Genomic DNA, 111,238 nt, shown 5'->3' on the forward strand with positions numbered 1-111,238 from the left:
CCCGGGCTACCGCTCCCAATTTGAATGTGGTGAGCACATTAGCTTAAACCCCGCTCACCGTAGGCCTGAAAGCTACGCGCCATCAGGCGCAATGACGCACAATCGGTAGCCAGAAGGCTTACTGATCCATATAGCGCAGCTTCCATTCGGCAATCGTGCGGGGCATCAGCACCGCATCGTTCCCCAGCGTGCTGAAATAGGAAAAGGCCAGTTTACCTTTACCGTCAGGCTGGATCCGCGCCGCCCAGATATTGCTACCAGCGTACATCACGATGGCCGTACGAGTATTGGCCGCACCACGTACCCACATCGACACCACCGTCGCGCCCACGTTATCGATATCTACGGTATAAATATAAATATTCGCCGTATCGACAAACTTTTGATAATCATTGCCCACCAGCGCGCGAAAGCGTTCATCCATTTTCGGATCGGAAAAAATGGCGAGCGACTGGAGGGTGGCTTTCGGCCGTGGATCGGTATCCGACTTCAGATAGCGCCCATCGATAAACGCACCGCTCGGCATCGATAGACGGCAACCCCAATCGGCATTGCTGTATGCCTGAATGGCGCCACTTTTACGAGGAATAAACAACACCTTACACTTCTTGCTGTCGACCATATCATCAATCAGCACCATGCCGTTTATCTTGCGCGCCTCGGCGGTAAACTCATCCTTATTCATACCCGCCCAAATTCGAATATCCGCGGTAATTGACCAATCTGCGCTATGGCTAAACTGCACCACTCCGCCGCTCATATTGGCCGCGCTGGTATTCCACCAGCGTCCGTCCCAGTTAAAATTCGGCTCTGCTTCGGCAATCTTACTGATCCCGGTGTAATAAGCGCGCTCGATGCACTCGTCCGATGAACAGTCGTCCAGCGACTTCTCCCACGCGACATATTCAGCGTGAACCGAGGGCGCATCGCGATAAACCAACATCGCCCGATAGACGTTCGACATCGTGTCATCGAGCCAGTTGAGATTGGCATTGTTACAGATAGTATTTTCAAGCGGCGTAGCAGCACGCTGGCAGTTCACAGCAAAGGCGCTGGAGGCGGTCAAGGCCATCGCAATAATCAATAAATTAATCAGGCGCTTAATCATTAAGGATACTTTTTGAGCAGATGGTTCGTTTATTTTGGCTAAAAGCATCATCCATTGCAATGAATCATATTAAATAATTCAACATGCGAATAATTCGCATGTGGTTTAAGACAAGCTCAAATATTGTCGCTTGTGGATTATGTGTTCATTTTTTGGATTTACACGTTATGAAGATAGATAGTAGCAATTACATGCTTTCAGCACTTTCTTCGGTCAATTCTAAGGAAAACACTGAACGCAAACCGCTTGGTATTACCCGTGAAAGCGGCCAGTACAGCCCACAGGGCGGCCATTGGCAGCTCTCGCGCGCGGCGGTATCCGCGGTGGTAAGCCTACGTAGAGGAGACGTCATGCCTTATTATCAGGGCAAACCTGCAACGTGGGAATTAATTCAGTACGACCTGAATCAAGAAACAGAGATCTAATATTTAACGATCGATTCACCAATAAAGTATTAATTTAACGCATTAGATCCATCGCGGTGAGAATAATATCTCTCACCGCCCGCAACAGACTCACCAATATTCCCCTTCTTAACTCTCAATCTGAAAAGTCCGTTCCCGGACATGACGTTCAGGCCGTAAACGGTGATCGCGCGCGCGGATAAAAAAAAGTGAACCAGAGAAGATAAACCCTCATTTTCTGCGCCGTGAACTACGCCGCTTTTTTTTGTTTATTCAGGAGATCCCATGACGACCTACACGTTCCCGCAAAATTTCTTTTGGGGCGCGGCAGCCTCTGGCCCGCAAACCGAAGGCGCGCAAGGCAAACCGCATCGCTCTATCTGGGATAGCTGGCACGCCGCGCAGCCGGAACGTTTCTACAAAGGCATTGGGCCACAAACGGTGTGCAACACGCTAAATCGCTACAAAGAAGATGTTGCCCTGATGAAAAACATTGGCTTCAACTCGTTTCGCACCTCTATTCAGTGGTCGCGGCTGATTGACGACCTGGAAACCGGCGAGCCGAATGCTGATGCGGTACGTTTTTATAACGACTATTTTGACGAGATGATTGCGAACGGCATTGAGCCGATGATCAATCTCTACCATTTTGATATGCCAGAAGAATTGCAAAACCGCTACGGTGGCTTTGAGTCAAAACACGTTACCGATCTGTTCGCCCGTTTTGCCGCCACGGCGTTTCGCCTGTTCGGCCACAAAATCAAATACTGGATTACCTTTAACGAACCGATTGTGCCGGTGGAAGGCGGCTATCTGTACGACTTCCATTACCCGTGCAAAAAGGATGGCAAGCTGGCCGCGCAGGTGGCGTTTAACATTATGCTGGCGCACGCGAAAGCGGTGCAGTGCTACCGCGAGCAAAATCTGCCGGGCGAAATTGGCGTGGTGTTAAATCTGACGCCGTCCTACACCCGCAACGACTCGGCGGAAGATAAGAAGGCCGCGTGGTATGCCGACCTGCTGTTTAACCGCAGCTTCCTCGACCCGCTGGTGAAACACGAGTTTCCAAAAGAGCTGTGCGAACTGCTGGCGCAGCATGATTGTCTGCCGGATTCCCGCCCGGAAGAAGTGAAGCTCATCACCGATTCGCGGCTCGATTTCCTCGGCGTGAACTACTATGTGCCGCGCCGCGTTCAGGCGCGCGAAACGCCGTACACCCTCGATTACTTCTCACCAGAGTACTATTTCGAAAACTACGTCGATCCCAACGGGCGCTTTAATCCGTACCGCGATAATAACGAAATTCATCCGCAGGCAATTTACGATATTGCCACCAATATCCGCGACAATTACGGCAATATTAAGTGGTATCTCGCGGAAATTGGCATTGCGATGGATCTGGAGTCGGAAGGGCCGGTGCAGGAAAACGGCGTGATTGAAGACGGTTTCCGTATTGGACTGATGGAGGAACATCTGGTGCAGTTACACCGCGCGATAGCGGACGGGGCGAACTGCTTTGGTGTGCACCAGTGGACATTTATCGACAACTGGTCGTGGCTCAATTCATTTAAACGTCGTTACGGCTTCTACCGTCTCGACCTTGAAACCGGGGCGCGGCAGATTAAGCGTAACGGACTGTGGTTTAAGGCGCTGGCGCAAAGTAATCAGTTTAGTTGTGAATAGCCCCTCAGCGTAACAGCCCCGCCCGGGCTATAGGGCTCACGTAGGCCTGATAAGCATCGCGCCATCAGGCAGTACCGAGCGCGTTGCCGGATGGCGGCATACGCCTTATCCGGCCTATAGCTGACTGGCGCAAAGTAATCAGTTTAGTTGTGAATAGCACCTCAGCGTAACCGCCCCGCCCGGGCTATAGGGCTCACGTAGGCCTGATAAGCGTAGCGCCATCAGGCAATACCGAGCACGTTGCCGGATGGCGGCATACGCCTTATCCGGCCGACAATTGACCCGGACCAATTCCTTGCAACAACACGGCTAATGCATTGCTGACAATCACCTCCGGCGTCAGCATCATTAGCCGTTCGTCGTTGCGCATCCTTGAGAATGGCACCAGCACCAGGCTCAATAGCGTGGTAAACAGCAGCTCCGCCGACAGGTTCGGGTTCACCTTGCCTTCCTTCTGCCAGCGTTTCACCATCTCAAGCGTAGCGTGGTATTTTTCCTCACCAAAACGGGCGTGCAGATGTTGGCGCAGTATCGGCATTTCGCCGATGACCTCCTGCATCCACAGCGGCGCAAACCACTCATGCTGCGCCGCAATGCGCGCCAGCGTTCTCACCATCTCGCTCAATGCCGTCACCGGGGAATCGGGATATTCGCCAAACACGCGGGTAATTTCAGCGCGCAAAGGTAAAAAGCGCTCCTCAATCATCACATCAAGCAATTGCTCTCGTGAATTAAAATAGTAGTGCAGCATCGCCGGTGTGACACCTGCTTCACGGGCAATGGCATTCAGCGACGTTCGGGCGATCCCCTGCTGGGAAAACAGCCGCAGCGCAATATCGATAAGCTGTTCACGGTTATCGGCCTTGGGCTTACTGCCGCGTGGACGCCCAGGTTTACGCGGCTTAAGAAGGTCTTTTTGTGCTGACATCGTCTGGCTGCCTCTTGACCTATGAGTGATCTTCAATAAATATTAATTATACATTTAATTAATTTCAAGCGAGAACATGATGGCGTCCGATATTTCGACGAACGCGCAGCCACCGCAGCAGACGGGAGTCACCTCAATCCGTCTGCTGTTCAGCGCGCTGCTGTTAGTGATGCTGCTCTCCGCACTCGATCAGACTATCGTCTCGACCGCGCTGCCGACCATTGTCGGTGAGCTGGGCGGACTCGACAAGCTCTCGTGGGTGGTGACGGCCTATATCCTCACCTCCACAATCGTGGTGCCGCTGTACGGTAAATTTGGTGATTTGTTTGGCCGTAAACGGGTACTGCAAATCGCTATCGTGCTGTTCCTCGTCGGTTCCGCGCTGTGCGGGCTGGCGCAGAACATGACCCAACTGGTGCTGATGCGCGCCCTGCAAGGGCTGGGCGGCGGCGGGCTGATGGTGATAAGCATGGCGGCGGTCGCCGACGTGATCCCGCCCGCCGAACGTGGACGTTATCAGGGATTATTTGGCGGCGTCTTTGGCCTGGCGACGGTCATTGGCCCGTTGATTGGCGGCTTTATCGTGCAGCACGCCTCCTGGCGCTGGATTTTCTACATCAACCTGCCGCTCGGGCTGTTCGCGCTGTTTGTCATTGGCGCGGTATTCCACTCCAGCAACAAACGCAGCCAGCACGAAATTGACTGGCTGGGCGCGCTGTATCTGACGATGGCGCTTGTGTGCATCATCTTGTTCACCACCGAAGGCGGTACGGTGCGCGAGTGGAGCGACCCGCAGCTGTGGTGCATTCTGGCATTTGGCCTTATCGGCATTGCCGGGTTTATCTATGAAGAAAAGCGGGCGTGGGAGCCGATTATTCCGCTGTCGCTGTTCCGCAACCGCAGCTTTCTGCTGTGCAGCCTGATTGGTTTTATCATCGGGATGTCGCTTTTTGGTTCGGTCACCTTCCTGCCGCTGTATTTGCAGGTGGTGAAAAACGCCACACCAACCGAGGCCGGGTTACAGCTTATCCCGCTAATGGGCGGGCTGTTGCTGACCTCGATTATTAGCGGCAGGGCGATAAGCCGCACCGGTAAATACCGCATCTACCCGATTATCGGCACTTTGATGGGCTTTATCGGCATGGTGCTGCTAACGCGCATTACCCTCACTTCGCCGACCTGGCAGCTGTACCTGTTTACCGGCGTGTTGGGCATGGGGCTAGGGATGGTTATGCAGGTGCTGGTATTGGCGGTGCAAAACACGGTGAGCGCCGATCTCTATGGGGTCGCTACGTCCGGGGTAACGCTGTTCCGCTCAATTGGTGGGTCGATCGGCGTGGCGCTGTTTGGCGCGGTCTTCACCTCGGTGCTGCAATCGCGGCTCGCCAGCCTGCTGCCGGAAGGGGTCGGGATCCCGAAAGGGATGAATCCGGTCGCCATTCACCAATTGCCTGAAATGATCCGCACCGACTATCTCGATGCCTTTGGCGCGGCGATCCACGCGGCGTTTATTATGGCGGCCTGCATTATGGTGGTGGCGTTCGTGCTGTCGTGGCTGCTCAGGGAAGCGCCGCTGAAAACACGGCATGAGTAGAGGGTGCCGGATGGCGCTGCGCTTATCCGGCCTACTCGATTCCGTAGGTTGGATAAGGCAAAGCGGCCATCCGGCAGCCCTTAAAGCTCTTTGGTAAGGTAATGCCGCGCCATCCCTGCTTGCGGAAAATCTTCCAGCGTGTTCACCAACTGAAAGCCCTGCTTTTGATAAAACGGCAGGGCCTGAAAGCTGATGGTATCTACCAGCGCATACCGGCACCCCTTCTCGCGCGCCACGTCCTGCGCACTTTTGATGAGCCGACTTCCCGCCCCCTCGCCGCGCACCGTTTCACACACCCACAGATAGTCGATGCTTAACCAGTCGCCCTTGCGCTGCCCAATCAGGCCACCGCACATCACACCCTGGTCATCGCGGAGATAAACGCAGATATCCCCCCAATCGGAGGCATCAATAAACTGACGGTTATAGGCGCGTAGCCCGGTCAGGAGTTCAGCTTTATCATCGTCGGTTATTATATCTTTTATTAATAATTCCATCCGTTCCCCACCTTATTTTGTGCTATCCCAGTCTTAATTTCACAGAAAATCCTTATTTCCTCCACTATTTTCTGCGAGAAAAAACGGCGGCAGAAATATTCCAGATAATACTTTTCAAAGACGCCTGAAAACGTATAATTAACCAAAAATGAGAACGATCGTTCTCAACATCTCACCAGGCTGGAGACACGCAATGAGCAGCAAAATGGAAGCCCGACAAAAAGCCCGCCAGGATGACATCCTGACCGCGGCCCGCCGCTGCTTTCGTCAAAGTGGTTTCCACGCCGCCAGCATGTCGAAAATTGCCGCCGAAGCGAAGCTTAGCGTCGGGCAAATTTACCGTGAGTTCAGCAGCAAAGACGCCATTATCGAAGCGCTGATCCGCCGGGTTATCGATCATCGTATTGCCGAAATGGAAGGCAAAACGCAGACCCACCTGATGCCGCATATGCTGGCATGGCGCGTCACGCTTAATGAAGACGATGATGCGTTAATGCTGGAAATGTCTGCCGAAGCCAGCCGCAATCCACAGGTTGCCGCGTGGCTAAAAGAAGCCGATGCGCGGATGTTCGACAATGCCTGTAACCATCTGCGTAAGGCGTATTCACATCTTAGCGAAACGCGTATTCGCTGCTGCGTTGAAGTGATGGCGGTGATGGTCGAAGGGACAATTTACCGCCGTCAAATCCCGCAGCAAGTGGCAGCAGAAGAGATGGAAAAAATCTATCAGGACATTATTAATATGCTCGTAATGCCAAAGTAATTAATACCTTTTAAACATCAGGGGAAAATATTTCCCCCTTTTGTCGTTTCTGGCTTTCCAGAGACGCGACTTTTTTCACCCTTATGATCCTCGCATTCATTTGCGAGGAGGACGTCGTTCACCCCGAGAAAAATATGAAATACAGAATAACCACCATCGCAGCATTATTTATCCTGAGCGGATGCGATAATGCCCCCACCGCTTCACCGCAGCGCCCGGCGCAGGAAGTGGGTATCGTCACATTAAAAAGCCAGCCCGTTGCCATTGTCAGCAACCTCACTGGGCGCACCACCGCCGCGTTAAGCGCGGAAGTGCGTCCGCAAGTTTCCGGCATCGTTCAGAAACGGCTTTTTAATGAAGGCGATAACGTGAAAGCCGGGCAGCCGCTGTATCAAATCGATCCGGCGAGCTTTCGCGCCACCTATAACGAAGCGACCGCCGCGTTAAAACAGGCGCAGGCGCTGGTCATCGCTGACTGTCAAAAAGCGCAACGCTACGCTTTGCTGGTGAAAGATAACGGCGTGTCACGTCAGGATGCAGACGACGCACAGTCGACCTGTGCGCAGGATAAAGCCAGCGTCGAGTCGAAAAAAGCGGCGCAGGAAAGCGCGCGCATTAATCTCAACTGGACCACCATCACCGCACCGATCGATGGACGCATTGGGATTTCGTCGGTCACGCCGGGGGCGTTAGTCACTGCCCAACAGGACACCGCGCTCGCCACCGTTCGCGGACTGGAAACGATTTACGTCGACCTTACCCGCTCAAGCGTGGATTTACTGCGCCTGCGTAAACAGTCGCTCGCCACCAACAGCGACACCCTCGGCGTCACCCTCACGCTCGAAGACGGCAGCACCTACAGCGAGAAGGGCCATCTGGCTCTGACCGAAGTTGCGGTTGATGAGTCAACCGGCTCGGTCACCCTGCGCGCGGTGTTCCCGAACCCGCAACAGCAACTGCTGCCGGGCATGTTTGTTCGCGCCCGCATTGATGAAGGAATCATGCGCGACGCGATTCTGGCGCCGCAGCAGGGCGTAACCCGTGACGTGAAGGGCAACGCCACCGCGCTGGTCGTGGGTGCTGATAACAAAGTTGAACAGCGCACCCTGGAAACTGACGGTACCTACGGCGACAAGTGGCTGGTGCAAAGTGGGCTTAAGAGCGGCGACCGACTCATTGTTGAAGGCACCGATAAAGTGACCGCAGGACAGACGGTTAATCCAGTTGCCGTGCAGGAAAACGGAGGCAAAGCCTGATGTTTTCTCGCTTTTTCGTGCGTCGCCCGGTCTTTGCCTGGGTGATCGCTATCTTGATTATGCTCGCCGGGATGCTCGCTATCCAGACGCTGCCCGTGGCGCAGTACCCGGATGTTGCGCCGCCGACGATTCAGATTTCCGCCTCTTATACCGGGGCATCGGCCGACACGCTGGAAAACAGCGTCACCCAGGTGATTGAACAGCAGCTCACCGGGCTGGATAACCTACTCTATTTCACCTCAACCAGCAGTTCAGACGGTTCGGTGAGCATTAACGTCACTTTTGAGCAGGGCACCGACCCGGATACCGCACAGGTACAGGTGCAAAACAAGGTGCAGCAGGCTGAATCACGCTTACCCAGCGAGGTGCAGCAGGCGGGCGTAACGGTGGTGAAATCCCAGAGTAGCTTCCTGCTTATCATGGCGGTCTTTGATACCACGGACAAATCCACCAGCTCGGATATCGCCGACTGGCTGGTGAGCAACATGCAGGATCCGATGGCGCGTATCGAAGGCGTCGGCACCCTCCAGGTATTTGGCGCGGAATATGCGATGCGTATCTGGCTAGACCCGGCGAAGCTGGCCTCCTATTCGCTGATGCCATCCGACGTGCAAACGGCGATTGAAGCGCAGAACGTGCAGGTGTCTGCGGGGAAAATTGGCGCTTTGCCGTCGCCCAATACCCAACAGCTGACGGCAACGGTACGCGCGCAGTCACGGCTACAGACGGTTGAGCAGTTCAAAAATATCATCGTCAAAAGCCAGTCAAATGGCGCGGTAGTGCGTATTGGCGACGTGGCGCGCGTGGAGATGGGCAGCGAGGATTACACCGCCACCGCCAATCTGAACGGACACCCGGCAGCGGGCGTAGCGGTCATGCTGGCTCCGGGCGCGAACGCGCTGGATACCGCTACCCGCGTGAAGGATAAAATCGCAGAGTTCCAGCGCAATATGCCGCAGGGCTACGAGGTGGCCTTCCCGAAAGACAGCACCGAGTTCATCAAGATCTCCGTTGAGGACGTGGTCAAGACGCTGTTTGAGGCCATCGCGCTGGTGGTCTGCGTGATGTATCTGTTCTTGCAAAACATCCGCGCCACGCTGATTCCCGCACTGGCGGTGCCGGTCGTTCTGCTCGGCACGTTTGGCGTGCTGGCGCTGTTTGGTTACTCCATCAACACGCTGACGCTGTTTGCGATGGTATTAGCGATAGGGCTGCTGGTGGATGATGCCATCGTGGTGGTGGAAAACGTCGAGCGTATTATGCGCGACGAAGGCTTGCCCGCCCGCGAGGCCACCGAAAAATCGATGGGGGAGATTTCCGGGGCGCTTATCGCCATCGCGCTGGTGCTGTCGGCGGTATTCCTGCCGATGGCCTTCTTTGGCGGCTCGACCGGGGTGATTTACCGTCAGTTCTCGGTGACCATTATCTCCGCCATGATGCTGTCGGTGGTGGTCGCACTCACCCTGACTCCCGCGCTGTGCGGCTCGATTTTGCGCCACACCCCGCCGCATAAAAAAGGCTTCTTTGGCGCTTTCAACCGCTTCTATAACGCTACAGAGCACGGCTATAAGCATCGGGTCATGAACGTGCTGCGTCGTTACGGCGTGGTGATGACCGTTTATCTCGCCATCTGTGGCGGCATGGCGCTGGCGATGTGGAAACTGCCGGGCAGCTTCCTGCCGGTGGAAGATCAGGGCGACGTGATGGTGCAGTACACCCTGCCCGCAGGCGCAACCGCCGCACGTACCGCCGAGGTACGCCAGCAGGTGATTGACTGGTTCCTGACCAAAGAGAAAGCCAACACCAACGTGATTTTCACCGTTGACGGCTTCAGCTTTAGCGGCAGCGGGCAGAACGCCGGGATGGCGTTCGTGGCATTAAAAAACTGGTCGGAGCGTCCGGGGGCAGAAAACAGCGCCCAGGCCATTGCGCTTCGCGCCACCCAGCAGTTAAGCACCATTCGTGACGCCACACTGTTCGCCATGACGCCACCTGCCGTGGACGGCCTCGGCCAAAGTAACGGCTTTACCTTTGAACTGATGGCAAACGGCGCAACCGACCGCGACATGCTGCTGAAAATGCGTAATCAGCTGATTCAGGCCGCCAATGGCGATCCGTCCATGCACGCGGTGCGCGCCAACGATCTGCCGCAAATGCCGCAGCTTCAGGTTGATATCGACAACAACAAAGCGGTGTCGTTGGGGCTGGCATTAAGCGATGTGACTTCCACGCTCTCCAGCGCCTGGGGCGGAACCTACGTCAACGACTTTATCGACCGTGGTCGCGTGAAAAAGGTTTATATCCAGGGCGATAGCGATGCCCGCGCCGTCCCGTCCGACCTCGGCAAATGGTTCGTTCGCGGTAGCGACAGCAGCATGACGCCGTTCTCCGCTTTTGCCACGACCCGCTGGGAATACGGCCCGGAAAGCTTGGTGCGCTACAACGGTTCTGCCGCTTATGAAATACAGGGCGAAAACGCCAGCGGCTTTAGCTCCGGCGCAGCGATGGCGAAAATGGAAGCGCTCGCCAACAGCCTGCCCGCAGGCACAACGTGGGCCTGGAGCGGCCTGTCATTACAGGAAAAACTGGCCAGCGGTCAGGCGATGAGTCTGTATGCGCTGTCGATTCTGGTGGTGTTCCTGTGCCTGGCGGCGCTCTACGAGAGCTGGTCGGTGCCTTTCTCGGTAATTATGGTTATCCCTCTTGGCCTGCTGGGCGCGGCGATGGCGGCATGGATGCGTGGGCTTAGCAACGACGTCTACTTCCAGGTAGCGTTGTTGACCACAATCGGGCTGTCGTCGAAAAACGCCATTCTGATCGTGGAGTTTGCTGAAGCTTCCGTGGCGCAAGGCTACTCGCTTTCGCGTGCGGCATTGCGGGCAGCGCAAACCCGCCTGCGCCCTATCATCATGACCTCGCTGGCGTTTATCGCAGGCGTTATGCCGCTGGCGGTCGCCACCGGCGCAGGTGCAAATAGCCGCGTCGCCATCGGTACCGGGATTATCGGCGGGACGTTGACGGCGACCCTGCTGGCTATTTTCTTTGTCCCTCTGTTCTTTGTGCTGGTGAAGCGTCTGTTCGCCGGTAAACGTGCGCGCCAGGAGTAAGTTATGTTTCGTTTATCCGTTTTATTTATCGCTCTGCTTAGCGTGGGCTGCGTGTCGATGGATCCCCACTACACGCGCCCGGATGCGCCTATCCCGGCAAGCCTGCCGGGCAGCCACGGTGAAGCTACCGCGGTGGTCGGTCACTGGCAGCAGGTGGTAAACGATGTCCGTCTGCAAAAGCTGGTTAGCCAGGCGCTTAACAGCAACCGCGACGTACAAAAAGCGATTGCCGATATCGACGCCGCCCGCGCGCAGTATGGCGAAACCCGCGCCTCGTTAATGCCGACGCTAAACGCCGAGTTAAGCAATACCCGCAGCCGTACCACGACAAGCGGGATTAGCACCACGGCACAGGCTGACGGCGCGGTATCCAGTTTTGAGTTGGATCTGTTTGGCCGTAATCAAAGCCTCTCCCGCGCAGCCCGTGAAGCCTGGCTTGCCAGCGAGTTCACCGCGCAAAATACCCGTCTGACGATGATTGCCGAACTGACCAGCGCCTGGGTGACGCTGGCGGCGGATAACAGCAATCTGGCGCTGGCGCAGCAAACTATGGCGAGCGCCGCCGACTCGCTGAAAATCGTCGAACGTCAACGGCAGGTGGGTACGGCGGCCGCGACCGATGTCAGCGAAGCGATGAGCGTTTACCAGCAGGCTCGCGCAAGCGTGGCCAATTATCAGACGCTGGTGATGCAGGACAAAAACGCGCTCAATTTGCTGGCGGGCGACATCGTGCCGGATGCCCTACTCCCCGGCACGCTGGAGAGCCTGACGGCTAACACCATCTCACTGGTGCCGGCCGGTATCTCTTCGTCAGTGCTGCTGACGCGCCCGGATATCCAGGAGGCGGAGCATAACCTGCTGAGCGCCAACGCCAATATTGGCGCGGCGCGGGCGAATTTCTTCCCGACGATTTCCCTTACCGCCAGCGCCGGGGTGGGTAGCGATGCGCTGTCTTCGCTGTTTAGTCACGGCATGAGCGTCTGGTCGTTTGCGCCGTCAATCTCCCTGCCGCTGTTCACCGGCGGCAGCAATCTGGCGCAGTTGCGCTATGCAGAAGCCGAGAAAAAAGGGCTGGTCGCAACCTACGAAAAGACGATTCAGAGCGCGTTTAAAGACGTGGCAGATGCACTGGCGCGCCGCCAGACCCTGAGCGAACAGCTGGACGCGCAGCGCCAGTACGTCGCGGCGGAGCAAGAGACGCTGGATGTGGCGATGAAGCGCTATCAGGCAGGCGTGGGGGATTACCTGACCGCACTGACGGCGCAGCGCACGCTGTGGTCGGCACAGCAGACGTTGATTGCGTTGCAGGAGACGGATTTGGCTAACCGCATTACGCTTTGGCAGTCGCTGGGTGGGGGAATTAGCTGAAACAGTTTTGCGGGTTTCCCCTCACCCTAACCCTCTCCCCAAAGGGGCGAGGGAACCGTTTAGTGTCGTCGGTAAGTAACGACACAGGTTATCTCCCTCTCCCTTAGGGGGGGCCGGGGTAAGGGTACCGTTTAGTGTCGTCGGTAAGTAACGGCGCTGTTTTTCTCCCTCTCCCTTTCAGGGAGAGGGCCGGGGTGAGGGTACCGTTTAGTATCGTCGGTAAGTAACGACACAGGTTTTCTCCCTCTCCCTCTCAGGGAGAGGGCCGGGGTGAGGGTACCGTTTGGTGTCGTCGGTAAGTACCGGCACTGGTTTTCTCCCTCTCCCTTTCAGGGAGAGGGCCGGGATGAGGGTACCGCTCGGTGTCATCGGTAAGTAACGACGCTGGTTTTCTCCCTCTCCCTCTCAGGGAGAGGGCCGGGGTGAGGGTACAACTCGCACCGTCCCCCTTCACGATCAATCATTAACAGGAGTTTTCATGTCACGCATTTCTCCATCCTGGGTGGTGGTACTCGGCCTGCTTTGCGCCATTGGCCCACTGTGTACCGATTTTTACCTGCCAGCATTGCCGGAGATAACCGCACAGCTTAACGCTACCGGCACCCAGACCCAGCTTTCGCTCACCGCCGCGCTGCTGGGCCTTGGCCTCGGCCAGCTGTTCTTTGGCCCACTTAGCGACCGTATTGGTCGCAGAAAACCGCTGGTGCTCTCATTGCTGCTGTTTATTTTTGCCTCAGCGATGTGCGCCATCACCCACGATATCCACATGCTGATTGGCTGGCGATTTCTGCAAGGCTTTGCGGGCGCAGGCGGCTCGGTGCTGTCACGCTCGATTGCTCGCGACCGCTATCAGGGCACGCTGTTAACCCAGTTTTTTGCCCTGCTGATGACCGTTAACGGCATCGCACCCGTGCTGTCGCCGGTGCTCGGCGGCTACATCATCACCGCCTTTGACTGGCGGGTTCTGTTCTGGGCGATGGCCGCAATTGGCGTGATTTTGCTGACGCTGAGCGTCGTTGTGCTGCATGAAACGCTCCCCGCCAGAACCGCGAACACAGCGCCGCAGCAGAAAGGAACGCCGGTGCTAAAAAATCGCCGTTTCCTCCGCTACTGTCTGATTCAGGCCTTTATGATGGCCGGGCTGTTCTCATACATCGGATCATCTTCCTTTGTAATTCAAAGTGAATACGGCATGAGCGCCATGCAATTTAGCCTACTGTTTGGCTTAAATGGGATCGGACTGATTATTGCCGCGCTGATTTTCTCGAAACTGGCGCGTCGTGTTGCCGCTGAAACACTGCTGCGCCGGGGGTTACTGCTGGCGGTGTTGTGCGCTGGGACAACCGTGCTTCTCGCCTGGCAGCACTTCCCTCTGCTGGCGCTGGTGGGCCTGTTCTTCACCGTATCGTTTATGAGCGGTATCAGTACCGTATCCGGGGCGGAAGCGATGAGCGCGGTCAGCAGCGCACAGTCAGGCACCGCGTCGGCATTGATGGGCACGCTGATGTTTGTCTGCGGTGGCATTGCCGCACCGCTAGCCGGATTTGGCGGCGAGACAATGCTTAAAATGAGTCTCGCCATGGCCATTTCCTACGCGATCGCGCTATTTTTTGGTCTCGCCAAGCCTCGCTCTGCGCAATAAAAACCCCTGCGGTAATAAAATATTCCAATTCTATTACCGCAGTTTTGCCCGTCCTGACTGAAAATCTCTGATTACCCCTTAATCACCAATCGTGATAACCTTCACATGAATGGAATAATTAATTCCTTATACTGCCCGCCACTGTGAATGATGAGGTTTTTATGAGTATCGACCTGAGCAAACTGCTGACCGAACGCCGCAACGCGAATAGCGCCAATATTGACACCCTCGCAACCGAAGAGATGCTGACGGTGATTAACAAAGAAGATCAGTTGGTTGCCCACGCGATTACGCCCTACATTCCACAAATTGCACAGCTGGTAGATCGTGTCGCCGCCGCGTTTAGTCAGGGCGGGCGTCTGATTTACATCGGGGCAGGCACCTCAGGCCGTTTAGGTATTCTCGACGCCAGCGAATGTCCACCGACCTTCGGCACCCGTCCAGAGCAAGTTGTTGGCCTCATTGCCGGTGGCCATACCGCGATTCTGAAAGCGGTCGAAAACGTCGAAGATAACGCGTCACAGGGCGCGACAGATTTGCAGGCGCTAAATTTTAACGCGAAAGATGTGCTGGTCGGTATCGCCGCCAGCGGTCGTACGCCGTATGTTCTTGGCGCCATGGAATATGCCCACCAGCAAAACGCGCTGGTCGCCATTGTCAGCTGTAACCCACACGGCGAAATGGCGGCGCGCGCCGATATCGCCATCACACCGGTTGTTGGCCCGGAAGTGGTGACTGGCTCAACCCGTCTTAAGGCGGGCACGGCGCAGAAGCTGGTGCTGAACATGATTACCACCGGCGCGATGATCCGCAGCGGCAAGGTCTACAGCAATTTGATGGTCGATGTGGAAGCCACCAACGCCAAGCTGATTGAACGCCAGATTTCTATCGTCATGGAAGCCACCGAATGCGACCGCGAGACGGCGCAAACCGCGCTGAATGCCTGCGGCAGCCACTGCAAAACCGCCATCGTGATGGTGCTGGCAAACCTGGACGCCAAAGAGGCAAAAACACTGCTGGCGAACAATAACGGCTTTATCCGTAAGGCATTACAAAACTAATCCGGCAAACAGGTTGAGTGGAATGGCAAAAATAAATAAAGAGATGATAGCGCGCCTCCTCGCTCTGGTTGGCGGTGCGCCAAACGTGGTGCAGGCAGGCAACTGTATGACGCGCCTGCGCCTGACGCTGCGCAATGAGGAGCATGCCGACGTCAGCGCCATCCGCCAGGTTGAAGGCGTAATGGGCGTGGTAGTCAGCAACGAACAGTTTCAGATAATCCTCGGCCCCGGCAAAGCGCAAACGGCTTCTGAGATCATGAATCTGCTGCTCGAAGAAGCGCCAATGGAGCAGGAACACAGGGCACCGGATGCGTCGCTGGCGGAGATTGCCAATGCAAAAAAGCAGGAGCTAAAAGGCAAACAGACCGGCGGGCTACAGAAGTTTCTGGCTAAGTTTGCCACCGTCTTTACGCCGCTGATTCCCGGTTTTATCGCCGTAGGTCTGCTGCTGGGTTTTGCGACGCTGGCGGAGCAGCTGTTCGTGCTGGAAAATGCCCATCCCAATGCCACGCTGGTTGATGTCATCAACTATATGAAAGTGTTCAGTAAGGGCATGTTTACCTTCCTGAGCATTCTGATTGGTTATAACACCCAGAAGGCCTTTGGCGGCTCTGGCGTTAATGGCGCGATTATTGCGGCGCTGTTTATTCTGGGCTACGACCCGAAAGCGGCGGTTGGCTTCTATTCAGGGATCTCCGATTTCTTCGGTCACAGTATCGATCCGCGCGGCAATATTATCGGCGTGTTGATTGCCGCCATTCTCGGCGCCTGGGTTGAGAAACAGGTGCGGCGGATTATGCCCGCCAATCTCGATATGATCCTCACCTCGGCGGTCACGCTGCTGATTATGGGTGCGGTCACCTTCGTGGTGATTATGCCGCTTGGCGGCTACCTGTTTACCGGTATGTCATGGCTGTTCCTGCATCTTAACGGCAACCCGTTTGGCTCAGCGGTTCTGGCCGGGCTGTTCCTGCTGGCGGTGATGTTCGGCGTGCATCAGGGCTTTGTACCGGTGTACTTCGCGCTAATGGAAGCGCAGGGCTTTAACTCGCTGTTTACCATTCTGGCGATGGCCGGAGCCGGTCAGGTGGGCGCGGCGCTGGCACTTTACTACCGCGCAAAACAAGGTTCACTGCTGCGCACGCAGATTAAAGGCGCCATCATCCCCGGCCTGCTGGGCGTGGGTGAGCCGCTGATATATGGCGTCACATTGCCGCGCATGAAACCGTTCGTTACCGCCTGTCTGGGCGGCGCCTGCGGCGGTTTCTTTATCGGCCTGGTGGCCTGGATGGGCCTGCCGGTAGGTCTGAATACGGTCTTTGGCCCGTCTGGTCTGGTCGCCATTCCACTGATGACGTCCGCCAGCGGTATCTACGCCGGGATGGCGGTATACGCAGCGGGGCTGGCCGTGGCTTACTTCTTCGGCTTCTTATTGACCTGGCTTTTCGGCAGTAAAAACGTCGATCTCAGCTAACCCTTTTCGCCCCCGGCACGTCGCTGGGGGCAAGCCTCACACCATGCTATGATGCCCGTCAGAGAAAAATATGACAGGGTAGAGGAAAAATGGGCACCACCAGAAAAGGGATGCTGAACGTACTGATTGCCGCCATATTGTGGGGAAGCTCCGGCGTTTGCGCGCAGTACATTATGGAAAACAGCCAGATGCAGTCGCCGTTTCTTACCATGATCCGCCTGCTCTCCGGCGGCTTTATCCTGCTCACCTTTTCCTTTCTGCACGGCGACGGCATTTTCCGCATCCTGAAAAACCGCAAAGACATTGCCAGCCTGCTGCTTTTCTCACTCGTCGGCGCTATGACGGTACAGCTTACCTTCCTGATGGCTATCGAAAAATCGAACGCAGCTACCGCGACAATTCTCCAGTTTCTGTCGCCGACGATTATCGTGGCCTGGTTTGCCATCGTGCGTAAGGCAAGGCCAGGTGTTTTCGTCTGCGCCGCCATCGCAACTTCGCTGATTGGCACCTTCTTGCTGGTCACGCATGGAGACCCGACCTCGCTGTCTATCTCCGGTGCAGCGCTGTTCTGGGGGATTGCCTCAGCGTTTGCCGCCGCGTTTTATACCACCTACCCGTCCACGCTGATTGCTCGCTACGGTACGCTGCCTATCGTCGGCTGGAGTATGCTTTTAGGCGGCGCGATGCTGCTGCCGTTCTACGCCGGAGATGGCGCGCAGGTGGTCATCACCGGCAATCTGCTGCTGGCCTTTTTCTACCTGGTGGTTATTGGCACCTCCCTCACCTTTAGCCTGTACCTGAAAGGGGCACAGATGATAGGTGGGCCAAAAGCCAGCATTCTGAGCTGCGCGGAGCCGCTGAGCAGCGCCTTTTTATCACTGCTGCTATTGGGCATCAGCTTCACCCTCCCGGACTGGCTGGGCACGTTGCTGATCCTATCTTCAGTGATACTGATTTCGCTGGACTCGAGGCGTCGCATAAAAACGGCCTAGCCCCCGGTATTGCCCGATAACATTCCGTTTTCGGGCTGAGCATCAGGCGGTCAGTGAGGCCAGTTCATCATCTGAAAGCCCCGTTATCAACCGCACCATAGCGCTGTCGATACCGTTTTCAAACATCGTGCGGGCAATGCGTAGCGCTTCTTCGCGTTTGCCCTGCTGCGCACCTTCCTCCCGCAACCTATCCGCAATGGTCATCATCCTCTCCTTGTGTTCAGGTAAACGTTGTACCGCCGCCTGCAAAAAATCGTGAAAACGAACCGCATCACCAGACCGCAGTAAATAATTAAACAGCGCTTTTATCTGGCTGTCATTAGCGCATCCGCTAACCAGCAGCGTGGTGAAAGATTTCGTCGAACCTTTGCAACATGTTCATTTTCCTGGAAACCGTTACGCAAAATGACGAGGAGACGATTGCGGCTTATAGTTAACTCAACGCGTTTACTATAAGGATATCCCTAATGAAAAAGATCCGTATTGCGGCCTTCGCGACCTTCCTGATGCTACCCGCCGTGGCAATGGCCGCGCCGCTGGAAGGGCTGAAGTTTGAGCAGCAAAAGCAGCAGGTGGTAAAGGATGTTAAGCAGAACTGCCCGGGGAGCCGCGAACTTAGCGATACGCTCTTTGCTAATAAGGTGCTTGAATCGGCGGAGAATAAAACGGCGGTGCAGAGCGCCACGCGAGCTCTGGATAAAAATGATAAAGCGGGTTATCAGAAGGCAATTAAGAGCATTCAGTGCCCAGCAAAATAACCCGTGCTGCCCCGGGGTCGGCGTAACGTTTCGCCCGGGCTACAAATAGTGCAATCTCTGTAGCCCGGCCAAGCGCAGCGCCGCCGGGATTTTTCCGGTTATGATTTGATTCTGACTTTAAGCGTCACCAGTAGCGCCGTCAGTAACATCAGCGCACCAGAGATGATCAGCGGCGATGTGAGCCCCAGCCGGTCCAGCGCCAGCCCACCAATCGCCGCGCCGCAGGTATTCGCGAGTTGAATGACTGCAACCTGAATGGACCCGGCTTTTTCCGCCTGATCGGCAAGCGAGCGGGTGATCCATGTTGACCATCCTACCGGCACCAGCGCAAAGGCCAGCCCCCAGATTATCGCAATACCGGCTGCCACAATCTTGTCACTGCCCCACAGCACGAGCACCAGCGCGCTCAGTGCCAGCACAAGCGGCGCACCGGCTAGCGCCAGTTTAACCGAGCGTTTGAGGATGACCGACGACAGCGAGGTGCCGACAAAGCTGGCAATACCGAAACTCAGCAGCACCAGCGTCAGACCGTCGACATCAAAGCCCGCCAGATTCATATATACCGGGCGAATATAGGTGAAGAAAGCGAACTGCCCGGCGAAAGACATAAAGATGGCAATCATTCCGGCCATAACGCCCGGACGTTGCAGCAGGCTCAACATATTTTGCTTTTGATGTGCCGGTTCACCCGGCAGAGATGGCAGCGCTTTTAGCACCCACAACGTGCACAGCACACCCATCACCGCCGCGCCGTTAAAGACGTTGCGCCAGCCAATAATGCCGCCCAGGAAGCTGCCCAGCGGCGCCGCTATCACCAGCGCAATAGAAACGGCCCCAAAAATCACCGACAGCGCTTTTGGCACCGTGCGAACCGGCACCAGGCGCATGGTCAACGATGCCGACATCGCCCAAAATCCGCCAAGCGCCAGGCCCAGACAGGCGCGGCCAATCAGCAGCAGCGTAAACGAGTTGGAAAATGAGACCAGCAGACAAGAGAGCGTCAGCAAAATGGAGAACAGGATCACTACGTAGCGGCGGTTGGTCGCGCCAATTGCCTGGGTAATAAACAAGCTGGCGAACATGGCCACAAATGCCGTTACGGTGACCGATTGTCCGGCAACCCCTTCTGAAATACCCAGATCCTGCGCCATTGGCGTTAACAGACTAACGGGTAAAAACTCCACGGTAATCAAGCAAGCGACGCAAAATGCCACGGCAAAAACCGCCGACCAGTTGGGCCGGGCAACGCCCTCTGCGCGAGGTTTTTCTTCGATATGTTCACTCATTTTTGTTACCTGCGAGGTGTTTTTGTAGAAAAGTCACGCAGTGTAACATTTTAAATGTGATGGATTTAACGTTTTGGCAACTGTCGGCGTTGCAATACGTTTTGCGACGAGGCTCGCGCACTGAGCAAAATTCTTTATTTCTCCGTTTAAAGCTCTTAATGAATGCTTACTATAACACTAAGTGCTATATTTACGGTTACAGGATGTCACTCTATGCGTATTTTCAAAACCAAATGGTTTAGCAGGGAAGCTCACTCTCACGCGATTAATGATGAAGAATTATGCTGTGCTATCAAGGCTGCGCTTAACGGGCAAGTCGACAATCTTGGCGGCGGCGTTTTCAAAAAACGCCTTAATCAGAATCGTGACCGGGCCATTATTCTGGCTAAAGGGGGTGAGCATTGGTTTTACACGTTTCTGTACGCTAAACAGGATATGTCGACTATCAGCTATCGCGAACTGGCTGGGTTCCGTGAGTTAGCAAAGCATTACGCTAACCTCGCCGATGACAAGCTCATCGCGTTAATCAGGAATAAGGAATTGGTGGAGGTGTTCTATGACCACAAAAAATAAACACAAAAGCCCTGCCTTCGAAGCGATCCATAGCGCTGCCGCTGGATTGTTTAGCGTAGATGCTATTCCGCAGGAAACCATGCGCAACTTTGATAAAACGTGCATTAGTCAGGTACAAAACCTTCAACCCATTGAGATAAAAGCGATGCGTGAGAAGTTAAACATTAGCCAACCCATTTTCGCCCGCTACCTGAACACCAGCGTTTCAACGATACAAAAATGGGAAACCGGCGCTAAGCGGCCCAGTGGAATGTCACTGAAACTGCTTAGCGTAGTTCAAAAACATGGACTGAAAGTGCTGGTTTAACGATTATACCGGATGAATGGCTTTGTAGGCCTGATAAGCGTAGCGCCATCAGGCACTGTAACTCACTCACCGCGCGCCGATTTCACCAGCCCCATAATCCACTCCTGATGCCCATTGATCATCGGATTCGGCACAGTGCGCGCCAGTTCTTGCGCGGGTACCCCAATCTGCGATTCCTGCGTCAGAATGCGCACGCGGTTACCCGGTAAATCTTCAAACAGCCAGGCGTGAATGACGTCCAGACGAGTAGCGGCATCTCCCTCTGCCCAGCCGTGCCAAGCCATGCGGGCAGCCTGGCCCTCAACCGGTGGAACATACTCGGTCACCTGCACTTCAATCGGGAAGCCGAAAGTAGAGAAACGGAAACGGGCGTTTGCGCTGAGCTGTGGGCCGCTGCCGTCGTGGAAATGGATATCCGCCACGTTGCTGTAGTAGGTCGGCCACAGCGTGGTGTCATCAAGCTGCGCCCAGATTTGTCTGGCGGTCAGGCCGCTAACGATGATTTCGTTGGAGGCAAAGTTGTCGGTGGTGCCTGGCAGGTAATCTTCTGGCCAGACGATAGCGCTTTGTTGCATTGACTGTTTCATGGTGAACCTCGTCGGTGAATGTGTTGACGAGGTCGATCATGCGCCCATGAGTGATATAAATATAATCACCATTATCAATACACAACATCACGTGGATTGATATCAGTGCAGCCAGTGAACGCCATTATCTTCGTGGAACAACGCGTTATAGCGATACTGGAAGGCATTAAGCTCACTAAAATCCGGCTCCAGTTCCCGCAGGAAGCTCATCGCCAGCCGCACCTGCGCATCGGTTATCGGCGCTGCCAGACGCCCTTTTTGCAAACGTCGATGCCAGCTTTGCATGTTTGACTCGCTGCCGTCGACGATACACACCTGCCAGATAAGCAGCACCTGCGCCGCGTTTTGCAAATGCGCTTCATTCGGGCGCTCAAGATAGCGCATATACTCTTCGCCCTGCGCTTTACCGAGTTGGTCAATCATCGACTCTACCGGTTCGGGCGTAATCGCCAGCCGCTCACTCAGGCGGCGGATGGCCCGCCGGGAACTTGAGGTCAGGATCCGAAATCCTACAACAAAAACCACCGCCAGGGTGGCCAGAATCAACCAGATCATGCCCGCTCTCACCTTAACTAAACCCCGACATCATAATGGGAAATTGCGCCCTGTCGAGAATCGGACGTGCCATAATGTGCGTTAGCTCCCTGAAGGAAGTCGATAATGAAACCGGATCTCAGAACCCTCGACCTTAATTTGCTGAAAACGCTCGACGCGTTGCTTGATGAGCGTAGCGTCACCCGGGCGGCGGCTCGGCTCTCACTGACCCAACCCGCCGTCAGTGGAATGCTGACCCGGTTGCGGGATAATTTTGGCGATCCGCTGTTTATTCGCGCTCCGCACGGCATGGTACCCACGCTGCGCGCCCAGCAACTGGCCCCTGCGGTGAAGCAGATTCTTAGCGATATCAACACGCTGCTACAACCACTTCAATTTGACCCGCTCACCGCCGACTTCACCTTTACGCTCTCAGCGACCGACTATGCGCTCAAAGCCGTTGTGGTACCGTTTGTCGCAGCCCTGAAGGTTCGCGCACCGGGCATTCGCGTACGGGTGATCCCGGTGGAGCCAGATCGCCTGACCGCGCAGTTTGAACAGGGGAAAATCGACCTCGCTCTACTCACCCCCAATACCACGCCGGGCGATCTGCACAGCCGTACGCTTTATGAAGAGCACTACGTTTGTATGCTGCGGGCCAACCATCCTGATGCATATCAGTCGCTAACTGTTGAGCGTTTTTGCACGCTGGAGCATATTCTGGTTTCTTACGAGGGAGAGAGTTTCTGGGGCGTCACCGACGAGGCATTAGCGAAAATCGGTCGTAAGCGTCGGATTGGCCTGTCGGTAAGCAGTTTCCTGGTGCTGCCAGAAGTGCTGGCGATAAGCGAGATGATAGCGGTGGTGCCGAGTCGTCTGGCGAGCACGCACGCTAACCTTTGCGTACAAACACCACCGGTGGCGATTAACGGCTTCACCAAAAGCATGGCCTGGCATGAACGCACTCATCGTGATGCGGCGCATCAGTGGCTGCGCGAGTTACTGTATGAAACCAGCCAGTAGGCCGGATAAGGCGTTTACGCCGCCATCCGACAATCTGCAACATGCTGCCGGATGGCGCTTCGCTTATCCGGCCTACAAAGCTAGCGACCGATATTGCGAGGTAGAGCCGGGCTCAACGCACTTACGCCATTTTTAACTGCTGGATTTTCTTCTCGCGACGGATTTTGCGTTCTTCAAACACCGCCACGATAGCCATCAGGCAGATACAGGCGATAGCCGCGGTATCCAGCGCCGCAAAGGTGCCCGCCCAGCCGGTCAGGCCGAACACCGGCGTGCCGTCGGCAATCATCCCCAGCCCCAGCTTCGCAAAGCTGTCGCCAATCAGATAGGCGAAGGTGCCTTTGATCCCATCGGCTGCGCCAATCGCTTTTTTCGGCACGAAACCCACGGCCGCCACGCCGATTAATAATTGCGGGCCAAACACCAGGAAGCCCAGGGCGAACAGGGAAGCGAGGTAAACATATTGGTTGCTGGCGTGCTGATAAACACCGAGGGTGGCGATAATCAATGCCAGTGCGATACAGGCCACCAGCGCACGACGACCGTTGGCGAGATCCGACAGCCAGCCCCACAGCAACGTCCCTACCAGCGCGCCCACTTCAAACAGGGTAAAGCCCTGAATCGCGACCTCTTTCGACAGTTTCAGCTCCTGGAAGGCATACACGGTCGACCACTGATCGATACCGATACGCACCACGTACAGAAAGATGTTGGAGAAACACAGCAGCCAGATCACTTTGTTTTTCAGCACGTACTCAACAAAGATCTGCCACTTGGTCATGTCGTTATCTTCGGTTTCTTTGTCCTCTTCGCTGATCTCTTCGCCGAACAGCTCTTCCGCTTTACCGAGGCCATAAGATTCCGGGGAGTCGCTACCATAGCGCAGCCCAATAAAGCCCACGATCAGCGCAATAATCGACGGGAAGATAAACATGCCGATGACGTGACCGTTGAACAGCACGTTTGCGCCAAACAGCGCCACGCCTGCCGCGCCCGCGCCGCCGAGGTTGTGGGAGATGTTCCACATGCCCAGATAAGAGCCACGCTTACGGCGTGGCGTCCATTTGGTGATGGTCGAATAGCTGCACGAGCCGCCGGTGCTCTGGAAGAAGCCGCTCAGCGCGTAGAAGGCAATCATCAGGTACAAGCTGACGGTACCCGGCCCCATGCTGGCGCTAAAGCCGAGCATACAGATGGCGGAGAGGATCAGCATCAGCGGCAGGAACTGCTTGGTATTTTTGCCGTCGGCATAGTAGGAAACCAGCGTTTTCCCCACGCCGTAGGTGATGGAGAAGCCGAGCCCAATCATCCCCAGCTGCGTCATGCTCAGCCCATAGGTGCCGATCATGTCGTTCTGCGCGATGTTGAAGTTTTTGCGGATCAGGTACATGGTCAGGTAGCCGATGAACACCACCAGATAGGACTGCATGAACGGTTTGAACCACATTTTGCGCCGCACTTCGAGCGGCAGATCCAGGGTCGGCTTACGCACCTGATTTAAGAAGGCCAGCATGATTGGGTTGCTCCTGAGCTGATTTTTTTACCTGCGAATAGCAGGCATTGTAAAAATCAGCCGGGCAAGACGCCTGAGACAGCGTCCAGGTGAAACCGGGAAAATTTCTTAGTTTTCGCCCATTCGGCGAAGAAAGGTGAAGCCGGTCACGCTTCGCGCGGTGCCTGAGCGTTTAAAAACGGCAATAGCAGCAGTGCGGAAATCCCCGCCGCAATGGCGATCACCACAAAAAATCCCGTCCAGTGCCAGACTTCCATCACCTTCGCCAGCGGCCAGCCGGAAAGTGATGCTCCGAGATAGGCAAACAGTCCGACAAACCCGGTTGCCGCCCCCGCCGCCTCCTTGTGCGAACATTCCGCTGCCGCCATGCCAATCAACATCTGCGGACCAAAGACGAAGAAGCCGGTGGTGAAGAAGCATGCCGCCTGCATTACGTAGCTGGCAAACGGCATCAGCCACAGCGAGCCTACGGAGAGCAAAATCCCGGCGGCGAAAATCAGGTTCATCGGCCCACGGTTGCCGTTGAACAGTTTGTCCGACCCCCAGCCCGCCACCAGCGCACCGATAAATCCGCCCAGCTCAAACATCGTCACCGCGGTATTTGCCGTCACCAAATCGACCCCCAGCGTCTCCGACATATACAGATTTCCCCAGTCGTTAATCGCCGCGCGCACCACGTACACCAGCACGTAGCACAGCGAGAGTAACCAGATATAGGGGTTCAGCAGCACGTATTTGGTGAGGATCTCTTTACGGGTTAGCCCCGCGCCTTCCTGCTGTTGGGCGATTTCCAGCTCGTCGTGACGCCAGTCGCCAACCGGCGGTAAACCAATGGCCTGCGGGCGGTCGCGCAGCCGCCAGCACAGGAAAATACCGACAACTATCGCCATCACGCCCGCCATCATCATGCCGGCGCGCCAGCCGTAGTGCAGCGCCGCTGCCGCCATGATGATGGGGATTAATGCCCCGCCGACGTTATGCGCGGTGTTCCAGATGGCCCACCAGCCGCCGCGTTCGTTACGTGAATACCAGGCGGTCAGCAGACGCGCGCAGACCGGTGCGCCCCAACCCTGGAAAAAGGCGTTCATCGCCCACAGTACGGCAAAGGCCCACAGCGAGGTAGAGAAGCCAAACAGGATGTTCACCACGCCGGTGGCGATCAGCCCGATGCCCATAAAATAGCGGGCGTTGGAGCGGTCGCTGACGATGCCAGAGACAAATTTCGACAGCCCATAGGTGATGTAAAATAGCGTCGCCAGTAGGCCAATATCGTTGCGGGTGAGCACGCCGCTGGCAAGAATTTCTGGCACTGCGGCGTTAAAACTTTTACGGGTGAAGTAAAAGAGCGCATAGCCGAGCCAGATGGTCATCAGGATATGTCGCCGCCAGTAGCTATAGCGGGCGTCAATCTCGTGTTTATCGGTGATAAGCGGCGCATTGGCCGGGGCTTTAAAAAACGTCAGCATCACCGCTCCTTACACGTAACGCGTCGGCAACGACACGCTCACGCGCGTGCCGTGCATACAAGAAATCGTCAGCGAGCCGCCCAATGCCGCCACCCGTTCGCGCATACCGATGAGGCCAAACCCCTGACCTTCAGAACCCGGCGGCAGGCCGCTGCCATCATCTTCCATCACCAGCATCAGCCGGTCGTCCTGCTGCCAGCCCTGTAGCGTTACCGCGCTGGCGTTGGCATGTTTCACAATGTTGTTCAGCCCTTCCTGGCAGACGCGGAACAGAGTGACGCGCTGGTTTTCACTGATCACCGACTCATCAATATGCCAGTCGAGATGACTGACGATGCCGCGACTTTCCAGCTCCATTTCGCGTAGCAGCGAGCGAATAGCCTGTTCCAGCGTGAGATCGTCGAGCTGGCGTGGACGCAAACGCCCCAGCAGGCGACGAACGGAATCATAAACGCCCAGCGAAAGTTGCTCGATATGCGCCCCGCTCTGCTTCACGCCCACATTCTCCGGGGCCAGCCGCTGCACAATGCCCGCCTGGGTACGAATCGCCGTGATGGTCTGGCCGATATCGTCGTGCAGTTCGCGCGCCACGTCGCGGCGCACGCTCTCTTCGGTTTCAAGCAAACGTTCCGCCAGCCGATGATTACGCGCCAGCTCATTTTGCAGCGATTGGTTGAGTTCACGCAGACGCTGGATACCCGCGCCAAGCAGCAGCCCGGTAAGGCTTTGCGCCAGCAGAGAGAGCAGTAAATCGACGGGATGATCGTGCCAGGTCTGGCTGGCAATCAGCGCAATGGCGTTCATTAACGTCGCAATCAGCGCCCCCTGCCAGCCGTAGTGCCAGGCCAGCGCGATAATCGGCAGCGCCAGACAAAACGGCGTGAAGCGCGATAGCTCAGCTGGTAACCCCAACTGGAGCCACAGACTGACGCTAAACAGCAGCAGATACCACACCAGATGCCGCCCGCGCCAGTTCACCGGCTGGGACACCACCGCCGGGCCGAGCGGCAGCCAGGTGGTGCTGGTCAGATAGTGCCAGAATACAAGGCAGATAGGCGCAAGCGTCAGTCCACCGGTCAGGGTCAACAACAGCGCGGTCCACGCAGCCTCGCCCTGTCCAAGCCACGGCAGCGACTGTAACAACGCCGCCGCGCCAAGCGCCGCGCCCTGTAACAGCAAGGTGCGCCAGTCGCGCTGATGGCGATAACGCGAGATAAGCGCCACGGGTAACAGCGTCAGCAGGCTACCGATCATCAAAAGGGGGAGATGCGCCAGCGCCACTTCCTGCGCTAGCCAGAAAATCAGCAGCCACTCCGCGCCTAGCAGCACCGGCCAATAACCGCGCGGGGATTGCAGCATGATCCCCAGCCGCAGGCCGAACGGGAACAGCAGCACCGCCAGCTCCGGGCGTTCCACCAAATGCAGGCTGATGCTCCACAGGCAAAACCAGGCGGCGGAGAAGATAAAGAAACAGGCGACAACGGTGATAAACCGCGAGAGAAAGGTGCTCATTGCCAGCCGTCGAACATCCGGCGGGCCAGTTCCACGTCGTTGCTGACGTTCAGCTTTTCCATCAGGTTAGCGCGATGCACATGAACCGTTTTTGGCGACAGCCCCAGCTCGGCGGCAATCTCTTTGACCGCCATGCCCTGCGCCAGTTTTTCCGCCACCTGACGTTCGCGTTTGGTCAATGGATCCTGACGCCCTGCCGCCAGCTTAACGGCGATGTCCGGCGTGAGATAGCAGCCGCCGGTCGCCACCGTGCGCACAGCGGCAATCAGCTCATCGGGGCTACAACGTTTGGATAGAAAGCCGCGCGCCCCGGCGTTTAGTGCCTGTTCCACCAGCGCCGGGCTATCGTGGACGGAGAGCATGATGATCGCCATGCCTTTTGGCAATTGGCTGAGCAGTTCAAGACCGGAGATATCCGGCATTGAGATATCACAGATGCAGACCTGCACGCCGCGCCCCGGTAGCCCCGCCAGCGCTTCGCGACCGCAACCAAACTCGGCGACCACCTGCAAATCAGGCTCAAGACCGAGCAGTTGGGCAAAGCCTGAGCGAACGATAGTGTGGTCGTCGATAAGGGCAACGGTAATCATGGGTTTGTCCTGAGGCTGCGAAACGCCTGATGGCGCTGCGCTTATCAGGCCTACAAGGAGGTAGGCTGGATAAGGCGTTTACGCCGCCATCCGGCAAAGGCGCTTACCTTAACGTTAAGCGCATCGCTGTTCAAGCCGTGAGCGGATTACTCAAAGAAGACGCTTATTTTATTAAACATCGACGGATCAGACTGGTTACGCACCACTTTCTGGACGTCTTCGAGTTTATCGATTTGGCTCATCATCTGTTCCAGCCGCTGGTCATCGTTCACCAATAGCCAGATACGACTGTGATCGCTGCCCGGAATCGGCAGACATAAAATGCCTTCGACGTTGAAGGCACGGCGGGCAAATAGCCCACAGACGTGGGTCATCACGCCGGGATGGTTGCGTACGGTGAGTTCCAGAATAACGTTGTCATGAGCGTGTTGTTGCATGGCTTATTCCCCCACCATTTCGGTATTTGCCGCACCCGGCGGCACCATTGGATAGACTTTCTGCTGCGCGTCGATACGCACGTGAATCAACGCCGGGCCTGGGCGGTTGATAATCGCTTGCAGCGCCGCCTGCGGGTCGGCTTCGTTGTTTAAATCGCACGATTCAAGGCCGAAACCGGCGGCAATCTGCATAAAGTTAATCATGCCAGGATAGGTGGCGGCAAATACGCCCTGCGGGTAGAACAGGCTTTGCTGCTGATGCACCAGCCCCAGCGCTTCGTTGTTCATGAGGATGATTTTCACATCCAGCTGATTTTCCGCCGCCGTCGCCATCTCCTGAATATTCATCATCAGGCTGCCGTCACCGGAGAAGCACAGCACCTTTTTGCCCGGGTTTGCCAGCGCCGCGCCGACCGCCGCAGGCAGGCCAAAGCCCATGGTGCCAAGACCGCCGGAAGTCAGCCACTGACGCGGACGGTTCAGCGGGTACGCCTGTGCGGTCCACATCTGATGCTGGCCAACGTCGGTGGTGATAATCGCATTATCATCCACACAGGCCGCGACGGCGTTGATCAGGCCATAATGGCTAAGCGGGTCACTGGCCTCTGGAATGGCGCAGGGGAATTCTTGTTGCAGCTCAGCAACTTTGCTACGCCACGCCTCGCGCGACTGCGCTTTAATTTGCGGCAGCAGCTGCGTCAGAACGTCGTCGACATCTGCCTGAATGGCAATATGTGCCTGTTTGATTTTACCCAGTTCGGCGCGGTCGATATCCACGTGGATAATCTTCGCGTTCGGGCAGAACTCCGCCACTTTACCGGTCGCCCGGTCATCAAAACGTGCGCCTAAAACAATCAGTAAATCAGCTTGTTGTAGGATAAAGTTGGTGCTGCGCGCGCCGTGCATGCCCAGCATTCCCAAGGACAGCGGATGCGTTTTAGGCAACATGCCGAGCGCCATCAGCGTCATGGTGGTCGGCAGGTTGGCCATTTCAGCCAGTTCACGCACGCGCTCCGGGGCGTTAATCACCCCGCCGCCCAGATAGAGCACCGGACGTTCGGCGGCGTTAATCATTGCTGCCGCATCGCTTACGCTCTGGGCGCTGAATTCCGGCGTTGCCGCGCGGCTGCCCGGTTCTGGCAGTTCGGTAATCTCGATTTCAGCGGTCTGCACATCCTTAGGAATGTCTATCCACACCGGGCCTGGACGGCCTGACTGCGCAATACGGAACGCATCTGCCATCACCTGCGGCAGTTCATGGATATTGCGAACGAGGTAGTTGTGTTTGGTGATGGGGATAGAGATACCGTAGGTGTCGACTTCCTGAAACGCGTCGGTGCCGATTAACGAGGAGGCCACCTGGCCGGTGATACACACCAGCGGTATGGAGTCGAGGCGCGCATCGGCAATTGCTGTCACCAGGTTGGTGGCGCCGGGGCCGCTACAGGCCATGCATACCGCCGGTTTACCGTGGGTACGCGCCATGCCTTGGGCAATGAAGCCCGCGCCCTGCTCGTGTCGCGCCAGAATATGACGGATCTGCGTGCTCTGGCTCAAGGCGTCATACAGCGGAAGCACCGTGCCGCCGGGGATGCCGGTGACCATGGTGATACCCTGACGTTCCAGTAAATGGACGATTAATTGCGCGCCGGTAAAGCGCCGAGTCTGTGATGTTGTGCCCGAAATTGCCATGCTCCAGTCCTTTTCTACTAGGCCGACTATCATCCGGGAGGGGGCTAGAAACTAAAAACCCCGCCCGGTTTGCGCCGGCGGGGTTTGGAATCGTGTGCGTTCCTGACCCTACGGCGCATTGCCGACGACGACCACCACACGCACGACGACGACCGCCGCGGCTGGTAGCGCGGTTTTTAGTAGGGTCGAAGTCATCATGGATGGAGTCATTTAAGGGTCTGTCTCGAATTCATTAAGTGAATTTATACAAACACAGCTTTTTAAGGCTGACAATGGAAATATTTTCATCTGCGCAAAAATGCGTCAGCGATCACAGTTCGCCCCGCCGCAAGCGGCTCGCCAATACGGCTAAAACTGGCAACTATTGTTGCCGTTTACGTCTATAAATCCTGCCTGCATCACACATTTCATTTACATGACAGATGATTAAATCGACACCTCTTTGTGGTAGATTCCTCTCGCTTTTAGCGCTTCACCCGGTCAATTATTCTTATAAACCTATTTTTTATAAAGTTATCAGCGAAATGAAAAGAGATAGAAACGTCAATATTCTGGCGATGCTGGTGTTGCTTGTGGCTGTAGGGCAGATGGCGCAAACCATTTATATTCCGGCAATTGCGCAGATGGCGAGCGACCTCAACGTTCGTGAAGGGGCGGTGCAGAGCGTGATGGCGGCCTATCTGCTGACCTACGGCGTTTCCCAATTATTTTACGGCCCGCTCTCCGACCGCGTTGGGCGTCGCCCGGTGATCCTGGCCGGGATGTCGATTTTTATGCTGGCCACTCTGGTCGCGATAACCACCAGTAGCCTGACGGTACTGATTGCCGCCAGCGCCTTGCAGGGGATGGGGACCGGGGTCGGTGGGGTCATGGCGCGAACGCTACCGCGCGACCTCTATGAAGGCAGTCAGCTTCGCCACGCTAATAGTTTGTTAAATATGGGTATTCTGGTCAGCCCGCTGCTGGCCCCGCTGATTGGCGGCGTACTGGAAACGTTAATTAACTGGCGCGCCTGCTACGGTTTCCTGCTGGTGCTGTGCGCGGGCGTAACTTTCAGCATGGCGCGCTGGATGCCGGAAACCCGTCCAACCGGCGCACCAAAAACCCGGCTTATCAGTAACTACAAAACGCTGTTCGGCAACAGCAGCTTTAACTGTTTTCTGCTGATGCTGATTGGCGGGCTGGCAGGGATTGCGGTGTTCGAGGCCTGTTCCGGCGTGCTGATGGGCGGCGTGCTGGGCTTAAGCAGCATGACGGTGAGCATTCTGTTTATTCTGCCGATCCCGGCGGCGTTCTTTGGTGCCTGGTTTGCCGGGCGTCCCAACAAACGCTTCGCCACCATGATGTGGCAGTCGGTGATTAGCTGCCTGGCAGCCGGATTGATGATGTGGATCCCGGGCCTGCTTGGCGTAATGAATATCTGGACGCTGCTGGTGCCTGCCGCGCTGTTCTTCTTCGGCGCAGGCATGTTGTTCCCGCTTGCCACCAGCGGCGCGATGGAGCCGTTCCCGTTCCTCGCCGGTACCGCTGGGGCGCTGGTGGGCGGTCTGCAAAATATCGGTTCCGGGGTACTGGCGTGGCTGTCCGCGATGATGCCGCAAACCGGCCAGGCCAGTATTGGCCTGTTAATGACGCTAATGGGGCTGCTGATTTTTCTCTGCTGGCTGCCTCTGGCGTCACGTTTATCTCAGCAGGGGCAGGCGGTTTAACCCTGAAAACCCTGTTGCCTGATGGCGCTTCGCTTATCAGGCCTACACTATATGTAGGCCGGGTAAGGCGTAGCCGCCACCCGGCACAAACGCGAATCGATACCGCCTATCTAACCTGCTCCTGCAACCAACCAATAAACGCCTCAATCTTCGGCCACTGGCGGCCGGGCAGCGTGGTGATGTAATAATGCTGATGGCATTTCAGCGCTCTGTCACCAAAGGGCGCGACCAGCTCCCCGCTGTCGAGGCGTTTTTGAACCAGCCGTTTACGCCCCATCGCCACTCCAATATGATTCATCGCCGCAATCACCGCTAAATCTGAACGATCGAAGCCAATGCCCGATGATGTCGGCAAATTCACCGCATAATGCTGCGCCCAGCTGTGCCATTCATCCGTCCCCGAGTCATTACTCCACGCCTGTCGGTCATGCAATAACGTGCAGTGCGGCAGATTCACCAATGAGTCCGTCAGGTCATAACGACGAGCGTATTCCGGGCTGCATACGGGCAGAATCTCTTCATCCATCAGGAAATGATGCGTCAATTGCGCAGACGGCGCATCGTCAAAGTAGAGCGCCAGATCGATGCCGGCACGCTGCATGTTGACGTTGTCGTTGCCGGTCAGAATGGTCAGGGAAATCGACGGGTAGCGGCGGGTAAAATCCCCCAACGCCGGAACCAGCCAGCACTGAGCGATCGAGGGCCGCGAGTACACGGTCAGCGACCCGGACAGCTCCTGATTTTTGATGTCGAGAATTTCCTGGTTGAGCGTATCCAGCGATGATTTCAGCGCCCAGAACACCCGCTTGCCTTCGTGGGTCAGCTCCACTTTGCGATGGGAACGGACAAAAAGCTGGATGCCCAACTCCTCTTCCAGCTGATTAATACGGTGGCTAACGGCGCTGGGGCTTAACGACAGTTCGTCTGCCGCCAGCGCAAACGACTGATGGCGGGCTGCCACTTCAAAGGTATAGAGCTTTGACAGTTGCCAGCCATTGAGCAGCCGATTTCTGACCTCGCGTAGGGGATCCATACTCACCTCTTTCATCCTGACTCTTTCACCGCAGTGTAAAAAGATCCGCTGTAAAAATCAGCACAAACATGAATCAAAGTGAATCATGTCGCATTACTACGGCAATATTAGAGCTAAATCACCCATTTGATGCAATTTGGCTCATGTGAAAGAGGATTTATATCGTTTGTCAGCGTGTGCCTTATTTTTGTCCAATAAGGATAAATTAATCACAGGGCAAGGTGAGTTATGCACTCTCAAATCTGGGTTGTGAGCACGCTGCTGATAAGCATTGTGTTGATCGTGTTGACCATCGTGAAGTTTAAATTCCACCCGTTTTTGGCGTTACTGTTAGCCAGCTTTTTCGTCGGGACGATGATGGGCATGGGGCCGCTGGATATGGTTAATGCCATTGAGAGCGGTATCGGCGGTACGCTCGGCTTCCTCGCCGCGGTTATCGGTCTGGGAACCATTCTCGGCAAAATGATGGAGGTGTCCGGTGCGGCAGAACGCATTGGCCTGACGCTCCAGCGCTGCCGCTGGCTGTCCGCCGACGTCATCATGGTGCTGGTCGGCCTGATTTGTGGGATCACGCTGTTTGTGGAAGTGGGCGTGGTGCTATTGATTCCACTGGCATTTTCGATCGCCAAAAAAACCAACACCTCACTGCTGAAGCTGGCCATTCCGCTGTGTACGGCGCTGATGGCAGTGCACTGCGTCGTGCCACCGCATCCGGCGGCGTTATTCGTGGCAAATAAACTCGGCGCCGATCTGGGTACGGTTATTGTTTACGGCCTGCTGGTAGGGCTAATGGCATCGCTTGTTGGCGGGCCGCTGTACCTGAAGCTGCTCGGTAACCGCCTGCCGTTTAAACCGGTGCCCGCTGAGTTTTCCGACCTGAAAGTGCGCGACGAAAGTACGCTACCGTCGCTCGGTGCCACGCTGTTTACCGTATTGCTGCCGATTGGCCTGATGCTGGTGAAAACCGTCGCTGAGCTGAACATGGCGAAAGACAGTTCGCTGTATACGCTGCTGGAATTTATCGGCAACCCGATCACCGCCATGTTTATCGCCGTGTTTGTCGCCTACTACATTCTTGGCCTGCGCCAGCATATCGGCATGGGCGCACTGTTAACGCACACTGAAAACGGCTTTGGCTCGATTGCCAACATCCTGCTGATTATTGGTGCGGGCGGCGCGTTCAACGCGATTCTCAAGAGCAGCGGACTGGCGGATACGCTGGCGCTGATTCTTTCCAATATGCACATGCACCCGATTCTGCTGGCCTGGCTGGTGGCATTGATTCTGCACGCGGCGGTCGGTTCTGCCACGGTGGCGATGATGGGCGCAACGGCGATTGTCGCACCGATGCTGCCGCATTATCCCAACGTTAGCCCGGAGATCATCGCCATTGCCATCGGTTCCGGCGCCATTGGCTGCACGATCGTCACCGATTCTCTCTTCTGGCTGGTGAAGCAATACTGCGGTGCCACGCTGAATGAGACGTTTAAATACTACACAACCGCGACATTTATCGCGTCGGTGATTGCACTGGCGTGCACATTCCTGCTTTCCTTTATTATCTAAGCGCAAAGAGACTGACTATGGAAAACGTTCAAACACTTATCGCCCAGTATCCTTTAGTGAAAGAGTTGGTCGCTCTTAAGGAAACAACCTGGTTTAACCCCGGCACGACCTCTCTTGCGGAAGGTTTACCCTATGTTGGCCTGACGGAACACGACGTTCAGGACGCCCACGCCCGTCTGGCGCGCTTTGCGCCGTACCTGGCGAAAGCCTTCCCGGAAACGGCGGCGACCGGCGGCATTATCGAATCTGAACTGGCGGCGATTCCAGCGATGCAGAAACGGCTGGAAAAAGAGTACGGGCAGCCTATCAACGGCGAAATGCTGCTGAAAAAAGACAGCCATCTGCCGATTTCCGGCTCGATTAAAGCGCGTGGCGGCATTTATGAAGTGCTGACCCACGCCGAAAAACTGGCGCTGGAAGCCGGTCTGCTGACCACGGAAGATGATTACAGCGTGCTGCTTTCGCCTGAATTTAAACAGTTCTTTAGCCAGTACAGCATCGCCGTCGGTTCGACCGGTAATCTGGGGATGTCGATAGGCATCATGAGCGCCGGTATTGGTTTTAAGGTCACAGTACATATGTCCGCCGACGCCCGCGCGTGGAAAAAAGCCAAACTGCGCAGCCACGGCGTGACGGTGGTGGAGTACGAAGAAGATTACGGCGTGGCGGTTGAACAGGGGCGCAAAGCGGCGGAGTCAGACCCGAACTGCTTCTTTATCGACGATGAAAACTCCCGCACGCTGTTCCTCGGCTACGCGGTGGCCGGGCAGCGTCTGAAGGCGCAATTCGCGCAGCAAGGCCGCGTGGTGGATGCTGACCATCCGCTGTTTGTTTATCTGCCGTGCGGCGTCGGCGGCGGCCCTGGCGGCGTGGCGTTCGGCCTGAAGCTGGCGTTTGGCGATAATGTCCACTGTTTCTTCGCAGAACCTACCCATTCACCGTGCATGCTGCTGGGGGTTTACACCGGGCTGCACGATGGTATTTCCGTGCAGGAGATTGGCATCGATAACCTGACCGCCGCCGACGGCCTGGCGGTGGGTCGCGCATCTGGCTTTGTGGGACGTGCGATGGAACGTCTACTCGATGGTTTGTACACGCTGGATGACCAGACGATGTACGACATGCTGGGCTGGCTGGCGCAGGAGGAAGGGATTCGCCTTGAGCCGTCGGCGCTGGCCGGTATGGCGGGCCCGCAGCGCGTGTGCGCCTCGGCTGACTATCAGCAAATGCAGGGATTCAGCGCAGAACAGCTCAATAACGCCACCCATCTGGTCTGGGCCACCGGCGGCGGCATGGTGCCGGAAGCTGAAATGGCGCAGTACCTGGCGAAAGGTCGCTAATCGTCATAAAAGCCGCCTTCTTAGAAGGTGGCTTTCGACAATCTTCCTCAAAAACTTATCGGCTCTGAGCCAACATCGCCATCAATTCCACCGGGGAGCGGTGCTGTTTTAGCAGGTCACGCAGCGCTTTCATGTACGGGGCGCTGTAGGTGAAGAACTGGCGATAGCCTGCGCACAGCGCACTTTTCCCGCCGTCGGCAATACGATGTTGAGGGCAGCCGCCGTGGCAAAAACGCAGCACCGGGCATTCACGGCACTCCTCCACGAGAAGCGCATTGTCACCGGAAAACGGCGACCCCTGACCACACCATATCGCTAATGCCGCATCGATGTACTGGATGTGGAGCGTTTCAATATCCTGCTGTACCCAGAGATCAAAGACGGCAATGAGAAAGGCTCCCCATTGCTCCGCGTGTACTGATTCGGTAGTCAGGGCCCCCACATCATCGAGCGCAACAAACGGAACAAACTGCAAAACAGGAACGCCAAAACCGCGCAGGTAGTGATAAAGATGCTGCGGCTGCTGGATAGTAGCCTGATTAATAATGATTTTTAGCGTGGTGATATGAGATTCGGCTTGAAGCCGCGCGACAATATGTGCATGCGAGCGTTGGTTAACGCCGTAACTGTCGAAGTCCAGCACAATACTCGTGCCGTCAGACGCAACCGCGCAGCGGTGGTCGCGGTGTGGGGGGAGTTCAGCCTGACATCCTGTCATCCTAAATCCTTCATAAAAATAATAAGTTGGCGTATATGAGTCATAGCAAACAATATTGCCAGCGATAACACTGCGAGGGAGATCAAAAATTTGTCACGAACTGCGCGAGGTTGGGCAAAATCATCCTGCCGGACATCCATGACGTTACGGCTTAAGGTGTAATGCCAGAGGATAGCGGCAACCGCAATCAGTACACCCACTGATACCCAGAAAAGCGAACCGGCCTGATGCCAGTTGTGCTTGAGCGCCAGCGCCATTAATGCGCCGTAGCCCAGCAGCGTGCGAAACCACGCCAGTGAGGTGCGTTCAGGTTGCAGTCCAGGATCGTGCTGACGCCGGGACTTTCGACTATCCGGCATAGAGCACCAGCAGCATCACCACCAGCGCCACGATAGCGAGTATCAGGCTAATCACCAGCAGGCTGCGGGTGTAGGGTAAGTCCTCTTTTAAGCGCATCGCCTTCTCGTTACTTAGCCAGCGCAGATAGCCATAGATAGCAATTCCCCCCGCGAACAGGCACAACATCAGCGCCAGCGCTTCACGAATGACCGGCGTCGCAAAGTCGGGGGCGAGTTGGTCAAGCCCGACGCCTGCGGCCAGAAAACCCAGCGCCGTGCGTATCCATGCCAGAAAGGTGCGTTCATTGGCCAGCGAGAAGCGATAGTCAGGCGCTTCGCCGAGGCGGGAAATCTTCATGACAGCTCCTGAATCGATAAAAGTCAGACGCTTAACATTATCGTAAATGCACTCATTGTGCCGCGGAGTTTTACGAAACTATCGCCATAAAGAGGGAGGATGCAGGGAAAAGCGAGCGACCGGCACCGCGAAGATGCCGGTCTGGAAGGTTAGTGCAGTTCCGGCCAGTAGTCCTTATTGGCTTCAATCAAATCATCGAGAATCGCCTTCGCCACCGACGCGCTCGGCACGGTTTTCGACAGCGTAATCGCCTGCCATAGCTTGTGGTAAGAGCGCTGTACCCACGCATCCACCACCAGTTTTTCTACCGCTACCTGCTGGCTCATCATCCCTTTCTGGAAGTTCGGAATATCGCCTACCGTCAGCGGCTCTGGGCCGTTGTGGCCGACCAGGCAGGGGATTTCGACCATCGCATCGGCGTCAAAGTTATGAATCGCTCCGTTATTTGGCACAATCAGCAGCATACGCTCCTGGGTGTTGAAGGCGATAGCGGCTGCCAGGTCGACGATGTAAGAAGCATGTTCGTCAATTTCCAGGTCACCTGCGGACGATTTACCCGCTTCAATAATGGCGCGACAGGCGGTAAAGACGTTTTTCTCACGGTGATCCATCACTTCGTTTGCGCGGGTGCGTTCCGGGTTAGAGTGGGCCACCACGTAGTCCGGGAACAGGTAATATTTCAGATAGGTGTTCGGCATGGTGTCTGGATCCAGTGCCTGCACGTCTTTCGCTTTGGCGAAAGTATCATTCCAGCTTGCTTCCGTATGCGGATCGTTAGATGGCGGAACATAGCCGTATTTCGCCACATGTTCGCGTAACTTAGGCATTAAATCGTTGCCTTGCAGATCTTCAATCGATGTCCACCAGCCGAAGTGGTTCAGGCCGTAGTAGCGCACGCGCATCTGTTTGCGGTCTTTTAGCCCAACAATCTGTGCCATGCGCCCTTCAATGCCAATAGGCATATCGCAGATGTTGAGTATTTTGGCGTTTGGACGCAGGCGGTTGGTCGCTTCCGCCACAATGGCTGCCGGGTTGGAGTAGTTCAGCATCCACGCGTTCGGTGAATATTTTTCCATGTAATCGACCAGCTCCAGCACGCCGCCGATTGAACGCATCCCGTAAGAAATCCCGCCCGGCCCGCAGGTTTCCTGGCCCAGCACGCCGTGGCGTAATGGGATTTTTTCGTCTTTTTCACGCATCGGGTATTTACCCACGCGGATGTGCGCCATCACAAAATCAACGTCGGTAAACGCCGCCTGCGGGTCGGTGGTGTAGCTAAATTCAATCTCCGGGGCCTGCTCTTTAAGGATAACCTTGCATGCTTCGGCGATGGTTTCCTGCCGCGCGCCGTCGTTGTCATAAAATTTCAGTGACCGCAGCGGGAACCGGTCCTGGTTTGCCAGCAGCATCAACACAATGCCTGGGGTAAAGGTACTGCCGCCGCCTGCGATAACAACTGAGAATTTTTTCATGATACTGCCTCCGTCATGGTGGTGTGTTCGGTCGGTCGAGAATGTTTCATTAAGCGTTCCAACTGGTCGCGAACCTGGGGAACATGCAGGCCAACAATCACCTGAATGCCGTTGCCGCGTCGCACGACGCCGTGTGCGCCAAGAGCTTTAAACACGTCGTCGCTTTGGGTCTTTGTCATATCGAGGAGCGCAATACGCAGCCGTGTCGCGCAGTTGTTAATGCTTTCGATATTGGCAGCGCCGCCCAGCGCCTGCAGGATGCCAGCGGCCTGGCTGGATTTGCCGTCAGTTGCGCCTTCGGCAGTGGTTTTGCCACGCGCTGCCTGATAATCCGCTTTGCTGTAGAGTTTGATTTCGCTGTCTTCACGGCCCGGCGTTTTCAGGTTGAAGCGCAGGATTAATGCCCGGAATACCACGAAGTAGATCGCGGTGAAGCACACGCCAATGCCTATCTGGATAAACATCATCGAGGCGTGGTTATGGAACATCGGGATCCAGTTTTGCGGCAGGAACTGATCGAGCAGGCCACCGCCCATGTTCCCCACCACACCGCACATGTACATAACCGTCGCCATCGTCGCTGCCAGCACCGCATGAATGGCGAACAGCAATGGAGAGATAAACAGAAAGGTGAATTCGAGCGGTTCGGTTATCCCAACCAGCACGGCGGTCAGCGTGGCAGGAATCAGCAGACCCGCTACCTTGACCCGGTTTTCCGGTGCCGCGGTAAAGTACAGCGCCAGCGCAATCCCCACGGAGCCAAACACTTTGGAGTTGCCGTGCAGGGCAAATCCGCCTTCCGGGAATAACGTTTTCAGCGGTTCGGTGCTTTGGCTGAATGCCTGCAAATGCTCGGCCCAGTAAACCTGAATGCCACCTTCAACCGCCGCAGGCCCAAAGATGAACGGGCCGTAGACAAAGTGGTGCAGGCCGGTTGGGATCAGGATGCGTTCGAGGAAGGTGTAGATCCAGACGCCTAACGCTCCCGCGCCGCGTAAAAAGACCTGGAGCGATTCAATGCCCATCTGCACTTTTGGCCAGCCGAGCAGCGTCAGCCAGGCGCAGGGAATCATCACAAGGAACGCCACGATCACCACAAAGGATGAGCCCTGGAAGATACCGAGAAAGACCGGGAGTGGTTTGTCGAAATAGCGGTTATGCAAGGCAGTGACGATGCCGGAAATCACAATCGCCCCGATGATGCTGGTGTCGAGGGTCTTTATCCCGGCAATCATCGTCAGGCCACTGCCTGCGGTAGGGTCGAGGGAGAAATCGACGCCAAAAAAGTGGCCCCAGGTCATCCCCATCGCATTAATAAAGTAGTTCCAGGTCAGGAAGCTGACCAGCACAGCCAGACAGGCGCGGCCTTGCGCCTGTTTTGCCAGACCAATAGGCAAACCGACGGCAAAAATCAGCGGCATATTACGGAATACCGTCCAGCCGCCTTCTTCAATAAGGTGAACAATCTGAGCGAATAAGCTATCGGAAGCAGTGAGTGCTTCACCAACGAACAGCGGGTTGCGCAGCATAATGGCGATACCCACCACGATCCCCGCAAAAGGGAACAGCAAAACGGGGGTAAACATTGCGCCGCCAAAGCGTTGTATTTGACTGAGCATCTGGAAATCCTCATTTAACAACTCGTAGGGTAAGTGGCCTTATTGGTGTTGATCTTCGGCCTGTTACGAGAATAGGAATTCGCTCATCTGACAACATGCTATTGCGTTGCGATCCGTGATCGCATTCATGGTTTTAATTAGCGCAATGTTGTCTACTTTTTTGATAATTAATAGACATCTACAATTTCACTATTTTTCGTTTTTTAAGATTGGCATTGTATTTTGCTGTAATAAGCTAGTTTTAAATAAAAAACAGCGGTTCAATAATTGTCCATAAGCGGGGATAAGAGGTCTAGTTGTGATCTATAAATCGATAGCAGACAGGCTGCGTTTACGGCTGAATTCCTCTGATTTCAATATTGGCAGTCCGTTGCCGGGTGAGAAAAAGCTGGCGGAAGAGTTTGGCGTCGCCCGCATGACGATTCGTAAAGCCATCGATCTGCTGGTGGAATGGGGACTGGTGGTACGGCGGCACGGCAGCGGAACCTACGTGGCGCATAAAGATATTCACCATGAAACCAACAGTTTAACCGGGCTTGCGGAAATACTGCGCCAACAAGGTAAGGAAGTGGTCAGCAAGGTGCTGGTGTTTGAGATGATGCCAGCGCCGCCAGCGATTGCCAGCCAGCTGCGGATTCAGATTAACGAGCGGATCTATTTCTCACGCCGGGTACGTTATGTCGACGGTAAACCGCTGATGCTGGAAGACAGCTATATGCCGGTGAAGCTGTTCCGCAATCTGTCATTGGTGCATCTGGAAGGGTCGAAGTTCGATTATATCGAGAAAGAGTGCGGCATTATTATCAGCGGCAACTATGAGAGTCTGGCACCGGTGCTGGCGGACAAACAGTTGGCCCAGTCGATGAATCTCCCGGAACAGACGCCGCTGCTGCGCATTACCTCTCTTTCCTACAGCGACAGCGGCGAGTTCCTTAACTATTCCGTGATGTTCCGCAACGCCAGCGAATATCAGGTGGATTACCACTTAAGGCGCGTGCAGGCCGTTAACCCATCCCCCAGAACAGCACCGCCAGAAGCTGTGGGGTAATGATGCGCAGGAACATCACCAGCGGGTAAACCGTGGCATAAGAGAGCGCTGCCGCACCGCTGGTGGCGTGCAGGTTGTTGGCAAAGGCCAAAGCCGGTGGGTCGGTCATCGAACCTGCCAGCATGCCGCAGAGGGTCAGATAGTTCATCTTCACGAAAATGCGCGCCAAAATGCCGACGGTTAGCAGTGGGATACCGGTAATAAAGATGCCGTAGCCAATCCAGCTTAAGCCTTCACCGTGCAGTAATGTTTCGACAAAATCCCCGCCGGATTTAAGCCCCACGACCGCCAGGAACAACACAATCCCCAACTCGCGCAGCGCCAGGTTAGCGCTCGGCGGCATAAACCAGTAGAGCTTACCGATACTGCCAATTCGCCCCAGGATCAGCGCCATAATCAGCGGCCCACCGGCCAGCCCCAGCTTTAACGCCACCGGGAAACCGGGAATAAACAGCGGTACGGAACCTAGCAGAACGCCCAGACCTATGCCGATGAATACCGGCAGCATTTGCACCTGCTGAAGCTTTTGCTGGGCGTTACCGAGATCGGAGGCCACGGCATCAATCGCCGCCGGACGGCCGACTAAGTTTAAGATATCGCCAAACTGGAGGCTGGCATTGCTGCTGGCCACCAGCTCTACCCCGGCGCGGTTTAAGCGCGAGATCACCACGTCATAGCGCTGTTTATAGTGCAGATCGCGGATTTTCTTGCCCAACACCTTTTCGTTGGTGACCACCACCCTTTCGACTTTCATATCGGTGCCGCGCGTCGACAGCGAAGTTTCCACCTCTTTACCGATAACCAGCTGGGCGTTGTGCAGATCGACCGCTTCCCCGACAAGGTGCAGCAGGTCGCCGGTTTCAATAATCGTGGTGGGCGAGGGCACCATCAGGGTTTCCCCGCGCTTAAGGCGCGAGCAGATAATTTTATCGCTATTGATAACCGGCACATCCTGAATTGCCATGCGGTTCAGGTTGGGGTTTTCGACGCGGATATTGATGGTTTTAAGGTGCGAGTGGCCAGAGCCCGCCTGCTCATCAAACTGCTGAGCTTCTTTTTCCACGTTGACCCCAAAGAACAGCCGTATCAGCCACATGGTGAGCAAAATACCGCAGATACCAAACGGATAGGCCATCGCGTAGCTCATGCCCATTTGATCCACCACGCTAAACGGTTCGCCGAGGTCGCGCAGAATTTGCTGCCCCGCTCCCAGCGCTGGCGTGTTGGTGACCGCGCCGGAGAAGATTCCCAGCACGACCGGCAGCGGGATGGCAAAGATTTTATGCAGCAGCGTGGTGACGAGGCCACCGAGGATAACAATCAGAATGGCAAACAGGTTTAGCCGCAGGCCAGAAACACGAAGCGAGGCAAAGAATCCCGGCCCCACCTGAATACCGATGGTATAGACGAACAGTATCAGGCCGAATTCCTGAATAAAGTGCAGCATCGGGCTGCTCAGGGTAATGCCTGCCTGCTCAACAAAGTGTCCAACAATAATACCGCCGAACAGCACGCCACCAATACCAAAGCCGATTCCGCGAATTTTGATATTGCCAATCCACAGCCCCACAACCGCCACCAGCGCGAGCACGCTGACCGTCAATGCTATATCACTCATCGTATGTTCCTTGTGAATAACATTATTGATATCAGGGATTATGGACGAGGGGACGGGTGATTGTATGTAATACAAAGCACAATAATGGCGGGATGAGATGAGGCAACATAATTCCTTATCGCCTCACCCTTTAACGGCAGTTAAATGCCGACCAGACTTTCAAGAGGTATACCGAATTGTTTATGCAAGCGGCGTATCATGGGCAACGTGAGGGTCCGAGTCCCTTTCAGAACTTCATAAACCCGGTTAGATCTGCCAATCGCTGGCTCCAGATCTTTGACCGTTAACCCTTGTTGCTCCATGCGGAAAAGAATAGCTTCAATGGGATCTGGCGGATCAATCGGATGATTTTTCGCTTCATACTCTTCAATGAGCAGACACATCACTTCAAAATAATCGCCTGCTGGTGTATCAACCGCTGGTTCATTATCAAAGTAGGGTTCAACTGCTTTTAGAGCAGCTTTGTAATCCTTTTCTGTTTTAATCGGTTTAATGGTCATGTTTTACTCCATACTCACTGTCTCAGCGTCGATGGCGTCATACTGTTTATGCGTGCCAAGGAACTTCACAAAAATCACACCACGTTGATAAGCGATGGCGACGATAAGACGATATTTATTCCCCGCTATGTTGAATACCACCCGCCTGTTTTTCAGAATACTGGCCGTGCGGTACTGTTCCTTAATCTCTGCTGGAGTCGTCCAGTTTGCCTTCCTGGCCTCATCTACCCAAGCTTTTAACGGCTGTTCTGCGTCCGGATTTGCCGCCCAGAAATCCCTTAGTGCTGCTATAGCGATAATTTTCACAATTCAACCTTAGTCCCATTTTGGGACCAAATCAAGAGGTGCGCAAAAAAAAGCCCCGACGTTCGGGGCTTAAGGGAGCAAATTAACTTAGCTATTTAACGCAGGACGTTCGCTAATAGCGATACGCTGCGGCGCGAGGGCTTCTGGCACATGACGCGTTAAATCAATATGCAGCAGGCCGTTGTTATAGGTGGCGCCGGAGACTTCCATATTTTCTGCCAGGGTAAAGCTCAGGCTAAAGGCCTGGGTGACTAACCCCTGGTGCAGCCATTGAGTCTCTTTTTCCTGCGGCTGCGGCGTACCTTTGACGGTCAGACGCGTGCCTTCAAGCTGAATGTCCAGATCTTCCTGACGGAACCCGGCTACCGCTAAGGTAATGCGATAGTGGTTATCGTCGCTTTTTTCGATGTTGTATGGCGGGAAGGTCTGGCCTTCAGTGGTGCTTTGCAGCGCATTCGCCAGTTTGTCAAAACCGATCCATTGACGCAGCAGTGGGGATAAATCGTAGTTACGCATAATATTTCTCCTTCTAAGAAGCGAGTTTCCCCTTCACACTTCCCATTGCAGATGCGTTGGCTGCGTTCGTTCATCCCAGTCACGTACTTTTGTACACTCCTGGGATTCACTCCCTTGCCGCCTTCCTGCAACGTGAATTGTTTCGGGCGAAAAATACCCTTCGGCTCCCTAACGGCAAGCCTATGGGGGGTAATACGGGCCGCGCAGGCGGCCCGGCAAAATTAGTTAATTTCGATACGGCGCGGTTTGTTCGCTTCTGGAATGACGCGCTCCAGTTCGATATACAGCAGGCCGTTCACCAGGTTAGCGCCACGCACGTGGATGTTTTCGGCTAACTGGAATTTGCGTTCAAAGTTGCGCTCGGCAATACCTTGATAGAGATAGGTGCGTTCTTTCTGATCGGCTTCATGAGCACCTTTAACCACCAGCACGTTGTCCTGTGCGGTAATTTCCAGCTCGCTTTCAGCAAAACCCGCCACGGCTATCGCGATGCGATAGTGGTTTTCATTGACCAGCTCAACGTTGTACGGAGGGTAGCCACCGTTGCTTTGTGTTTGATTGTTTTCTAACAGATTGAACAGACGGTCAAAACCAATGGCTGAACGGTATAACGGGGATAAGTCAAAGTTACGCATAATCCAATAGCTCCTGAAAATCAGCGAGAAATTTAAAACCTTCCATCATGGACAGGTCGTTTGGCCCGAACACCCCGCAGGCGTGTTCTCTTCGGCTACACCTATAAAATGAGGGGGGAAGAACCTTTTTCAAGTCCCTTTGTCTGACTTTTTTTGCACTTTCCCAGATAAGGCTTACACTGGGTCAGAGCACAAAAGGCCAAAGTGCGACAGCCGCCACAGAGCGGCAAGCCAGGACTTTCTATTTTGGCAACGGGTCGCTATAACCCGGGGGACGAGCTTTTTTATGCTCATAACAATGAAGAGCTCACAATGAAAAATATTTTGATTAAAACGGCGTTGGTTGGGGGGATCTTCTTATCGGGAGGATGTTCCAGCGTGATGTCGCATACCGGCGGCAAGGAAGGGACTTATCCCGGAACGCGCGCCAGCACGGAAATGCTGGGTGACAATGAGAATGGCTGGGCGACCAAATCGCTGATCGCCCTCGATATGCCGTTTACCGCCGTTATGGATACGGTGCTATTGCCATGGGATTTATTCCGCAAAGATAGCTCTGTGCGTTCCCGCGTCGACAAGAGCGAGCAGGAAACGCTGGCGACCAACAATGTGATACCGCCTGCGGCAATGCCTGCCCCATAAATTAGCACCCGGTCGGTGTTGTCCACAGCTGGCGAAAGCCAGCTGTCTCCTCCATCCAGGCAATCGTCTGACCATCGGGTGAGAAAACCACCGCATCTGCCGACGGCGGATTAGCATGATCGTTCGTTAAAAACGTCACCGTCCCGCTGTCTGCCGCACAAATCGCAATACGCTCCTCCAGCACAAAGCCCAGCCAGTTGCCTGACGGATGCCAGTTGAACGCCGACTGAATATCCGAGGCATTGTGCGTCAACTGCTGCGGCTCACCGCCCTGCGGCGACACTAACCACAGCTGCACAATACCGTGGTCATCTCGCATTAGTATGGCGATTTGCGTCCCCTGCGGATTGCAGCGCACCCAGTGGCGCGGCACGTTGACAAGCCCTGGGTATGTTCGATGATGAGTGAAGGTTAAACGCCGCTGGCGCACGCCCACGGGAGGCGCTGGTAGGGTCTTTTCTGTCCCTTCCAGCGGCGCATCTCCCGCCTGTTTCCAGCCCTGCTCATTGCGCGGCAGTTCGACTAAAAACAGCTCTGGCACCTTTTCACCTGTAAGAGACACGGTATCGCCGATAAACGCCAGCGCCTGCGAGCCTACCCAGCCCTCTTCATATGCGCGATTAATGTCATCACTGCCGGGCTTCGGCACGGGTGTGGTCTGGCTGACCAGCACGCACCAGTGGCTGCCAGCATATTCACGAGGATGCTCTCCACGCGGTACAACCGGACCATAAGGGGCGGCAACGCCGACATTGCGCTGGTCCCGCGCCGGGTCGTATTCATGCATCACGTGGTCGTTATAGGTAAAGCTCACATACTGGCCGCAGGGACTGTAGACGTGAACATGGCTGCCGCCGCGCAGCGCGCCGGGGGTATAAGGCGCGGTAATATCCATGGCATCCAGATTGTGAGTTTCGCCCTGCGAGGCGACCACACCGCGTCGATGATGAAAATCGTACTGCCAGTGCGCATCCGGATTTTCCGGGCCATGAATAAACACATACTGGTCAGCAAAAGGATGTACCGTCACCACGCCCACGTGCGCGCCTTTTGGCGCCTGATAAATCACCTCAACCTCGCCGCTTTGAACGTTAACGCGCTCAATCGTCTCACCAGTAAATGAGGCACCCGATGGGCGAACATCGAAGACCAGCCACTGTGAGTCTGGAGTCCAGGTTTGGGTATTGGTCAGTTGGTGGTGGCGGGGCAAAAAGGTGACTTGTTTCATGGCTGAGTTCCGGTCAAAAGATACCGCATACTTTTACCATGCGCAGAGGTGAACCCGTAAGGGTTAAAGCAAAATGCCCGGCTTTTACCGGGCATTGGGGAATATCAGGAAAGCACGTACTTCTCAATCGCCCAGGCCACACCATCTTCCAGGTTCGATTTGGTGACGAAGTTCGCCGCCTCTTTCACCGCAGGAATGGCGTTATCCATCGCAACACCGACGCCAGCATATTCAATCATCGCAATGTCGTTTTCCTGATCGCCAATCGCCATGATTTCATCTTGTTTGATACCCAGCACATCAGCCAGTGATTTCACACCGGTGCCTTTGTTGACGCGCTTGTCGAGGATCTCAAGGAAGTACGGCGAGCTTTTCAGCACGGTGTATTTCTCTTTAACTTCAGCAGGAATGCGGGCAATCGCTTTATCGAGAATGGCCGGCTCGTCAATCATCATCACCTTGAGGAACTCGGTCTTCGGATCCATGTTTTCTGCTTCACAGAACACCAGCGGAATGGTCGCGACGAAAGACTCATGCACCGTGTAGTAGCTGATATCACGGTTAGCGGTGTAGAGCGTATTGCGATCCAGCGCATGGAAGTGTGAGCCCACTTTGCGGGACAACGCTTCGAGGAAGCGGTAGTCATCATAGCTCAGCGCCGTCTGCGCGACCGTGCTGCCATCGCCCGCTTTCTGCACCAGCGCACCGTTGTAGGTGATGCAGTAATCCCCCGGCTGCTCCATACCCAACTCTTTCAGGTAATTATGCACGCCAGCGTAAGGGCGCCCGGTGGTCAAAACCACATTGACTCCTTTTGCACGCGCCGCGGCGAGTGCGTTTTTTACCGCAGGAGAAATGGTGTGGTCCGGCAACAGCAACGTTCCGTCCATGTCGATTGCAATCAGTTTAATAGCCATGAGATCCCCAGGTTAGATGAGCCTGTCCTCATGCTAACTCGATTTAGCTCAAAAAACAGCTAGTAAGGTCGGTTAAAAGGGGGATGCATCGCACATGGCACGCTCCCCTTTTGCATTGCCATCAACCAAACGGCTTGCCGCCTTTAAGCAGATTCATACCGGCTGACAGCAGGTCGGTATGCGCCTGTGGGTCAACTTCACCTTTCGGTGATAGCGCATCAATAATCTTTGGCAGATAATCGGCCAGCAGGGTGGAGGCAGAACTGGCATCGGTGCCGAGCTTCGCGCCGAGATCGGCAACTGCGGGAGTGCCTAGCGCAGATTGAATCTGATCGGCGCTCACCGACTGGTTATTGTGTTGATTGCTGATCCATGATGAAACGATATCGCCTAAGCCACCATTTTTCAGCTTCTCTAACAGAGCCTGAACGCCACCTTGCTCATTAACCCAGGTCAGGATGGCCTGATACTTACCGGAATCACCTTGTAGTAACGAACCGACTACGTCATCGAAAAAGCCCATACTCCACCTCTTATCATGCATTAACAGTAGACGTAGTGAAGTATAGTTCGCAGGTGACGGACATAAAAAAACGCCTGAAAAAATTCAGGCGTTTTTATCTGTTGTCCTGATAAGCCTGGCGCTACCAGGCTGCCGGATGGCGGGGTAAACGCCTTATCCGACCTACAGGTTAGATATCGATGTTCGCCGCTTTCAGGGCGTTTTCTTCGATAAATGCACGACGCGGTTCAACGGCATCGCCCATCAGCGTGGTGAACAGCTGGTCAGCAGCAATTGCATCTTTCACGGTGACACGCAGCATACGGCGGCTGTCTGGATCCATGGTGGTTTCCCACAGCTGATCCGGGTTCATCTCGCCCAGACCTTTATAACGCTGAATGGAGAGGCCACGACGGGACTCTTTCACCAGCCACTCCAGCGCTTGTTCGAAGCTAGCAACCGGCTGACGACGCTCGCCACGTTCAATGAACGCGTCTTCTTCTACCAGACCACGCAGTTTTTCACCCAGCGTGCAGATACGACGGTATTCGCCGCCGGTGACAAACTCGTTATCCAGTGGATAATCGGTGTCAACGCCGTGAGTACGTACACGGATAACCGGTTCGAACAGGTTCAGTTCGGCATCTTTGCGGATAACGCTGTTCCAGGTGCTACCGTGCATTTCATTTTCATTAAGCACGTTAACCAGCTGGGAAACCCACGCCGTCACTTTCGCTTCATCAGCCAAATCGGCTTCGGTCAGCGTCGGCTGATAAACCAGTTCTTTGAGCAGCGAACGAGGGTAGCGACGTTCCATGCGACCAATCATTTTCTGCGTACCGTTGTACTCAGAAACCAGTTTTTCCAGCGCTTCACCCGCCAGCGCCGGAGCGTGAGCATTGGTGTGCAGCGTTGCGCCATCAAGCGCGATAGAGATCTGGTATTGGTCCATCGCTTCATCGTCTTTGATGTACTGTTCCTGCTTGCCTTTCTTCACTTTGTACAGCGGTGGCTGAGCGATATAAACGTGGCCGCGCTCAACGATTTCCGGCATCTGGCGGTAGAAGAAGGTCAGCAGCAGCGTACGGATGTGCGAACCATCGACGTCGGCATCGGTCATGATGATGATGCTGTGATAGCGCAGTTTATCCGGGTTGTATTCGTCACGGCCGATACCACAACCGAGCGCGGTAATCAGCGTTGCCACTTCCTGAGAGGCGAGCATCTTGTCGAAGCGCGCTTTCTCAACGTTAAGGATTTTACCTTTCAGCGGCAGAATCGCCTGGTTCTTACGGTTACGCCCCTGTTTTGCAGAGCCGCCCGCAGAGTCCCCTTCCACTAAGTACAGTTCAGAGTGGGCCGGGTCGCGTTCCTGACAGTCAGCCAGTTTGCCCGGCAGACCGGCTAAGTCCAGCGCGCCTTTACGACGGGTCATTTCACGCGCACGACGCGCTGCTTCACGGGCACGGGCCGCATCAATAATTTTACCGACGACGATTTTGGCGTCAGACGGGTTTTCCAGCAGGTATTCGCCCAGCAGTTCGTTCATCTGCTGTTCTACCGCCGTTTTCACCTCAGAGGAGACCAGCTTATCTTTGGTCTGTGAGGAGAATTTCGGATCCGGTACTTTAACGGACACAACGGCAATCAGGCCTTCACGGGCATCGTCACCGGTGGCGCTGACTTTGGCTTTTTTGCTGTAGCCTTCTTTGTCCATGTAGGCGTTCAGCGTACGGGTCATCGCCGCACGGAAGCCTGCCAGGTGTGTACCACCGTCACGCTGTGGAATGTTGTTGGTGAAGCAGTAGATGTTTTCCTGGAAACCATCGTTCCACTGCAGCGCAACTTCCACGCCGATACCGTCTTTTTCGGTGGAGAAGTAGAAGATATTTGGGTGGATTGGCGTTTTGTTTTTGTTGAGGTATTCAACAAACGCCTTAATGCCGCCTTCATAGTGGAAATGATCTTCTTTGCCATCGCGCTTGTCACGCAGACGGATGGAAACGCCGGAGTTCAGGAAGGACAGCTCGCGCAGACGTTTCGCAAGAATGTCATATTCGAATTCGATAACGTTGGTGAAGGTTTCATGGCTTGGCCAGAAACGGACCTGAGTCCCGGTCACTTCGGTTTCACCGGTGACGGTCAGCGGTGCCTGCGGCACGCCGTGGACGTAAGTCTGCTGATGCACTTTTCCTTCGCGGCGGATCAGCAATTCCAGTTTCTGCGACAGGGCGTTAACCACGGAGACGCCTACGCCGTGCAAGCCGCCGGACACTTTATAGGAGTTATCATCGAACTTACCGCCCGCATGCAGCACGGTCATAATAACTTCGGCTGCGGATACACCTTCTTCCGGGTGAATACCGGTTGGAATACCACGACCGTCATCCGTCACAGAGACAGAGTTATCAGCGTGGATCGTCACCACGATATCTTTACAGTACCCTGCGAGCGCTTCGTCGATAGCGTTATCCACAACCTCGAATACCATGTGGTGCAGACCGGTGCCGTCATCCGTGTCGCCGATATACATACCCGGGCGCTTACGCACCGCATCCAGTCCTTTCAGGACTTTGATACTGGAGGAGTCATAAGAATTCGACATCAACGTTTCTCGCTCATTTAATCTTGGGTTAATCCGTTATTTTACCCTTTTCCACGGTAAACATCTTCGAATTTTCATCCGACATGTCTATAACGTGTTCAGCGCTGATTGCGCTGACGAAAACCTGTGATTGCGTGGCTTTTAAACGGCTGGCCAACAGGCCGCGCCGCGCATCATCAAGTTCCGAGGCAAAATCATCTATCAGGTACAGGCAGCGCCGACCGCTCTCGCGGGTCAGAAACTCCCCCTGCGCCAGGCGTAGCGCGCACATCAGCAGTTTTAACTGCCCGCGCGATAAGGTGTCTTCCACCGGTGCGCCATCAGCGCGAATGCGGAAGTCAGCCTTGTGCGGCCCGTGTGCGGTGTAGGTCAGCATACGGTCGCGTTCGAAACTTCTCTCCAGCACCTCGGCATAGTCCGTTTCCTTCTCCCAGCCGCGCTGGAAGGAGAAAGTCAGAGAGAACTCCGGGAGAAATTGCTTGCAGGTATCCGCCATATCTTCGGCGATACCGGTGCTGTATTCAGCACGCCAGCGGCTAATTTGTTCGGCCAATGGGATCAGTTCTTTATCCCACGGGCGAAGCTGTTCGTAGCGAGTGACCTGACGCAGCGCGGCGTTACGCTGCTTGAGTAACCGTTTCAGGTTGCTCCAGGCGGTAAAGAATCCCGCTTCATTGTGGAAGCATCCCCAATCGAGGAACGCTCTTCTGTATTTGGGGCCGCCGTTGAGTAAAGTAAACCCCTCAGGCGTGATCAGCTGCATTGGCATCAGCAGCGCCAACTCAGCGACCTTATGGCCGTCGGTGCCGTCGATACGGACTTTGCTGTCACCCAACTTGTCTTTGGTCAGGCCGATGGCGGTTTCACGTTCCTCGCCCTGAAGGCGACCGTGCAAAACGAATGCATCCTGCTCGTGGCGAATCACGCGGCCAATCTGCAAACTGCGAAACGCCCGGCCATGGCCGAGCGTATAGATGGCTTCCAGCACGCTGGTTTTGCCACTGCCGTTGGCGCCAACCAGGAAGTTAAAGCCAGGAGATAAAGCGAGATCCGCGTTTTCGATATTGCGAAAATCGCGGATCAACAGGCGGGTCAGCGACATTACAGTCTCATTGGCATAACAACATAGGCAGCCGACTGTGAGGCAGCATCTTCAATCTGTACGCTAGACACAGAATCGGTCAGCAGAATACGGACGGTTTCGCACTTCAACGCGTTCAACACATCCAGCACATAGCTGACGTTAAAGCCGATTTCCAGCTCGGTGCCAGGATAGGAGACGTCCAGAATTTCTTCGGCTTCTTCCTGCTCTGGGTTGTTGGCGGTGATTTTGATCTGGTTTTCACGCACAAACAGACGCACGCCGCGGAATTTCTCGTTGGAGAGAATCGCCGCGCGGGCAAAGGCTTGCTTGAGAATATCGCAACCGGCTTCCAGGTGTTTATCAGGATTTTTCGGCAATACGCGGCGATAATCCGGGAAACGACCGTCAACGAGCTTCGATGTGAAGATAAAGTCGCCGACGTGGGCGCGGATATTATTGCTGCCGATCTGCACGCGTAGCGGCGTATCGCCACCGTCGAGCATACGCATCAGCTCAATCACCCCTTTACGCGGTACGATCACCGAATGGCTTGGCAGTGACTGCCCCACCGGCATTGAGCAAACCGCCAGACGGTGTCCGTCAGTCGCCACGGTACGCAGTTCTTCACCTTCGGTTTCAAACAGCATGCCGTTTAAGTAATAGCGAACGTCCTGATGCGCCATAGAGAACTGAGTGGCTTCAATCAGACGTTTCATCGTCGCCTGCGGCAACGTGAATTCCACGTCGCTCTGCCAGTCGTCGAGATTCGGGAAGTCGGCGGCAGGCAGCGTAGAGAGCGAGAAGCGGCTGCGGCCAGAGCGCACCAGCATACGGTCGCCTTCAAGCTGAACCACGATTTCTGCACCATCCGGCAGGCCACGACAAATGTCGAAGAATTTACGCGCCGGGACGGTCGTTGCCCCCGGTTCATGCGGTTGCAGCAGCGTAACACGCGCCACCATTTCCATTTCTAAATCGGTACCGGTCAGCGACAGCGTACCGTCCGCGACCTGCAACAGCAGGTTACCCAGAATCGGCAATGTCGGACGCCCACCAAGTGGGCCACTCACCTGTTGTAACGGTTTTAATAAATGTTCACGTTCTACGGTAAATTTCATAGGATCACGACGACAATGTTCTGATTAAATTGGAAAAGTCTTCTTTGATATCGTGGCTTTCTTCACGCAGCTGCTCAATCTTACGGCAGGCGTGCAGCACGGTGGTATGGTCACGGCCACCAAACGCATCGCCAATCTCCGGCAGACTGTGGTTGGTGAGCTCTTTCGCCAACGCCATCGCCATCTGGCGCGGACGCGCCACCGAGCGAGAACGTCGCTTGGAGAGCAAGTCCGCAATTTTGATTTTGTAATACTCCGCCACCGTCTTCTGAATATTGTCGATGGTGACCAGCTTTTCCTGCAACGCCAGCAGATCGCGCAGCGCTTCACGCACGAAATCGATGGTGATCGCTCGGCCGGTAAAATTGGCGTTGGCGATAACGCGGTTCAGCGCACCTTCGAGCTCACGCACGTTAGAGCGTAGACGCTTGGCGATAAAGAACGCCACTTCGCCTGGCAGACGAATGTCGTTTTCGTCGGCTTTTTTCATCAGGATAGCGACGCGCGTTTCAAGCTCAGGCGGCTCGATAGCTACGGTCAAACCCCAGCCGAAGCGGGACTTCAGACGATCTTCAACGCCATTGATCTCTTTCGGATAACGATCCGAGGTGAGAATGATCTGCTGATTACCTTCCAGCAAGGCGTTAAAGGTGTGGAAAAACTCTTCCTGGGATCGCTCTTTATTGGCGAAGAATTGGATGTCATCGATAAGCAGGGCATCAACGGAGCGGTAGTAGCGTTTAAACTCTTCGATCGCATTGTTTTGCAGAGCTTTTACCATGTCCTGGACAAAGCGCTCGGAGTGCATATACACCACTTTGGCATTGGGCTTGCGGGCGATAATACCGTTACCCACAGCATGCAACAGGTGCGTTTTACCTAAACCCGTACCGCCGTAAAGGAACAATGGGTTATAGGCGCCGCCCGGGTTATCTGCAACCTGACGCGCCGCCGCACGGGCCAGCTGGTTCGATTTACCCTCAACAAAGTTATCAAAGGTATGCTTTACGTTGACGTTAGAGCGGTAAGACGGTTCTGCCGGAGCCGGGACGTTATCCCAGCCCGCGCGCGGGGCCGGGGCCACGCGTGGCGCATAAACCTGCGCAGTTTGCGTCGGAGCGCTGACGTTTGCCGTCTCTCTTACCGTTTGGGTGACCGGTTTGGTGCCAACCTCAAAACGCAGCTGCGGGGCATCCGCACCGCAGAAATCATTCAACAGGCCGTTGATGTTATTGAGGTATTTATCCCTCACCCAATCGAGCACAAAACGATTTGGCGCGTACAGGGCCAGCGTGTTATCGCTTAGTTCCGCCTGCAATGGGCGGATCCACATGCTGAATTCTGTGGCTGGTAACTCATCCTGCAATCGGGCAAGACATTGCTGCCAAAGCGAAAGTGACACGGCGGACTCCACTCGAAAAAAGTCGATACACATCATCCTCCAGGCAAACCTGCAGGCTACCTCTGACGAACCCTCCGCCAGCGAAACTGAAAACTGTCGGGGATTCATTCAGCTGCTGCAAAAATGCAGCCCGAACAATGCTGTGTATAAGATTAAAAATTCGTGATTTTTGACACACGTCGAATAGACCCGATGCAAGCGGGTGACGTGCGAACCGCTATTTGCGGTTTTTAACGGTCACTTTCAGACGTTTTGCTGAAATGACGCGCTACTCCCTTTTGCGATCCACCGATCGCGATCGGGCCGAGGATCATAGCGTAAACTGCGCCAGAGATCTTCTGTTTCTCACAGATTCTTCCCGATTTATCCACAGGCAGGATCCGGCAAGCGCTAAGTGTAAACGATCCCGGTGAAGAGGGGGGACGATTTCCTTCGCATATTGGAAAAATTAATGACGAGAGACAATTTTCTGCTTAAATGATCTTAAGAAAGATCCAGGATGATCCTTGCGCTTTAATGGGTAGCCCGTATAATCCTCCACCCGGCGTGTACCGCTCGAATTTCGGTGACGGACGCTGCCCATTTATCGGGCGAAAAATCGCAGCTGAACGTGGTTTTTTACGCGGTAAATAAGGAAAGAGAATTGACTCTGGAGTGTACAATTATTACAATCCGGCCTCTTTAATCACCCATGGCTTCGGCGTCCGTCGTTCGTTTTTCGTTCGGATATCCAATAAAGTCATTGAATTTATTCAAGTTTAGGTAGAAATCGCCATGAAACGCACTTTTCAACCGTCTGTACTGAAGCGCAACCGTTCTCACGGCTTCCGTGCTCGTATGGCTAATAAAAATGGTCGTCAGGTTCTGGCACGTCGTCGTGCTAAAGGCCGTTCTCGTCTGACCGTTTCTAAGTAATAAAGCTAACCCTTCGAGTGGTTAAGCTAGCATTTCCCAGGGAGTTACGTTTGTTAACTCCCAATCATTTCACATTCGTCTTCCAGCAGCCACAACGGGCTGGCACGCCGCAAATCACCATCCTCGGCCGCCTGAATTCGCTGGGGCATCCCCGTATCGGTCTTACCGTCGCCAAGAAAAACGTTAAACGCGCACATGAACGCAATCGGATTAAACGTCTGACGCGTGAAAGTTTCCGTTTACGTCAGCATGAACTCCCGCCTATGGATTTCGTGGTGGTGGCGAAGAAGGGGGTTGCCGACCTCGATAACCGTGCTCTCTCGGAAGCGTTGGAAAAATTATGGCGCCGTCACTGTCGCCTTTCTCCCGGCTCCTGATAGGCCTGATTCGGGTCTATCAGCGCCTGATTAGTCCGCTACTCGGGCCGCATTGCCGTTTCACTCCAACCTGCTCTCAATACGGAATTGAGGCATTGCGCAGGTTTGGTGTGATAAAAGGCAGTTGGTTGACAGTGAAACGCGTATTAAAATGCCACCCTTTACACCCTGGTGGTGACGACCCCGTCCCGCCCGGACCATTTGATACCAGAGAACACTAACGATGGATTCGCAACGCAATCTTCTTATCATCGCTTTGTTGTTCGTGTCTTTCATGATCTGGCAAGCTTGGGAGCAGGATAATAATCCTCAACCTCAGCAGCAGACCACGCAGACCACGACCACAGCAGCGGGTAGCGCCGCAGACCAGGGCGTACCGGCCAGTGGCCAAGGGAAACTGATTACGGTTAAAACTGACGTGCTTGAGCTGACCATCAACACCCGCGGTGGTGATGTTGAGCAGGCACTGCTTCCGGCTTACCCGAAAGCGCTGAAGTCTAACGAACCGTTCCAGTTACTGGAAACCACACCACAGTTTATCTATCAGGCACAGAGCGGCTTAACCGGTCGTGATGGCCCGGATAACCCGGCTAACGGCCCGCGTCCGCTGTATAATGTCGATAAAGATGCGTTTGTACTGGCTGATGGCCAGAACGAAATCGTCATTCCGCTGACATATACCGATAAAGCGGGCAACGTTTTCACCAAAACCTTCACCTTAAAACGCGGTGATTATGCGGTGAACGTTGGCTACAACGTGCAGAACGTCGGCGACAAACCGCTCGAGATCTCCACTTTCGGTCAGTTGAAGCAGACTGCAGCACTGCCTACCGCACGTGATACGCAGACTGGCGGCCTGTCTACCATGCACACATTCCGTGGCGCAGCGTATTCAACGTCTGATTCGAAATACGAAAAATACAAATTCGATACTATTGTTGATAACGAGAACCTGAACACCAATACCCAGAACGGTTGGGTTGCGATGCTGCAGCAGTACTTCACCACGGCATGGGTTCCAGAGAACAAAGGTACCAACAACCTCTACACCGCTAACCTCGGTAACGGCGTAGTGGCGATTGGCTACAAATCTCAGCCGGTTCTGGTACAGCCAGGCCAGGCAGATAAGCTGAACAGCACCCTGTGGGTCGGCCCAGCGATTCAGGACAAAATGGCTGCCGTTGCGCCGCATCTTGACCTGACCGTTGACTACGGCTGGTTGTGGTTCATCTCTCAGCCGCTGTTCAAACTGCTAAAATGGATCCATAGCTTCCTGGGCAACTGGGGCTTCTCCATCATCGTTATCACCTTTATCGTTCGTGGCATCATGTACCCGCTGACCAAAGCGCAGTACACCTCCATGGCGAAGATGCGTATGCTGCAGCCGAAGATTCAGGCTATGCGTGAACGTCTGGGCGATGACAAACAGCGTCAAAGCCAGGAAATGATGGCCCTGTATAAAGCGGAAAAAGTTAACCCACTGGGTGGCTGCTTCCCGCTGATTATTCAGATGCCAATCTTCCTTGCGCTGTACTACATGCTGAGCGCCTCGGTTGAACTGCGTCATGCGCCGTTTATCCTGTGGATCCACGACCTGTCAGCACAAGACCCGTACTACATCCTGCCGATCATCATGGGCGCGACGATGTTCTTCATTCAGAAGATGTCTCCGACTACCGTGACCGACCCGATGCAGCAGAAGATCATGACCTTTATGCCGGTCATCTTCACGGTGTTCTTCCTGTGGTTCCCATCAGGTCTGGTGGTTTACTATATCGTCAGCAACCTGGTGACCATTATCCAGCAACAGCTGATTTACCGTGGTCTGGAAAAACGTGGCCTGCATAGCCGCGAGAAGAAAAAATCCTGATTCGGTTGTAAGCCGGATAAGGCGAAGCCGCCATCCGGCAAACGGAACGAAAATCAAAGGGCGGTCGAATGACCGCCTTTTTTATTGCAACAAAGTTGAGACTAACCATGAGCCATAACGACACTATCGTCGCCCAGGCAACCCCACCGGGACGCGGTGGCGTGGGCATTTTGCGTATCTCTGGCCTGAAAGCGCGCGACGTCGCACAGGCGGTGCTGGGCAAGCTGCCGAAGCCGCGCTACGCCGACTATCTGCCGTTTAAAGATAATGACGGCAGCGCGCTGGATCAGGGGATTGCTTTGTGGTTCCCCGGCCCGAACTCCTTTACCGGTGAAGACGTGTTAGAGCTGCAAGGGCACGGCGGCCCGGTGATTCTCGATTTGCTGCTCAAACGTATTCTGACGCTGCCGGGCGTGCGTATCGCCAATCCCGGCGAATTTTCCGAGCGCGCATTTTTAAATGATAAGCTCGACCTGGCCCAGGCTGAAGCGATTGCCGACTTAATCGACGCCAGCTCCGAACAAGCTGCACGTTCCGCATTAAACTCGCTGCAAGGGGCATTCTCTACGCGCGTTAATCACCTTGTGGAAGCGCTGACTCACCTGCGCATCTACGTGGAAGCGGCCATCGACTTCCCGGACGAGGAGATAGACTTCCTCTCCGACGGTAAAATCGAAGCTCAGCTTAACGAAGTGATCGCCGACCTCGACGCGGTACGCGCCGAAGCGCGCCAGGGTAGCCTGCTGCGCGAAGGGATGAAGGTGGTGATTGCCGGACGTCCTAACGCCGGTAAATCGAGCCTGCTGAACGCGCTGGCGGGCCGTGAAGCGGCAATCGTCACCGATATTGCCGGTACCACCCGCGACGTTCTGCGCGAGCATATCCATATCGACGGCATGCCGCTGCACATCATCGATACCGCCGGTCTGCGCGACGCGAACGATGAAGTTGAACGTATCGGTATCGAACGCGCCTGGCAGGAAATTGAACAGGCCGACCGCGTGCTGTTTATGGTTGATGGCACGACGACGGACGCCGTTGATCCCGCCGATATCTGGCCGGACTTTATCGAACGTTTACCGACAAAATTACCGATTACCGTGGTGCGTAACAAAGCGGATATCACCGGCGAAACGCTGGGTCTTAGCGAAGTGAATGGCCACTCACTTGTGCGCCTTTCTGCCCGTACCGGTGAAGGTGTCGACGTGCTTCGCGACCATCTCAAGCAGAGCATGGGCTTTGAAACCAATATGGAAGGCGGCTTCCTGGCGCGTCGTCGCCACCTTCAGGCGCTCTCAGACGCCGCAGAACATCTGCAACAGGGTAAAGCGCAGCTGTTAGGTGCCTGGGCGGGTGAGCTGCTGGCAGAGGAGCTGAGGCTGTCTCAGCAGTGTTTAAGCGAGATCACCGGCGAGTTCAGTTCCGACGATTTGCTGGGCCGGATTTTCTCGAGCTTCTGTATTGGTAAATAAGCCTCGTTTGTGAGCATTGACTAACCCGGTTTAACTTCCTGTTAAAGCGGGTTTTTTATTCTTTTTCGTTATCCGCTTCCCGCCAGATGAGTTTCTCGATTACGCTTATCGACGTGACTTTTTTACTTTGCGGGATGCAATCATGACTAAAGATTACGTTTTTATTGAAACCGTGCCTTCTGCGGAAGATTTCTGCCGCCTGCGCGTTATCTCGGGCATGTCGCCGCGCCCACTGGAAGGAGCGCGTAAGGGGCTGCCGCGTAGCTGTTATGGCGTGCATATCCTTTGGCAGGGCGTTCCTGTGGGGATGGGGCGTATCGTCGGAGATGGGGCGCTGAACTTTGAAATCGTCGACGTCGCCATTGACCCGGAACATCAGGGGAAAGGTCTTGGTCGTCAGATCATGCAAAAAATCGTCGACTGGCTAGATGAGCACGCTTTTAAAGGGGCGTACGTCTCGCTGGTTGCCGATGTCCCCGAGCTGTACGCTAAATTTGGCTTTTCCAGCGTCAGACCAGAAAGTGAAGGTATGGCGAGGGTGTGGAAATAGTCCCAGACGCGGGTAACTGCCAGCGTGAATCTGTTACCAGGCACAGATAGAGTGCTTCTCAAGTTGTTTTCCTCACAGGAAATGACAGTTGTCCAAATGGCAACTCGTGCAACTTAGCCGCTCCCCGTATGCTTAGCGCCACATTCATCATGAGGTCGCTATGACACGCTTTCTAATCTGCAGTTTTGCTTTGGTTCTCCTGTACCCCGCCGGGATTGATATGTATCTGGTGGGTTTACCTCGTATTGCTGCTGATTTACGCGCCAGCGAAGCGCAATTGCATATCGCGTTTTCCGTCTACCTGGCCGGAATGGCAACCGCCATGCTGTTTGCCGGTAAGGTTGCTGACCAATCGGGACGCAAGCCGGTCGCCATTGTTGGCGCGATCATTTATATCCTCGCCTCAGCGATTTGTGCCCAGGCGCAAAGCGGTACGCCATTCCTGGTTGGCCGATTTATTCAAGGGGTTGGCGCCGGCTGCTGTTATGTCGTCGCCTTTGCAATACTGCGTGATACCCTGGACGATCGTCGTCGGGCAAAGGTGCTGTCGTTATTGAATGGCATCACCTGTATCGTCCCGGTTCTGGCGCCGGTAATGGGGCATTTGATCATGCTTAAATACCCGTGGCAGAGCTTGTTCTACGCGATGATCGGCATGGGGGTAGCGGTATGCCTGTTGTCCGTTTTTATCTTGCGCGAATCACGCCCTTCAGGGCGCTCAACGTCTGGCGAAGCACATCGCGGCGGCGAATCGCTGATAAACCGATTTTTCCTCAGCCGCCTCGCCATTACGACGCTGAGCGTCTCGGTGATCCTCACCTTCGTGAATACTTCACCGGTATTGTTGATGGAAGTGATGGGTTTTGATCGCGGCGGATATGCCACCATCATGGCGATGACCGCGGGTGTGAGTATGGCCGTCTCGTTCTCGACACCTTTTGCATTAAGCGTATTTAAACCGCGTACGCTCATGCTGACTTCTCAAGCACTCTTCCTCGCCGCGGGGGTGATGCTGACCCTGGCCCATACCAACGCCGTCACGCTGTTGGGTCTGACCTTAATTTGCGCCGGTTTCTCGGTAGGTTTTGGCGTGGCAATGAGTCAAGCGCTGGGGCCGTTCTCGTTGCGCGCAGGGGTGGCCAGTTCGGCGTTAGGCATTGCGCAGGTGTGCGGGTCGTCTCTGTGGATTTGGCTCGCCGCGGTGCTAGGGCTTGACGCATTGAATATGCTGATCGGGATTCTGATTGGCTGTAGCATCCTGAGTATCGTGCTGATCCTTACCGTTAACGCCAATCGGGCCGCGCCCGCGCTTGAGAAAGCGCTCTGAGTACAAGCGAACCCGACTTAGATTTTTAAGTCGGGTGGCGCTTTACGAGAGATAGTCGGCCTGCTCAAAGCTGGATATTTCTCCCAGCTTAAAAGCTAAGGTTTCCGATATTTTATCGCAGGCATACTCAAAGGTTTTATCATCATTAAAGCAATCATTCAGACAGATTTGCGGCTGCCCCGAAGTTAAGTGTTTGATTGCTTTAGAAAGTTGGTTTTTGTCACCGTTAAGATGATAACAAACCCCTTTGCCCTTAGGATTACATGGCGTGAAATTCCCTTTCACCAGCTGCCAATATCTGAATACATATTGATTTAAGCTACAGCCATCTCTGAACTTAGAATCTGTCGTTCGACTGAGTAATCCTTTTATTTCTTTTAGTCCCCAGATTTCTTCAAAGGTCGACTTCAGAAACGGTTGTGGCAAATGTTTACCAAGGAAGCCATTAAACAGCTTATTTTTCCTGGCATGAAGATTCTTTTGTAAATAACGTCCGTATTTTAAATTGTAATACTTCACGGCGTTTTTCTTGATCACAGATTCACGGCGAAAAAAGGTATTAACGACAGACACATTCGTCATTAACGTTGAGTTAAAAACCACATCTTCTATCAATGTCGGGCTGACCCGGCTTTCAATCAAAAAATCATTAGGTAGATTGTTTTGAAAATAAAAATCCGGGCTGATTTTTGCATTCAACATCATGTCATCATTGAATAAAACAAATTTGTTGCTTAGCCCTTTTATTTTATGGATGTTAACCTCAATTGCCCGGGAGCTAAATGTGGGGAGACTCTTTTCATCCATAATATCAGTATGTTTAACGATATTAATTTTTTCATGCTGGACATTCAGCCAGTCAGGCACCTGCCCACAAGTCACGAGGTGTATTTTTCTTACCCACGGCGCATAGGCTTCAACGCCTCTGAACCAATATTTAAATATACCCATATCTCTAAACCTTGCTGGCAGAATAGAATTCTCGTCCACGCCAGAGCTTATTGCTTTAAAGCGTGTATACGATTTTTCCCACTGCGGATCTTTAGAATCGACCCACAGCACAACAAAGTCTATATCCGACATATTTAAACATCTCTAAGGTAGCCATTACACTCCGCATCATACACCGCAAGACATTAAGCTTAAACGTAGTGACGTATTGTATGGCACTCATAGCTTTAATCGGAATATCTCACTACGGGAAACCCATAAAAACAGGTTAATCAGAATTTACTGATAAGTTACCTTGCAATAAAGGTTAAAAAAATGGCGGCTGAGTGACATTTTGTGTTTGGCCTTTCACACAATGGAATATAGAGGTTCAATGCCCCCCAATCAGTTTGTAACAAATTGAAAATCAGCAATGTGCTGATCGGGAATCTCATTGGCTGTAGCATGTTCAGTATTCTCATTTTCATCATGGCTTTCACTCGTTGGCGCGAACCTATGAAAAAATCTCTGACCAGTCTCGATCTTAATTTGCTGCTTTGCCTACAGCTCCTGATGCAGGAGCGTAGCGTGACGAAAACCGCTAAACGGATGAACGTGACGCCATCGGCGGTCAGTAAATCGTTGTCAAAGCTACGCGCCTGGTTTGACGATCCGCTGTTTGTAAATACGCCGCTGGGGCTGACGCCAACACCGCAGATGGTGAGCATGGAACAAAGCCTGGCGGAATGGATGCAGATTGGAAATCAACTGCTTGATAAACCGCATCATGAAACGCCTCGCGGTTTGAAGTTCGATCTGGTCGCCGAAACGCCGCTGGTGATGATTATGTTTAACGCCCTATCGCAGCAGATTTATCAGCGCTATCCGCAGGCAACCATCAAAGTGCGCAACTGGGACTATGACTCACTGGATGCCATTATTCGCGGGGAGGTGGATATCGGTTTTACCGGACGTGAAAGCCACCCGCGCTCGCGCGAACTGCTGAGTCTATTGCCGCTGTCGATAGATTACGAAGTGCTGTTCTCCGATCTTCCCTGCGTCTGGCTACGCGAGGATCATCCCGCGCTGCAAGAAGAGTGGAATCTGGAGACTTTTTTGCGCTACCCACATATCAGCATCAGCTGGGAGCAAAGCGACACCTGGGCGTTAGACGATGTGCTTGCGGAGATGGGGCGCGAGCGCAATATTGCGCTGAGCCTGCCGGGGTTTGAGCAGTCATTGTTTATGGCCGCCCAGCCAGAACATACCATGCTGGCGACTGCGCCACGTTATTGTCGTTACTATAATCAACTCCACCAGCTCCCGTTGGTGGCGCGCCCTCTGCCATTCGACGCCCAGCAACTGGACAAACTGCTGGTGCCCTTTACGCTCCTTTGGCACAAACGAAACAGTCACAACCCGAAAATCGTCTGGCTACGTGAAACGCTGAAATCCTTATACCTCGCTGTTTCCTGACATATTATTCGTAAAAACAATCTATTTAGGTTAGGGGGAAGTGTAAAAATATCGTAATTCCCCTTTTCAATCGCATTTTTAGGCAGTAAAACCTGATCATAACTAGCGTAAATGTTACTCTTCCAATATCCACAGTCCATTAATCACGGAGCGAAAAATGGCGACGCACTTTGCAAGAGGGATCCTTAAGGACGGGCATCTATTGTCCGTCAGGTTATCGTCCACCAGTCACAATATCGCACGCAAGCTGCCGGCCTACCGCCGTACCCGCTATCTGGCGTCGCGCGCGTTGCTGGCCGAACTGTTGTTTATGCTTTATGGCATCAGTGAACTGCCTGAGATTGTCACCACGCCAGAAGGCAAACCGTTTTTTAAAGACAGTCACCTGCCTGATTTTTCCATCGCCTATGCGGGCAATATTGTTGGCGTCGCGCTAACTACCGAAGGCCGATGCGGCCTGGATATGGAGTTGCTGCACGTACTGCGCAACACGCCGCAGGCATCGATGCTGGAAAACTATCAATTCACCAGCAATGAGCAATTGTGGATTAATAATCAAAGTGACCCGCATGAAGCGCGCGTACAGCTGGTTGCCCTACGCCAGAGCGTGCTCAAAATGACCGGCGATATCCATCTCGACTCCCCACGAACTCTCCAGCTTCTCCCCGGCTCTGGCCGCTTACGCAGCGCGAATACCGACCAGCTCGAAGTCATCTGCGATGCCGAGGATGTTCTGGTGTGGTCGCTGGCCGCGTCACCTTCTATTGATAAGCTCAAAGTATGGGAATTCGATGGTAAATATGGCTGGCGCAGCCTGCCGGATGCGTTGACGCGCGCCAATGAACCCTCAGCGCGGGTGATGAGATTCACCAGCCTACCGACAGAGAAAGCGCTTATACTCAACTGATTCGGCTGGAATCCAGCTTCATGATACAAAGGAGTAATCATGTCTAACGAGTTGAAAGTAGTTACTTTATTGGGAAGCCTGCGCAAAGCTTCATTCAACGGTATGGTCGCTCGCACCCTGCCAAAAATTGCCCCGGCTGGCATGAGCGTCTCCCCGCTCCCGTCGATTGGTGATATCCCATTGTATGATGCGGATGTCCAGGAGCAGGACGGTTTCCCACAGAGCGTTGAAGCGCTGGCTGAGCAAATTCGCCAGGCTGACGGCGTAGTTATCGTGACCCCAGAGTACAACTACTCGGTACCGGGCGGCCTGAAGAACGCCATCGATTGGCTTTCTCGCCTGCCGGATCAACCCCTTGCCGGTAAACCGGTGCTGATTCAGACCAGCTCAATGGGTGCAATCGGCGGTGCGCGTTGTCAGTACCATCTGCGTCAGATCCTGGTGTTCCTTGATGCCATGGTGATGAACAAGCCTGAGTTTATGGGCGGCGTGATTCAGAATAAGGTCGACCCGCAGTTGGGTGAAGTGATTGAGCAGGGAACGTTGGATCATCTGACCGGTCAATTGACCGCATTTGGCGAGTATATTCAGCGGGTTAAAGCTTAAGTTCGGGCTTTGATTGATTCACCCGGTTGGCCGGGTGAATCCCCCGGAGTCGGCGTTTCACGCCTCGTCCGGGATACCTGTTATTTTGCGTCGATAAACACAATCTTCAGGACAAACAGCAGTGCGACGATAATCACGCACGGGCTGAGGTCGCGGAAGCGACCGGTACCGATTTTCATCACGCAGTAAGAGATGAAGCCCAGCGCGATACCTTCGGTGATCGAGAAGCTAAACGGCATCATCACGGCGGTAATAAACGCCGGAACCGCTTCAGTCAGATCGTCCCACTTCACGCGTGACAGACTTGAGGTCATCAGTACCCCAACGTAAATCAGCGCACCCGCAGCCGCATAGCCCGGCACCATTCCCGCCAGCGGCGACAGGAAAATCACCAACAAGAACAGCAGGCCGACCACGACCGCAGTCAGACCGGTACGTCCACCGACGGAAACACCAGAGGATGATTCGATATATGCGGTGACGGAAGAGGTGCCAATGAAAGACCCGGCAACTGAGGAGACGCTGTCGACAAACAGAGCCTGTTTCATGCGTGGAAACTTGCCTTTCTCATCCGCCAGACCCGCTTTATCGGTTACACCAATCAGCGTCCCTGAGGAGTCGAAAAGGTTGACCAGCATAAAGGAGAAGATAACGCCTGCCAGACCTAAATTGAACGACCCGGCGAGGTCAACATGACCGACCACGGTGGTGATACTCGGTGGCGCAGAAACGATGCCGCTATAGTGCACATCGCCCAGCATCCAGCCCAGCAGGGTAGTCACAACAATCGACACCAGCACCGCCGCGTGAATGTTACGCGAGGCCAGAATCGCAATAATAAAGAAGCCCAGCACGCCCAACAGAACGCTGTGGGAGGTCAGGTTACCGATAGAAACCAGCGTATCCTGGTTGGCGACGATAACGCCGGCGTTTTTCAGCCCCATCATGCCGATGAACAGACCGATACCGCTGGTGATGCCCACTCGCAGGCTCACCGGGATATTGGCAATCATCCAGTAACGTACGCGGAAAATCGTCAACAGCAGCAGACCAATTGCGCCCCAGAAGATGGCGCCCATGCCCACCTGCCACGGCAGGCCCATTGCCTGCACCACCACGAACGCGAAGAAGGCGTTCAGCCCCATCGCTGGCGCCAGCGCCACCGGCAGGTTGGCGAACACGCCCATCAGGATACTGCCCAGTGCGGCAATCAGACAGGTGGTGACAAACACCGCGCTGGTGTCCATTCCTGCCACGCCCAGAATTTGCGGGTTAACGAAAACGATATAGACCATCGTCAGGAAGGTGGTAAAACCGGCGATCACTTCGGTACGTGCCGTAGTGCCGTGTTCGCGCAGTTTAAACACGCGCTCGAGTATCCCCTGACCGGAAGCCGGGGTGGTGTGTTGTTGACTCATTATCAATTTCCGCAGACAAAGGAAGGAAAATTCGTCGCTATCCTATACCAAAATGCGACAATAGGCGCGGTTGTGAGATACTTTTTTTCATTGATTTTGCTTATACGGCAACGATTGCGTCTCTCAATTCAGCATTACGTAAACGTTAAACTTGTTAAAAAGGAAATGACATGTCCGGAGTTGAAGCGGTTTTTTTCGACTGTGATGGCACGCTGGTCGACAGCGAGGTGATCTGTTCACGAGCCTACGTCCATATGTTCCAGACATTTGGCATCACGCTCGATCTGGAAGAGACCTTTAAGCGTTTCAAGGGCGTTAAGCTCTACGAGATCATCGACATCATTAACGCTGAGCGTGGGACAAACCTGGCAAAAGCGGACTTAGAACCGGTTTATCGCGCCGAGGTCGCACGCCTTTTTGATACAGAACTGGAAGTCATTGCCGGGGCTAACGCCTTGGTCGAGGCCGTCAATATCCCGATGTGCATCGTATCAAACGGCCCGGTCAGCAAAATGCAGCACTCTTTGGGGAAACTCGGTATGTTGCATCATTTCCCGGACAAATTGTTCAGCGGCTACGATATCCAGCGCTGGAAGCCCGATCCGGCGTTGATGTTCCACGCGGCAAAAGCGATGAATGTTAACGTGGAGAACTGCATTCTGGTCGACGATTCAAGCGCGGGCGCGCAGTCAGGGATTGATGCGGGGATGGAGGTGTTCTATTTTTGCGCCGATCCGCACAACAAACCTATCGATCACCCGAAGGTGACGACGTTTACCGATTTGGCACAGCTGCCTGCGCTGTGGAAAGCGCGTGGATGGGATATCGTCGGTTAACGATCAACAATCGGGTAGCGCAGCGCCGCCGGGAATTTCGCGAGGGTTAGCATCGAGCCGTTCCCGGGGTCGCAATTCGCTCGCCCGGGCTACCATCCGGCAATGTGCCCGGGTGTGCACAATAGCTACCCGTGGGTGTAGGCCGGATAAGGCGAAGCCGCCATCCGGCAATCTGCACCGTTACTCCTTCGGCGCTTTCCCCGCCAGCAGCTTATCCAGCTCATCGCTATTCACGTGGCGGAAATCCTGCCCCTTCACGAAATAGAAGATAAATTCACAGATATTCTGGCAGCGGTCACCGATACGCTCGATAGAACGGGCGCAGAACAGCGCGGTCAACACGCTTGGGATCGTGCGCGGGTCTTCCATCATATAGGTCATGAGCTGACGCACGATGCCCTCATACTCCTGGTCAACTTTCTTGTCTTCGCGGTAGATTCGCACCGCTTCGTCGAGATCCATACGGGCAAACGCATCCAGCACGTCGTGCAGCATCTGCACGGTGTGGCGGCCGAGCGATTCCAGGCTCACCAGCAGCGGCTGATGCTGATGAGAGAATTTCTCCAGCGCCGTGCTACAGATTTTGTCAGCAACGTCGCCAATACGTTCCAGCTCCGCGATAGTTTTGATAATCGCCATCACCAGACGCAGGTCGCTCGCCGTCGGCTGACGTTTAGCGATGATGCGCACACAGGCTTCATCAATCGCGACTTCCATCATGTTGACGTGTTTATCGCCTTCAATGACGCGTTTTGCCAGCTCGCTATCCTGGTTGTGCATCGCGGTAATCGCATCAGAAAGCTGCTGCTCTACCATGCCGCCCATGGTCATCACCTGGGTACGGATACTTTCCAGTTCTGCGTTGAACTGGCCGGAAATATGTTTATTAAGATTGAGGTTGTCCATGGTTAACTCCAAATCAACCGTAACGGCCAGTGATGTAATCTTCGGTTTGTTTTTTCGCGGGCTTGGTGAACAGATCGTCCGTGTTGCTGAACTCAATCAGCTCGCCCAGGTACATAAACGCCGTGTGGTCGGAGCAACGTGCCGCCTGCTGCATGTTGTGGGTCACGATAACGACGGTGTAATCCTCTTTGAGCTCGGTGATGAGCTCTTCAATGCGTCCGGTAGAGATAGGATCCAGCGCGGAACACGGCTCATCCAGCAGCAGAACTTCCGGGCGGATCGCAATCCCGCGCGCAATGCACAGACGCTGCTGCTGACCACCAGACAGAGAGTATCCGCTCTGGTGCAGCTTATCCTTGGTTTCATTCCATAATGCGGCTTTGGTCAACGCCCACTGAACGCGCTCATCCATATCGGTGCGGGAGAGCTTTTCAAACAGACGCACGCCAAAGGCGATGTTGTCATAAATCGACATCGGGAACGGCGTCGGCTTCTGGAACACCATCCCCACTTTAGCGCGCAGCAGCGCGATATCCTGGGTATTGGTCAGGATATTGTCGCCATCCAGCAGAATTTCACCTTCTGCGCGCTGCTCCGGGTACAGTTCAAACATTTTGTTGAAGGTACGCAGCAGCGTCGATTTACCGCAGCCTGACGGGCCGATAAACGCGGTGACCTGGTTTTTGGCGATATCCAGGTTGATGTTCTTCAGGGCATGGAATTTGCCGTAGTAGAAGTTCAGATCGCGTACTGAAATCTTACCCGGAGTTGTGTTCACCATACTCATCTCAATCTCTTCCTCATCATGCCTGATGGCGCGCAGCTTTCAGGCCTACTATATGTCAACCGTAGGCCGGATAAGGCGTTCACGCCGCCATCCGGCAAGGTATTAAACTTAACCGTGTTTCTTCTTCGCGAAAACGACGCGCGCCAGAATGTTCAGCAGCAGTACGCACAGCGTGATAATCAGCACCCCGGCCCAGGCCAGCTGCTGCCACTCGGCAAACGGGCTCATGGCAAATTTAAATATGGTGACCGGCAAGTTAGCAATAGGCTGCATCATGTCGGTGCTCCAGAACTGGTTGGAGAGCGCGGTAAACAGCAGCGGCGCGGTTTCACCGGCAATACGCGCAATAGCCAGCAGGATCCCGGTCATAATCCCGGAGATAGAGGCTTTTAGCGTAATCGCTGAGATCATCCGCCACTTCGGTGTACCCAGCGCGTACGCCGCTTCACGCAGGCTATCCGGCACCAGTTTCAGCATGTTCTCAGTGGTACGAATGACGATCGGCACCTGTAACAGCGCCAGCGCAATCACGCCCGCCCAGCCGGAGAAGTGCTGCATCTGCGCCACCACGATGGTGTAGACGAACAGACCCACGACGATAGACGGCGCGGAGAGCAGGATGTCGTTAATAAAGCGGATGACTTCAGCCAACCAGGATTTACGTCCGTATTCGGCCAGATAAATGCCCGCCAGAATGCCCAGCGGCGTTCCGATAACGGTCGACCACAGGATCAGCAGGCCGCTGCCTGCCAGGGCGTTTGCCAGACCGCCGCCCGCCGTGTTCGGTGGTGGCGTCATTTCGGTAAACAGCGCCAGCGACATTCCGTCGATACCGCGGGTAATGGTGGCCATTAAGATCCACACCAGCCAGAACAGGCCGAAGATCATTGTCGCCATCGACAGCGTCAGCGCGATGCGGTTCTTCATGCGACGACGCGCCTGCATTTTGCGGCGAGACTCCGCCAGCGCTGCGGTGTTTTGCATTTCCAGCGTCGTCATGAGCGTGCCCCTTCATTTTTTGCCAGGCGCATAATCATAAGCTTCGATGCCGCCAGAACGATAAAGGTAATCGCGAACAGGATCAGACCCAGTTCCATCAGCGCAGCAACATGCAGGCCCGATTCCGCTTCAGCAAATTCATTCGCCAGCGCGGAGGTAATACTGTTGCCCGGCATATACAGCGAGGCGCTATCAAGCTGGTAGGTGTTACCGATAATAAAGGTCACCGCCATGGTTTCACCCAGCGCGCGACCAAGCCCCAGCATCACGCCGCCAATCACCCCGTTTTTGGTAAACGGCAGGACGATACGCCAGATAACTTCCCAGGTGGTGCAGCCGATGCCGTAGGCCGACTCTTTCATCATCACCGGAGTCTGTTCAAAAACGTCACGCATAACGGCAGAAATGTACGGGATGATCATGATGGCGAGGATAACCCCTGCCGCCAGAATACCGATACCAAACGCCGGGCCGGAGAACAGTGCGCCGACAAACGGAACGTTAGAGAGAATATTGCCCACCGGCTCCTGGAAATAGGTCGCAAACAGCGGCGCAAAGATAAACAGGCCCCACATGCCGTAAACAATACTGGGGATAGCCGCCAGCAGTTCAATCGCAATGCCTAGCGGGCGTTTAAGCCAGTTAGGAGCCAGTTCAGTCAGGAAGAGTGCGATACCGAAGCTCACCGGAACGGCGATCAGCAACGCGATAACGGAGGTCACAATGGTGCCGTAAATCGGGACTAATGCACCATAGATGTCATTCGGCGCATCCCACTCTTTGGTCCACAGGAAGGCGAAGCCAAACTTCTCCATGCTGGGCCAGGAAGAGATGATAAGAGAGACGATAATCCCGCCCAACATCAATAGCACAATCAGCGCAGCCAGTCTGACCAGCGCGCTGAATATCATGTCACCCTTTTTACCCGGTGGGTTAAAAGCAGGCTTGGTTGCAGCCATAAATTACTCTTTCTATTTAAAATCTGCGACGACGTTTACAGATGCCCGGCGTCACCGCCGGGCGACCGTAATCAGTACAGCGCTTTACCGCTGCTATCTTTTACGTTGGTTTTCCATGCAGCACGAACCTGCTCAACCACGCTGTCTGGCAAGCTAGCATAGTCGAGGTCATTCGCCTGTTTGCCACCGTTTTTGTAAGCCCAATCAAAGAACTTCAGTACTTCAGCGCCTTGCTCAGGTTTCTTCTGATCTTTGTGGACCAGAATGAAGGTGGTGGAGGTAATTGGCCATGCGCCCTCACCTTTCTGGTTGGTCAGGTCCTGAGCGAAGGATTTGCTCCAGTCAGCGCCTTTTGCGGCGTTGGCGAAGTTTTCTTCCGTCGGGCTAACCGCTTTGCCATCGGCAGAAATCAGTTTGGTGTAAGCCAGGTTGTTCTGCTTCGCATAAGCGTATTCAACGTAGCCAATGGAGCCCGGCAGACGCTGTACGAAAGCGGCGATACCATCGTTGCCTTTACCGCCCAGACCGGTCGGCCAGTTAACGGTAGAACCGGCACCGATTTTAGATTTCCACTCGTCGTTCACTTTCGCCAGATAGCTGGTGAAAACGAAGGAAGTACCGGAACCATCAGCACGGCGCACCACGGCGATGTTCTGCGAAGGCAGCTTAATGCCCGGGTTCAGTTTGGTGATGGCTTCATCATCCCACTTCTTAATTTTGCCGAGGTAGATATCACCCAGCGTTTTACCGTCCAGCACCAGCTCACCTGATTTCAGGCCTGGGATGTTAACGGCTAGTACCACACCGCCAATGACGGTTGGGAACTGGAACAGGCCTTCCTGAGCCAGTTTTTCGTCAGACAGTGGTGCATCAGATGCGCCGAAATCAACGGTATTTGCAGTGATTTGTTTTACGCCGCCGGAGGAACCGATACCCTGATAGTTAACTTTATTACCGGTTTCTTTGTTGTAGGTATCTGCCCATTTGGCATACACCGGCGCAGGGAAGGTTGCACCGGCACCCGTCAGGCTTGCGGCTGCATTTGCGGCGAAAGCGCTCATCGATAAGGTCGCGGCGACAACAGTTGCGACAGTGGTACGCATAACTTTCATAATGTCTCCTGCAAGAATTCGTAAAGTGTTGTTTTGTGTTTACGAGGAGCAAAGTAGGACAATCAGGTGACAGTTATATGTAATGTTTATGACAGTTTAATGACAAGGGATAGCAAGAATCTAATCAATTGAAAAATAGAGATATTTTCACAGGAGGAATAGCGGCTTTTTAGGCCGCGTCAGCATGGAAAGGCACAAATATGACAGCGGCTGTCATAAACAGCCGCGAAAGATCAGTTGGTAAATTCGATAATTAAGGTCGCATCAGCGGTAAATTCCTCGCCCGCCGCGGGTCTCTTGCCTGTCATGCTGGCCGGCGTGGAGTAAAACGTCACGCTACCATCGGTCGCGCCTAATCGGCTAATCGCGCTCATATCCGCCGGTAACATTCCCCCGTCAACGCGGATCTGGCTGCCATTTTTGTCATAAATTTTTATGCCCACATCCGGGTTGGTGGTCGCAATCATGGAAGCATCCGGGCTTCTGTCGACGGCCACCATTGAGGCCTGAACAAACTCGGAATCTCTGACATCGGTCATCCCTAAGCAGGACACTTTGACGACGGTTTTGACTTTTTTGCCTGGCACCACTGCGCCGGGCGTAGTGGAGAAATCGCCAGCATTCATTTTTCCCAGGTCAACATCAATGGTTTGCCCAGGCGTCATTTCGCAATTCTGAGGCGCAATCAGGCTTCCCATAATGGTAACTTTTGAGACCGGCGTAGTACGGGGATAGTAGTTATTAATCCCCGCGTATATCCATGCGACTTCTGTACGCGGAATCGAGGTTATGCCAGTGACGGAATGACGTAGGTTAAACGATATTTTTGCCGAACGACCGGAGTCCAGATAAATCTGGCGTCCATCATTTCTTGGACCACAAGAATGTTGTGGATCGGTAACTTTATTTGATAAATGATCAAAAGGCAGGTTTGCGTAATCATTATTAATGATAAAGACCTTCACCCCAATAGAAAGATATTCATTGAGAATATAATACTGCTGATCATCAATGACGCGATCCTCCACAAGGCCGGGAGCGGGATCGCCAATATAGAAAATCTCATAAAAAGCGCCGTCATCATTATGCTCCGGGTCGCAGTGACAGCGGACAGGATAAGACGAAAGCGTAGTAGTTAGCGCGTCCTTAACGGTATATCCCGCCAGGTTGTTGGCCGCGGAAACATTGACGGTTCCGAATGATAAATTAAGCACATTGGTTTCACCATCGGCATTATGACAAATACCATCATCCGCAAAACTGGACCAACTAAAAAATAATAACAGTAAGATTGGGAGTATTTTAAACATAGCTATTCCTTAGCGACAGATTGCATCCAGCTGAATCAAACTCGCATCATGGGGTTTATCGGATAGATGATAAGTGGCGACACAGTTTTGTTTGGCAGACTCACCCCAGCTTAGAGACAGCTCGCCCTGCTCGGGCATTCCTGAGAGATAAAGCTCGCCATTGTCACCCACAATGCCCGTCACGGTGCCCGACTCCAGTTCCGCTTTTGCCATTGAACCAAAGGCGGCAGGCTGGCCATTTGCCAGATGTATATTAAACAGAATGCGGTAGCCGATACGCGTCGCAAACTCGGCCTTAACGACAGCACCGCGAGTGGGAACAAGATTGATAACCGTGTTATCTAATTCAATATTCGCTTTGGAAAAATAGTTGCCGTCGATGGCGATCCGGTTTTCATCATAAGGACTGAGTTGCGTTTTTACGGTGTATCCCCGCCAATCGGTCGCGACACCCGTGGCGTTTTCGATAGACAATCCATCAGCGCCGGGGGCTTTCACCAGAGCGACCGTTTCGCCTAGCTCCTGGGAGAAGGTCACGCCATCGCCATGAACCAGAATTCCCCCTCTGGCACCATAATCTAAACGTTGCGAATCACGACTCCAGGAATAGCTGCCATTTACCGCCCCGTAGGTACCCGAGTAAGTGGCCCCCATATTGCCGCTGTAGCTATCTTCTGGCGTGCTCAACCACGACTCTTGCACGTTCCATGAAAGATTATTATCTTCCAGCATCGTACCGCTTAAACCCGCCTGCATGGTGCTTTCGTTATGGTTATTCTGCGTTAATGAATAACTGGCATAACTATTTTCCATTGCGCCAGAAAGTGGGATAGAGACCGACAGCATAAAAATCTGCTCATTCCCTTCATTATTATCGTTACCTGACTGGGCATCGTTCGAATAACGCGTCGTTGAATCCAGATAGTTCCACGACAGGCTCCACGATATTTGTCGCCATCGATTGCTGTAGCCAAGCTGTATGAGTCGGTCGACAGCATCCGTTTTCCAGTATTCCTGACGGCTGAGCGTCAAATAAATATTTCCCCAATCGCGGCCAAAATATTGCGTCCACGTCCCTTCCAGCCGACTCCGCTGATTACCGGTAATCCAGAAATTCTGGTCATCCGCTTGCCGGGAAGCCCATTCGTTCAGGGTATAATAGCCTTCGGTGGAATAACGATAACCGACCAGACGGAAGTTCGTATTTGTCTCATCAAAACGTTTGGAGTAAAGAAAGCGGTAAGATTGTCCGTCCTCATTTTCACCACTATCAAATTGCGAGTGGGCATGAGTTATATCGACGGAAACCGCGCCCAAAGCGCCCATGTCCTTTCCCACGCCCAGCGCCGCAGAAGTATAATCTTCAGCAAGCTGCATCCCCCCATACAGGGTCACTCCGCCCGAAAAGCCATGCATGATCTGCGCCTGAATCACATTCGGGGTATAGCCGTTTGCATCACGAATTTCGCCAGCGCTAATGTCGAAATCGGTTTGTCCTTCGCGTTTAAGGATCGCAAGCGATGCATAAGGTTGGGTAAAACGTTGTTCGCTACCGTCTTCTTCTTTTATTGTCACATTCAGGTCGCCACCGGCGCTGGTGGTGTTGAGATCGGTAATTTCAAATGCCCCCTGGGGCACCGCAGACTGGTAAATCACATAACCATTTTGCTTGATAATAACGGTGGCATTACTTTTCGCGATCCCGCGAACGGTTGGAGCAAAACCATTTTGACTCGACGGCAGCATCTCATTATCGGTGTATAACCGCACGCCACGAACCTGAGTACTATCAAAGAGATCGCTGGCAGTCCACGTATCCCCCACCATTATCTGGCTGCGTAGGACAGCAATATCACGCTGAACATAACTATTAATAGTATGATATTCAGTCTGGCCATCCAGTGAGCTTAACGTACTGTAGTTCCGCAAACGCCATGCGCCGATATTCACGCCATTACGCAGGTTTAAAAAGTAGGTGTCGTCATTGCCATCTTCATAGTTCGATTTGACGGTGTGGGAACCTGAAAAATCATAATTCACCATCATTGCATTGATGCCTTCATCCCAGCGGGAGGGGCTAATGTAATCATAGGCCGCGACATTAAGATAAATTTGGGGAATGGAAATATTTAACGCTAATTTATTCGCATCAAGCTGCCAGCTTGAACCTTCAATAAGGGTGGAAGGGTTAATACATGAGGTATTGTTAATGCTATTGAGTGATTTAATTGCATCAACCTTTACACCATAAGAAGCCAAAACATTTTTGACCGCGACAAAACAAGGATGCAATTCAGCATCCGGCGTATCCTGTTCAAACACGATATCTTGCCGCTCAAACATTTTTCCGTTGATAATAACATCAACTTTATAGGTTCCCGCAGGTAGCGCGTTGGATCGATTGAACTGACGAATGTCAATATTTTCAACCGGGTGATCAAGTTCCAGAAGTCTGGGATTAAAAAGGCTGTCGCTCGCCAGAACCGGAAAAGCTCCCCCCAAACATGCGCCTGATAGCAGCATAATACAGAGACGCGATGTTTTCATACAGATATCCTTATCAGGCGATCAAAGCGCTTGTTTAATCGGTTCGCTAATCGCACCGTAATCATTAATATAACGCCAAACCAATTCGTGCCCTGCCGCTCCTTTAGGTATTGGCAACGTTAATGTTTCAAACGGCTTAATCATATTAAGTGGAATATCTTTGCCACCCATAGAGACGTCCATTATGTTAACGTGGATAGGCGTAGGGTTTTCCATCACTAAGGTATTACCTTGCAACTGCCATTTTATTTGTTTGTAGGCCTGCTCCGGTACAATCTTAATCGAGGACGGACGCCAGAACAGTTTGATACGCGTTTTTATCGCAATCTCAAGCGTACCTGCTCCATCACTAGCGCCAGATGGGGGAATGTTTTTAACATTCAACCAAAAAACAGACTCACGGTCTTTCGGCAACTCCCCCGTCGTTTTGACAATACGCAATATCTTTTCCTGGCCCGCTTCAATTCGTGAAACAGGCGGAATGACCGTAAACGGCGACTTAGTTTTATCTTCCTTACTAAATGGGTCAACCCAGGATTGAATCAGGTAAGGAAGTTGCGTCTCTTTATTGTAGATAGAAATCGTGGTATCAGGTTTATCACTCGCATAAATAACACGCGTTCCACCGACCACAATTCCAGAAACAGCCATCGGGGTATAGATACCCAAGACAATAAGAAAACAAACCTTGAGTAAACGTACAAACATACAATTATCTCAGAATGATTAAAATGACGCCCATCGTTATCTCCCGGAAAATTGATAATGATGAACGTCATTAATTAAGGTAAAAGGTCTTATTTATTTCTGGTATTCAACGGTGAACTGCGAGTCAGCATTGGCGGTACCTGGCGTTACGGCTGCTGCTGTTGCAATATAGCGAGCCATAAACTTCATGGAGACCTCACCGGCAGTAATATCACTGTAAGCAGAATCTTTATACAGCTCTACCTGAGAGTTATCGCTGCGGTTATAAATACGAATCGCAACGCCTGTTGCCGTTGCTGCATCACCAGCACCGGTGTAGTCACCAGGCGTAGCGGCGGTTGCAGGATCACCAATCGCTAAATCGCCATTGCTACCGGCGGCTTCTTTACCATCAAAACGTACGGCGGCTTTGGTATAAGTTGCCGGACAATTGATCAAATCAATCTGGAATGCAGTCGGTGCAGCAGTGCTACCCACACCACTGAATGCTGTTTTATTCACTTTACCCAGATTGACGTTCTGATCTTGAGTATCGGCCGTCACTTCACAGGCACTGTCAATAATTTCTCCACGAAAATGCACGGTACTGTCTTCTGCTAAAGCCTGACCGGCAACGAGGCACGAGGTCAATGCCAAAGCAATGGTCGTGAATTTTCCTTTCATTATAGACTCCATTCATATCAATAAATAATATTTTAATATTTACACATTAGTAATCCTGTATGCGAAATTGCATACATTCAATAATATGTAATAAGAGAACACGCTCTAATTAAAGCCAGCGGGATAATACAGGAAGGAAAGGTTTGGTTACAAGAAATAAAATTTAATTCTCAAATCCAATAAATAATTGCAAGGTTAATTTTTTAAATTTAAAAAAATTAATTCGCAAGGGAGTCATTTGCTCTCTATACTAATACAATTAACATTAAAGATAAAAATATAAGCTATTTTTCGGAATAAATTTACCCGAAGACTAATATAACAAACACGCAATAAATTAACGCTGGGGTCACGTTCGGCAGTAATTTAATCCATTCCACCTGATTTTTCAGAACATACAGAGAACAATTCAATCAATTAATATAACAAAAAACACCAGATACGTATAAATAAATACAAATACATATATCAATAACATTCAAAACCAAAGAAAATATAAACCAGAGTGATATTTATAAACCATCTGGTGCAAACATCAATGTTCGCGGGCTTACATTTAAATAATAAATACATTTCCAATATGAAATTGAGAGCGTTTATATATTATAGATTTAAAAAGCCGCCGCAGCGGGCAAAACGATAAGGGGCCGCCATCTGGCAGCCCCTGATTATTGATAAGATAACCTATTCAACGGTTACCGATTTCGCCAGGTTACGCGGTTGGTCGACGTCCGTGCCTTTAATCAACGCCACGTGATAGGACAGCAACTGCAAGGGAACCGTGTAGAAGATAGGCGCAATCACCTCCTCTACATGCGGCATCTCAATAATGTGCATATTGTCGCTGTTGGTGAAGGCGGCGTCTCTGTCTGCAAACACATACAGCTCACCGCCGCGCGCACGAACTTCTTCAATGTTGGATTTCAGCTTTTCCAACAGCTCATTGTTCGGTGCCACCACAATCACCGGCATATCGGCATCAATCAGTGCCAGCGGGCCGTGCTTTAGCTCACCCGCAGCGTACGCTTCAGCATGGATGTAGGAGATCTCCTTGAGCTTCAGCGCCCCTTCCAGAGCAATCGGATACTGATCGCCACGCCCGAGGAACAGCGCATGATGCTTGTCGGAGAAATCTTCCGCCAGCGCCTCAATACGTTTGTCCTCAGACAGCACCTGTTCGATGCGATTTGGCAGCGCCTGAAGCGCATGCACGATCTCCTGCTCAACCGCGATATCAGCACCTTTGAGCCGCGCCATTTTTGCCACCAGCAGCAGTAAGACGGTCAGCTGAGTGGTAAAGGCTTTGGTTGAGGCAACGCCGATTTCCGCGCCTGCTTTGGTCATAATCGCCAGGTCAGATTCACGTACCAGCGATGAACCGGCCACATTACATACCGCCAGCGAGCCGAGATAGCCCAACTCTTTCGCCAGACGTAAGCCCGCCAGGGTATCTGCCGTTTCGCCAGACTGGGAAAGGGTAATGACCAGACTGTTAGGGCGCACTGCGGATTTGCGATAACGGAATTCCGAGGCAATCTCAACATCACACGGCATTCCGGCCAGCGACTCAAACCAATAGCGCGCGACCATGCCCGAGTTATAAGACGTCCCACAGGCGATAATCTGGATATGCTCAACTTTCGCCAGCAACGCATCGGCCTGCGGCCCCAGCTCGCTTAAATCCACCTCACCGTGGTTGATACGTCCGGTTAAGGTGTTCTTAATCGCATTTGGCTGCTCGTAGATCTCTTTTTGCATATAGTGGCGATAGATACCTTTATCGCCCGCGTCATATTGCAGGTTCGATTCGATCTCCTGACGCTTCACCTCCGCACCGGTCTTATCGAAGATCTCCACCGTACGGCGAGTGATTTCCGCGATATCGCCCTCTTCAAGGAAGATAAAGCGACGAGTGACCGGCAGCAGCGCCAGCTGGTCGGAGGCGATAAAGTTTTCGCCCATGCCCAGGCCGATAACCAGCGGGCTACCGGAGCGGGCAGCCAGCAAGGTGCTCGGGTCACGAGAGTCCATAATCACCGTGCCGTACGCACCGCGTAACTGCGGGATAGCACGTAGTACGGCTTCGCGGAGCGTGCCGCCTTGTTCCAGTTCCCAGTGCACGAGGTGAGCAATCACTTCGGTATCGGTGGCTGAAACAAAGACATAGCCACGCGCCTGGAGCATTTCGCGCAGCGGTTCGTGGTTTTCAATGATGCCGTTGTGCACGACCGCAATGTAGTCACTAACATGCGGATGCGCATTGGTTTCCGAAGGTTCACCGTGGGTTGCCCAACGGGTGTGGGCAATACCGGTGCCGCCAGACAGCGGGTGTTCAGCCGCCGCCTGTGACAGCATCTGGACTTTGCCGAGGCGACGCAGGCGAGTCATATGACCTTGTGCATCCACGACTGCCAGGCCCGCAGAATCATAACCACGGTATTCCAGACGACGAAGACCTTCGAGAAGGATTTCAGCTACATCACGTTGCGCGACTGCGCCAACAATTCCACACATAGTTTTTAGTTCCGATTTTTACGCGTTGTCGGTCAACCTGTTGCCCGTTACCGGGCGCCCCGAGCCTTGTAGAGAGTGGGGTTATTTTTATAGGTACTGCCTTTTGGGCGGGAGATTATGTTATCGCCTCACCCATTGTTTGCCTGATGGCGGCTATGCCTTATCAGGCCTACGCGAATAATGGGTGGGAGATTATGTTATCGCCTCGCCCTTTGTTTGCCTGATGGCGGCTATGCCTTATCAGGCCTACGCGAATAATGGGCGGGAGATTATGTTATCGCCTCGCCCGTTGTTTGCCTGATGGCGGCTACGCCTTATCAGGCCTACGCGAATAATCGCGAATTATTTTTTCTTCACCGGGCGCTGCCAGCCTTGTTTGTGTACCTGCGGTACGCGGCTTAAGACCAGCTCATTGTCGGCCACATCGCGGGTAACCGTAGTCCCTGCGGCTATGGTGACGCCTTTTCCAATGGTCACCGGGGCCACCAGCTGGGAATCTGACCCCACGAATACGTCATCACCGATAATGGTTTTAAACTTGTTGGCGCCGTCATAGTTGCAGGTGATGGTTCCTGCGCCGATATTTACGTTATCGCCAATTTCCGCATCGCCCAGGTAGGTCAGATGACCGGCTTTTGAGCCTTTGCCCAGACGCGCTTTTTTCATTTCGACAAAGTTACCGACGTGTGCGCCTTCCAGCAGCTCAGCGCCAGGGCGCAGGCGCGCGAACGGCCCAATGGTGCAGGCAGCTTCGAGATGAGCATCTTCCACTACGCTGTACGGGCTGATTTCACAGTCGTCGCCGATGGTGGCGTTTTTGATAACGCAGCCAGCACCGATTTTCACGCGATGGCCGAGTACGACGTTGCCTTCAAGGATAACGTTAGTATCAATTTCCACATCGCGCCCGTGAGACAGCGTTCCGCGCAGATCAAAACGTGCCGGGTCACGCAGCATCACGCCTGCCAGCAGCAGTTTTTCCGCCTGCTCTGACTGGTAAATACGCTCAAGCCGCGCCAGTTGAAGGCGGTTATTCACACCGTCGGTTTCGCTGATACGCGCCGGATGCACGGCAGCAATCTCGCGGCCTTCCTGATAGGCCATGGCGATAATATCGGTGATATAGAACTCGCCCTGCGCGTTGTTGTTGTTCAGTTTCGCCAGCCAGCGCTTCAAATCCGCGCCGTTAGCAATCAGGATGCCGGTGTTTATTTCCGGGATCAGACGCTGTTCATCGGTGGCATCTTTATGCTCGACGATGCCGGTCACTTTACCGTTTTCGCGGGTGATTCGGCCGTAGCCGCTTGGATCGGATAGCACGACCGTCAGGAGACCAATACCGCCCTGCGGTTTGGCATCACGCAGACGCTGCAGCGTTTCAACGGAGATCAGCGGAACGTCGCCGTACAGCATCAGGATATCTTCATCATCAGCAAAGAACGGGGCGGCCTGTTGCATAGCATGACCCGTACCCAGCTGCTCTGCCTGTAGCACCCAGTTCAGATTGTCATCTGTTAAGGTTTGCTTGAGTAAATCACCGCCGTGGCCGTACACCAGATGCACCTGGGTTGCGCCAACATGATTAGCGGCATCAATGACATGCTGCACCATTGGCTTACCGGCCAGTGTGTGCAGCACTTTAGGAAGATCGGAATACATACGCGTGCCTTTGCCAGCGGCAAGGATCACAACGCTCATGGTACGGTTAGACATAGGTATCCTGTCTGTAGATTAAGGATGAAGTAAACCCGGTTAACGTTGAAAATTCTACATATTTTTCGCCATGAAATGGCTTGCTGATAAAACGTTCAACATTGCCTTTTCTGCCCCTATTTTCGTCCATATCAAATCCTTTTGTCTTGTAAGAATTCAGCCAGAACGCCGGATTGCAGGCTATCTCACTGCTTATATTGTTTTTTTACCACCTGAATAAAGAAAATCCATAAATCAAAACAGCGTTTTATTTACTCATTATTGTGACGAACAAAAAAGAAACAACGTTTTGATTTGGTGATAATCACATCGATAAACCATTCAGGAAGATAATATGAACAATAAGATACCTCTGGCCCTTACCCTTTGTAGCGCAGCATTTTCATTCTCAGCGCAGGCTGAGAGCGTCCAGCAATGGAAGGCTATCGCCTTCGGACAATCCACCGACGTCAACTTCTCCTCCAACGTCCTGCCGGAGAAAGTCGGCGTTAACAACGTCACCATCGATGGTAAGACGCTGACCACAACCGACGTGGTCGATCTTAGTCAACCTATCACTATTGAAAGCCGCGGGGGAAAGATAGCAAACTCGCATGATGGCCTGACGTTCTTCTACACCACGTTGCCGAGTGATAAGAACTTTGTGCTGACCGCCACCGTCACCGTTGACCAGTTCGGCCCGGAAAATGGTGCCAAGCCTGCGGCTCAGGAAGGAGCGGGGCTACTGGTGCGCGATATTATTGGCGTGCCGCGCATGGAGCCTCTCAAAGAAGGTTATGAAGAGTTTCCCGCGGCATCCAATATGGTGATGAATGCCATTATCACTCAGGATAAAAAAGATGATTACCGCGTGAAGATGCTGGCCATCTCCCGTAATGGCATCACCCAACCCTGGGGAAATGCCGGTTCTGAAATTAAGAAGGTGAGTTATAAAGAGGGCGTCGACCTCCATCAATCTCCGGCCTTCCGTCTAAAACTTGAACGCACCAATAACGGATTCATCACCGCCTGGGCCCCGGTGGGCAGCGAAGAGTGGGTCACTCAGCAAGTGCCGCATGCAGACCTTATCTCGGTGCAGGACAAAAAACAGTATTACGTGGGATTCTTTGCCTCACGTAATGCAAAAATCACCGTCAGCGATGCATCACTCAACACCTCACCTGCCGAAACGGTTGCTTCAAAGCCGTTCGTCGCAAAATCCTGGCCGGTAGTGATGCAGGTTGCCTCGGGGAATCAGAGTCTGGCCGCGGAGTATACCTTGCAGGCGCGTGCCAACTACGACGGCCTGTTTACCGTGCGACAAAATGAAGTGGTGATCGGGGAGAATAAATCGGTGAAAGCCGGTGAGATGTTTACCCTGCCCACCACGCTTAAAGAGAGTAATGCGTTCAAAATTACCTTTAGCCCCACCAGCGGTAAAGACCTTGCGCCGGTGGAACAATCGCTGAACGTGAGTCAGGTGAAAAACGTCACGGCCAGTACGCTTTATGCCTCACCTACCGGTAAAGCTGAAGCCAAAGGTACGCTGGAAGCGCCGCTGGATTTAACCACGGCCATCGCTTTAGTGCCTCCGGGCGGCAAGATTGTGCTGGCCGCCGGGGACTACCCGAAAACCGATATTCCTCTCTCAGCCAGCGGGCTCGATAAGGCTCGTAAGACGCTGGAGGCACAAGGCAAAGCGGTTATTCACGGTATGCTGCTGGACGCGCACTACTGGACTCTCCGGGGAATTGAGATCACGGATAAAAGCCTGCGAATTCAGGGTAGCCATAATCTCATTGAAAACGTAGTCGCCTACCGTAACGACGATACCGGCATTCAGATCTCTTCTGCGGATAAGATCGGTCGTCCACTGTGGGCAAGCTATAACCGAGTTGTGAATGCAGAGTCCTACGGTAACGAAGATCCGGGTAAGATCAATGCCGACGGCTTTGCCGTGAAGATGCGCGTGGGGGAGGGTAACCGCCTTGAAGGCTGCTACTCCCATAACAATATCGACGATGGCTTTGATCTGTTCAACAAGATTGAAGATGGCGCAAATGGCGTGGTGGTCATTGAGAACTCGATTGCCCGCGACAACACCAGTAATGGCTTCAAGTTAGGTGGCGAAGGCCAGCCGGTTGCCCATGAAATCCGCAATAGCATCGCGGTGGGTAATCATCTGGACGGATTCACCGATAACTTTAATCCGGGCAAGCTGGTGGTGGTTAACAACGTCGCCGTTGATAATCAGCGCTTTAACTTCATCTTCCGTCCAAGCCCTTATGGCGATGCTTCTACGCAAGGGGTGTTCACTGACAACATCTCACTGCGCAGCAAACCTGGGAAATACGACGATGCGGTGGTCGGTAATGTAGACGCAACCAACTACTTTATCGAGAAGGGAAAAAGCGTGAATAAAGAAGGTAAGGAGCTACGGGCCGATGACTTCCAGTCGCTGACGTTACCGCAGCCGCTGGAACGCAACCCGGATGGCAGCTTTAAAACCGGAGATTTCCTGAACAAGGAATAAATACCGGAAAATACAAAGGTCGCCGTAGGGCGACCTTTTGTTTGGGGTTCCGTTTACACCGCATGTGTTGTCGTTTTCGTTAGCGGTACAGCGCTTCACAGAACAGAGTCTGACCGGCAAGTGGGCGGCCAGCAGGGTGACCTTACAGGTTGAAGGTACCGAAAGAGATGTTCATAGAGCTGAAAAGTGCGATGATTTTGTTGATCAGTTTCATGATTTTTATCCTGCGAGTATTGTGATATTTTTTGTGACTCAGGTCACAAAACAAAGTCTACTCCTCTCGTTTTTATCGATCAACGTTTTTGTGATGTAAATCACAAAATATTTAAAATACCTTTTCAATTTCAAATTATTTAAAACAAAAAAGAAAAACCAGCGAAGATTCTCGCTGGTCTCTGGATGCAACCTTGTAGCCGGGACTAGTCACGCGACATAAAGATACGCAGGATGTACCAGAACATGGTGGCAATAGAAGCAAACAGATGCAGCGCCGCACCAGCAGGTCGATCGGTTGGATAGTGATGGATAATATTCGAGGTGTCGTACAGCACAAAGCCGCCACACAGCAGAACCATCAAAGCGCAGAAGCCCACCCCAAAAGAAAAGCCACAAACCACACTGGCAATAATCGCGCCAAACGCAACGAACCCAGCGATGTTTAAGAACGAGCGCAGAAACGAAAAATCTTTCTTCGAGGTAAATGCTGTAAACGTCAGCCCCCCGACCAGCAGAACCGTAACAATGGCCGCAGAGGGAATAATATTGGAATTCATGTAGGCTGCCATCGTCAGCAGCGGTGAAAAGATCAGTGACTCCGCCAGGACATAGATACCAAGCCCCGCGATCTGAACCTGATTAGATGCCGTGTTATCCGCTAAACGGGTTGCCAGCATCCCCACCAGCATGAAGGCACCAAGAACCGCCAGCCAGCCAAATTTTCCGCCCGCCCATAATGTTCTGAGCATCAGTTCGCCAACACCCGTCGCCATCAGTACTGCACTCAGTACAATAAAGCCAGCAATGGCGGCTGCCAGATGAACATACGCTCGGCGGATGAAAGTAACGCGATCGACCGCGGAATCGGACTGCGGCCCTTCGAAAGATGGTTGAAATGACATCGTTATGATCCCTCATTTAACGCAATAAAAAATAACCCGTTTTTGTGTTACTAGTTTATCGAATTAAAAATTTTGGGATAAAAAAAAACCAGTCTGGAATCAGACTGGTTTTTAGACTTTCAAGCCGGTGTTACATCGCTTTTTTGGTCAACTCGATAACGCGCAGTTTAGCGATCGCTTTGGCCAGTTCAGCAGACGCCTGAGCGTAATCCACGTCGCCATGAGAGCTCTTAATGTGCTCTTCTGCCTTACGTTTCGCTTCCAGAGCTCGCGCTTCGTCGAGGTCCTGACCACGAATAGCAGTATCAGCGAGAACGGTCACGCTGCCTGGCTGCACTTCAAGAATGCCGCCGGACAGATAGATAAACTCTTCATGACCGAACTGTTTAACGATGCGGATCATACCAGGCTTAATGGCGGTGAGCAGCGGGGCGTGACCCGGGAAAATACCCAGTTCACCTTCGCTACCCGTTACCTGGATTTTCTCGACCAGACCAGAGAACATTTGTTGCTCTGCGCTGACGACGTCCAGGTGGTAAGTCATTGCCATATCACCCTCCGATTAAGGCGTTAAAGTTTTTTGGCTTTTTCCACTGCTTCGTCAATGGAACCGACCATGTAGAACGCCTGCTCCGGCAGGTGATCGTATTCGCCGTCCATGATGCCTTTAAAGCCACGGATGGTGTCTTTCAGGGAGACGTATTTGCCCGGAGAACCGGTAAATACTTCAGCCACGAAGAACGGCTGGGACAGGAAGCGCTGAATTTTACGTGCGCGTGCTACCACCAGTTTATCTTCTTCAGACAGTTCATCCATACCCAGGATGGCGATGATGTCTTTCAGTTCCTGATAACGCTGCAGGATGGACTGAACGCCACGCGCAGTGTCGTAGTGTTCCTGACCAACAACCAGCGGATCCAGCTGACGGCTGGTAGAGTCCAGCGGGTCAACGGCCGGGTAGATACCCAGGGATGCGATCTGACGGCTCAGTACTACGGTTGCATCCAAGTGAGCAAAGGTAGTTGCTGGAGATGGGTCAGTTAAGTCATCCGCAGGTACGTATACCGCCTGAACGGAGGTGATAGAACCGGTTTTGGTGGAGGTGATACGTTCCTGCAGAACGCCCATCTCTTCCGCCAGAGTCGGCTGGTAACCTACCGCTGAAGGCATACGACCCAGCAGTGCTGATACTTCAGTACCGGCCAGGGTGTAACGATAGATGTTATCGACGAACAGCAGTACGTCACGACCTTCGTCACGGAACTTCTCAGCCATGGTCAGACCGGTCAGCGCAACGCGCAGACGGTTTCCTGGTGGCTCGTTCATCTGGCCATAAACCAGAGAAACTTTATCGATAACGTTGGAGTCGGTCATTTCGTGGTAGAAGTCGTTACCCTCACGAGTACGTTCACCTACGCCCGCAAACACTGAATAACCGGAGTGCTCGATCGCGATGTTACGAATCAGCTCCATCATGTTTACGGTTTTACCTACACCCGCACCACCGAACAGACCAACTTTACCGCCCTTCGCAAACGGACACATCAGGTCGATAACTTTGATGCCGGTTTCCAGCAGTTCCTGAGAGCTTGACAGCTCTTCATAGGATGGTGCCTGACGGTGGATAGCCCAACGTTCTTCTTCACCGATGTCGCCTTTCATGTCTACCGGTTGACCCAGTACGTTCATGATACGACCCAGCGTTGCTTTACCAACCGGAACTTCGATCGGGTGCTCGAGGTCTTTTACATCCAGACCGCGACGCAGACCGTCGGAAGAACCCATAGCGATGGTACGTACGATACCGCCGCCGAGCTGCTGCTGAACTTCCAGCACCAGCACTTCATTACCATTCTGAACCTCAAGGGCTTCGTACACACGCGGTACGGCATCCTGAGGGAATTCGACGTCAACTACGGCGCCGATTACCTGGACAATTTTTCCAGTAGCCATCTTGAATCCTCTACGAATTAACCTGGTTATACCGCGGATGCACCACCGACGATCTCGGTGAGTTCCTGAGTAATGCTGGCCTGACGAGCTTTGTTGTATACCAACTGCAGCTCTTTAATCAGGCTGCCGCCATTGTCGGTCGCGGCTTTCATCGCCACCATACGTGCGGCCTGCTCGCTGGCCAGGTTTTCTACCACGCCCTGATAAACCTGAGACTCAACGTAACGGCGCAGCAGGGTATCCAGCAGCGCTTTCGGGTCTGGTTCATACAGGTAATCCCAGGCTTTACGCTTCAACTCAGCATCATCTGATGCCGGCAGCGGCAGCAGTTGAGTGATGGTTGGCGTCTGAGACATGGTGTTAATAAATTTGTTGCTGACAATATAAAGCTTGTCCAGACGGCCTTCATCGTAGGCCTGCAACATCACTTTAACCGGACCGATAAGTTCCGACAGGGAAGGTTTATCCCCCATGCCGGTGACCTGAGCAACGATGTTGCCATTAACGGAGTTAAAGAAGGAAACGCCTTTAGAGCCGATCATTGCGAGATCGCACTGAACGCCTTTTTCAGACCATGCCTTCATATCCGCCAGCAGTTTTTTGAACAGGTTAATGTTCAAACCACCACACAGACCACGGTCGGTCGACACCACCAGGTAGCCCACGCGTTTAACGTCGCGTTCTTCCAGGTATGGGTGCTTATATTCCAGATTACCGTTCGCAAGATGACCAATAACTTTACGCATGGTCTCTGCGTAAGGACGGCTGGCCGCCATACGCTCCTGCGATTTACGCATTTTGGAAGCGGCAACCATTTCCATCGCTTTAGTGATCTTTTGCGTGTTCTGGACGCTTGCGATCTTACTACGTATCTCTTTTGCGCCGGCCATGAGCTTCTCCTCAATGCCTTACGGCCTGCCCTAAGACAGGCCGCTAGACTTTACCAGGACTGGGTTGCTTTGAAGGAATCGAGGATGCCTTTCAGCTTGCCTTCGATTTCGTCGTTATAGCCACCGGACTGGTTGATCTCTTGCATCAACGGAGCGTGATCACGGTCAACGTAAGCCAGCAGAGCGGCTTCAAAGCTACCGATTTTCGCCAGTTCTACATCCGCCAGATAACCACGTTCTGCCGCGAACAGAACCAGAGACTGCTGCGCAACGGACATTGGCGCATACTGTTTCTGTTTCAGCAGTTCAGTTACTTTCTGACCATGGTCCAGCTGCTTACGGGTTGCATCATCAAGGTCAGATGCAAACTGGGAGAACGCTGCCAGTTCACGATACTGTGCCAGTGCGGTACGAATACCACCGGACAGTTTTTTCATGATCTTGGTCTGCGCTGCACCACCTACACGGGATACGGAGATACCCGGGTTAACCGCAGGACGAATACCGGCGTTAAACAGGTTGGTTTCCAGGAAGATCTGACCATCGGTAATGGAAATTACGTTGGTCGGAACGAATGCGGAAACGTCACCTGCCTGCGTTTCGATAATCGGCAGCGCGGTCAGAGAACCGGTTTTCCCTTTCACTTCACCTTTAGTGAAGGTTTCAACGTATTCGGCGTTAACACGCGCAGCACGCTCCAGCAGACGGGAGTGGAGGTAGAATACGTCGCCCGGGAATGCTTCACGACCTGGTGGACGACGGAGCAGCAGGGAGATCTGACGGTAAGCAACGGCCTGTTTAGACAGGTCATCATAAATGATCAGCGCATCTTCGCCGCGGTCGCGGAAGTATTCGCCCATTGCGCAACCGGCATATGGTGCCAGGTATTGCAGTGCAGCGGATTCTGACGCGGTTGCCACAACAACGATGGTGTTAGCCAGCGCGCCGTGTTCTTCCAGTTTACGTACCACGTTAGAAATGGTGGACGCTTTCTGACCGATAGCGACGTAGACACACTTGATGCCGGAGTCACGTTGGTTGATGATGGCGTCGATTGCCAGCGCGGTTTTACCGGTCTGACGGTCGCCGATGATCAGTTCACGCTGACCACGACCGATTGGGATCATGGCATCAACGGATTTATAACCGGTTTGTACCGGCTGATCGACGGACTGACGTTCGATTACGCCTGGTGCGATAGCTTCAACAGCTGAGAAGCCGTCGTTGTCCAGCGCGCCTTTACCATCAATTGGTGCACCCAGGGTGTTAACCACACGTCCCAGCAGGCCACGGCCAACCGGAACTTCAAGGATACGACCCGTACACTTAACCGTCATGCCTTCGGCGAGGTCAGCGTATGGGCCCATAACGACTGCACCTACGGAGTCGCGCTCCAGGTTCAGTGCGATAGCGTAACGGTTACCCGGCAGGGAAATCATTTCACCCTGCATACAATCGGCCAGGCCGTGAATGCGGATAACACCGTCACTTACAGAAACAATAGTACCTTCGTTGTGAGCTTCACTCACAACACTGAACTGAGCAATGCGCTGCTTGATCAGTTCGCTGATTTCGGTGGAATTCAGTTGCATGCTCCAGTCCCCTTAAGACTGCAAGACGTCTGCAAGGCGATCAAGACGGCCGCGTACGCTACCATCAATGACCATATCACCCGCACGGATGATAATACCTGCCATTACAGACTTATCGATTTTGCAATTCAGCTTAACTTTGCGTGACAGACGTTTTTCCATCGCGGCGCTGATCTTCGCAAGCTGTTCTTCACTCAGTGCGGTGGCTGAAATGACGTCTACCTCAGAGGTAGCCTCACTTGCAGCACGCAGGTGAATGAACTGCTCAAGAACATCAGGGAGCACCTTAAGACGACCATTTTCAGCCATCACCTTAATCAGGTTCTGACCATTTTCGTCAAGTTGCTCACCACAGACGGCAATAAACGACTTAGCTAACGTTTCTGGCGCCATCGCGCCAGAAAGAAGCTCTGCCATTTGTTCGTTTTTCGTCACTTCGGCGGAAAATGCCAGCATATCCTGCCAGCGCTCTACGCTTTTGTGTTCGACGGCAAAGTCAAAAGCTGCTTTGGCGTAGGGGCGAGCTACCGTAATAAATTCAGACATCAGCCCCTCCCTCCTTACAGTTCAGCGACAAGTTTATCCACGATGTCGCTGTTAGCAGCTTCATCCACGGAACGTTCGATGATCTTCTCGGCGCCAGCAATAGCCAGGATAGCGACTTGCTTACGCAGCTCTTCGCGAGCACGTTTACGCTCGGCGTCGATTTCAGCCTGAGCCTGTGCCACGATTTTAGTACGTTCCTGTTCTGCTTCAGCTTTCACTTCGTCCAGAATCTGGGAGCGACGTTTGTTCGCCTGCTCGATGATTACCTGGGCTTCCGCTTTCGCTTTTTTCAGCTGGTCGGTCGCATTGGCCTGTGCAAGGTCCAAATCCTTTTTAGCTCGTTCTGCAGAAGAAAGACCGTCAGCAATTTCTTTTTGACGTTTTTCGATGGCAGCCATTAATGGCGGCCATACGTATTTCATGCAGAACAGAACGAAGAGGACAAACGCGATGGCCTGGCCGAGGATTGTTGCGTTAAGATTCACAGCACAATGCCTCTTTATCTAGTTAACGTTCTGATATTGCTCTTACTTAATTCAAAGCAACGCTTACTACGCGACAGCGAACATCACGTACAGACCCAGACCTACAGCGATCATAGGGATAGCATCCACCAGACCCATAACGATAAAGAACTGAGTACGCAGCAGAGGAATCAGATCCGGTTGACGCGCTGCGCCTTCCAGGAATTTGCCCCCGAGGATGCCGATACCGATCGCAGCACCGATTGCCGCCAGACCCATCATCACAGCGGCAGCCATGTACAGCAGATCCATATTCAGGTTTTCCATGACAGTCTCCAGTTTGTTTCAGTTAAAACGTAGTAGTGTTGGTAAATTAATGCTCTTCAGACGCCATCGACAGATAGACGATCGTCAGAACCATGAAGATGAAGGCTTGCAGCGTAATAATCAGTATGTGGAAAATGGCCCATGGCACATTCAGAATCCACTGTGACCACCACGGCAACAGACCAGCAATCAGAATGAAAATCAGCTCACCGGCATACATGTTGCCGAACAGTCGCAGACCCAGAGATACCGGTTTGGACAGCAGGCTTACCCCTTCAAGGATTAAGTTGACAGGAATAAATGCCCAGTGATTGAACGGCTGCAGCGTCAACTCTTTAGTGAAGCCACCGATGCCTTTCATTTTGATGCTGTAGAACAGAATCAGGATAAACACGCCCAGTGCCATTGACAGGGTGATGTTCACATCCGCAGACGGAACCACGCGCAGCGCCGGCAGGCCCAGTATGTGCTCAGCAACATACGGCAGCAGGTCGATAGGCAGTAAGTCCATCAGGTTCATCAGGAATACCCAGACAAAAATCGTCAGGGCTAGCGGAGCGATAACCTTGCTCTTGCCATGGTACATGTCTTTGACACTGCCATGAACGAAGCCAATTACCAGCTCAATCGCGGTCTGAAATTTACCTGGTACGCCGCTGGTCGCTTTTTTGGCAACGCTACGGAACGTAAGCAGGAACAACAGACCCAGCACCACCGAGAAGAACATGGAGTCAATATTGAGCGTCCAGAAGGTGGCTGGGGGGTTATGCGGATCTACCAGCGAGAAAGTACGCAGATCAAGCTGAAGGTTATTCAGGTGATGACCTATGTATTCCTGCGGCGTCATATTTTCAGAAGCCATGATGCCTTTTACCCTTTGTTGTTAATTACAGCGGGCGCCAGTATCTGAACCACTAGCACCAAAATCCATGTCACGATCAGCGGCAAGAATACCGCCTTTAAAACCGCCAGCGCCACTATCAATAACACCAGCATCGCTAGCACTTTGAACGCTTCACCGAAAGCGAACGTCCAGGCCACTCGACCTTTAGCGGGTGTATGCGCCTGGTGACGCCAGGCAAAAATCATAAACAACATGTTAGGCAGTAACACTGCCAATCCCCCACACCCGGCGGAGATGCCCCAGAAGGGGTCTTTTAGGCTGAACAGCAATCCACTTGCTATCACTGCCAGAAGCTGAATGAACAGAAGCTTACGAGCAACGTTTCGACTCACGAGCGACATAGACATCACGTTTCTACTCCTGCTCCCTTTGAGGTATGCCGCGTGTCGTATAAAACGTTCTTTATGGCTTAGAGTCAAGCATCAAAAATCGGGCAAATTATACGGTGACGCCTCGTGAATTCAAACTATAAGTAGCCAAAAAGTGAATAAATGTTTAAATATTTTTCATTCGAGCTGTTTTTCAACTTTTCATCAAAGTGTGAACGATCGTACAAAACTGCAAACACATCGAAAACAGTGATTATAAAGCGTGCACGAGATCACATATTAAACATTTTAGAACTAAGCTTCTGATTCAACGCAGCAAAATATGTGTTCTCATCGATTTGATATCTAAGCCGAAAATTCCCCAATCTTTTAAAAACACACCGATACAGAACAAAAACCATTCATTGACATTCATAATATATTATTAACATGACAAAATGACTTAAGCGCTGACTTTTAGCAGGCTGATATTTTCCATGTTTACTATTTTCATCATTAACAAAAAAAGCTGAGTTAAGGACAAGATAAAACAAGGTTAATCATTGGTTAATCTTTCCAGGTTGCTGGCGTTTCTTTTCGTACATTTGTTAACACCAGCATCGGTACTTTTTCTCTACTTTTTTTGATAAATATTAAATTTTATTTGCCTGGATAATAACCAGATGGCGTTCGCCTTCGAGATGTGGAACCCGTAATTCAACGATAGAGTCCACGCTGAACTGCGCCGGAAGTTGCGCAATTTCCTCGGTCGGTAACTGGCCCTTCAACGCATAAAAACGCCCTTCTTCACCAGGGAGGTGGTGGCACCAGGTCACCATATCGGTCAGCGATGCGAAAGCGCGGCTAATCACGCCGTCAAAAGGAGGCTCAGCCGGGAACTCTTCTACGCGACTTTGCACCGGGGTGATGTTCTCAAGCTTGAGCTCATGCTGAACCTGACGCAAGAAGCGCACGCGCTTGCCCAGACTATCCAGTAACGTGAAATGGGCATCCGGTCGGACGATAGATAACGGAATTCCCGGCAGCCCAGGGCCAGTTCCGACATCGATAAAGCGTTCACCTTTTAGCGAAGGCGCAACCACGATACTGTCGAGAATGTGGCGAACCAGCATTTCATTAGGATCGCGGACGGAAGTCAGATTGTAGGCTTTGTTCCACTTGTGCAGCATATCGACGTAAGCCACAAGCTGGTTTTTCTGGTGATCGGTGAGCGAAATTCCTGCTTCATCCAGCAGACGAGAAAGTTTGTTAAGCACGAGGAATACCTATTAGCGGTGATTTGCCGGATGGCGGCCTTGCCTTATCCGGCCTACGTTGTAGGCCCGGTAAGCGCAGCGCTCCCGGGCATAATTCAAAGCTACGCGCTGCGGCGCAGCAGGCCTTGTTTTTTCAACCACACCAGCAAAATCGAGATAGCCGCTGGGGTGATCCCTGAAATACGCGATGCCTGGCCGATAGAAACCGGTTTGTGATCGTTAAGTTTCGCGATCACTTCATTGGACAAGCCGTTAACCAGGCGGTAGTCCAGCGTCGCCGGCAGCAGGGTATTCTCATTGCGCTGCTGTTTCTCAATCTCGTCTTGCTGGCGCGCGATATAACCTTCGTATTTGACCTGAATTTCCACCTGCTCTGCCGCCTGAGCATCTTCCAGCGCTGGGGCGTAGGCCGTGAGTTTTGTCAGCTGTTCGTAGGTCATTTCCGGGCGGCGCAGCAGATCTTCACCACTGGCTTCTCGGGTAAGTGGCGCGCTCAGGTGAGCATTCACTTCGTCTACAGAGTCTGTCGTTGGATTAACCCAGGTCGATTTCAGACGCTGACGTTCACGTTCGATATTTTCGATTTTCTCGTTAAAGCGTGCCCAGCGAACGTCGTCAACCAGGCCCAGCTCACGACCAATTTCGGTCAGACGCAGATCGGCATTGTCTTCGCGCAGCATCAGACGGTATTCGGCACGAGACGTGAACATGCGGTACGGTTCTTTGGTACCCAGAGTGCAGAGATCGTCCACCAGCACCCCAAGGTAAGCCTGATCGCGGCGTGGCGCCCAGCCTTCTTTGTCGGCAGACAGACGAGCGGCGTTAAGGCCGGCCAGCATACCTTGCGCGGCGGCTTCTTCGTAACCCGTTGTACCGTTGATCTGACCGGCAAAGAACAGACCGTGAATGTGTTTGCTCTCAAGCGTGAGCTTCAGGTCGCGCGGGTCGAAGAAATCATATTCGATAGCGTAGCCTGGGCGAACGATACGGGCGTTTTCCATGCCTTGCATGGAACGGACAATCTGCATCTGCACATCGAATGGCAGGCTGGTGGAGATGCCGTTAGGATAAATTTCGTTAGAGGTCAGTCCTTCCGGTTCGAGGAAGATCTGGTGCTGATTTTTGTCAGCAAAGCGCATCACTTTGTCTTCGATCGATGGACAGTAGCGCGGGCCGATCCCTTCGATCACGCCAGCATACATCGGGCTGCGATCGAGATTATTGCGGATCACCTCATGGGTTTTCTCGTTGGTATGCGTGACGTAGCACGGCATCTGCTGTGGATGCTGGGACGCATTGCCGAGGAACGAGAATACCGGCATTGGGTTGTCGCTGTTTTGTTGGCTCAGAACGCTGAAATCAATGGTGCGCGCGTCGATACGCGGCGGCGTCCCCGTTTTCAAGCGACTGACGCGCAGCGGCAGTTCACGCAGGCGGCGAGACAGCGGGATGGATGGCGGATCGCCGGCACGACCACCGCTGTAATTATCCAGACCAATGTGAATTTTGCCATCGAGGAAAGTCCCGACGGTCAAAACAACCGCTTTGGCGCGGAATTTAAGCCCCATCTGGGTTACAGCACCCACAACGCGATCGTTTTCAACAATCAGATCTTCAACCGCCTGCTGGAAGATCATCAGGTTTGGCTGATTCTCCAAAGCCGTTCGCACTGCCTGACGATAGAGCACGCGATCCGCCTGAGCACGAGTGGCGCGAACGGCCGGTCCCTTGCTGGCGTTTAGTATCCTAAACTGGATACCCGCATGGTCGATAGCCGTTGCCATCAGGCCGCCAAGCGCATCCACTTCTTTTACCAGGTGTCCTTTCCCAATGCCGCCAATCGCCGGGTTGCAGCTCATCTGCCCCAACGTGTCGATATTGTGTGTCAAAAGCAGGGTCTGCTGACCCATTCGCGCTGCGGCCATCGCGGCCTCAGTGCCTGCATGACCCCCGCCAATGATGATGACGTCAAAAGGATCCTGATAAAACATGGTGGTTTGCCTCGCGTAAAGCGGTGTGAAAATGGATTGTTGCCCGGGCCGTGGATTCTACTCAACTTTAGTCGATGGAGAAAGGGTTCGGATCTTGGGTATTAAAAAGAAGATCTTTTTATTTAGAGATCTGTTCTATTGTGATCTCTTATTAGGATCGCCAACTTCTGTGGATAAGTGCGATCCACAATTAAAGATCAACCGTTTAAGGACGATCATTAACTGTGAATGATCGGTGATCCTGGTCAGTATAAGCTGGGATCAAAACGAAGGGTTATGCACAGGTCAAAAAGCAGTCAATAGTTATTCTTTGGATAACTACCGGTTGATCCAAGCTTTTAACCAGACTTATCCACAGAATAAAGTCCGATCTTTACAAATCTCTGAGCAAAAGATGCCACGATCCCAACCAAATCTCTGCCGGATCTTCAGGAATCTCATGTTCGAGCACATTGATCCGCAGCGTTTCGCCAACTTGTTTGGCTCCACAGGCCTTCAATGCAGCCTCTAACTTATCGATAGCGCCACAGAACGTGTCATATTCGCGGCTGCCGATCCCGATTGCACCAAAGTGTACCTTTGAGAGATCAGGTTTCTCCTCAAGTAATGCTTCATATAAAGGCAGAAGATTGTCAGGAATGTCTCCTGCACCGTGCGTTGAACTGATAACCAGCCAGATCCCCTCGGTTGGCACTTCATCGATCATCGGGCCGTGCAGCATTTCGCTGGAAAAACCGGCGTCCTCCAGCTTTTCAGCCAGATGTTCTGCTACATATTCCGCACTGCCAAGCGTGCTGCCGCTAATGAGAGTGATATCCGCCATGCTCGTCCACCTTTATAAAGAAGGCGCATTGTACGCTGTGAACGAGCTGGGATCTACCTGTGGAAAAATGTGGGATTAAAAAAGTTGTTTACGGCTTGATGGTACGCATGATCGGGTTCTGCAGCACGATCAGCGTCTCGGTGGACTGAATTTCATCAATTGTTTGGATCTTGTTGATAAGTACCTGCTGAAGCGCGTCGATCGATTTGCACATCACTTTAATAAAGATGCTGTAGTGCCCGGTGGTGTAGTACGCCTCGGTAACCTCATCCAGGCTTTCCAGCCGTGCCAGCGCCGACGGGTAGTCTTTCGCGCTCTTGAGAATGATGCCGATAAAACAACCGACATCATAACCGAGCTGTTTAGGACTGACGTCGACATGCGCGCCGGTGATAATTCCCGCCTGCTTCATTTTCTCTACGCGGACATGAATAGTGCCAGGGCTCACGGAGAACTGTTTGGCTAATTCTGCGTATGCGGTACGGGCGTTGGCCATCAGGGCGTCAAGAATGCCGCGATCCAGATTGTCGATCTGATAATTTTCCATTGGTTTTTCTTATGATGATTAACGATTAGCTCTATTTTAGCCGTAAATTTTATCGAATCAAAAGTGAGTTAGGCTTTTTATTGTTTGATTATTGTATTGGTGGCCTGTTTTGTTGCTTAATCAATGGCAACAGGACGCAGGAGTAAAAATAATGAAAACCGCATACATCGCAAAACAACGCCAGATTAGTTTCGTCAAATCCCACTTTTCCCGTCAGCTGGAAGAGAAGCTAGGGCTCGTAGAAGTTCAGGCGCCAATCTTAAGCCGTATCGGGGATGGGACTCAGGACAACCTGTCTGGTTGCGAGAAAGCGGTCCAGGTGAAAGTGAAAACGCTGCCAGATGCCCAGTTTGAAGTGGTGCATTCTTTGGCTAAGTGGAAACGTCAAACTCTGGGACAACACGACTTCAGCGCGGGCGAAGGGCTCTACACGCACATGAAAGCCCTTCGCCCCGATGAAGATAGATTGACTGCCATTCACTCCGTTTACGTTGACCAGTGGGACTGGGAACGCGTGATGGGTGATGATGAGCGCCACACCGGTACGCTGGAAAGCACCGTTAAGGCTATCTGGGCGGGTATTAAAGAAACTGAAATGGCGGTAAGCAAAGAATTTGGTCTGACACCGTTCCTGCCAGAACAGATCCACTTTGTGCACAGCGAAACGCTGCTGAGCCGTTATCCGGGCCTGGATGCCAAAGGTCGTGAACGCGCGATTGCTAAAGAGTTGGGCGCCGTCTTCCTTATTGGTATCGGCGGCAAATTATCGGATGGTCAACGTCACGACGTTCGTGCGCCGGACTATGACGACTGGAGCACCCCGAGCGCGTCCGGCTTTGCCGGTCTGAACGGTGATATTCTGGTGTGGAACCCGGTGCTGGAAGATGCGTTTGAGCTCTCTTCCATGGGAATTCGCGTGGATGCGAAAGCGCTTAAGCATCAGCTTCAACTGACCGGCGACGAAGATCGCTTGCAGCTGGAGTGGCATCAGGCGCTGCTGCGTGGTGATATGCCGCAAACCATCGGCGGCGGTATTGGTCAGTCTCGTTTAACTATGCTGTTGTTGCAGTTGTCGCATATCGGCCAGGTTCAATGCGGCGTATGGCCAGCGCAGGTTCGTGAGAGCGTCTCATCTTTACTGTAATTCGTCTTTAACGCCGCCAGCGTCTTAGCAGGCGGCTTCGCAACCCGGTATCAAAGCGCCAGATATGATCGAAAATGCGCATGATCCCGGGTTTGCCGTGTGCAGACATCGCCACCGCATGAAAACGGTGCTGATATTTATGCTGCAGATCCCCCACCTTTTTCACTACCTCATCCGGCAGCCGCTGGGCGATAAAATCTGAGATCACCACCGCGTCGGCATCCTGCCACTGTGGGTTTTGTAAGTGTTCGATAATGGCGCGGAAACAGCTCGCCATATCGGTACCGCCGCGAAAGCGTTGGCTTAGAAAGCGAATCGCCTGCTCCAGCCCTTGCGGACAAGTGAGTTCATAGCGCACCACTTCACTTGAGAACAGCATGATGTAGCAACGGCGGTTATCGGCGAGCGCTACGCGCATTAAGGCCAGGCAGAAGGCTTTGGCACACTGCTCGTTAAAGCCGCCCATGGAGCCGGATGTGTCCACGCAGACGATAAACGGCCCGCGCGGCTGCTCATCTTCATCCTGATGCACGACCGGTCGCTCCGTTACCTTCTCGTGCCAGGCATCACCATGCAGGCGATAGGTTAACAGCTGCTTTTCCACCAGCCGGCGATAAAACTCATATTCCAGTTCAGTCATGCCAAGCGTCGCCAGCTCCGGCGGCAGCAGGCGCAGGATATCATCGCTTTGCTGAATGCCGTCCACCTGTTCAGGCACCGTTGAGGGCTCGCGAACCAGCGTGCGGAAAGTTTCCATTGGCGCGTCTTTCTTCGGCACCGATTTCGCTTCGCGAGAACGTCCTAGCTGCTCGGCTAAACGCATCAATTCTGGCTGCTGACTGAGGAACTCGCCGTATTTGACGATCAGTTGATAGTCACCGCGATTAAGCTGCCCGGCGCTCATATCCCATAATCGGCCACCGGCGCTGTCGTTATCCACCAGCACTGGTTCAAGCTGACCGCTTAGGGTCATGCGTTCCTGGACTTCACTGAGCAGTTGTTCCCGCTCTTCTTCCAGCAATTGCTGATTAATTGAGGTGACCTGAACCACGAGGCTTAAGCGCCAGCGTTGCAGAAAGAGCGTGTGCAAGGCGGGAGTAAAGGTCGCATTGTTGGCAACCAACTGCTGTGCCTGAGCGGTAAAGGGGGACTGTACCCGCTTTAATAGCGCCAGAATGTTCGGCAGCTGGACGATAAATTGGGTTGTCGATAAGAGCTGGCTTTGCTGATAGCAGACAACCTCATCTTCCAGCTCCACCGGTATCGGTGCCCCTTTCAGGCGATTTTTAAAGGTTTCACGCCACCGGGGAAGATCGTCGGTAATCGCGCTTTTTAAACGGGGAAATTTTTCAAAGAAGACCGCCAACTGCGGCGAGGCCAGCAGAGCGATGATCATCTCTTCGATCATCCCCTCTTCGCTGACCGCCAGCATCATGTTGAGCGTATCAACGGTTAACATTAAAGCTGCGCCTGCTTAATCTGGACGGCGACATCCTGCAAGCTGGCTTCAATGCGGCCTAACCACTCTTCATTCACAAACAGACATTTTTGCTGCTCGCTAAAGCGGTTGTGCTGCTGGTGCCACTCTTCGTGAAGGGCGGTAAGCTGCTGGAGAATCTCATGAGGCATGTTCTCTGGCGTACTGGTGCCCGGCAGAGATAAGCGAGAACCTTGCAGGCTGACATCGCGAACAACCAGGTGCTGCGCGGCATCGACTTCCATATTGAGCGTCAGGGCAAAACCAATCCCGTTGAGCTTGCCGCGGATTTCTCCGCCTTTCTCAAGCCAGTTATCCAGCGCCTGGCGTTCGAAGGTAATGTGAACGACTTCAATATCATGCAGCTTAAGCGGCTTTTGCAGTAGTAACGTCACCGTCGGTGATTGCACTTCAGGTGGCAGCTCATAGTGCGGCTTCCGGCTAAACATCCCGCCCAGACGCGTCACTTTAAGCGCCGTTTTATCGCTTTGCTGCTGCTGAAGCTGTAAACGCTGCTGGGTTATCGCGCCCAGCTTGTTCAGCATCGCCTGCTGCTGCCAGGCGTGTCCGGTCATCAATATATCTAACTGTTGCTGAAGCAAATTCCGGCTTTCAGCGTCATGCCACAGGCACTCTTTTAGCAAGATTAGATCGATAGGGGCGACGGCGTCACGGCCGCTAAAGAACGCGCAGGCTTGCAGTAAACGCACGGCTTTCTTCCAGCGACGGTCTGAGACATAAGGCGCATTCGGTAAGTTATCCAGTTGCTGGCGCAGAGTGAAAACCAGCTCAAAAACGGCATCCGGCAGTTTGACCTTGCCGATATCTTTCTGCCACTGGAAGTACTCTTCATCGGTGATCTGAAGATTTGCCGGAATTGGATTATCGTTTTCATCCTGCTGGCTAATCAGCATGGAGCGGAAGTTGCCTTTATCCTGCACTTTGTCGAGCCACAGGCGAATCAACATTCGGTCATAGAGCGCTTCCAGGCTGCTTTCCGCTTCGGGCAGTTCGTTCGAGGCGGTCACTAGCAGGCGCATGGGGATTTTGTCGACGTTCGCGCCGTTACGAAAGTGGCGCTCATTAATGGCGGTCAGCAGGGTATTGAGGATGGCGGGGCCCGCTTTCCAGATTTCATCGAGAAAGACGATTTCCGCTTCCGGCAGATAGCCAGCGGTCAGGCGCTCGTAGCGCCCTTCATCTTTTAACGCCTGAATAGACAGCGGGCCAAAGACCTCTTCCGGCGTGGAAAAGCGGGTCATCAAATATTCAAACGCACGAGCGTGCTGGAAGGCAAATTTCAGGCGACGCGCAATCAGGCTTTTAGCAATCCCCGGTGGGCCGAGTAAAAAGACGCTCTCGCCGCTCAGCGCCGCCAGAAGACACAGGCGAATGGCGTGACTGCGTTCAAAGAGCCCTTTCTCTAAAGCGCTGCTTAACCGAGAAATTCTTTCTGCTAATAAATGTGGTTGCGCCATAATTAACCTGCGTCCTTTCGCCATGTAATCAGCTAACTGGCTGAGTATAGACGTTTAAGTCTGGCGCTGAATAGCCTCAATAGTCCTTCACGATTTATTGAGGCAGGTTAAGATGACGCAATTAAGGGGTACGATTTTGACGCTAATCGTGCATACTGTGCGCTTTTCGTGGGCCAAGGGACTAGGCACACATTTGTTTTATAAACGAAAGACTAGTCTATGAGCACTGATAATAAACAATCTTTATCAGCGATTACACTCGCTGCAATTGGCGTGGTATACGGCGATATTGGTACCAGCCCTCTTTATACACTTCGTGAATGCTTGTCTGGTCAGTTTGGTTTTGGCGTTGAACGGGATGCCGTTTTTGGCTTCTTGTCGCTTATCTTCTGGCTGCTGATTTTTACCGTCTCACTGAAATACATCACCTTCGTGATGCGTGCGGATAACGCGGGTGAAGGTGGGATCCTGACGCTGATGTCGCTGGCGGGACGCAACACGTCTGCGCGAACCACATCGGTTCTGGTGATCCTCGGGCTAATCGGAGGCAGCTTCTTCTATGGCGAAGTGGTTATTACCCCGGCTATTTCGGTGATGTCGGCGATAGAAGGCCTGGAAATTATCGCGCCTGAACTCGATACCTGGGTTGTCCCTATCTCGATTATTGTTCTGACGCTGCTGTTTGCTATCCAGAAACACGGAACCAGTATGGTCGGCAAACTGTTCGCCCCTATTATGCTGGTTTGGTTCCTGCTGCTGGCGGTGCTGGGCGCGCGGAGCATCATGGCAAACCCGGAAGTTCTGCATGCGCTGAACCCGTACTGGGCCGTCCACTTCTTCCTTGAGTACAAGACCGTCTCGTTTGTTGCGCTGGGCGCCGTCGTACTGTCGATTACCGGCGTGGAAGCGTTGTACGCCGACATGGGCCATTTCGGTAAACTGCCCATTCGTCTGGCCTGGTTTTCGGTGGTGCTGCCTTCGCTGGTACTTAACTACTTTGGTCAGGGTGCGCTGCTGTTACAGCATCCTGAAGCGATTAAAAACCCGTTCTTCCTGCTGGCGCCTGACTGGGCACTGATCCCTATGCTGATTATCGCAGCGCTCGCGACGGTTATCGCTTCGCAAGCGGTGATTTCCGGGGTCTTCTCGCTGACGCGTCAGGCCGTGCGTTTAGGGTATCTGTCGCCGATGCGGATAATCCATACCTCGGAAATGGAGTCCGGGCAGATTTACATTCCGTTTATCAACTGGCTGCTCTATATCTCGGTGGTTATCGTAATTGTCAGCTTTGAGCATTCCTCAAACCTGGCGGCGGCGTACGGGATTGCGGTAACCGGAACCATGGTGCTGACCACCATCTTGTTCACCACGGTGGCGCGTAAAAACTGGCGCTGGAATAAGTTTGTCGTGGCGCTGATGCTGGTGGGCTTTATGTGCATCGATATCCCGCTGTTCTCGGCGAACCTCGATAAAATCGTCTCCGGTGGTTGGTTGCCGCTGACGCTGGCGCTGATCATGTTTACCATCATGACCACCTGGAAAAGCGAGCGTTTCCGCCTGCTGCGTCGCATGCACGAACACGGCAACTCTCTGGAGGCAATGATTGCCTCGCTTGAGAAATCGCCGCCGGTACGAGTACCGGGCACCGCGGTGTATATGTCGCGTGCGTTGAACGTTATCCCGTTTGCGATGCTGCATAACCTTAAGCACAACAAGGTGTTGCATGAGCGTGTGATCCTCCTGACACTGCGTACCGAAGATGCGCCTTATGTGCATAACGTTCGCCGCGTGCAGATAGAGCAGCTCTCACCGACCTTCTGGCGCGTGGTGGCAAGCTACGGCTGGCGTGAAACGCCAAACGTTGAAGAGGTGTTCCACCGCTGCGGTCTGGAAGGCTTGAGCTGCCGGATGATGGAAACGTCGTTCTTTATGTCGCATGAGTCGCTGATTGTCGGCAAGCGTCCGTGGTATCTGCGTCTGCGCGGTAAGCTGTACCTGCTGTTGCAGCGCAACGCGCTTCGCGCGCCGGATCAGTTCGAAATCCCGCCGAACCGGGTTATCGAACTGGGTACTCAGGTCGAAATTTAAAGCCATCAACGCCCTCCCTCGTATGACGGAGGGCGTTTTTTTATCCCTTCCTTTATTCGCGAAACGTTTCGATAGCGATCACATTTCTATAACCTGATGGTGGTTTTCTGCGCGCTGTTAAGATTAAACTTAATTCAGCGAAACGTTTCGCTAGTGGAGCAAGAAAATAAATGAAGAAAGGCACGGTACTTAACTCTGAAATCTCGTCGGTTATCTCCCGCCTGGGTCATACCGATACGCTGGTGGTGTGCGATGCGGGTTTACCTATTCCCCATAGCACTGCGCGCATTGATATGGCGTTAACCCAGGGCGTTCCCACCTTTATGCAGGTATTAGGCGTGGTGACGCAAGAGATGCAGGTTGAGGCCGCCATTCTCGCAACGGAAATTCAACAACATAATCCGCAGCTCCACGAAACGTTGCTCAAACACATCGAGCAACTGCAACAACACCAGGGAAATACCATTGACGTTCGTTACATCTCGCATGAGCAGTTCAAACAACAAACCGCAGACAGTCAGGCGGTGATTCGCAGCGGGGAGTGTTCCCCGTATGCGAATATCATTCTCTGTGCTGGCGTCACCTTCTGAGGCCATCATGGACGCACTCTTACAACTCAAAGGGATCGATAAATCGTTCCCAGGCGTGAAGGCCCTTTCCGGTGCTGCGCTAAATGTCTATGCCGGGCGCGTGATGGCGCTGGTCGGCGAGAACGGCGCGGGCAAATCCACCATGATGAAAGTGCTGACCGGGATTTATGCCCGTGATGCCGGTTCATTATTATGGCTGGGCAAAGAAACCACCTTTACTGGCCCGAAATCCTCCCAGGAAGCCGGTATCGGCATCATCCACCAGGAGCTAAACCTGATCCCGCAGCTGACGATTGCCGAGAACATCTTCCTCGGCCGTGAGTTCGTGAATCGCTTTGGCAAAATCGACTGGAAGAGGATGTATGCCGAGGCGGACATCCTGCTAGCGAAACTGAATCTGCGCTTTAAGAGCGATCGTCTGGTGGGCGATCTGTCGATCGGCGATCAGCAGATGGTGGAAATCGCTAAAGTGCTGAGCTTCGAGTCGAAAGTCATCATTATGGATGAACCGACCGATGCGCTGACCGATACCGAAACCGAATCCCTGTTCCGCGTGATCCGCGAGCTGAAATCGCAGGGGCGCGGCATTGTCTATATTTCCCACCGTATGAAAGAGATCTTCGAGATTTGCGACGACGTGACGGTATTCCGTGACGGCCAGTTTATTGCCGAGCGTGAAGTCGCCAGCCTCGACGAAGATCTGCTCATTGAAATGATGGTCGGGCGCAAGCTCGAAGATCAGTATCCGCGCATTGATAAAGTACCGGGTGATATCCGCCTGAAGGTGGATGCGCTGTGCGGGCCAGGCGTTGAAAACGTCTCCTTTACCCTGCGTAAAGGCGAAATTCTTGGCGTAGCCGGGCTGATGGGCGCAGGACGTACGGAACTGATGAAAGTGCTGTACGGCGCGCTGCCGCGCACCAGCGGCTATGTGACCCTTGACGGTCATGAAGTGGTGACGCGCTCGCCGCAGGATGGTCTGGCAAACGGCATCGTTTATATCTCTGAAGACCGTAAACGTGATGGCCTGGTGCTGGGGATGTCGGTGAAAGAGAACATGTCGCTGACCGCACTGCGCTATTTCAGTCGTACCGGCGGTAGCCTCAAGCATAAAGATGAACAACAGGCGGTCAGCGATTTTATCCGCCTGTTCAACGTCAAAACACCGTCTATGGAACAGGCCATTGGTCTGCTGTCTGGCGGTAATCAGCAGAAGGTCGCCATCGCGCGTGGCCTGATGACCCGTCCAAAAGTGTTGATTCTGGATGAACCCACCCGCGGTGTGGATGTGGGTGCCAAAAAAGAGATTTATCAGCTTATCAACCAGTTCAAGGCCGACGGTCTGAGCATCATTCTGGTCTCGTCCGAGATGCCTGAAGTATTGGGGATGAGCGATCGCATTATTGTGATGCATGAAGGGCATCTCGGCGGTGAGTTTTCACGCGAGCAGGCCACCCAGGAAGTATTAATGGCTGCCGCTGTGGGCAAGCTTAACCGCGTGAACCAGGAGTAAAAAAGATGACAACCCAGTCTGTGGCAGGTCGCCGCTATTTCACCAAAGCCTGGCTGCTGGAGCAAAAATCGCTGATAGCCCTGTTGGTGCTGATAGCGATTGTCTCGACCATGAGCCCGAACTTTTTTACCGTCAATAACCTGTTCAACATCCTGCAGCAGACCTCCGTGAATGCGATCATGGCGGTCGGGATGACGCTGGTCATTTTAACGTCGGGAATCGACCTGTCCGTCGGTTCTTTGCTGGCGTTGACCGGCGCGGTCGCCGCGTCGATTGTGGGTATCGAAGTTAATGCGCTGGTGGCGGTTGCTGCCGCACTCGCATTAGGTGCCGCAATCGGGGCCGTTACCGGCGTGATAGTCGCCAAAGGACGCGTTCAGGCCTTTATCGCCACGCTGGTGATGATGCTGTTGCTGCGCGGTGTGACGATGGTGTACACCAACGGCAGTCCGGTGAATACCGGCTTTACCGATAACGCCGACGTGTTTGGCTGGTTTGGTATCGGTCGTCCGCTGGGTATTCCTACGCCTGTGTGGCTCATGGGGATTGTCTTCCTCGCCGCGTGGTACATGCTGCATCACACTCGTCTGGGTCGTTATATCTATGCGCTCGGCGGCAACGAAGCGGCAACGCGTCTTTCCGGCATTAGCGTCAATAAAGTCAAAATTATCGTCTACTCTTTGTGTGGATTATTGTCGGCGCTGGCGGGCATCATTGAAGTCGCGCGTCTGTCTTCGGCACAACCTACGGCGGGTACCGGCTATGAGCTGGATGCTATCGCCGCTGTGGTACTGGGCGGCACCAGTCTGGCTGGCGGTAAAGGTCGTATCGTCGGCACACTTATCGGTGCGCTGATCCTTGGTTTTCTCAACAACGGTTTGAACTTGTTAGGTGTTTCTTCTTATTACCAGATGATCGTTAAAGCAGTTGTTATCCTGCTGGCGGTGCTGGTGGACAACAAAAAGCAATAATTTACGACACTACAGGACATCTTAGATATGAACATGAAAAAACTGGCTACCCTGGTTTCTGCGGTTGCGCTGAGCGCCACCGTGAGCGCAAATGCGATGGCAAAAGACACCATTGCCCTGGTTATCTCTACGCTGAATAACCCGTTCTTTGTTTCCTTGAAGGATGGCGCACAGAAAGAAGCGGACAAACTGGGTTATAACCTGGTGGTTCTGGATTCACAGAACAACCCGGCGAAAGAGCTGGCTAACGTTCAGGACCTAACCGTTCGCGGCACCAAAATCCTGCTGATAAACCCGACTGACTCTGATGCCGTAGGTAACGCCATCAAGATGGCTAACCAGGCGAAAATCCCGGTTATTACTCTTGACCGCGTGGCATCGAAAGGCGACGTCGTGAGCCATATTGCGTCCGATAACGTACTGGGCGGCAAAATCGCCGGGGATTACATCGCTAAGAAAGAAGGCGAAGGCGCGAAAGTTATTGAGCTGCAGGGTATTGCCGGGACATCCGCTGCGCGTGAGCGTGGTGAAGGTTTCCAGCAGGCCGTGGCTGCGCACAAATTTAATGTTCTGGCGAGCCAGCCTGCGGACTTCGATCGTACTAAAGGTCTGAACGTGATGCAGAACCTGCTGACCGCGCACCCTGATGTGAAAGCGGTATTTGCTCAGAACGATGAAATGGCGCTGGGCGCACTGCGCGCGCTGCAAACTGCGGGTAAATCCGATGTGATGGTGGTCGGCTTTGACGGCACGCCAGATGGCGAGAAAGCGGTTAAAGATGGCAAACTGGCAGCAACGATTGCCCAGTTACCTGACCAGATTGGTGCAAAAGGCGTTGAAACCGCTGACAAAGTACTGAAAGGCGAAAAGGTGCAGGCAAAATATCCTGTTGACCTGAAGCTGGTTATCAAGCAGTAATAGCGCGAATGCGAATCAGGCTCCCGGAGCCTGAGGGACAATATCAATAAAGAAAAGTAGGGCACGCGCCACCGGTTTACCGGTGGCGCATCTTACCGGACATACCGAACATGAAAACCGCAGGCAAACTCGTCGTCCTTGGCAGCATTAATGCCGATCACATTCTCAATCTTGAATCTTTCCCAACGCCTGGCGAAACCGTCACCGGTAGTCATTATCAGGTCGCTTTCGGCGGTAAAGGTGCGAATCAGGCGGTAGCCGCCGGACGCAGCGGCGCGGATATCGCCTTTATAGCCTGCACTGGCGATGATGATATCGGCGAACGCATCCGCAAACAGCTTCAGGTCGACCGTATTGACGTCGCTCCGGTGAGCGCGGTGTCCGGCGAATCAACCGGCGTGGCGCTGATCTTTGTTAACGGCGAAGGCGAAAACGTCATTGGTATTCATGCTGGGGCTAATGCAGCGCTCTCATCCGCCCTGGTGGACGCGCAGCGCGAGCGAATTGCCAATGCTGATGCGCTGCTGATGCAGCTTGAATCCCCGCTGGATAGCGTACAGCTTGCCGCGCAGATTGCTCATGAACATCAAACCACGGTGGTACTGAATCCGGCCCCTGCGCGCGCGCTGCCGGATACGCTGCTGTCGCTGGTGGATATCATCACCCCGAACGAAACGGAAGCCGAGAAGCTGACCGGCGTGCGGGTGGAAAACGATGATGATGCAGCCAAAGCTGCGCAGATTTTACATGCCAAAGGCATCGATACGGTGATTATCACTCTCGGTAGCCGTGGCGTATGGGCCAGCGTTAAAGGCGAAGGCCGTCGCGTACCGGGCTTTAAGGTTCAGGCTATCGACACCATTGCCGCAGGCGACACTTTTAACGGCGCGCTGATGACCGCGTTGCTGGAAAAGACGCCGCTGGCCGAGGCATTGCGTTTTGCACACGCCGCTGCGGCGATTGCCGTCACACGCAAAGGGGCCCAACCCTCCGTGCCGTGGCGTGAAGAGATCGACGAATTTTTACGTCAACAGGGGTAATGCTTGGCAACGATGAAGGATGTTGCTCGCCTGGCGGGCGTTTCCACCTCCACGGTATCGCACGTCATTAATAAAGACCGGTTTGTCAGTGAGACGATTACCGGGAAAGTTGATGCGGCCATAAAAAGCCTCAACTACGCGCCGTCTGCGCTGGCGCGTAGCCTCAAGCTCAATCAAACTCGCACCATCGGTATGCTGATTACCGCCAGTACCAACCCGTTTTACTCTGAACTGGTTCGCGGCGTGGAACGTAGCTGTTTTGAGCGCGGCTACAGTCTGGTGCTCTGTAATACTGAAGGCGACGAACAGCGGATGAACAGCAATCTTGAAACGCTGATGCAAAAACGCGTTGATGGACTGCTGCTGCTGTGTACCGAAACGCACCAGCCGTCGCTTGAGATCATGCAGCGCTATCCTTCTATACCGTCGGTGATGATGGACTGGGCGCCGTTTGATGGTGACAGCGATCTGATTCAGGACAATTCGCTGCTGGGCGGCGTTATGGCGACGCGTTACTTAATCGAACGCGGCTACTCGCGGATTGCCTGCATTGCCGGGCCGCTGGATAAAACGCCTGCGCGCTTGCGCCTTGAAGGGTATCGGGAGGCGATGCATAACGCCGGGCTACCGATCCCAGACGGTTATGAGATCACCAGTAACTTTGAGTTTGGTGGCGGTCTTGACGCCATGCAGCAGCTGCTGGCACTCCCGGTTCGACCGGATGCGGTGTTCGTCGGCAATGACGCGATGGCGGTCGGCGTTTATCAGGCGTTATATCTGGCTGGGCTGCGCGTTCCGCAGGATATGGCGGTGATTGGCTATGACGATATTGAACTGGCGCGCTACATGACGCCGCCGTTGACCACCATTCACCAGCCGAAAGACGAGCTGGGCGAGTTGGCCATCGATGTACTCATCCACCGTATTACCCAGCCCGGACAGAAGCAACAGCGTATGCAATTGACGCCCGAGCTGGTGGTTCGCGGTTCCGTTTAAGGCTAGTGCTTTTCCTTAATCAGGTTCCGCCCATCTTTAGGTTTAAGCAGCATAAACATGAAGGCCGAGATCACCGTGATGACGCCCATGGTAATAAAGGTGTAGTGGAACTGATCGATAGTCGTTGCCCCTTCAATGTTCTGATATGACCGAAGCACCGCAGCGCTAATCGCGACCCCAAGACTAATCGACAATTGCTGGGTGACGGCGAGCAGGCTGTTGCCGCCGCTGGCGTTATCTTCGGTTAAATCCGCAAGCGTAATGGTGTTCATCGAGGTGAACTGCGTCGACATTGCCATCCCTAGAATGAATAGTGGTAGGATCAGCATCCATATTGGCATCGTTGGCGACTGGAACGAGAACTGCGCGATCATCAAACCAATAAACAGCGTCACCCCCACCAACGTTTTTCGATAGCCTAAACGACGCAGCACCTGAGTGACCGTCGATTTTGCCACGATGGAACCGATAGCCGTTGGCGCCATCATGCAGCCGGCAATCAACGCTTGGTAGCCGAAGCCTACCTGTAACATGAGCGGCATCAGAAACGGCACGCAGCCGGTGCCTAAACGTGTCGCCAGGTTACCGGCAATGCCGACCGAAAAGGTTCGGGTCTTAAATAAAGACAGCGAAATTAACGGTGACGGGTGTTTTCGAGCGTGACGGATATACAGCAGTAATAGAAGAAGACTGAATAACACCACCATCAAGGCCATCCAGCTCGCCACAATCTGCTCGCCCAACAGCTCCATCCCAATAGAGAACAGCACCAGGCTCAAACCAAACAGCAGGAAGCCAGAAAGGTCGAAACGTCGTCTGGGCGTGGTGAAGTTCGGCATATATTTTCGTGCATACAGGATGCCCGCCACGCCGATAGGAATGTTAATCAGGAAAATCCAGTGCCAGGTGGCCCAGGTCACGAATACGCCGCCTAACACCGGCCCCAGAATGGGGCCAATCAATCCCGGCATGGTGACAAAATTAAGCACCGGCAGCAGTTCGCTTCGCGGGTAGGCGCGGAGCAGTGCGAGGCGTGCGACGGGCATCATCATCGCGCCACCCACACCCTGGATGATGCGAAAGACAACCAGTTCAGATAATGAGCTTGATAGCGCACAGGCGAGCGAGCCCAGGGTAAACAGGCTCACGGCCAACATAAATATCCGGCGAGTGCCGAATCGGTCAGCTAACCATCCGCTGACCGGGATCAGCATCGCCACGGTGAGGGTGTAGCTGATAATCGCCGATTGCATGGCTAATGGGGAGCGATTCAGGCTGTGCGCGATAGCCGGAAGCGCGGTATTCAGAATCGTGGCGTCCAGCGCCTGCATAAAGAAGGCCATTGCCGCTATCCACGGTAGCCCAGCCATACTCCGTGATTTCATTTCAGTCATTCGCTGTCCTTTATACTCACGCCCGAACATGCGGGGCATTCAATAACGCCTGGCAGGCTATTAGTGCTTGCTGGCCATCGCCTGCCTGGATTGCATCCACAATAGCCTGGTGGCTAGCCAGCTCAATCACTTCATCTTCCGTAATAGAGGTGAAATAGATGTGGTACACGGAATGGAAGAGTTTAGCGAACGAGGTCAGAAATGGATTCGCGCTCATTTCATAGATGTGTTCGTGCCAGGAGGTATCGATATCAATCCAGCGATCGCGGTCGAATGCTTTCTCCAGATGAGCCATCTCTTGCATTAATGTATTGAGGTGCGCTTTTTGCTCGGCGGTGCCGAGCGTGGCGGCTAGCATACATGCCTGGGGTTCCAGGCTGCGGCGGAGCACCAGGAAGTGTTTCATCACCGCCTGGAAGTTATCGGCGGTAAGCCACCAGGAGATGAGATCGGTATCGAGGAAGTTCCAGTGCGCTTGTGGCATCACGCGGGTGCCAATTCGCGGACGGGGGAGCAGCATGCCTTTGGCTGAGAGGGTTTTCACCGCTTCACGAACGGCGGTACGGCTCACGCCGAAAATCTCGCCAAGTTCCATTTCGCCAGGGAGAATGCTTTCCGGTGGATACTCACCGGTCAATATCTTCTGGGCTATCTTCTCAGCCAGAACCCAGGAGATGTTTTTTTGAGCTGCCAGTTGCTGTGCGCTTAAGGACATAAATGCCATTCCTATTATTTGTCTTTCATTAGTATGCCATTTGACGTGCTAAATCGGTGTTAAAAACAGCAGTTCAGGCTTTTTACGGCGTATTCATAAGCAATTTGATGAAAAAAATAGCGAGCGATAAATTAATTCAAATTTATGCTTGCGGGATCTCAATTAGTCCCTATAATGCGGCCCCACTGAGACGGAACAACGGCAAACAAGCCGCCGGGTCAGCGGGGTTCTTAAGAAGAACGCCGGCAGAGAAAAGCGAAATTAAACGCTTGACTCTGAAAGAGGAAAGCGTAATATACGCCACCTCGCAACAGTGAGCGAAAGCCGTGTT

General features: G+C 53.5%; 103 protein-coding genes and 1 other annotated feature. Of the genes, 40 read left to right on the forward strand and 63 right to left on the reverse strand.

The window, feature by feature from the left end:
* Positions 1 to 118: 118 nt before the first annotated feature.
* Positions 119 to 1,108 carry a lysozyme inhibitor LprI family protein gene (locus tag ACIPDS_RS15170; RefSeq protein ID WP_400737369.1) on the reverse strand — a complete coding sequence of 330 codons (990 nt, stop codon included), beginning with the start codon at positions 1,106 to 1,108 and terminating at the stop codon, positions 119 to 121.
* A 167-nt stretch (positions 1,109 to 1,275) separates the two neighbouring features.
* Here ACIPDS_RS15170 and ACIPDS_RS15175 point away from each other — a divergent pair, with 167 nt between their 5' ends.
* On the forward strand, positions 1,276 to 1,533 hold the full coding sequence (locus ACIPDS_RS15175) for a hypothetical protein (RefSeq protein ID WP_400737371.1): 258 nt from the start codon (positions 1,276 to 1,278) through the stop codon (positions 1,531 to 1,533).
* 264 nt (positions 1,534 to 1,797) lie between these two features.
* Positions 1,798 to 3,195 carry a glycoside hydrolase family 1 protein gene (locus ACIPDS_RS15180; protein WP_400737373.1) on the forward strand — a complete coding sequence of 466 codons (1,398 nt, stop codon included), beginning with the start codon at positions 1,798 to 1,800 and terminating at the stop codon, positions 3,193 to 3,195.
* Between the two features lie 262 nt (positions 3,196 to 3,457).
* Here the strand turns inward: ACIPDS_RS15180 and ACIPDS_RS15185 are convergent, their stop codons facing one another.
* Positions 3,458 to 4,123 (reverse strand): TetR/AcrR family transcriptional regulator, encoded by a 666-nt coding sequence (locus ACIPDS_RS15185; protein WP_400737375.1) that lies wholly within the window; start codon positions 4,121 to 4,123, stop codon positions 3,458 to 3,460.
* Positions 4,124 to 4,202: 79 nt separating this feature from the next.
* Here ACIPDS_RS15185 and ACIPDS_RS15190 point away from each other — a divergent pair, with 79 nt between their 5' ends.
* Positions 4,203 to 5,717 carry an MDR family MFS transporter gene (locus tag ACIPDS_RS15190; protein WP_400737629.1) on the forward strand — a complete coding sequence of 505 codons (1,515 nt, stop codon included), beginning with the start codon at positions 4,203 to 4,205 and terminating at the stop codon, positions 5,715 to 5,717.
* Between the two features lie 80 nt (positions 5,718 to 5,797).
* Here the strand turns inward: ACIPDS_RS15190 and ACIPDS_RS15195 are convergent, their stop codons facing one another.
* Positions 5,798 to 6,214, reverse strand: coding sequence for a GNAT family N-acetyltransferase (locus ACIPDS_RS15195; protein ID WP_400737377.1), 417 nt, complete (start codon positions 6,212 to 6,214; stop codon positions 5,798 to 5,800).
* A 193-nt stretch (positions 6,215 to 6,407) separates the two neighbouring features.
* Here ACIPDS_RS15195 and ACIPDS_RS15200 point away from each other — a divergent pair, with 193 nt between their 5' ends.
* From ACIPDS_RS15200 to ACIPDS_RS15235, 8 genes are all read left to right on the forward strand, one after another.
* Positions 6,408 to 6,977: a TetR/AcrR family transcriptional regulator gene (locus ACIPDS_RS15200; RefSeq protein ID WP_400737380.1), complete on the forward strand. Its 570-nt coding sequence runs from the start codon at positions 6,408 to 6,410 to the stop codon at positions 6,975 to 6,977.
* 134 nt (positions 6,978 to 7,111) lie between these two features.
* Positions 7,112 to 8,233: an efflux RND transporter periplasmic adaptor subunit gene (locus tag ACIPDS_RS15205; RefSeq protein WP_400737383.1), complete on the forward strand. Its 1,122-nt coding sequence runs from the start codon at positions 7,112 to 7,114 to the stop codon at positions 8,231 to 8,233.
* On the forward strand, positions 8,233 to 11,340 hold the full coding sequence (locus ACIPDS_RS15210; protein WP_400737386.1) for an efflux RND transporter permease subunit: 3,108 nt from the start codon (positions 8,233 to 8,235) through the stop codon (positions 11,338 to 11,340). The genes ACIPDS_RS15205 and ACIPDS_RS15210 overlap by 1 nt, the downstream gene beginning before the upstream one ends.
* Before the next feature lie 3 nt (positions 11,341 to 11,343).
* Positions 11,344 to 12,708, forward strand: coding sequence for an efflux transporter outer membrane subunit (locus ACIPDS_RS15215; RefSeq protein ID WP_400737389.1), 1,365 nt, complete (start codon positions 11,344 to 11,346; stop codon positions 12,706 to 12,708).
* Positions 12,709 to 13,186: 478 nt separating this feature from the next.
* Positions 13,187 to 14,350: a multidrug effflux MFS transporter gene (locus ACIPDS_RS15220; RefSeq protein WP_400737392.1), complete on the forward strand. Its 1,164-nt coding sequence runs from the start codon at positions 13,187 to 13,189 to the stop codon at positions 14,348 to 14,350.
* A 161-nt stretch (positions 14,351 to 14,511) separates the two neighbouring features.
* The gene (gene murQ, locus ACIPDS_RS15225; RefSeq protein WP_400737395.1) at positions 14,512 to 15,411 is read left to right on the forward strand and encodes an N-acetylmuramic acid 6-phosphate etherase; all 900 of its coding nucleotides are present in this window, start codon (positions 14,512 to 14,514) and stop codon (positions 15,409 to 15,411) included.
* 22 nt (positions 15,412 to 15,433) lie between these two features.
* Entirely contained in the window at positions 15,434 to 16,885 is a 1,452-nt protein-coding gene (murP, locus tag ACIPDS_RS15230; protein WP_400737398.1) for a PTS N-acetylmuramic acid transporter subunit IIBC, read from the forward strand.
* Between the two features lie 89 nt (positions 16,886 to 16,974).
* Positions 16,975 to 17,877 (forward strand): EamA family transporter, encoded by a 903-nt coding sequence (locus tag ACIPDS_RS15235; protein WP_400737401.1) that lies wholly within the window; start codon positions 16,975 to 16,977, stop codon positions 17,875 to 17,877.
* Positions 17,878 to 17,919: 42 nt separating this feature from the next.
* Here the strand turns inward: ACIPDS_RS15235 and ACIPDS_RS15240 are convergent, their stop codons facing one another.
* The gene (locus ACIPDS_RS15240; RefSeq protein ID WP_400737404.1) at positions 17,920 to 18,084 is read right to left on the reverse strand and encodes a hypothetical protein; all 165 of its coding nucleotides are present in this window, start codon (positions 18,082 to 18,084) and stop codon (positions 17,920 to 17,922) included.
* 260 nt (positions 18,085 to 18,344) lie between these two features.
* Between ACIPDS_RS15240 and ACIPDS_RS15245 the strand changes: the two genes are divergently transcribed.
* The gene (locus ACIPDS_RS15245) at positions 18,345 to 18,635 is read left to right on the forward strand and encodes a YicS family protein (protein ID WP_400737407.1); all 291 of its coding nucleotides are present in this window, start codon (positions 18,345 to 18,347) and stop codon (positions 18,633 to 18,635) included.
* A 98-nt stretch (positions 18,636 to 18,733) separates the two neighbouring features.
* Here ACIPDS_RS15245 and nepI read toward each other — a convergent pair whose 3' ends face one another.
* Positions 18,734 to 19,921: a purine ribonucleoside efflux pump NepI gene (gene nepI / locus ACIPDS_RS15250; protein ID WP_400737410.1), complete on the reverse strand. Its 1,188-nt coding sequence runs from the start codon at positions 19,919 to 19,921 to the stop codon at positions 18,734 to 18,736.
* 213 nt (positions 19,922 to 20,134) lie between these two features.
* On the opposite strand from nepI, the gene ACIPDS_RS15255 reads away from it, so the two are divergent.
* Both ACIPDS_RS15255 and ACIPDS_RS15260 read left to right on the forward strand, forming a co-directional pair.
* Complete coding sequence (locus tag ACIPDS_RS15255; RefSeq protein ID WP_400737413.1) at positions 20,135 to 20,494, forward strand: type II toxin-antitoxin system RelE/ParE family toxin; 360 nt, start codon at positions 20,135 to 20,137, stop codon at positions 20,492 to 20,494.
* Positions 20,478 to 20,801, forward strand: a complete 324-nt coding sequence (locus tag ACIPDS_RS15260) for a DNA-binding transcriptional regulator (protein ID WP_166515163.1) — start codon at positions 20,478 to 20,480, stop codon at positions 20,799 to 20,801. The genes ACIPDS_RS15255 and ACIPDS_RS15260 overlap by 17 nt, the downstream gene beginning before the upstream one ends.
* A gap of 62 nt (positions 20,802 to 20,863) precedes the next feature.
* Here the strand turns inward: ACIPDS_RS15260 and ACIPDS_RS15265 are convergent, their stop codons facing one another.
* On the reverse strand, positions 20,864 to 21,376 hold the full coding sequence (locus tag ACIPDS_RS15265; protein ID WP_400737631.1) for an SRPBCC domain-containing protein: 513 nt from the start codon (positions 21,374 to 21,376) through the stop codon (positions 20,864 to 20,866).
* A 114-nt stretch (positions 21,377 to 21,490) separates the two neighbouring features.
* Positions 21,491 to 21,943 (reverse strand): DUF1198 family protein, encoded by a 453-nt coding sequence (locus ACIPDS_RS15270; protein WP_400737417.1) that lies wholly within the window; start codon positions 21,941 to 21,943, stop codon positions 21,491 to 21,493.
* Positions 21,944 to 22,048: 105 nt separating this feature from the next.
* Here ACIPDS_RS15270 and ACIPDS_RS15275 point away from each other — a divergent pair, with 105 nt between their 5' ends.
* Entirely contained in the window at positions 22,049 to 22,945 is an 897-nt protein-coding gene (locus tag ACIPDS_RS15275; protein WP_400737420.1) for a LysR family transcriptional regulator, read from the forward strand.
* Between the two features lie 121 nt (positions 22,946 to 23,066).
* Here ACIPDS_RS15275 and uhpT read toward each other — a convergent pair whose 3' ends face one another.
* The 7 genes from uhpT to ivbL form a co-directional block, all read right to left on the reverse strand.
* Complete coding sequence (uhpT, locus tag ACIPDS_RS15280) at positions 23,067 to 24,458, reverse strand: hexose-6-phosphate:phosphate antiporter (RefSeq protein ID WP_400737422.1); 1,392 nt, start codon at positions 24,456 to 24,458, stop codon at positions 23,067 to 23,069.
* A 146-nt stretch (positions 24,459 to 24,604) separates the two neighbouring features.
* Positions 24,605 to 25,924 (reverse strand): MFS transporter, encoded by a 1,320-nt coding sequence (locus ACIPDS_RS15285; protein ID WP_400737425.1) that lies wholly within the window; start codon positions 25,922 to 25,924, stop codon positions 24,605 to 24,607.
* Positions 25,925 to 25,933: 9 nt separating this feature from the next.
* Complete coding sequence (gene uhpB, locus ACIPDS_RS15290; protein ID WP_400737428.1) at positions 25,934 to 27,436, reverse strand: signal transduction histidine-protein kinase/phosphatase UhpB; 1,503 nt, start codon at positions 27,434 to 27,436, stop codon at positions 25,934 to 25,936.
* Entirely contained in the window at positions 27,433 to 28,026 is a 594-nt protein-coding gene (uhpA, locus tag ACIPDS_RS15295) for a transcriptional regulator UhpA (RefSeq protein WP_400737431.1), read from the reverse strand. Before uhpA ends, uhpB begins: the two co-directional genes overlap by 4 nt.
* Positions 28,027 to 28,172: 146 nt before the next feature.
* On the reverse strand, positions 28,173 to 28,463 hold the full coding sequence (gene ilvN / locus ACIPDS_RS15300) for an acetolactate synthase small subunit (protein WP_400737434.1): 291 nt from the start codon (positions 28,461 to 28,463) through the stop codon (positions 28,173 to 28,175).
* Positions 28,464 to 28,466: 3 nt separating this feature from the next.
* Entirely contained in the window at positions 28,467 to 30,155 is a 1,689-nt protein-coding gene (gene ilvB, locus ACIPDS_RS15305) for an acetolactate synthase large subunit (protein ID WP_400737437.1), read from the reverse strand.
* A gap of 108 nt (positions 30,156 to 30,263) precedes the next feature.
* Positions 30,264 to 30,365 carry an ilvB operon leader peptide IvbL gene (ivbL, locus tag ACIPDS_RS15310; RefSeq protein WP_126440945.1) on the reverse strand — a complete coding sequence of 34 codons (102 nt, stop codon included), beginning with the start codon at positions 30,363 to 30,365 and terminating at the stop codon, positions 30,264 to 30,266.
* Between the two features lie 314 nt (positions 30,366 to 30,679).
* Between ivbL and emrD the strand changes: the two genes are divergently transcribed.
* Positions 30,680 to 31,864, forward strand: a complete 1,185-nt coding sequence (gene emrD, locus ACIPDS_RS15315; RefSeq protein ID WP_400737441.1) for a multidrug efflux MFS transporter EmrD — start codon at positions 30,680 to 30,682, stop codon at positions 31,862 to 31,864.
* A gap of 106 nt (positions 31,865 to 31,970) precedes the next feature.
* Here emrD and dsdC read toward each other — a convergent pair whose 3' ends face one another.
* Positions 31,971 to 32,897, reverse strand: a complete 927-nt coding sequence (dsdC, locus tag ACIPDS_RS15320) for a DNA-binding transcriptional regulator DsdC (RefSeq protein ID WP_400737634.1) — start codon at positions 32,895 to 32,897, stop codon at positions 31,971 to 31,973.
* A 228-nt stretch (positions 32,898 to 33,125) separates the two neighbouring features.
* Between dsdC and dsdX the strand changes: the two genes are divergently transcribed.
* Entirely contained in the window at positions 33,126 to 34,463 is a 1,338-nt protein-coding gene (dsdX, locus tag ACIPDS_RS15325) for a D-serine transporter DsdX (RefSeq protein WP_166515154.1), read from the forward strand.
* A 17-nt stretch (positions 34,464 to 34,480) separates the two neighbouring features.
* Positions 34,481 to 35,803, forward strand: a complete 1,323-nt coding sequence (dsdA, locus tag ACIPDS_RS15330; RefSeq protein WP_400737445.1) for a D-serine ammonia-lyase — start codon at positions 34,481 to 34,483, stop codon at positions 35,801 to 35,803.
* A gap of 55 nt (positions 35,804 to 35,858) precedes the next feature.
* Here the strand turns inward: dsdA and ACIPDS_RS15335 are convergent, their stop codons facing one another.
* The 5 genes from ACIPDS_RS15335 to ACIPDS_RS15355 form a co-directional block, all read right to left on the reverse strand.
* On the reverse strand, positions 35,859 to 36,521 hold the full coding sequence (locus ACIPDS_RS15335) for an SPASM domain-containing protein (protein WP_400737448.1): 663 nt from the start codon (positions 36,519 to 36,521) through the stop codon (positions 35,859 to 35,861).
* Positions 36,518 to 36,880, reverse strand: coding sequence for a DUF202 domain-containing protein (locus ACIPDS_RS15340; RefSeq protein ID WP_166515148.1), 363 nt, complete (start codon positions 36,878 to 36,880; stop codon positions 36,518 to 36,520). The genes ACIPDS_RS15335 and ACIPDS_RS15340 overlap by 4 nt, the downstream gene beginning before the upstream one ends.
* Positions 36,870 to 37,217, reverse strand: coding sequence for a DUF202 domain-containing protein (locus ACIPDS_RS15345; protein WP_166515147.1), 348 nt, complete (start codon positions 37,215 to 37,217; stop codon positions 36,870 to 36,872). The genes ACIPDS_RS15340 and ACIPDS_RS15345 overlap by 11 nt, the downstream gene beginning before the upstream one ends.
* Positions 37,218 to 37,366: 149 nt before the next feature.
* Positions 37,367 to 38,689 (reverse strand): 6-phospho-alpha-glucosidase, encoded by a 1,323-nt coding sequence (locus ACIPDS_RS15350; protein WP_400737452.1) that lies wholly within the window; start codon positions 38,687 to 38,689, stop codon positions 37,367 to 37,369.
* The gene (locus ACIPDS_RS15355) at positions 38,686 to 40,308 is read right to left on the reverse strand and encodes an alpha-glucoside-specific PTS transporter subunit IIBC (RefSeq protein WP_400737455.1); all 1,623 of its coding nucleotides are present in this window, start codon (positions 40,306 to 40,308) and stop codon (positions 38,686 to 38,688) included. The genes ACIPDS_RS15350 and ACIPDS_RS15355 overlap by 4 nt, the downstream gene beginning before the upstream one ends.
* Before the next feature lie 298 nt (positions 40,309 to 40,606).
* On the opposite strand from ACIPDS_RS15355, the gene ACIPDS_RS15360 reads away from it, so the two are divergent.
* Positions 40,607 to 41,356 carry a GntR family transcriptional regulator gene (locus ACIPDS_RS15360; RefSeq protein ID WP_400737458.1) on the forward strand — a complete coding sequence of 250 codons (750 nt, stop codon included), beginning with the start codon at positions 40,607 to 40,609 and terminating at the stop codon, positions 41,354 to 41,356.
* Here the strand turns inward: ACIPDS_RS15360 and ACIPDS_RS15365 are convergent.
* The 5 genes from ACIPDS_RS15365 to ibpA all read right to left on the reverse strand — a co-directional run bounded on the left by ACIPDS_RS15365 (position 41,313) and on the right by ibpA (position 44,931).
* Positions 41,313 to 42,974 (reverse strand): putative transporter, encoded by a 1,662-nt coding sequence (locus ACIPDS_RS15365; protein WP_400737461.1) that lies wholly within the window; start codon positions 42,972 to 42,974, stop codon positions 41,313 to 41,315. The genes ACIPDS_RS15360 and ACIPDS_RS15365 overlap by 44 nt on opposite strands.
* Positions 42,975 to 43,114: 140 nt before the next feature.
* Positions 43,115 to 43,474: a type II toxin-antitoxin system HigA family antitoxin gene (locus ACIPDS_RS15370; RefSeq protein WP_400737464.1), complete on the reverse strand. Its 360-nt coding sequence runs from the start codon at positions 43,472 to 43,474 to the stop codon at positions 43,115 to 43,117.
* A gap of 3 nt (positions 43,475 to 43,477) precedes the next feature.
* Positions 43,478 to 43,780 (reverse strand): type II toxin-antitoxin system HigB family toxin, encoded by a 303-nt coding sequence (locus tag ACIPDS_RS15375; RefSeq protein WP_400737466.1) that lies wholly within the window; start codon positions 43,778 to 43,780, stop codon positions 43,478 to 43,480.
* A gap of 87 nt (positions 43,781 to 43,867) precedes the next feature.
* Positions 43,868 to 44,296: a small heat shock chaperone IbpB gene (ibpB, locus tag ACIPDS_RS15380; protein ID WP_166515142.1), complete on the reverse strand. Its 429-nt coding sequence runs from the start codon at positions 44,294 to 44,296 to the stop codon at positions 43,868 to 43,870.
* 221 nt (positions 44,297 to 44,517) lie between these two features.
* Positions 44,518 to 44,931 (reverse strand): small heat shock chaperone IbpA, encoded by a 414-nt coding sequence (gene ibpA / locus ACIPDS_RS15385; RefSeq protein ID WP_166515141.1) that lies wholly within the window; start codon positions 44,929 to 44,931, stop codon positions 44,518 to 44,520.
* Positions 44,925 to 45,000, reverse strand: a sequence feature (ROSE (Repression Of Heat Shock gene Expression) occurs in the 5'-region of heat shock genes and acts as an RNA thermometer to modulate expression.). (Overlaps the previous gene by 7 nt.)
* 243 nt (positions 45,001 to 45,243) lie before the next feature.
* On the opposite strand from ibpA, the gene ACIPDS_RS15390 reads away from it, so the two are divergent.
* On the forward strand, positions 45,244 to 45,573 hold the full coding sequence (locus ACIPDS_RS15390) for a YceK/YidQ family lipoprotein (RefSeq protein ID WP_400737470.1): 330 nt from the start codon (positions 45,244 to 45,246) through the stop codon (positions 45,571 to 45,573).
* Between the two features lies 1 nt (position 45,574).
* Here ACIPDS_RS15390 and ACIPDS_RS15395 read toward each other — a convergent pair whose 3' ends face one another.
* The 7 genes from ACIPDS_RS15395 to dnaA all read right to left on the reverse strand — a co-directional run bounded on the left by ACIPDS_RS15395 (position 45,575) and on the right by dnaA (position 54,429).
* Positions 45,575 to 46,801, reverse strand: coding sequence for a DUF3748 domain-containing protein (locus ACIPDS_RS15395; RefSeq protein ID WP_400737473.1), 1,227 nt, complete (start codon positions 46,799 to 46,801; stop codon positions 45,575 to 45,577).
* 104 nt (positions 46,802 to 46,905) lie between these two features.
* Positions 46,906 to 47,718 carry a sugar-phosphatase gene (gene yidA, locus ACIPDS_RS15400; protein ID WP_166515137.1) on the reverse strand — a complete coding sequence of 271 codons (813 nt, stop codon included), beginning with the start codon at positions 47,716 to 47,718 and terminating at the stop codon, positions 46,906 to 46,908.
* 121 nt (positions 47,719 to 47,839) lie between these two features.
* Positions 47,840 to 48,241 (reverse strand): YidB family protein, encoded by a 402-nt coding sequence (locus ACIPDS_RS15405; RefSeq protein ID WP_166515136.1) that lies wholly within the window; start codon positions 48,239 to 48,241, stop codon positions 47,840 to 47,842.
* A 169-nt stretch (positions 48,242 to 48,410) separates the two neighbouring features.
* The gene (gyrB, locus tag ACIPDS_RS15410) at positions 48,411 to 50,825 is read right to left on the reverse strand and encodes a DNA topoisomerase (ATP-hydrolyzing) subunit B (protein WP_166515135.1); all 2,415 of its coding nucleotides are present in this window, start codon (positions 50,823 to 50,825) and stop codon (positions 48,411 to 48,413) included.
* Between the two features lie 28 nt (positions 50,826 to 50,853).
* The gene (recF, locus tag ACIPDS_RS15415) at positions 50,854 to 51,927 is read right to left on the reverse strand and encodes a DNA replication/repair protein RecF (RefSeq protein WP_166515134.1); all 1,074 of its coding nucleotides are present in this window, start codon (positions 51,925 to 51,927) and stop codon (positions 50,854 to 50,856) included.
* Complete coding sequence (gene dnaN, locus ACIPDS_RS15420; RefSeq protein ID WP_062776672.1) at positions 51,927 to 53,027, reverse strand: DNA polymerase III subunit beta; 1,101 nt, start codon at positions 53,025 to 53,027, stop codon at positions 51,927 to 51,929. The genes recF and dnaN overlap by 1 nt, the downstream gene beginning before the upstream one ends.
* Positions 53,028 to 53,031: 4 nt before the next feature.
* On the reverse strand, positions 53,032 to 54,429 hold the full coding sequence (dnaA, locus tag ACIPDS_RS15425; RefSeq protein ID WP_400737480.1) for a chromosomal replication initiator protein DnaA: 1,398 nt from the start codon (positions 54,427 to 54,429) through the stop codon (positions 53,032 to 53,034).
* A 774-nt stretch (positions 54,430 to 55,203) separates the two neighbouring features.
* Here dnaA and rpmH point away from each other — a divergent pair.
* The 7 genes from rpmH to ACIPDS_RS15460 all read left to right on the forward strand — a co-directional run bounded on the left by rpmH (position 55,204) and on the right by ACIPDS_RS15460 (position 60,940).
* Positions 55,204 to 55,344 (forward strand): 50S ribosomal protein L34, encoded by a 141-nt coding sequence (gene rpmH / locus ACIPDS_RS15430; protein ID WP_003023858.1) that lies wholly within the window; start codon positions 55,204 to 55,206, stop codon positions 55,342 to 55,344.
* Positions 55,345 to 55,361: 17 nt separating this feature from the next.
* On the forward strand, positions 55,362 to 55,721 hold the full coding sequence (rnpA, locus tag ACIPDS_RS15435; RefSeq protein ID WP_052284591.1) for a ribonuclease P protein component: 360 nt from the start codon (positions 55,362 to 55,364) through the stop codon (positions 55,719 to 55,721).
* Positions 55,685 to 55,942, forward strand: coding sequence for a membrane protein insertion efficiency factor YidD (gene yidD, locus ACIPDS_RS15440; protein ID WP_106930158.1), 258 nt, complete (start codon positions 55,685 to 55,687; stop codon positions 55,940 to 55,942). The genes rnpA and yidD overlap by 37 nt, the downstream gene beginning before the upstream one ends.
* Positions 55,943 to 55,944: 2 nt before the next feature.
* Positions 55,945 to 57,591: a membrane protein insertase YidC gene (gene yidC, locus ACIPDS_RS15445; RefSeq protein WP_166515132.1), complete on the forward strand. Its 1,647-nt coding sequence runs from the start codon at positions 55,945 to 55,947 to the stop codon at positions 57,589 to 57,591.
* Between the two features lie 107 nt (positions 57,592 to 57,698).
* Positions 57,699 to 59,063, forward strand: a complete 1,365-nt coding sequence (gene mnmE, locus ACIPDS_RS15450) for a tRNA uridine-5-carboxymethylaminomethyl(34) synthesis GTPase MnmE (RefSeq protein ID WP_166515131.1) — start codon at positions 57,699 to 57,701, stop codon at positions 59,061 to 59,063.
* Positions 59,064 to 59,205: 142 nt separating this feature from the next.
* Positions 59,206 to 59,613 carry a GNAT family N-acetyltransferase gene (locus ACIPDS_RS15455; protein WP_400737490.1) on the forward strand — a complete coding sequence of 136 codons (408 nt, stop codon included), beginning with the start codon at positions 59,206 to 59,208 and terminating at the stop codon, positions 59,611 to 59,613.
* Between the two features lie 160 nt (positions 59,614 to 59,773).
* Positions 59,774 to 60,940, forward strand: coding sequence for an MFS transporter (locus tag ACIPDS_RS15460; protein WP_400737494.1), 1,167 nt, complete (start codon positions 59,774 to 59,776; stop codon positions 60,938 to 60,940).
* Positions 60,941 to 60,982: 42 nt separating this feature from the next.
* Here ACIPDS_RS15460 and ACIPDS_RS15465 read toward each other — a convergent pair whose 3' ends face one another.
* Positions 60,983 to 62,023, reverse strand: coding sequence for a capsular biosynthesis protein (locus ACIPDS_RS15465; protein WP_400737497.1), 1,041 nt, complete (start codon positions 62,021 to 62,023; stop codon positions 60,983 to 60,985).
* Between the two features lie 363 nt (positions 62,024 to 62,386).
* Between ACIPDS_RS15465 and yidZ the strand changes: the two genes are divergently transcribed.
* The 3 genes from yidZ (at position 62,387) to ACIPDS_RS15480 (ending at position 64,859) form a co-directional block, all read left to right on the forward strand.
* Positions 62,387 to 63,346: an HTH-type transcriptional regulator YidZ gene (yidZ, locus tag ACIPDS_RS15470; RefSeq protein WP_400737500.1), complete on the forward strand. Its 960-nt coding sequence runs from the start codon at positions 62,387 to 62,389 to the stop codon at positions 63,344 to 63,346.
* A gap of 157 nt (positions 63,347 to 63,503) precedes the next feature.
* A complete protein-coding gene (locus ACIPDS_RS15475) occupies positions 63,504 to 64,253 on the forward strand; it encodes a 4'-phosphopantetheinyl transferase family protein (RefSeq protein ID WP_400737503.1) in 750 nt (249 codons plus the stop codon).
* A 39-nt stretch (positions 64,254 to 64,292) separates the two neighbouring features.
* Positions 64,293 to 64,859 carry an NADPH-dependent FMN reductase gene (locus tag ACIPDS_RS15480; protein WP_166515126.1) on the forward strand — a complete coding sequence of 189 codons (567 nt, stop codon included), beginning with the start codon at positions 64,293 to 64,295 and terminating at the stop codon, positions 64,857 to 64,859.
* An 80-nt stretch (positions 64,860 to 64,939) separates the two neighbouring features.
* Here the strand turns inward: ACIPDS_RS15480 and adeP are convergent, their stop codons facing one another.
* Positions 64,940 to 66,277, reverse strand: a complete 1,338-nt coding sequence (gene adeP / locus ACIPDS_RS15485; RefSeq protein WP_166515125.1) for an adenine permease AdeP — start codon at positions 66,275 to 66,277, stop codon at positions 64,940 to 64,942.
* A gap of 170 nt (positions 66,278 to 66,447) precedes the next feature.
* Between adeP and yieH the strand changes: the two genes are divergently transcribed.
* Positions 66,448 to 67,113, forward strand: coding sequence for a 6-phosphogluconate phosphatase (gene yieH, locus ACIPDS_RS15490; RefSeq protein WP_400737507.1), 666 nt, complete (start codon positions 66,448 to 66,450; stop codon positions 67,111 to 67,113).
* Positions 67,114 to 67,293: 180 nt separating this feature from the next.
* On the opposite strand, the gene phoU is transcribed toward yieH, so the two are convergent.
* From phoU to glmU, 11 genes are all read right to left on the reverse strand, one after another.
* Complete coding sequence (phoU, locus tag ACIPDS_RS15495) at positions 67,294 to 68,019, reverse strand: phosphate signaling complex protein PhoU (protein WP_166515123.1); 726 nt, start codon at positions 68,017 to 68,019, stop codon at positions 67,294 to 67,296.
* Between the two features lie 13 nt (positions 68,020 to 68,032).
* On the reverse strand, positions 68,033 to 68,806 hold the full coding sequence (gene pstB / locus ACIPDS_RS15500; RefSeq protein ID WP_035893601.1) for a phosphate ABC transporter ATP-binding protein PstB: 774 nt from the start codon (positions 68,804 to 68,806) through the stop codon (positions 68,033 to 68,035).
* Between the two features lie 108 nt (positions 68,807 to 68,914).
* The gene (gene pstA, locus ACIPDS_RS15505; RefSeq protein WP_166515121.1) at positions 68,915 to 69,805 is read right to left on the reverse strand and encodes a phosphate ABC transporter permease PstA; all 891 of its coding nucleotides are present in this window, start codon (positions 69,803 to 69,805) and stop codon (positions 68,915 to 68,917) included.
* Positions 69,802 to 70,764, reverse strand: a complete 963-nt coding sequence (pstC, locus tag ACIPDS_RS15510) for a phosphate ABC transporter permease PstC (protein WP_166515120.1) — start codon at positions 70,762 to 70,764, stop codon at positions 69,802 to 69,804. The genes pstA and pstC overlap by 4 nt, the downstream gene beginning before the upstream one ends.
* A gap of 71 nt (positions 70,765 to 70,835) precedes the next feature.
* Positions 70,836 to 71,876 (reverse strand): phosphate ABC transporter substrate-binding protein PstS, encoded by a 1,041-nt coding sequence (pstS, locus tag ACIPDS_RS15515; RefSeq protein WP_400737513.1) that lies wholly within the window; start codon positions 71,874 to 71,876, stop codon positions 70,836 to 70,838.
* A 233-nt stretch (positions 71,877 to 72,109) separates the two neighbouring features.
* On the reverse strand, positions 72,110 to 73,186 hold the full coding sequence (locus ACIPDS_RS15520) for a fimbrial protein (protein WP_400737516.1): 1,077 nt from the start codon (positions 73,184 to 73,186) through the stop codon (positions 72,110 to 72,112).
* Between the two features lie 9 nt (positions 73,187 to 73,195).
* Positions 73,196 to 75,733, reverse strand: a complete 2,538-nt coding sequence (locus tag ACIPDS_RS15525) for a fimbria/pilus outer membrane usher protein (RefSeq protein WP_400737518.1) — start codon at positions 75,731 to 75,733, stop codon at positions 73,196 to 73,198.
* A 21-nt stretch (positions 75,734 to 75,754) separates the two neighbouring features.
* The gene (locus ACIPDS_RS15530; protein WP_400737521.1) at positions 75,755 to 76,441 is read right to left on the reverse strand and encodes a fimbrial chaperone; all 687 of its coding nucleotides are present in this window, start codon (positions 76,439 to 76,441) and stop codon (positions 75,755 to 75,757) included.
* A 93-nt stretch (positions 76,442 to 76,534) separates the two neighbouring features.
* Positions 76,535 to 77,104 (reverse strand): chaperone-usher fimbrial major subunit, encoded by a 570-nt coding sequence (locus ACIPDS_RS15535; protein WP_400737523.1) that lies wholly within the window; start codon positions 77,102 to 77,104, stop codon positions 76,535 to 76,537.
* Positions 77,105 to 77,788: 684 nt separating this feature from the next.
* Positions 77,789 to 79,618, reverse strand: coding sequence for a glutamine--fructose-6-phosphate transaminase (isomerizing) (glmS, locus tag ACIPDS_RS15540; RefSeq protein WP_400737525.1), 1,830 nt, complete (start codon positions 79,616 to 79,618; stop codon positions 77,789 to 77,791).
* Between the two features lie 342 nt (positions 79,619 to 79,960).
* A complete protein-coding gene (gene glmU, locus ACIPDS_RS15545) occupies positions 79,961 to 81,331 on the reverse strand; it encodes a bifunctional UDP-N-acetylglucosamine diphosphorylase/glucosamine-1-phosphate N-acetyltransferase GlmU (RefSeq protein WP_400737528.1) in 1,371 nt (456 codons plus the stop codon).
* Between the two features lie 334 nt (positions 81,332 to 81,665).
* Here glmU and ACIPDS_RS15550 point away from each other — a divergent pair, with 334 nt between their 5' ends.
* Complete coding sequence (locus tag ACIPDS_RS15550; RefSeq protein ID WP_400737531.1) at positions 81,666 to 83,843, forward strand: right-handed parallel beta-helix repeat-containing protein; 2,178 nt, start codon at positions 81,666 to 81,668, stop codon at positions 83,841 to 83,843.
* A gap of 419 nt (positions 83,844 to 84,262) precedes the next feature.
* Here ACIPDS_RS15550 and ACIPDS_RS15555 read toward each other — a convergent pair whose 3' ends face one another.
* The 14 genes from ACIPDS_RS15555 to asnC all read right to left on the reverse strand — a co-directional run bounded on the left by ACIPDS_RS15555 (position 84,263) and on the right by asnC (position 96,583).
* Positions 84,263 to 84,961 (reverse strand): Bax inhibitor-1 family protein, encoded by a 699-nt coding sequence (locus ACIPDS_RS15555; RefSeq protein ID WP_400737534.1) that lies wholly within the window; start codon positions 84,959 to 84,961, stop codon positions 84,263 to 84,265.
* A gap of 130 nt (positions 84,962 to 85,091) precedes the next feature.
* Positions 85,092 to 85,511: a F0F1 ATP synthase subunit epsilon gene (locus ACIPDS_RS15560; RefSeq protein ID WP_003023809.1), complete on the reverse strand. Its 420-nt coding sequence runs from the start codon at positions 85,509 to 85,511 to the stop codon at positions 85,092 to 85,094.
* A gap of 20 nt (positions 85,512 to 85,531) precedes the next feature.
* On the reverse strand, positions 85,532 to 86,914 hold the full coding sequence (atpD, locus tag ACIPDS_RS15565; RefSeq protein WP_166515110.1) for a F0F1 ATP synthase subunit beta: 1,383 nt from the start codon (positions 86,912 to 86,914) through the stop codon (positions 85,532 to 85,534).
* A gap of 26 nt (positions 86,915 to 86,940) precedes the next feature.
* Complete coding sequence (gene atpG, locus ACIPDS_RS15570) at positions 86,941 to 87,804, reverse strand: F0F1 ATP synthase subunit gamma (protein ID WP_062776638.1); 864 nt, start codon at positions 87,802 to 87,804, stop codon at positions 86,941 to 86,943.
* Positions 87,805 to 87,854: 50 nt separating this feature from the next.
* Positions 87,855 to 89,396 carry a F0F1 ATP synthase subunit alpha gene (gene atpA / locus ACIPDS_RS15575; protein ID WP_166515109.1) on the reverse strand — a complete coding sequence of 514 codons (1,542 nt, stop codon included), beginning with the start codon at positions 89,394 to 89,396 and terminating at the stop codon, positions 87,855 to 87,857.
* A 12-nt stretch (positions 89,397 to 89,408) separates the two neighbouring features.
* Complete coding sequence (gene atpH, locus ACIPDS_RS15580; protein WP_166515108.1) at positions 89,409 to 89,942, reverse strand: F0F1 ATP synthase subunit delta; 534 nt, start codon at positions 89,940 to 89,942, stop codon at positions 89,409 to 89,411.
* 14 nt (positions 89,943 to 89,956) lie between these two features.
* Positions 89,957 to 90,427 carry a F0F1 ATP synthase subunit B gene (gene atpF / locus ACIPDS_RS15585; RefSeq protein ID WP_062776635.1) on the reverse strand — a complete coding sequence of 157 codons (471 nt, stop codon included), beginning with the start codon at positions 90,425 to 90,427 and terminating at the stop codon, positions 89,957 to 89,959.
* A 66-nt stretch (positions 90,428 to 90,493) separates the two neighbouring features.
* Positions 90,494 to 90,733 carry a F0F1 ATP synthase subunit C gene (atpE, locus tag ACIPDS_RS15590; protein WP_000429386.1) on the reverse strand — a complete coding sequence of 80 codons (240 nt, stop codon included), beginning with the start codon at positions 90,731 to 90,733 and terminating at the stop codon, positions 90,494 to 90,496.
* A gap of 46 nt (positions 90,734 to 90,779) precedes the next feature.
* A complete protein-coding gene (gene atpB / locus ACIPDS_RS15595) occupies positions 90,780 to 91,595 on the reverse strand; it encodes a F0F1 ATP synthase subunit A (RefSeq protein WP_166515107.1) in 816 nt (271 codons plus the stop codon).
* 8 nt (positions 91,596 to 91,603) lie between these two features.
* Positions 91,604 to 91,984, reverse strand: coding sequence for a F0F1 ATP synthase subunit I (gene atpI / locus ACIPDS_RS15600; RefSeq protein ID WP_166515106.1), 381 nt, complete (start codon positions 91,982 to 91,984; stop codon positions 91,604 to 91,606).
* Between the two features lie 614 nt (positions 91,985 to 92,598).
* Positions 92,599 to 93,222 (reverse strand): 16S rRNA (guanine(527)-N(7))-methyltransferase RsmG, encoded by a 624-nt coding sequence (gene rsmG / locus ACIPDS_RS15605; RefSeq protein ID WP_400737577.1) that lies wholly within the window; start codon positions 93,220 to 93,222, stop codon positions 92,599 to 92,601.
* Positions 93,223 to 93,323: 101 nt separating this feature from the next.
* Complete coding sequence (gene mnmG / locus ACIPDS_RS15610) at positions 93,324 to 95,213, reverse strand: tRNA uridine-5-carboxymethylaminomethyl(34) synthesis enzyme MnmG (protein ID WP_166515104.1); 1,890 nt, start codon at positions 95,211 to 95,213, stop codon at positions 93,324 to 93,326.
* Between the two features lie 373 nt (positions 95,214 to 95,586).
* A complete protein-coding gene (mioC, locus tag ACIPDS_RS15615) occupies positions 95,587 to 96,036 on the reverse strand; it encodes an FMN-binding protein MioC (protein WP_400737580.1) in 450 nt (149 codons plus the stop codon).
* Between the two features lie 88 nt (positions 96,037 to 96,124).
* Entirely contained in the window at positions 96,125 to 96,583 is a 459-nt protein-coding gene (gene asnC, locus ACIPDS_RS15620; protein WP_062776627.1) for a transcriptional regulator AsnC, read from the reverse strand.
* A gap of 151 nt (positions 96,584 to 96,734) precedes the next feature.
* Between asnC and asnA the strand changes: the two genes are divergently transcribed.
* On the forward strand, positions 96,735 to 97,727 hold the full coding sequence (asnA, locus tag ACIPDS_RS15625; protein WP_166515102.1) for an aspartate--ammonia ligase: 993 nt from the start codon (positions 96,735 to 96,737) through the stop codon (positions 97,725 to 97,727).
* Positions 97,728 to 97,734: 7 nt separating this feature from the next.
* On the opposite strand, the gene viaA is transcribed toward asnA, so the two are convergent.
* Together viaA and ravA are read right to left on the reverse strand one after the other, a co-directional pair.
* Entirely contained in the window at positions 97,735 to 99,186 is a 1,452-nt protein-coding gene (gene viaA, locus ACIPDS_RS15630; protein ID WP_400737584.1) for an ATPase RavA stimulator ViaA, read from the reverse strand.
* Positions 99,186 to 100,682 (reverse strand): ATPase RavA, encoded by a 1,497-nt coding sequence (gene ravA, locus ACIPDS_RS15635; protein WP_166515100.1) that lies wholly within the window; start codon positions 100,680 to 100,682, stop codon positions 99,186 to 99,188. The genes viaA and ravA overlap by 1 nt, the downstream gene beginning before the upstream one ends.
* 219 nt (positions 100,683 to 100,901) lie before the next feature.
* Here ravA and kup point away from each other — a divergent pair, with 219 nt between their 5' ends.
* From kup to rbsR, 7 genes are all read left to right on the forward strand, one after another.
* Complete coding sequence (gene kup, locus ACIPDS_RS15640) at positions 100,902 to 102,770, forward strand: low affinity potassium transporter Kup (RefSeq protein WP_166515099.1); 1,869 nt, start codon at positions 100,902 to 100,904, stop codon at positions 102,768 to 102,770.
* 170 nt (positions 102,771 to 102,940) lie between these two features.
* Positions 102,941 to 103,360, forward strand: coding sequence for a D-ribose pyranase (gene rbsD, locus ACIPDS_RS15645; RefSeq protein ID WP_166515098.1), 420 nt, complete (start codon positions 102,941 to 102,943; stop codon positions 103,358 to 103,360).
* 7 nt (positions 103,361 to 103,367) lie between these two features.
* A complete protein-coding gene (rbsA, locus tag ACIPDS_RS15650; RefSeq protein WP_400737589.1) occupies positions 103,368 to 104,873 on the forward strand; it encodes a ribose ABC transporter ATP-binding protein RbsA in 1,506 nt (501 codons plus the stop codon).
* A gap of 5 nt (positions 104,874 to 104,878) precedes the next feature.
* Positions 104,879 to 105,844, forward strand: coding sequence for a ribose ABC transporter permease (gene rbsC / locus ACIPDS_RS15655; protein ID WP_400737592.1), 966 nt, complete (start codon positions 104,879 to 104,881; stop codon positions 105,842 to 105,844).
* 27 nt (positions 105,845 to 105,871) lie between these two features.
* The gene (gene rbsB / locus ACIPDS_RS15660) at positions 105,872 to 106,762 is read left to right on the forward strand and encodes a ribose ABC transporter substrate-binding protein RbsB (protein WP_062776615.1); all 891 of its coding nucleotides are present in this window, start codon (positions 105,872 to 105,874) and stop codon (positions 106,760 to 106,762) included.
* Between the two features lie 110 nt (positions 106,763 to 106,872).
* Positions 106,873 to 107,802, forward strand: coding sequence for a ribokinase (rbsK, locus tag ACIPDS_RS15665; RefSeq protein WP_400737596.1), 930 nt, complete (start codon positions 106,873 to 106,875; stop codon positions 107,800 to 107,802).
* A 3-nt stretch (positions 107,803 to 107,805) separates the two neighbouring features.
* Positions 107,806 to 108,798 carry a ribose operon transcriptional repressor RbsR gene (rbsR, locus tag ACIPDS_RS15670; protein WP_400737599.1) on the forward strand — a complete coding sequence of 331 codons (993 nt, stop codon included), beginning with the start codon at positions 107,806 to 107,808 and terminating at the stop codon, positions 108,796 to 108,798.
* A 2-nt stretch (positions 108,799 to 108,800) separates the two neighbouring features.
* Here the strand turns inward: rbsR and mdtD are convergent, their stop codons facing one another.
* Both mdtD and ACIPDS_RS15680 read right to left on the reverse strand, forming a co-directional pair.
* Positions 108,801 to 110,192 (reverse strand): multidrug transporter subunit MdtD, encoded by a 1,392-nt coding sequence (gene mdtD / locus ACIPDS_RS15675; protein ID WP_400737601.1) that lies wholly within the window; start codon positions 110,190 to 110,192, stop codon positions 108,801 to 108,803.
* Positions 110,193 to 110,208: 16 nt separating this feature from the next.
* A complete protein-coding gene (locus ACIPDS_RS15680; RefSeq protein ID WP_166515093.1) occupies positions 110,209 to 110,907 on the reverse strand; it encodes a FadR/GntR family transcriptional regulator in 699 nt (232 codons plus the stop codon).
* Positions 110,908 to 111,238: the final 331 nt, after the last annotated feature.

Source organism: Kluyvera sp. NPDC087067 (assembly GCF_044745165.1).
Classification (GTDB): domain Bacteria; phylum Pseudomonadota; class Gammaproteobacteria; order Enterobacterales; family Enterobacteriaceae; genus Kluyvera.

Bases quoted from the DNA above. Each gene is read 5' to 3' on its own strand.
- ACIPDS_RS15170 (WP_400737369.1), bottom strand. From the start codon at position 1,108: ATGATTAAGCGCCTGATTAATTTATTGATTATTGCGATGGCCTTGACC.
- ACIPDS_RS15175 (WP_400737371.1), top strand. From the start codon at position 1,276: ATGAAGATAGATAGTAGCAATTACATGCTTTCAGCACTTTCTTCGGTC.
- ACIPDS_RS15180 (WP_400737373.1), top strand. From the start codon at position 1,798: ATGACGACCTACACGTTCCCGCAAAATTTCTTTTGGGGCGCGGCAGCC.
- ACIPDS_RS15185 (WP_400737375.1), bottom strand. From the start codon at position 4,123: ATGTCAGCACAAAAAGACCTTCTTAAGCCGCGTAAACCTGGGCGTCCA.
- ACIPDS_RS15190 (WP_400737629.1), top strand. From the start codon at position 4,203: ATGGCGTCCGATATTTCGACGAACGCGCAGCCACCGCAGCAGACGGGA.
- ACIPDS_RS15195 (WP_400737377.1), bottom strand. From the start codon at position 6,214: ATGGAATTATTAATAAAAGATATAATAACCGACGATGATAAAGCTGAA.
- ACIPDS_RS15200 (WP_400737380.1), top strand. From the start codon at position 6,408: ATGAGCAGCAAAATGGAAGCCCGACAAAAAGCCCGCCAGGATGACATC.
- ACIPDS_RS15205 (WP_400737383.1), top strand. From the start codon at position 7,112: ATGAAATACAGAATAACCACCATCGCAGCATTATTTATCCTGAGCGGA.
- ACIPDS_RS15210 (WP_400737386.1), top strand. From the start codon at position 8,233: ATGTTTTCTCGCTTTTTCGTGCGTCGCCCGGTCTTTGCCTGGGTGATC.
- ACIPDS_RS15215 (WP_400737389.1), top strand. From the start codon at position 11,344: ATGTTTCGTTTATCCGTTTTATTTATCGCTCTGCTTAGCGTGGGCTGC.
- ACIPDS_RS15220 (WP_400737392.1), top strand. From the start codon at position 13,187: ATGTCACGCATTTCTCCATCCTGGGTGGTGGTACTCGGCCTGCTTTGC.
- murQ (WP_400737395.1), top strand. From the start codon at position 14,512: ATGAGTATCGACCTGAGCAAACTGCTGACCGAACGCCGCAACGCGAAT.
- murP (WP_400737398.1), top strand. From the start codon at position 15,434: ATGGCAAAAATAAATAAAGAGATGATAGCGCGCCTCCTCGCTCTGGTT.
- ACIPDS_RS15235 (WP_400737401.1), top strand. From the start codon at position 16,975: ATGGGCACCACCAGAAAAGGGATGCTGAACGTACTGATTGCCGCCATA.
- ACIPDS_RS15240 (WP_400737404.1), bottom strand. From the start codon at position 18,084: ATGATGACCATTGCGGATAGGTTGCGGGAGGAAGGTGCGCAGCAGGGC.
- ACIPDS_RS15245 (WP_400737407.1), top strand. From the start codon at position 18,345: ATGAAAAAGATCCGTATTGCGGCCTTCGCGACCTTCCTGATGCTACCC.
- nepI (WP_400737410.1), bottom strand. From the start codon at position 19,921: ATGAGTGAACATATCGAAGAAAAACCTCGCGCAGAGGGCGTTGCCCGG.
- ACIPDS_RS15255 (WP_400737413.1), top strand. From the start codon at position 20,135: ATGCGTATTTTCAAAACCAAATGGTTTAGCAGGGAAGCTCACTCTCAC.
- ACIPDS_RS15260 (WP_166515163.1), top strand. From the start codon at position 20,478: ATGACCACAAAAAATAAACACAAAAGCCCTGCCTTCGAAGCGATCCAT.
- ACIPDS_RS15265 (WP_400737631.1), bottom strand. From the start codon at position 21,376: ATGCAACAAAGCGCTATCGTCTGGCCAGAAGATTACCTGCCAGGCACC.
- ACIPDS_RS15270 (WP_400737417.1), bottom strand. From the start codon at position 21,943: ATGATCTGGTTGATTCTGGCCACCCTGGCGGTGGTTTTTGTTGTAGGA.
- ACIPDS_RS15275 (WP_400737420.1), top strand. From the start codon at position 22,049: ATGAAACCGGATCTCAGAACCCTCGACCTTAATTTGCTGAAAACGCTC.
- uhpT (WP_400737422.1), bottom strand. From the start codon at position 24,458: ATGCTGGCCTTCTTAAATCAGGTGCGTAAGCCGACCCTGGATCTGCCG.
- ACIPDS_RS15285 (WP_400737425.1), bottom strand. From the start codon at position 25,924: ATGCTGACGTTTTTTAAAGCCCCGGCCAATGCGCCGCTTATCACCGAT.
- uhpB (WP_400737428.1), bottom strand. From the start codon at position 27,436: ATGAGCACCTTTCTCTCGCGGTTTATCACCGTTGTCGCCTGTTTCTTT.
- uhpA (WP_400737431.1), bottom strand. From the start codon at position 28,026: ATGATTACCGTTGCCCTTATCGACGACCACACTATCGTTCGCTCAGGC.
- ilvN (WP_400737434.1), bottom strand. From the start codon at position 28,463: ATGCAACAACACGCTCATGACAACGTTATTCTGGAACTCACCGTACGC.
- ilvB (WP_400737437.1), bottom strand. From the start codon at position 30,155: ATGGCAATTTCGGGCACAACATCACAGACTCGGCGCTTTACCGGCGCG.
- ivbL (WP_126440945.1), bottom strand. From the start codon at position 30,365: ATGACTCCATCCATGATGACTTCGACCCTACTAAAAACCGCGCTACCA.
- emrD (WP_400737441.1), top strand. From the start codon at position 30,680: ATGAAAAGAGATAGAAACGTCAATATTCTGGCGATGCTGGTGTTGCTT.
- dsdC (WP_400737634.1), bottom strand. From the start codon at position 32,897: ATGGATCCCCTACGCGAGGTCAGAAATCGGCTGCTCAATGGCTGGCAA.
- dsdX (WP_166515154.1), top strand. From the start codon at position 33,126: ATGCACTCTCAAATCTGGGTTGTGAGCACGCTGCTGATAAGCATTGTG.
- dsdA (WP_400737445.1), top strand. From the start codon at position 34,481: ATGGAAAACGTTCAAACACTTATCGCCCAGTATCCTTTAGTGAAAGAG.
- ACIPDS_RS15335 (WP_400737448.1), bottom strand. From the start codon at position 36,521: ATGACAGGATGTCAGGCTGAACTCCCCCCACACCGCGACCACCGCTGC.
- ACIPDS_RS15340 (WP_166515148.1), bottom strand. From the start codon at position 36,880: ATGCCGGATAGTCGAAAGTCCCGGCGTCAGCACGATCCTGGACTGCAA.
- ACIPDS_RS15345 (WP_166515147.1), bottom strand. From the start codon at position 37,217: ATGAAGATTTCCCGCCTCGGCGAAGCGCCTGACTATCGCTTCTCGCTG.
- ACIPDS_RS15350 (WP_400737452.1), bottom strand. From the start codon at position 38,689: ATGAAAAAATTCTCAGTTGTTATCGCAGGCGGCGGCAGTACCTTTACC.
- ACIPDS_RS15355 (WP_400737455.1), bottom strand. From the start codon at position 40,308: ATGCTCAGTCAAATACAACGCTTTGGCGGCGCAATGTTTACCCCCGTT.
- ACIPDS_RS15365 (WP_400737461.1), bottom strand. From the start codon at position 42,974: ATGAGTGATATAGCATTGACGGTCAGCGTGCTCGCGCTGGTGGCGGTT.
- ACIPDS_RS15370 (WP_400737464.1), bottom strand. From the start codon at position 43,474: ATGACCATTAAACCGATTAAAACAGAAAAGGATTACAAAGCTGCTCTA.
- ibpB (WP_166515142.1), bottom strand. From the start codon at position 44,296: ATGCGTAACTACGATTTATCCCCACTGCTGCGTCAATGGATCGGTTTT.
- ibpA (WP_166515141.1), bottom strand. From the start codon at position 44,931: ATGCGTAACTTTGACTTATCCCCGTTATACCGTTCAGCCATTGGTTTT.
- ACIPDS_RS15390 (WP_400737470.1), top strand. From the start codon at position 45,244: ATGAAAAATATTTTGATTAAAACGGCGTTGGTTGGGGGGATCTTCTTA.
- ACIPDS_RS15395 (WP_400737473.1), bottom strand. From the start codon at position 46,801: ATGAAACAAGTCACCTTTTTGCCCCGCCACCACCAACTGACCAATACC.
- yidA (WP_166515137.1), bottom strand. From the start codon at position 47,718: ATGGCTATTAAACTGATTGCAATCGACATGGACGGAACGTTGCTGTTG.
- ACIPDS_RS15405 (WP_166515136.1), bottom strand. From the start codon at position 48,241: ATGGGCTTTTTCGATGACGTAGTCGGTTCGTTACTACAAGGTGATTCC.
- gyrB (WP_166515135.1), bottom strand. From the start codon at position 50,825: ATGTCGAATTCTTATGACTCCTCCAGTATCAAAGTCCTGAAAGGACTG.
- recF (WP_166515134.1), bottom strand. From the start codon at position 51,927: ATGTCGCTGACCCGCCTGTTGATCCGCGATTTTCGCAATATCGAAAAC.
- dnaN (WP_062776672.1), bottom strand. From the start codon at position 53,027: ATGAAATTTACCGTAGAACGTGAACATTTATTAAAACCGTTACAACAG.
- rpmH (WP_003023858.1), top strand. From the start codon at position 55,204: ATGAAACGCACTTTTCAACCGTCTGTACTGAAGCGCAACCGTTCTCAC.
- yidD (WP_106930158.1), top strand. From the start codon at position 55,685: ATGGCGCCGTCACTGTCGCCTTTCTCCCGGCTCCTGATAGGCCTGATT.
- yidC (WP_166515132.1), top strand. From the start codon at position 55,945: ATGGATTCGCAACGCAATCTTCTTATCATCGCTTTGTTGTTCGTGTCT.
- mnmE (WP_166515131.1), top strand. From the start codon at position 57,699: ATGAGCCATAACGACACTATCGTCGCCCAGGCAACCCCACCGGGACGC.
- ACIPDS_RS15455 (WP_400737490.1), top strand. From the start codon at position 59,206: ATGACTAAAGATTACGTTTTTATTGAAACCGTGCCTTCTGCGGAAGAT.
- ACIPDS_RS15460 (WP_400737494.1), top strand. From the start codon at position 59,774: ATGACACGCTTTCTAATCTGCAGTTTTGCTTTGGTTCTCCTGTACCCC.
- ACIPDS_RS15465 (WP_400737497.1), bottom strand. From the start codon at position 62,023: ATGTCGGATATAGACTTTGTTGTGCTGTGGGTCGATTCTAAAGATCCG.
- yidZ (WP_400737500.1), top strand. From the start codon at position 62,387: ATGAAAAAATCTCTGACCAGTCTCGATCTTAATTTGCTGCTTTGCCTA.
- ACIPDS_RS15475 (WP_400737503.1), top strand. From the start codon at position 63,504: ATGGCGACGCACTTTGCAAGAGGGATCCTTAAGGACGGGCATCTATTG.
- ACIPDS_RS15480 (WP_166515126.1), top strand. From the start codon at position 64,293: ATGTCTAACGAGTTGAAAGTAGTTACTTTATTGGGAAGCCTGCGCAAA.
- adeP (WP_166515125.1), bottom strand. From the start codon at position 66,277: ATGAGTCAACAACACACCACCCCGGCTTCCGGTCAGGGGATACTCGAG.
- yieH (WP_400737507.1), top strand. From the start codon at position 66,448: ATGTCCGGAGTTGAAGCGGTTTTTTTCGACTGTGATGGCACGCTGGTC.
- phoU (WP_166515123.1), bottom strand. From the start codon at position 68,019: ATGGACAACCTCAATCTTAATAAACATATTTCCGGCCAGTTCAACGCA.
- pstB (WP_035893601.1), bottom strand. From the start codon at position 68,806: ATGAGTATGGTGAACACAACTCCGGGTAAGATTTCAGTACGCGATCTG.
- pstA (WP_166515121.1), bottom strand. From the start codon at position 69,805: ATGACGACGCTGGAAATGCAAAACACCGCAGCGCTGGCGGAGTCTCGC.
- pstC (WP_166515120.1), bottom strand. From the start codon at position 70,764: ATGGCTGCAACCAAGCCTGCTTTTAACCCACCGGGTAAAAAGGGTGAC.
- pstS (WP_400737513.1), bottom strand. From the start codon at position 71,876: ATGAAAGTTATGCGTACCACTGTCGCAACTGTTGTCGCCGCGACCTTA.
- ACIPDS_RS15520 (WP_400737516.1), bottom strand. From the start codon at position 73,186: ATGTTTAAAATACTCCCAATCTTACTGTTATTATTTTTTAGTTGGTCC.
- ACIPDS_RS15525 (WP_400737518.1), bottom strand. From the start codon at position 75,733: ATGAAAACATCGCGTCTCTGTATTATGCTGCTATCAGGCGCATGTTTG.
- ACIPDS_RS15530 (WP_400737521.1), bottom strand. From the start codon at position 76,441: ATGTTTGTACGTTTACTCAAGGTTTGTTTTCTTATTGTCTTGGGTATC.
- ACIPDS_RS15535 (WP_400737523.1), bottom strand. From the start codon at position 77,104: ATGAAAGGAAAATTCACGACCATTGCTTTGGCATTGACCTCGTGCCTC.
- glmS (WP_400737525.1), bottom strand. From the start codon at position 79,618: ATGTGTGGAATTGTTGGCGCAGTCGCGCAACGTGATGTAGCTGAAATC.
- glmU (WP_400737528.1), bottom strand. From the start codon at position 81,331: ATGTCTAACCGTACCATGAGCGTTGTGATCCTTGCCGCTGGCAAAGGC.
- ACIPDS_RS15550 (WP_400737531.1), top strand. From the start codon at position 81,666: ATGAACAATAAGATACCTCTGGCCCTTACCCTTTGTAGCGCAGCATTT.
- ACIPDS_RS15555 (WP_400737534.1), bottom strand. From the start codon at position 84,961: ATGTCATTTCAACCATCTTTCGAAGGGCCGCAGTCCGATTCCGCGGTC.
- ACIPDS_RS15560 (WP_003023809.1), bottom strand. From the start codon at position 85,511: ATGGCAATGACTTACCACCTGGACGTCGTCAGCGCAGAGCAACAAATG.
- atpD (WP_166515110.1), bottom strand. From the start codon at position 86,914: ATGGCTACTGGAAAAATTGTCCAGGTAATCGGCGCCGTAGTTGACGTC.
- atpG (WP_062776638.1), bottom strand. From the start codon at position 87,804: ATGGCCGGCGCAAAAGAGATACGTAGTAAGATCGCAAGCGTCCAGAAC.
- atpA (WP_166515109.1), bottom strand. From the start codon at position 89,396: ATGCAACTGAATTCCACCGAAATCAGCGAACTGATCAAGCAGCGCATT.
- atpH (WP_166515108.1), bottom strand. From the start codon at position 89,942: ATGTCTGAATTTATTACGGTAGCTCGCCCCTACGCCAAAGCAGCTTTT.
- atpE (WP_000429386.1), bottom strand. From the start codon at position 90,733: ATGGAAAACCTGAATATGGATCTGCTGTACATGGCTGCCGCTGTGATG.
- atpB (WP_166515107.1), bottom strand. From the start codon at position 91,595: ATGGCTTCTGAAAATATGACGCCGCAGGAATACATAGGTCATCACCTG.
- atpI (WP_166515106.1), bottom strand. From the start codon at position 91,984: ATGTCTATGTCGCTCGTGAGTCGAAACGTTGCTCGTAAGCTTCTGTTC.
- mnmG (WP_166515104.1), bottom strand. From the start codon at position 95,213: ATGTTTTATCAGGATCCTTTTGACGTCATCATCATTGGCGGGGGTCAT.
- mioC (WP_400737580.1), bottom strand. From the start codon at position 96,036: ATGGCGGATATCACTCTCATTAGCGGCAGCACGCTTGGCAGTGCGGAA.
- asnC (WP_062776627.1), bottom strand. From the start codon at position 96,583: ATGGAAAATTATCAGATCGACAATCTGGATCGCGGCATTCTTGACGCC.
- asnA (WP_166515102.1), top strand. From the start codon at position 96,735: ATGAAAACCGCATACATCGCAAAACAACGCCAGATTAGTTTCGTCAAA.
- viaA (WP_400737584.1), bottom strand. From the start codon at position 99,186: ATGTTAACCGTTGATACGCTCAACATGATGCTGGCGGTCAGCGAAGAG.
- ravA (WP_166515100.1), bottom strand. From the start codon at position 100,682: ATGGCGCAACCACATTTATTAGCAGAAAGAATTTCTCGGTTAAGCAGC.
- kup (WP_166515099.1), top strand. From the start codon at position 100,902: ATGAGCACTGATAATAAACAATCTTTATCAGCGATTACACTCGCTGCA.
- rbsD (WP_166515098.1), top strand. From the start codon at position 102,941: ATGAAGAAAGGCACGGTACTTAACTCTGAAATCTCGTCGGTTATCTCC.
- rbsA (WP_400737589.1), top strand. From the start codon at position 103,368: ATGGACGCACTCTTACAACTCAAAGGGATCGATAAATCGTTCCCAGGC.
- rbsC (WP_400737592.1), top strand. From the start codon at position 104,879: ATGACAACCCAGTCTGTGGCAGGTCGCCGCTATTTCACCAAAGCCTGG.
- rbsB (WP_062776615.1), top strand. From the start codon at position 105,872: ATGAACATGAAAAAACTGGCTACCCTGGTTTCTGCGGTTGCGCTGAGC.
- rbsK (WP_400737596.1), top strand. From the start codon at position 106,873: ATGAAAACCGCAGGCAAACTCGTCGTCCTTGGCAGCATTAATGCCGAT.
- mdtD (WP_400737601.1), bottom strand. From the start codon at position 110,192: ATGACTGAAATGAAATCACGGAGTATGGCTGGGCTACCGTGGATAGCG.
- ACIPDS_RS15680 (WP_166515093.1), bottom strand. From the start codon at position 110,907: ATGTCCTTAAGCGCACAGCAACTGGCAGCTCAAAAAAACATCTCCTGG.